Source organism: Phragmitibacter flavus, assembly GCF_005780165.1.
In the GTDB taxonomy this organism is placed as follows: domain Bacteria; phylum Verrucomicrobiota; class Verrucomicrobiia; order Verrucomicrobiales; family Verrucomicrobiaceae; genus Phragmitibacter; species Phragmitibacter flavus.
Map to the genome: position 1 here is coordinate 56,461 of NZ_VAUV01000012.1, position 113,109 is coordinate 169,569.

107 protein-coding genes and 1 tRNA gene (2 of these 108 cut by a window edge) are annotated in these 113,109 nt (G+C 57.4%); 50 read left to right on the forward strand and 58 right to left on the reverse strand.

Annotation, left to right across the window (positions count from 1 at the left end; genetic code table 11):
- Together FEM03_RS16515 and FEM03_RS16520 are read left to right on the forward strand one after the other, a co-directional pair.
- Positions 1–637: the end of an ABC transporter permease gene (locus FEM03_RS16515; RefSeq protein ID WP_166442921.1), read on the forward strand. The gene continues 974 nt to the left of window position 1, outside the view; the window shows 637 of its 1,611 coding nt (coding positions 975–1,611); the start codon falls outside the window, past its left edge; the stop codon is at positions 635–637.
- Positions 634–1,599 carry an ABC transporter ATP-binding protein gene (locus tag FEM03_RS16520; RefSeq protein ID WP_138087392.1) on the forward strand — a complete coding sequence of 322 codons (966 nt, stop codon included), beginning with the start codon at positions 634–636 and terminating at the stop codon, positions 1,597–1,599. The genes FEM03_RS16515 and FEM03_RS16520 overlap by 4 nt, the downstream gene beginning before the upstream one ends.
- A 48-nt stretch (positions 1,600–1,647) precedes the next feature.
- On the opposite strand, the gene FEM03_RS16525 is transcribed toward FEM03_RS16520, so the two are convergent.
- The 9 genes from FEM03_RS16525 to FEM03_RS16565 all read right to left on the reverse strand — a co-directional run bounded on the left by FEM03_RS16525 (position 1,648) and on the right by FEM03_RS16565 (position 11,621).
- Positions 1,648–3,030: an RtcB family protein gene (locus FEM03_RS16525; RefSeq protein ID WP_138087393.1), complete on the reverse strand. Its 1,383-nt coding sequence runs from the start codon at positions 3,028–3,030 to the stop codon at positions 1,648–1,650.
- 22 nt (positions 3,031–3,052) lie between these two features.
- The gene (locus tag FEM03_RS16530) at positions 3,053–3,736 is read right to left on the reverse strand and encodes an HAD-IA family hydrolase (protein ID WP_166442922.1); all 684 of its coding nucleotides are present in this window, start codon (positions 3,734–3,736) and stop codon (positions 3,053–3,055) included.
- Positions 3,737–3,860: 124 nt separating this feature from the next.
- A complete protein-coding gene (locus FEM03_RS16535) occupies positions 3,861–5,048 on the reverse strand; it encodes an ABC transporter permease (protein WP_138087395.1) in 1,188 nt (395 codons plus the stop codon).
- A 133-nt stretch (positions 5,049–5,181) separates the two neighbouring features.
- The gene (locus FEM03_RS16540) at positions 5,182–6,345 is read right to left on the reverse strand and encodes an ABC transporter permease (RefSeq protein WP_138087396.1); all 1,164 of its coding nucleotides are present in this window, start codon (positions 6,343–6,345) and stop codon (positions 5,182–5,184) included.
- 165 nt (positions 6,346–6,510) lie between these two features.
- Positions 6,511–7,206, reverse strand: coding sequence for an ABC transporter ATP-binding protein (locus FEM03_RS16545; protein WP_138087397.1), 696 nt, complete (start codon positions 7,204–7,206; stop codon positions 6,511–6,513).
- Positions 7,203–8,453 (reverse strand): efflux RND transporter periplasmic adaptor subunit, encoded by a 1,251-nt coding sequence (locus tag FEM03_RS16550; protein WP_138087398.1) that lies wholly within the window; start codon positions 8,451–8,453, stop codon positions 7,203–7,205. Before FEM03_RS16550 ends, FEM03_RS16545 begins: the two co-directional genes overlap by 4 nt.
- A gap of 116 nt (positions 8,454–8,569) precedes the next feature.
- Positions 8,570–10,666: a hypothetical protein gene (locus FEM03_RS16555; RefSeq protein ID WP_138087399.1), complete on the reverse strand. Its 2,097-nt coding sequence runs from the start codon at positions 10,664–10,666 to the stop codon at positions 8,570–8,572.
- 16 nt (positions 10,667–10,682) lie between these two features.
- Positions 10,683–11,279 (reverse strand): hypothetical protein, encoded by a 597-nt coding sequence (locus FEM03_RS16560; protein WP_138087400.1) that lies wholly within the window; start codon positions 11,277–11,279, stop codon positions 10,683–10,685.
- A 36-nt stretch (positions 11,280–11,315) separates the two neighbouring features.
- Positions 11,316–11,621, reverse strand: coding sequence for an FmdB family zinc ribbon protein (locus FEM03_RS16565; protein WP_138087401.1), 306 nt, complete (start codon positions 11,619–11,621; stop codon positions 11,316–11,318).
- A gap of 206 nt (positions 11,622–11,827) precedes the next feature.
- Here FEM03_RS16565 and FEM03_RS16570 point away from each other — a divergent pair, with 206 nt between their 5' ends.
- Both FEM03_RS16570 and FEM03_RS16575 read left to right on the forward strand, forming a co-directional pair.
- On the forward strand, positions 11,828–12,457 hold the full coding sequence (locus FEM03_RS16570; protein WP_138087402.1) for a L,D-transpeptidase: 630 nt from the start codon (positions 11,828–11,830) through the stop codon (positions 12,455–12,457).
- Positions 12,458–12,505: 48 nt separating this feature from the next.
- Positions 12,506–12,838 carry a rhodanese-like domain-containing protein gene (locus tag FEM03_RS16575; protein ID WP_138087403.1) on the forward strand — a complete coding sequence of 111 codons (333 nt, stop codon included), beginning with the start codon at positions 12,506–12,508 and terminating at the stop codon, positions 12,836–12,838.
- Between the two features lie 7 nt (positions 12,839–12,845).
- Here the strand turns inward: FEM03_RS16575 and FEM03_RS16580 are convergent, their stop codons facing one another.
- Positions 12,846–14,192 carry a sigma-54-dependent transcriptional regulator gene (locus tag FEM03_RS16580; protein ID WP_138087404.1) on the reverse strand — a complete coding sequence of 449 codons (1,347 nt, stop codon included), beginning with the start codon at positions 14,190–14,192 and terminating at the stop codon, positions 12,846–12,848.
- Between the two features lie 550 nt (positions 14,193–14,742).
- On the opposite strand from FEM03_RS16580, the gene FEM03_RS16585 reads away from it, so the two are divergent.
- The 5 genes from FEM03_RS16585 to FEM03_RS16605 all read left to right on the forward strand — a co-directional run bounded on the left by FEM03_RS16585 (position 14,743) and on the right by FEM03_RS16605 (position 18,777).
- Positions 14,743–15,168, forward strand: a complete 426-nt coding sequence (locus FEM03_RS16585; RefSeq protein ID WP_138087405.1) for a GreA/GreB family elongation factor — start codon at positions 14,743–14,745, stop codon at positions 15,166–15,168.
- Positions 15,161–15,514: a hypothetical protein gene (locus tag FEM03_RS16590; RefSeq protein WP_138087406.1), complete on the forward strand. Its 354-nt coding sequence runs from the start codon at positions 15,161–15,163 to the stop codon at positions 15,512–15,514. Before FEM03_RS16585 ends, FEM03_RS16590 begins: the two co-directional genes overlap by 8 nt.
- 375 nt (positions 15,515–15,889) lie before the next feature.
- The gene (locus FEM03_RS16595; RefSeq protein ID WP_240772819.1) at positions 15,890–17,038 is read left to right on the forward strand and encodes an ABC transporter permease; all 1,149 of its coding nucleotides are present in this window, start codon (positions 15,890–15,892) and stop codon (positions 17,036–17,038) included.
- 11 nt (positions 17,039–17,049) lie between these two features.
- Positions 17,050–17,784 carry an ABC transporter ATP-binding protein gene (locus tag FEM03_RS16600; protein ID WP_138087408.1) on the forward strand — a complete coding sequence of 245 codons (735 nt, stop codon included), beginning with the start codon at positions 17,050–17,052 and terminating at the stop codon, positions 17,782–17,784.
- 36 nt (positions 17,785–17,820) lie between these two features.
- Entirely contained in the window at positions 17,821–18,777 is a 957-nt protein-coding gene (locus FEM03_RS16605) for an efflux RND transporter periplasmic adaptor subunit (protein WP_138087409.1), read from the forward strand.
- Between the two features lie 240 nt (positions 18,778–19,017).
- On the opposite strand, the gene FEM03_RS16610 is transcribed toward FEM03_RS16605, so the two are convergent.
- The 6 genes from FEM03_RS16610 to FEM03_RS16635 all read right to left on the reverse strand — a co-directional run bounded on the left by FEM03_RS16610 (position 19,018) and on the right by FEM03_RS16635 (position 26,786).
- Complete coding sequence (locus FEM03_RS16610) at positions 19,018–20,853, reverse strand: prenyltransferase/squalene oxidase repeat-containing protein (RefSeq protein WP_138087410.1); 1,836 nt, start codon at positions 20,851–20,853, stop codon at positions 19,018–19,020.
- A 112-nt stretch (positions 20,854–20,965) separates the two neighbouring features.
- Positions 20,966–21,433, reverse strand: a complete 468-nt coding sequence (locus FEM03_RS16615; protein WP_138087411.1) for an ExbD/TolR family protein — start codon at positions 21,431–21,433, stop codon at positions 20,966–20,968.
- Between the two features lie 9 nt (positions 21,434–21,442).
- The gene (locus FEM03_RS16620; protein WP_138087412.1) at positions 21,443–21,877 is read right to left on the reverse strand and encodes an ExbD/TolR family protein; all 435 of its coding nucleotides are present in this window, start codon (positions 21,875–21,877) and stop codon (positions 21,443–21,445) included.
- 74 nt (positions 21,878–21,951) lie between these two features.
- A complete protein-coding gene (locus tag FEM03_RS16625; protein WP_240772815.1) occupies positions 21,952–22,782 on the reverse strand; it encodes a MotA/TolQ/ExbB proton channel family protein in 831 nt (276 codons plus the stop codon).
- An 85-nt stretch (positions 22,783–22,867) separates the two neighbouring features.
- Positions 22,868–23,824 (reverse strand): tetratricopeptide repeat protein, encoded by a 957-nt coding sequence (locus tag FEM03_RS16630; RefSeq protein WP_138087414.1) that lies wholly within the window; start codon positions 23,822–23,824, stop codon positions 22,868–22,870.
- Between the two features lie 52 nt (positions 23,825–23,876).
- On the reverse strand, positions 23,877–26,786 hold the full coding sequence (locus FEM03_RS16635; RefSeq protein ID WP_166442923.1) for a tetratricopeptide repeat protein: 2,910 nt from the start codon (positions 26,784–26,786) through the stop codon (positions 23,877–23,879).
- Between the two features lie 211 nt (positions 26,787–26,997).
- Between FEM03_RS16635 and gatC the strand changes: the two genes are divergently transcribed.
- The 7 genes from gatC to FEM03_RS16670 all read left to right on the forward strand — a co-directional run bounded on the left by gatC (position 26,998) and on the right by FEM03_RS16670 (position 32,362).
- Positions 26,998–27,291: an Asp-tRNA(Asn)/Glu-tRNA(Gln) amidotransferase subunit GatC gene (gene gatC, locus FEM03_RS16640; protein ID WP_166442924.1), complete on the forward strand. Its 294-nt coding sequence runs from the start codon at positions 26,998–27,000 to the stop codon at positions 27,289–27,291.
- A gap of 52 nt (positions 27,292–27,343) precedes the next feature.
- Positions 27,344–28,795, forward strand: a complete 1,452-nt coding sequence (gene gatA / locus FEM03_RS16645; RefSeq protein ID WP_138087417.1) for an Asp-tRNA(Asn)/Glu-tRNA(Gln) amidotransferase subunit GatA — start codon at positions 27,344–27,346, stop codon at positions 28,793–28,795.
- A 295-nt stretch (positions 28,796–29,090) separates the two neighbouring features.
- Complete coding sequence (locus FEM03_RS16650) at positions 29,091–29,480, forward strand: VOC family protein (RefSeq protein ID WP_138087418.1); 390 nt, start codon at positions 29,091–29,093, stop codon at positions 29,478–29,480.
- Positions 29,481–29,513: 33 nt separating this feature from the next.
- Positions 29,514–29,894, forward strand: a complete 381-nt coding sequence (locus FEM03_RS16655) for a hypothetical protein (RefSeq protein ID WP_138087419.1) — start codon at positions 29,514–29,516, stop codon at positions 29,892–29,894.
- A gap of 28 nt (positions 29,895–29,922) precedes the next feature.
- Positions 29,923–30,348: a hypothetical protein gene (locus FEM03_RS16660; RefSeq protein ID WP_138087420.1), complete on the forward strand. Its 426-nt coding sequence runs from the start codon at positions 29,923–29,925 to the stop codon at positions 30,346–30,348.
- Between the two features lie 158 nt (positions 30,349–30,506).
- A complete protein-coding gene (menA, locus tag FEM03_RS16665) occupies positions 30,507–31,400 on the forward strand; it encodes a 1,4-dihydroxy-2-naphthoate octaprenyltransferase (protein WP_166442925.1) in 894 nt (297 codons plus the stop codon).
- An 11-nt stretch (positions 31,401–31,411) separates the two neighbouring features.
- Positions 31,412–32,362, forward strand: a complete 951-nt coding sequence (locus FEM03_RS16670) for a hypothetical protein (protein WP_138087422.1) — start codon at positions 31,412–31,414, stop codon at positions 32,360–32,362.
- Between the two features lie 168 nt (positions 32,363–32,530).
- Here FEM03_RS16670 and moeB read toward each other — a convergent pair whose 3' ends face one another.
- Positions 32,531–33,664 (reverse strand): molybdopterin-synthase adenylyltransferase MoeB, encoded by a 1,134-nt coding sequence (moeB, locus tag FEM03_RS16675; RefSeq protein ID WP_138087423.1) that lies wholly within the window; start codon positions 33,662–33,664, stop codon positions 32,531–32,533.
- Positions 33,665–33,836: 172 nt separating this feature from the next.
- On the opposite strand from moeB, the gene FEM03_RS16680 reads away from it, so the two are divergent.
- The 5 genes from FEM03_RS16680 (at position 33,837) to FEM03_RS16700 (ending at position 36,479) form a co-directional block, all read left to right on the forward strand.
- On the forward strand, positions 33,837–34,067 hold the full coding sequence (locus FEM03_RS16680) for a hypothetical protein (RefSeq protein ID WP_240772816.1): 231 nt from the start codon (positions 33,837–33,839) through the stop codon (positions 34,065–34,067).
- A 67-nt stretch (positions 34,068–34,134) separates the two neighbouring features.
- Positions 34,135–34,380, forward strand: coding sequence for a DUF6364 family protein (locus tag FEM03_RS16685; protein ID WP_138087425.1), 246 nt, complete (start codon positions 34,135–34,137; stop codon positions 34,378–34,380).
- The gene (locus FEM03_RS16690; protein ID WP_138087426.1) at positions 34,377–34,829 is read left to right on the forward strand and encodes a PIN domain-containing protein; all 453 of its coding nucleotides are present in this window, start codon (positions 34,377–34,379) and stop codon (positions 34,827–34,829) included. The genes FEM03_RS16685 and FEM03_RS16690 overlap by 4 nt, the downstream gene beginning before the upstream one ends.
- Positions 34,830–34,855: 26 nt before the next feature.
- Positions 34,856–35,656: a TatD family hydrolase gene (locus FEM03_RS16695; RefSeq protein WP_138087427.1), complete on the forward strand. Its 801-nt coding sequence runs from the start codon at positions 34,856–34,858 to the stop codon at positions 35,654–35,656.
- 19 nt (positions 35,657–35,675) lie between these two features.
- Positions 35,676–36,479 carry an LpxI family protein gene (locus FEM03_RS16700; protein ID WP_138087428.1) on the forward strand — a complete coding sequence of 268 codons (804 nt, stop codon included), beginning with the start codon at positions 35,676–35,678 and terminating at the stop codon, positions 36,477–36,479.
- Between the two features lie 27 nt (positions 36,480–36,506).
- Here FEM03_RS16700 and FEM03_RS16705 read toward each other — a convergent pair whose 3' ends face one another.
- The 9 genes from FEM03_RS16705 to FEM03_RS24505 all read right to left on the reverse strand — a co-directional run bounded on the left by FEM03_RS16705 (position 36,507) and on the right by FEM03_RS24505 (position 46,161).
- Positions 36,507–37,085, reverse strand: coding sequence for a hypothetical protein (locus tag FEM03_RS16705; protein ID WP_138087429.1), 579 nt, complete (start codon positions 37,083–37,085; stop codon positions 36,507–36,509).
- A 16-nt stretch (positions 37,086–37,101) separates the two neighbouring features.
- On the reverse strand, positions 37,102–37,554 hold the full coding sequence (locus FEM03_RS16710; protein ID WP_138087430.1) for a hypothetical protein: 453 nt from the start codon (positions 37,552–37,554) through the stop codon (positions 37,102–37,104).
- A 24-nt stretch (positions 37,555–37,578) separates the two neighbouring features.
- Positions 37,579–37,845: a hypothetical protein gene (locus FEM03_RS16715; protein ID WP_138087431.1), complete on the reverse strand. Its 267-nt coding sequence runs from the start codon at positions 37,843–37,845 to the stop codon at positions 37,579–37,581.
- 346 nt (positions 37,846–38,191) lie between these two features.
- Positions 38,192–41,404 (reverse strand): preprotein translocase subunit SecA, encoded by a 3,213-nt coding sequence (gene secA, locus FEM03_RS16720; protein WP_138087432.1) that lies wholly within the window; start codon positions 41,402–41,404, stop codon positions 38,192–38,194.
- 194 nt (positions 41,405–41,598) lie between these two features.
- Positions 41,599–42,090, reverse strand: coding sequence for a hypothetical protein (locus FEM03_RS16725; RefSeq protein WP_138087433.1), 492 nt, complete (start codon positions 42,088–42,090; stop codon positions 41,599–41,601).
- Between the two features lie 102 nt (positions 42,091–42,192).
- Entirely contained in the window at positions 42,193–42,588 is a 396-nt protein-coding gene (locus FEM03_RS16730) for a PIN domain-containing protein (RefSeq protein ID WP_138087434.1), read from the reverse strand.
- A complete protein-coding gene (locus tag FEM03_RS16735; RefSeq protein WP_138087435.1) occupies positions 42,585–42,848 on the reverse strand; it encodes an AbrB/MazE/SpoVT family DNA-binding domain-containing protein in 264 nt (87 codons plus the stop codon). Before FEM03_RS16735 ends, FEM03_RS16730 begins: the two co-directional genes overlap by 4 nt.
- 335 nt (positions 42,849–43,183) lie before the next feature.
- Positions 43,184–45,742, reverse strand: a complete 2,559-nt coding sequence (locus FEM03_RS16740) for a M16 family metallopeptidase (protein ID WP_138087436.1) — start codon at positions 45,740–45,742, stop codon at positions 43,184–43,186.
- On the reverse strand, positions 45,739–46,161 hold the full coding sequence (locus FEM03_RS24505) for a Minf_1886 family protein (RefSeq protein WP_166442926.1): 423 nt from the start codon (positions 46,159–46,161) through the stop codon (positions 45,739–45,741). Before FEM03_RS24505 ends, FEM03_RS16740 begins: the two co-directional genes overlap by 4 nt.
- A 184-nt stretch (positions 46,162–46,345) precedes the next feature.
- Here FEM03_RS24505 and FEM03_RS16750 point away from each other — a divergent pair, with 184 nt between their 5' ends.
- Positions 46,346–47,614: an SGNH/GDSL hydrolase family protein gene (locus FEM03_RS16750; protein ID WP_166442927.1), complete on the forward strand. Its 1,269-nt coding sequence runs from the start codon at positions 46,346–46,348 to the stop codon at positions 47,612–47,614.
- A gap of 1 nt (position 47,615) precedes the next feature.
- Here FEM03_RS16750 and FEM03_RS16755 read toward each other — a convergent pair whose 3' ends face one another.
- On the reverse strand, positions 47,616–48,809 hold the full coding sequence (locus FEM03_RS16755; RefSeq protein WP_166442928.1) for an outer membrane protein assembly factor BamB family protein: 1,194 nt from the start codon (positions 48,807–48,809) through the stop codon (positions 47,616–47,618).
- A gap of 229 nt (positions 48,810–49,038) precedes the next feature.
- Between FEM03_RS16755 and FEM03_RS16760 the strand changes: the two genes are divergently transcribed.
- The 6 genes from FEM03_RS16760 to FEM03_RS16785 all read left to right on the forward strand — a co-directional run bounded on the left by FEM03_RS16760 (position 49,039) and on the right by FEM03_RS16785 (position 55,121).
- On the forward strand, positions 49,039–49,440 hold the full coding sequence (locus tag FEM03_RS16760) for a hypothetical protein (protein WP_138087439.1): 402 nt from the start codon (positions 49,039–49,041) through the stop codon (positions 49,438–49,440).
- 91 nt (positions 49,441–49,531) lie between these two features.
- Positions 49,532–51,205 carry a glutamine--tRNA ligase/YqeY domain fusion protein gene (locus FEM03_RS16765; protein WP_138087440.1) on the forward strand — a complete coding sequence of 558 codons (1,674 nt, stop codon included), beginning with the start codon at positions 49,532–49,534 and terminating at the stop codon, positions 51,203–51,205.
- Positions 51,206–51,286: 81 nt separating this feature from the next.
- Positions 51,287–52,597, forward strand: a complete 1,311-nt coding sequence (locus FEM03_RS16770; RefSeq protein ID WP_138087441.1) for a 2-oxo acid dehydrogenase subunit E2 — start codon at positions 51,287–51,289, stop codon at positions 52,595–52,597.
- 74 nt (positions 52,598–52,671) lie between these two features.
- Positions 52,672–53,199 (forward strand): hypothetical protein, encoded by a 528-nt coding sequence (locus FEM03_RS16775; protein ID WP_138087442.1) that lies wholly within the window; start codon positions 52,672–52,674, stop codon positions 53,197–53,199.
- Between the two features lie 59 nt (positions 53,200–53,258).
- On the forward strand, positions 53,259–54,137 hold the full coding sequence (locus FEM03_RS16780) for a LysM peptidoglycan-binding domain-containing protein (protein ID WP_166442929.1): 879 nt from the start codon (positions 53,259–53,261) through the stop codon (positions 54,135–54,137).
- An 18-nt stretch (positions 54,138–54,155) separates the two neighbouring features.
- Positions 54,156–55,121, forward strand: a complete 966-nt coding sequence (locus FEM03_RS16785) for an acetyl-CoA carboxylase carboxyltransferase subunit alpha (RefSeq protein ID WP_138087444.1) — start codon at positions 54,156–54,158, stop codon at positions 55,119–55,121.
- A 72-nt stretch (positions 55,122–55,193) separates the two neighbouring features.
- On the opposite strand, the gene FEM03_RS16790 is transcribed toward FEM03_RS16785, so the two are convergent.
- From FEM03_RS16790 to FEM03_RS16815, 6 genes are all read right to left on the reverse strand, one after another.
- Positions 55,194–55,607, reverse strand: a complete 414-nt coding sequence (locus FEM03_RS16790; RefSeq protein ID WP_138087445.1) for a hypothetical protein — start codon at positions 55,605–55,607, stop codon at positions 55,194–55,196.
- Positions 55,608–55,698: 91 nt separating this feature from the next.
- Positions 55,699–56,187 (reverse strand): hypothetical protein, encoded by a 489-nt coding sequence (locus FEM03_RS16795; protein ID WP_138087446.1) that lies wholly within the window; start codon positions 56,185–56,187, stop codon positions 55,699–55,701.
- Between the two features lie 95 nt (positions 56,188–56,282).
- Positions 56,283–59,195, reverse strand: a complete 2,913-nt coding sequence (locus FEM03_RS16800) for a glycosyl hydrolase family 28-related protein (protein WP_138087447.1) — start codon at positions 59,193–59,195, stop codon at positions 56,283–56,285.
- A 102-nt stretch (positions 59,196–59,297) separates the two neighbouring features.
- The gene (locus tag FEM03_RS16805; protein ID WP_138087448.1) at positions 59,298–59,669 is read right to left on the reverse strand and encodes a hypothetical protein; all 372 of its coding nucleotides are present in this window, start codon (positions 59,667–59,669) and stop codon (positions 59,298–59,300) included.
- Positions 59,670–59,672: 3 nt separating this feature from the next.
- Complete coding sequence (locus FEM03_RS16810; RefSeq protein WP_138087449.1) at positions 59,673–60,254, reverse strand: hypothetical protein; 582 nt, start codon at positions 60,252–60,254, stop codon at positions 59,673–59,675.
- A 62-nt stretch (positions 60,255–60,316) separates the two neighbouring features.
- Positions 60,317–61,831: a sulfatase family protein gene (locus FEM03_RS16815; protein ID WP_138087450.1), complete on the reverse strand. Its 1,515-nt coding sequence runs from the start codon at positions 61,829–61,831 to the stop codon at positions 60,317–60,319.
- Positions 61,832–62,105: 274 nt separating this feature from the next.
- On the opposite strand from FEM03_RS16815, the gene FEM03_RS16820 reads away from it, so the two are divergent.
- Together FEM03_RS16820 and FEM03_RS16825 are read left to right on the forward strand one after the other, a co-directional pair.
- A complete protein-coding gene (locus FEM03_RS16820) occupies positions 62,106–63,476 on the forward strand; it encodes a sulfatase family protein (RefSeq protein ID WP_138087451.1) in 1,371 nt (456 codons plus the stop codon).
- 77 nt (positions 63,477–63,553) lie between these two features.
- The gene (locus FEM03_RS16825; protein WP_138087452.1) at positions 63,554–63,901 is read left to right on the forward strand and encodes a DUF805 domain-containing protein; all 348 of its coding nucleotides are present in this window, start codon (positions 63,554–63,556) and stop codon (positions 63,899–63,901) included.
- A gap of 255 nt (positions 63,902–64,156) precedes the next feature.
- Here FEM03_RS16825 and FEM03_RS16830 read toward each other — a convergent pair whose 3' ends face one another.
- The 7 genes from FEM03_RS16830 to FEM03_RS16860 form a co-directional block, all read right to left on the reverse strand.
- Positions 64,157–66,577 (reverse strand): VWA domain-containing protein, encoded by a 2,421-nt coding sequence (locus tag FEM03_RS16830; RefSeq protein ID WP_138087453.1) that lies wholly within the window; start codon positions 66,575–66,577, stop codon positions 64,157–64,159.
- A gap of 47 nt (positions 66,578–66,624) precedes the next feature.
- The gene (locus FEM03_RS16835) at positions 66,625–67,164 is read right to left on the reverse strand and encodes an RNA polymerase sigma factor (RefSeq protein ID WP_138087454.1); all 540 of its coding nucleotides are present in this window, start codon (positions 67,162–67,164) and stop codon (positions 66,625–66,627) included.
- Between the two features lie 385 nt (positions 67,165–67,549).
- Entirely contained in the window at positions 67,550–68,539 is a 990-nt protein-coding gene (locus FEM03_RS16840) for a PH domain-containing protein (RefSeq protein WP_138087455.1), read from the reverse strand.
- Between the two features lie 30 nt (positions 68,540–68,569).
- The gene (locus tag FEM03_RS16845) at positions 68,570–69,067 is read right to left on the reverse strand and encodes a YbjN domain-containing protein (RefSeq protein WP_138087456.1); all 498 of its coding nucleotides are present in this window, start codon (positions 69,065–69,067) and stop codon (positions 68,570–68,572) included.
- A 117-nt stretch (positions 69,068–69,184) separates the two neighbouring features.
- Positions 69,185–69,261: transfer RNA gene (locus FEM03_RS16850), tRNA-Pro, on the reverse strand.
- A 41-nt stretch (positions 69,262–69,302) separates the two neighbouring features.
- A complete protein-coding gene (locus FEM03_RS16855) occupies positions 69,303–69,761 on the reverse strand; it encodes a hypothetical protein (RefSeq protein ID WP_138087457.1) in 459 nt (152 codons plus the stop codon).
- Positions 69,761–71,236 (reverse strand): FAD-binding oxidoreductase, encoded by a 1,476-nt coding sequence (locus FEM03_RS16860; protein WP_166442931.1) that lies wholly within the window; start codon positions 71,234–71,236, stop codon positions 69,761–69,763. Before FEM03_RS16860 ends, FEM03_RS16855 begins: the two co-directional genes overlap by 1 nt.
- A gap of 114 nt (positions 71,237–71,350) precedes the next feature.
- Here FEM03_RS16860 and FEM03_RS16865 point away from each other — a divergent pair, with 114 nt between their 5' ends.
- The 3 genes from FEM03_RS16865 (at position 71,351) to FEM03_RS16875 (ending at position 76,249) form a co-directional block, all read left to right on the forward strand.
- The gene (locus FEM03_RS16865) at positions 71,351–73,534 is read left to right on the forward strand and encodes a hypothetical protein (RefSeq protein ID WP_138087459.1); all 2,184 of its coding nucleotides are present in this window, start codon (positions 71,351–71,353) and stop codon (positions 73,532–73,534) included.
- Between the two features lie 146 nt (positions 73,535–73,680).
- The gene (pyk, locus tag FEM03_RS16870; RefSeq protein WP_138087460.1) at positions 73,681–75,087 is read left to right on the forward strand and encodes a pyruvate kinase; all 1,407 of its coding nucleotides are present in this window, start codon (positions 73,681–73,683) and stop codon (positions 75,085–75,087) included.
- A 133-nt stretch (positions 75,088–75,220) separates the two neighbouring features.
- Positions 75,221–76,249: a PIN/TRAM domain-containing protein gene (locus tag FEM03_RS16875; RefSeq protein ID WP_138087461.1), complete on the forward strand. Its 1,029-nt coding sequence runs from the start codon at positions 75,221–75,223 to the stop codon at positions 76,247–76,249.
- A 59-nt stretch (positions 76,250–76,308) separates the two neighbouring features.
- On the opposite strand, the gene FEM03_RS16880 is transcribed toward FEM03_RS16875, so the two are convergent.
- The 5 genes from FEM03_RS16880 to FEM03_RS16900 form a co-directional block, all read right to left on the reverse strand.
- Entirely contained in the window at positions 76,309–77,454 is a 1,146-nt protein-coding gene (locus tag FEM03_RS16880; RefSeq protein WP_138087462.1) for a cysteine desulfurase family protein, read from the reverse strand.
- Positions 77,455–77,776: 322 nt separating this feature from the next.
- Entirely contained in the window at positions 77,777–78,592 is an 816-nt protein-coding gene (fdhD, locus tag FEM03_RS16885) for a formate dehydrogenase accessory sulfurtransferase FdhD (RefSeq protein ID WP_138087463.1), read from the reverse strand.
- A complete protein-coding gene (gene mobA, locus FEM03_RS16890; RefSeq protein ID WP_138087464.1) occupies positions 78,565–79,140 on the reverse strand; it encodes a molybdenum cofactor guanylyltransferase in 576 nt (191 codons plus the stop codon). Before mobA ends, fdhD begins: the two co-directional genes overlap by 28 nt.
- A 9-nt stretch (positions 79,141–79,149) precedes the next feature.
- The gene (locus FEM03_RS16895; RefSeq protein WP_138087465.1) at positions 79,150–79,608 is read right to left on the reverse strand and encodes an MOSC domain-containing protein; all 459 of its coding nucleotides are present in this window, start codon (positions 79,606–79,608) and stop codon (positions 79,150–79,152) included.
- Between the two features lie 91 nt (positions 79,609–79,699).
- On the reverse strand, positions 79,700–80,797 hold the full coding sequence (locus tag FEM03_RS16900) for a helix-turn-helix transcriptional regulator (RefSeq protein WP_166442932.1): 1,098 nt from the start codon (positions 80,795–80,797) through the stop codon (positions 79,700–79,702).
- 106 nt (positions 80,798–80,903) lie between these two features.
- Between FEM03_RS16900 and FEM03_RS16905 the strand changes: the two genes are divergently transcribed.
- Positions 80,904–85,649 (forward strand): autotransporter domain-containing protein, encoded by a 4,746-nt coding sequence (locus FEM03_RS16905; protein WP_138087467.1) that lies wholly within the window; start codon positions 80,904–80,906, stop codon positions 85,647–85,649.
- A gap of 73 nt (positions 85,650–85,722) precedes the next feature.
- On the opposite strand, the gene acpS is transcribed toward FEM03_RS16905, so the two are convergent.
- The 9 genes from acpS to coaD all read right to left on the reverse strand — a co-directional run bounded on the left by acpS (position 85,723) and on the right by coaD (position 92,693).
- Positions 85,723–86,103, reverse strand: coding sequence for a holo-ACP synthase (acpS, locus tag FEM03_RS16910; protein ID WP_138087468.1), 381 nt, complete (start codon positions 86,101–86,103; stop codon positions 85,723–85,725).
- Positions 86,104–86,108: 5 nt separating this feature from the next.
- A complete protein-coding gene (locus tag FEM03_RS16915; RefSeq protein WP_138087469.1) occupies positions 86,109–86,852 on the reverse strand; it encodes a pyridoxine 5'-phosphate synthase in 744 nt (247 codons plus the stop codon).
- A gap of 22 nt (positions 86,853–86,874) precedes the next feature.
- Positions 86,875–88,413, reverse strand: coding sequence for a bifunctional phosphoribosylaminoimidazolecarboxamide formyltransferase/IMP cyclohydrolase (gene purH / locus FEM03_RS16920; RefSeq protein ID WP_138087470.1), 1,539 nt, complete (start codon positions 88,411–88,413; stop codon positions 86,875–86,877).
- 118 nt (positions 88,414–88,531) lie between these two features.
- Positions 88,532–88,831, reverse strand: coding sequence for a gamma-butyrobetaine hydroxylase-like domain-containing protein (locus FEM03_RS16925; RefSeq protein WP_138087471.1), 300 nt, complete (start codon positions 88,829–88,831; stop codon positions 88,532–88,534).
- Between the two features lie 224 nt (positions 88,832–89,055).
- Positions 89,056–90,027, reverse strand: a complete 972-nt coding sequence (locus FEM03_RS16930; protein WP_138087472.1) for a beta-ketoacyl-ACP synthase III — start codon at positions 90,025–90,027, stop codon at positions 89,056–89,058.
- Positions 90,020–91,033, reverse strand: coding sequence for a phosphate acyltransferase PlsX (gene plsX / locus FEM03_RS16935; protein ID WP_138087473.1), 1,014 nt, complete (start codon positions 91,031–91,033; stop codon positions 90,020–90,022). Before plsX ends, FEM03_RS16930 begins: the two co-directional genes overlap by 8 nt.
- A gap of 393 nt (positions 91,034–91,426) precedes the next feature.
- On the reverse strand, positions 91,427–91,612 hold the full coding sequence (gene rpmF / locus FEM03_RS16940) for a 50S ribosomal protein L32 (protein ID WP_138087474.1): 186 nt from the start codon (positions 91,610–91,612) through the stop codon (positions 91,427–91,429).
- Positions 91,613–91,615: 3 nt separating this feature from the next.
- The gene (locus FEM03_RS16945; RefSeq protein WP_138087475.1) at positions 91,616–92,110 is read right to left on the reverse strand and encodes a YceD family protein; all 495 of its coding nucleotides are present in this window, start codon (positions 92,108–92,110) and stop codon (positions 91,616–91,618) included.
- A 97-nt stretch (positions 92,111–92,207) separates the two neighbouring features.
- Positions 92,208–92,693, reverse strand: a complete 486-nt coding sequence (gene coaD / locus FEM03_RS16950) for a pantetheine-phosphate adenylyltransferase (protein WP_138087476.1) — start codon at positions 92,691–92,693, stop codon at positions 92,208–92,210.
- 65 nt (positions 92,694–92,758) lie between these two features.
- Here coaD and aat point away from each other — a divergent pair, with 65 nt between their 5' ends.
- From aat to FEM03_RS17005, 11 genes are all read left to right on the forward strand, one after another.
- Positions 92,759–93,340 carry a leucyl/phenylalanyl-tRNA--protein transferase gene (aat, locus tag FEM03_RS16955; protein WP_138087477.1) on the forward strand — a complete coding sequence of 194 codons (582 nt, stop codon included), beginning with the start codon at positions 92,759–92,761 and terminating at the stop codon, positions 93,338–93,340.
- A gap of 152 nt (positions 93,341–93,492) precedes the next feature.
- Positions 93,493–93,894 carry an ArsR/SmtB family transcription factor gene (locus tag FEM03_RS16960; protein ID WP_166442933.1) on the forward strand — a complete coding sequence of 134 codons (402 nt, stop codon included), beginning with the start codon at positions 93,493–93,495 and terminating at the stop codon, positions 93,892–93,894.
- Between the two features lie 28 nt (positions 93,895–93,922).
- A complete protein-coding gene (locus tag FEM03_RS16965) occupies positions 93,923–94,933 on the forward strand; it encodes an ArsJ-associated glyceraldehyde-3-phosphate dehydrogenase (RefSeq protein WP_138087479.1) in 1,011 nt (336 codons plus the stop codon).
- Positions 94,933–96,189 carry an organoarsenical effux MFS transporter ArsJ gene (gene arsJ / locus FEM03_RS16970; RefSeq protein ID WP_138087480.1) on the forward strand — a complete coding sequence of 419 codons (1,257 nt, stop codon included), beginning with the start codon at positions 94,933–94,935 and terminating at the stop codon, positions 96,187–96,189. The genes FEM03_RS16965 and arsJ overlap by 1 nt, the downstream gene beginning before the upstream one ends.
- Before the next feature lie 29 nt (positions 96,190–96,218).
- Positions 96,219–96,590, forward strand: a complete 372-nt coding sequence (locus FEM03_RS16975) for an ArsR/SmtB family transcription factor (protein ID WP_138087481.1) — start codon at positions 96,219–96,221, stop codon at positions 96,588–96,590.
- Positions 96,591–96,624: 34 nt separating this feature from the next.
- On the forward strand, positions 96,625–97,101 hold the full coding sequence (locus FEM03_RS16980; RefSeq protein ID WP_138087482.1) for a DUF6428 family protein: 477 nt from the start codon (positions 96,625–96,627) through the stop codon (positions 97,099–97,101).
- An 18-nt stretch (positions 97,102–97,119) separates the two neighbouring features.
- Complete coding sequence (gene arsB, locus FEM03_RS16985; RefSeq protein ID WP_138087483.1) at positions 97,120–98,172, forward strand: ACR3 family arsenite efflux transporter; 1,053 nt, start codon at positions 97,120–97,122, stop codon at positions 98,170–98,172.
- Positions 98,173–98,207: 35 nt separating this feature from the next.
- Positions 98,208–98,669 carry an arsenate reductase ArsC gene (locus FEM03_RS16990; protein ID WP_138087484.1) on the forward strand — a complete coding sequence of 154 codons (462 nt, stop codon included), beginning with the start codon at positions 98,208–98,210 and terminating at the stop codon, positions 98,667–98,669.
- A 72-nt stretch (positions 98,670–98,741) separates the two neighbouring features.
- A complete protein-coding gene (murC, locus tag FEM03_RS16995) occupies positions 98,742–101,051 on the forward strand; it encodes a UDP-N-acetylmuramate--L-alanine ligase (RefSeq protein ID WP_138087485.1) in 2,310 nt (769 codons plus the stop codon).
- A 134-nt stretch (positions 101,052–101,185) separates the two neighbouring features.
- Positions 101,186–102,895: a divalent metal cation transporter gene (locus FEM03_RS17000; protein ID WP_138087486.1), complete on the forward strand. Its 1,710-nt coding sequence runs from the start codon at positions 101,186–101,188 to the stop codon at positions 102,893–102,895.
- Between the two features lie 83 nt (positions 102,896–102,978).
- Positions 102,979–104,172, forward strand: a complete 1,194-nt coding sequence (locus FEM03_RS17005; RefSeq protein WP_138087487.1) for a glycosyltransferase — start codon at positions 102,979–102,981, stop codon at positions 104,170–104,172.
- A gap of 151 nt (positions 104,173–104,323) precedes the next feature.
- Here the strand turns inward: FEM03_RS17005 and FEM03_RS17010 are convergent, their stop codons facing one another.
- The 4 genes from FEM03_RS17010 to FEM03_RS17025 form a co-directional block, all read right to left on the reverse strand.
- Positions 104,324–105,079, reverse strand: a complete 756-nt coding sequence (locus FEM03_RS17010; RefSeq protein ID WP_138087488.1) for a galactose-binding domain-containing protein — start codon at positions 105,077–105,079, stop codon at positions 104,324–104,326.
- A 54-nt stretch (positions 105,080–105,133) separates the two neighbouring features.
- On the reverse strand, positions 105,134–106,612 hold the full coding sequence (locus FEM03_RS17015; protein ID WP_138087489.1) for a Gfo/Idh/MocA family protein: 1,479 nt from the start codon (positions 106,610–106,612) through the stop codon (positions 105,134–105,136).
- Positions 106,613–106,663: 51 nt separating this feature from the next.
- The gene (locus tag FEM03_RS17020) at positions 106,664–107,143 is read right to left on the reverse strand and encodes a DoxX family protein (protein ID WP_138087490.1); all 480 of its coding nucleotides are present in this window, start codon (positions 107,141–107,143) and stop codon (positions 106,664–106,666) included.
- Positions 107,144–107,291: 148 nt separating this feature from the next.
- The gene (locus tag FEM03_RS17025) at positions 107,292–109,211 is read right to left on the reverse strand and encodes a glycosyltransferase family 39 protein (RefSeq protein ID WP_138087491.1); all 1,920 of its coding nucleotides are present in this window, start codon (positions 109,209–109,211) and stop codon (positions 107,292–107,294) included.
- Positions 109,212–109,440: 229 nt separating this feature from the next.
- On the opposite strand from FEM03_RS17025, the gene FEM03_RS17030 reads away from it, so the two are divergent.
- From FEM03_RS17030 to FEM03_RS17050, 5 genes are all read left to right on the forward strand, one after another.
- Entirely contained in the window at positions 109,441–109,899 is a 459-nt protein-coding gene (locus FEM03_RS17030) for a Crp/Fnr family transcriptional regulator (protein WP_138087492.1), read from the forward strand.
- 31 nt (positions 109,900–109,930) lie between these two features.
- Positions 109,931–110,488, forward strand: a complete 558-nt coding sequence (locus FEM03_RS17035; RefSeq protein WP_138087493.1) for a hypothetical protein — start codon at positions 109,931–109,933, stop codon at positions 110,486–110,488.
- A gap of 6 nt (positions 110,489–110,494) precedes the next feature.
- Positions 110,495–111,343 carry an SDR family oxidoreductase gene (locus tag FEM03_RS17040; protein ID WP_206171046.1) on the forward strand — a complete coding sequence of 283 codons (849 nt, stop codon included), beginning with the start codon at positions 110,495–110,497 and terminating at the stop codon, positions 111,341–111,343.
- 66 nt (positions 111,344–111,409) lie between these two features.
- Complete coding sequence (locus tag FEM03_RS17045) at positions 111,410–111,796, forward strand: DUF3307 domain-containing protein (RefSeq protein WP_138087494.1); 387 nt, start codon at positions 111,410–111,412, stop codon at positions 111,794–111,796.
- A gap of 30 nt (positions 111,797–111,826) precedes the next feature.
- Positions 111,827–113,109 carry the 5' portion of an alkaline phosphatase family protein gene (locus FEM03_RS17050; RefSeq protein WP_138087495.1) on the forward strand. 121 nt of this gene lie beyond the right edge of the window, so the window shows 1,283 of its 1,404 coding nt (coding positions 1–1,283); its start codon is at positions 111,827–111,829; its stop codon lies off the right edge, out of view.

A 113,109-nucleotide genomic window follows, 5' to 3' on the forward strand; every position in this document is an offset into this window, starting at 1 on the left:
GCATAGTTTTTCGCTGGCGGGGGGGGGGGGTGTTTTGATTGTGTTGGGGGCGTTGCTGGTGGTGGCGGGGAGGCGGCTTTTTGGGGCTCCGTCGTTGCGATGGGCGCAGCGGGTGGGGTTGATTGGTTATGCGTTGCCGAGTGCGCTGGTGGCGGTGGGGGTGGGGGCGATGGTGGCAATGATTTCGAAGTGGCCGGGGATGGGGTGGACGGCGTTGAGTGCGTCGGTGTTGGGATTGGTGTTCGCTTATTACACGAGGTTTTTGGCGGTGGGGATTCAGCCGGTGGATGCGGGGTTTCGGCGGATTTCGGGGAGTTTGCATGAGGTGTCGCGCACTCTAGGAATGGGACCGTGGCGGACATTGTGGCGGGTGGATCTGCCGTTGGTGTGGCCGTCATTGCTGGCGGGGGCGACGCTGGCGTTTGTGGACATTTTTAAGGAGTTGACGCTGACGCTGGTGTTGAGACCGTTTGATTTTGAGACGCTGGCAACTTTGATCGTGAGATTGACGGATGAGAGTCGTATTCCTGAAGCGGCGGTTCCTGCGTTGATTTTGGTGATACTGAGTCTTGTTGGCTTGATCCCATTGACGCATCTGTCTATGGATAGTGGCGGTCGCCGCCAGGAGCGGTTATGAGTTTGCTTGAAGTCCAACAGGTTTCGAAAAGGTATGAGCGTGGTGCCCGTCCAGCGGTGCACGACGTGAGTCTGGTCGTGCAGCCTGGCGAGTTTGTGTCGTTGGTGGGGGAGAGCGGGAGTGGTAAGACGACGTTGTTGCGTTTGATCGCCGGATTGGAAACGGCGGATGCGGGGACCATCAAGTTGGGGGAGCGGGTGATTTCAGGGGCGGGTTTGCATGTGGTGCCGGAGAGGCGTGGGGTGGGGTTGGTGTTTCAGCACCATGCATTGTTTCCGCATTTGACGGTGGGGCAGAATGTGGGTTTTGGGATTTCGAAAATGGCCAAGGCCGAGCGGGTGAAAGTGGTGGAGGGGTTGCTGGAGTTGATTGGATTGGCGGGGTATGGTCGGCGGTATCCGCATGAACTTTCGGGAGGGGAGCGGCAGCGGGTGGCGCTGGCTCGGGCGTTAGCGACGAATCCGGGGGTGATGTTGCTTGATGAGCCGTTTAGCAGTTTGGATCCGTTGTTGCGGGAGTCGCTGCGGGATGAGACGCGCCGGGTGTTGAGGGCGTGCGGGGCGACGGCAATTTTGGTGACGCATCACACGCGGGATGCGTTGGCGGTGAGTGACCGGATCGTGGTGATGCACAACGGGTTGCTGGAGCAGATGGGCACGCCGGATGAGGTGTATCATCGGCCCGTGAATGGTTATGTGGCGTCGCTATTTGGGCCGTGCAATTTTATGGCGCGGGCGGGAGCGGGTGCCGAGGGTTGGGTGAGGCCGGATGAGCTGGAATTGGTGCCGGTGGAGCGGGTGGGTGGGTATCGGATGGCGGGGATCGTGTCGCAGGTGACTTATGGCGGCGGGTGTCAGGATGTGACGCTGGTTTGTGAGGGGGGTGGGGAGTTGAAAGTTTGCCACCAGGGGGATTGGGTGGTGAAGGAAGGGGAGACTTGGGGAGCGGCGCTGAAAGGATGAGGGATGAAGGCGGAAGGATGAAATGGGGAGACGGGCTGGTGGTTCTTGTTAATCTTCGGCTTTTTCGCCGGGGGGACACATTTTGACGATTTTGGGGTCGAAGCGACCGAGGATATCGACGAGATCGGTTTGGGCGGCCATGACGGTTTCGATGTCTTTGTAGACGCCGGGGACTTCGTCAAGGCCGGAGGAGAGGAGGTCGACGCCGGCATTTTTGAGTTGTTTTTTGACGGCGCTCCAGGTGAAGGATTGGAGGGCTTTGGTGCGGCTCATGATGCGGCCGGCGCCGTGGGAAGCGGAGTTAAGGGAGGCGGGGTTGCCTTTGCCGCGCACGACATAGCCGGGAGTGGCCATGGAGCCGGGGATGATGCCGAGGACACCGTTACCAGCGGGGGTGGCACCTTTGCGGTGGACGATGACTTCGCGACCGTGATGGGTTTCCTTCCAGGCGAAGTTGTGGTGATTTTCGATGTCGAGGAGGATGTGGGCACCAACTTTTTTGGTGATGTGTCTGTGGATGATGTCGTGGTTGGCGGCGGCGTAGCGACCCATAAGGTTCATGGCGGCCCAGTATTCTTGTCCGTCGGCTTCGTCGAGGGTGAGCCAGGCGAGGTGTTTGAGCTGGTTGGGGAGTTCGTTGCGGCGCGACATGGCGCGTTTGCTGTAAACATCGCAGACCTGGGCACCGGTGCCGCGTGAGCCGGAGTGGCTGAGCAGGGCGAGATATTCGCCGGGAGGGATGTTGAGGGAGGGGTCGGTGACGGTGAAGGCGCCGAATTCAACGAAGTGGTTGCCGCTGCCGCTGGTGCCGAGTTGTTTCCAGGCTTTTTCATGGAGGCGTTTGGTGATGGGGGTGATGCTCCAGTCTTCGTCCATGACATCGTGATGGCGACGGACTTCGAATTCACAGCCCATGCCGAAGCGGGTTTCGTGTTCGAGGAGGTTTGCCAATCGGTCTTTTTGGCCGGGGATGACATTGGCCTTGCGCTCGTAGACGGTGAGTTTCATGCGACACGCGATATCGACACCGACGGCGTAGGGGATGACCGCGTTTTCAGTCGCGAGGACGCCGCCAATGGGAAGCCCGTAACCGACATGGGCATCGGGCATGAGGGCACCGGCGAAGGCGATAGGGAGGGCGCAGGCGTTGGCGATTTGTTTGATGGCTTCGGGGTCCAGATCGTCGCCCCATTGCTGCCAGGGGGCGAGTTCGGCGCGTGGGGTGTAGGCGGGTCGGTAGAGGGCGCGGGCGAGAGAGGCGCGGTCGGGGTCGTTGAAGTAGGAGGGGGGATCGGCGACGATGTTCATGAGGTCGGTTTCGACTTGGGGGCGATCGAGTCCGCCCGCGAAGAGTCGACGCATGTGGACGTTGGCGAATTTGAGGGCATCGCCAAGGGGAATGCCGAGATTGATGAGGTCCTGGGTGTTCACTGGAATTGATGAGGCTAGAACCTCAATTGGAGCTGGCGGGTCTGGAAAGGAATTTCAGAAGGTCGCCGAGGGTGTGTTGGGGGCGGTCGAGGAGGTAGGGGTGCCAGCCGGCGAGCAGGGCGCCGTCGTGGTCACATTGTTGGTCGTCGCCGACGAGGAGGCAGTGGGTGGGGTCAGTGATGTCGGCCTGGGTTTGCGCGTGGGCGAAGATGCGGGGGTGGGGTTTGCTGGCACCGACTTCGCTGGAGAGGGTGATGGTCGTGAAAAAATGATGGATGCCGAGGCCGTGGAGGATGGAGTGAAGGCGGCGGTCGAAGTTGGAGAGGATGTGGAGAGGGTAGTTTGGGGCGAGGCTTTGGAGGGTGGGGAGGACGTCGGGAAAGAGCTGCCAGGCGTTGGGAGATTCGAAGTGATGGTAGAGATCGTGAAAGAGCGGGAGGAGAGTGGTGTCGGGAAGAGGTTTGCCCAGGGTGATGGCGAAGGTGGTGGCGACGAGGGACTGCCACCAGGAGCGGTCGTCGTCGGGGGAGGGTCCGGTTTCGTGGAGGACGGGTGGATGGGTTTTCCATGCGGTGCGGAAATTTTGTTGGAGCTGGATGGGGTCGACGTTGAGGCCGTGGGTAGCGGCGATGCGGGAATAGGTTTGGCCGACGGATTCACGGAGTTCGATAAGGGTGCCGGCGGCGTCGAAGAACAGGTGTTTCAAAGTCGGAAGTGGGAGGTCGGAAGTCGGAGGTGGTTTTTGATGACGAAGTGGGGCTTGGAATGTAGAAGGCTCGTCCCGAGCCTTGGGTGGGATGAAAGGCTCGGGACGAGCCTTCTACTTTATTTTAGGTCTCGCGGAGGGCGCTCGCGATGGGGAGTCGGGCGGCGCGGATGGCGGGGAAGAGGCCGCCGAGGAGGCCGAGGATGCTGGCCCAGATGATGGCCTGGAGGAGCAATGCAGGGGTGACGGCGAAGGCGAAGGTGACCTGGCTGAACGTTTGCCAGTTCATGGTGGAGGTTTGCATGCCGTTGAAGGCGATGTAGGCGAGGGCGGCCCCGAGGGTGCCGCCGATGAGAGCAAGGGCGAGGGATTCGACGAGAACGGAAATGACGACGGGGCCGGATCCGAAGCCGAGGGCGCGGAGGGTGGCGATCTCGCGGGTGCGGGTGGAGATCGCGCCATACATGGTGTTGAGGGCTCCGAAGAGGGCACCAAGGGCCATCATGCCGGCGATGAAGGTGCCGATGGTGGTGATGAAGTTGGAGAGCATGTCGGACTGGGAGGCGTAGAAGTCGGAGAGGCGTTCGGTTTTGACTTCGAGTTGGGGGTCTTTGGTGACGGCATCGCTGAATTGCTGGAAGGCTCCAGGGGAGGCGAGACGGGCGTAGACGGATTGGAAGGTGGTGCCGCGTTTGTAGGCGGGTTGGAGGACACCGGCGTCGGTCCAGATTTCAGATTCGGCAAGGCCGCCGTTGGCGCTGAAGATGCCGACGACTTCCCATTTGTTTTGTCCGATTTCGAGGGTTTTGCCGAGTTCGAGTCCGGCGAAGGAGGAGGCGGCTCCGGCACCGACCATGATTTCGTTTTTGCCGGGTTCGATGCGGCGGCCTTGAAGAAGTTTGATGGTGCCGCGGACGTCGAAGGCACCGGGTTCGACGCCGCGCATGGGGACGTTGGCATCGGTGCCGGTGCTGATTTTGGGAAGGCTGATGATGACGAAGAGTTCGGCGGAGGTGATGGGTCCTGCGGCGTTGCGGGCGATGCCGGGGGCGTCGGCGATGATGCGGGTTTGTTCGCGGCTGATGCCGCTGGACATTTCATCGGTGGAACCTTTGCGCAGGACGATGGCGACGTCAGGGCTGCCGGCGGAAGTCATGGCTTTTTTGAATCCTTCTGCGATGGAAAGGACGCCGACGAGGACGGCAACGACCCCGGCGATGCCGATGGCGGCGGTGATGGAGGAACCGGTGCGCTGGGGGATGGTGCGCAGGTTGAAGAGGGCGATGGAGAAGATTTGGGAGAGGTAGTTCATCGAAGGGCTAAAGGCTAAAGACTGATGACCGACGACACGTCGGTGGTCCGATTTGGAGGACGCGATGGGTGGGAGAGACGTGGCTAATGGTTAAAGGTTGATGGCCGACGACACGTCGGCGCTCCATGGGGGATTATCGTCGCAGGGCGACGGCGATTTGGAGGCGCATGGCTTGGAGGGCGGGGATGATGCCGGCGATGATGCCGAGGACGATGACGAGGATGAGGCCGGTGATGAGGTCGCGGTCGGAGAAGTTGAAGATGGGCAGCATTTCGGGAACAGGGCTGCCGGCGAGGGCGATGAGTTTGGCGACGGTGAGGCCGAGAAGCCCGCCGATGAGGGCGATGACGGTGGATTCGGCGAGGACAAGGAAAAGAACGAGGCCGTTGGTGAAGCCCATGGCTTTGAGGACGCCGATCTCTTCGGTGCGTTCGCGCACGGCCTGGCCCATGGTGTTGCCGGCGACGAGGAGGATGGTGAAGAACACGGCGCTGAGGACGGCGGTGAGGATGGTGCCAATGTCGCCGACTTGGGAGGCGAAACCTTGCATGGCGGCGGCTTCGGTTTGGGCTTTGGTTTCGTAGGCGGAGTTGGCGAATTCCTTGTCGATGGCGGCGGCGATGTCCGGGGCGCGGTCGGGGTCTTTGACGCGGACACTGAACCAGCCGATTTCGCCTTTGCTGAGGGTTCGGCCTTCGTCGAAGTAGTCGTAGTGAAAGAGGAACTGGGTGTTGTCGGCTCCTTTTTTGGTAACGTCGTAGACGCCGACGATTTCGAATTCCCAAGTTTCGTTGTCGCCTTCGCGACGCCAGATGGGGGAGTTGACGGGGATGACGCTGCCGATCTTCCATCCGTCGGATTTGGCGTAGCGGTCGAAGAGGCCTTTCCCGACGATGACGCCGTTGCGTTTGGCTTTCCAGGCGGCCATTTGTTCGGGGGGAACGGTGAACTCCGGGAACATGGCGAAGTAGGTGTCGGGATTGACGGGAAAACTGGCGAGGAAGTTTTTTGGGTCTTTGTAATAGCCGCCGAACCAGGAGAGATGGGTGATGGCGGCGACGCCGGGGAGGTTGGCGATGCGGTCAGTGTAGCTGATGGGGAGGGACTGAATGATGGACATCTTATGCATGACCATGAGGCGGTCGGCTCCGGCCATGGAGATGCCGCCGGTGAAGGCTTCCTTGATGATGCAAAGGGTGCCGAAGAGCACGAAGGCAACGAAGATGGAGAGCACGGTGAGGACGGTGCGCAGCTTCTTGCGTTTGAGGTTGCTGAAGACTAATGAAAGGAATTTCATTGGAGGAAGATAGGGTGCCCGTTCGCTTCGCGGCTTCGCAGCAGGGCTTTGCGGTTTCTTGTTAAACGACCTGGGGCGTTGCCCCAGGCTGTCGTGGGTCGCACCGTTGGTGCTGGGAAGCGGGACGATGTCGAGGACGAGTAGGAGTAAGAGGAAGAGTAGGATTTACTGAGCGGTGGAGGAAAGCTGGCCCTTGTCGAGGTGGACGGTGCGGGAGGCGCGCTCGGAGGCGTGGGGGTCGTGGGTGACCATGATGATGGTTTTGCCGTGCTCTTTGTTGAGGGTCTGAAGAAGAGTGAGGATGTCGTCGCCGGATTTGCGGTCGAGATCGCCGGTGGGTTCGTCGCAGAGGAGGAGGGTGGGATCGGTAACGATGGCGCGGGCAATGCCGACGCGTTGTTGTTCACCACCGGACATGGTGCGGGGGTGGTGTTTGAGACGGTGCGAAAGGCCGACAACGGTGAGGGCGGTTTCGGCGTGCTGGCGGCGCTGGGCTTTGTTGAGATGGGTGAGGAGAAGGGGGAGTTCGACATTTCGCTGGGCGCTGAGGACCGGGAGCAAGTTGTAGAACTGGAAGATGAAACCGATGTGGCGGGCGCGCCAGGCGGCGAGCTGTCGGTCAGAGAGGTGGTTGATGGGTTCGTTGCCGATCTCGACGGTGCCGGTGGTGGGTCGGTCGAGGCCGCCAATGAGATTCAAGAGGGTCGATTTGCCAGAGCCGGAGGGACCCATCAACGCGAGGAATTCGCCTTGCTTGACTTCGAGGTTAAGGCTGGAGAGGACATGGATGTCTTCGGAGCCGCGCTTGAAGGTTTTGCTGACGCCCTGGATGTTGACGATGGCGGGATGGGTGGTGCTCATGATTTTTTCTCGGTGACTTTGGTGCCTTCTTTGAGGTCGGAGGGGGCATCAATGATGATGGTTTCGCCGGGGGCGATGCCGGAGGAGAGGAGGGTTTGGTCGCCGTTGGTTTGGGCGACGGTGACTTCGCGTTTCTGGGCGCGGTCGTTGTCGATGATCCAGACGATGTCGAGGTTGTCGATGCTGCGGAGGGCAGCCTGGGGGATGAGGGTGAGGCGTGGTCCGGATGGTTTGGTGGCGGTTTCATCCTGCTTTTGAGGGGCGCTTTTGAAGGCGACTTTGACACCCATGTCGGGAAGGATGCGAGGGTCGCGAACTTCGATGGCGACCCGGACTTTGACGGTGGCTTTCTGGCGGTCGGCGGTGGGGATGATGGCGATGACTTTGGAGGGGATTTTCCAGTCGGCGTAGGAGTCGAGGATGGCTTCGACGGGTTGGTTGGCCCGGACGCGGTTGATGTAGCTTTCGTTGACGTCGACGTCGATTTCGAGGGAGTCCATGTCGACAATCGTGCAGATGCCGGTGCGCGTGAATCCGCCGGAGGACATGGGGGAGATCATCTCGCCGGGCTGGGCGTTTTTTACGGTGACGATGCCGGTGAAGGGGGCGCGGATGATGGTGTCCTCGACTTGTTGTTTCCAGGAGTCGACTTCGCGTTCGGCAACGGCGATGTCGGCGTTGAGTTTGTTGAGTCGGGCACGGAGGGAGCTGGTTTCGGCTTCGGCGCGGTTGAGGTCGGAGGTGCTGGCGGCTTTGGTGGCGACGAGTTCGGTGAAGCGGGTGAGTTCTTTTTCGGCAAAGGTGAGGTTGGGTTTGATTTCCTCGATGGCCTGTTGGGCGGAGTAGAGTTGGGCTTCGGCGAGGCGCAGGCTGGCGGTGACGTTGGTGGCGTCGATGTGGGCAAGGATCTGGTCTTTTTCGACCTTCATGCCTTCTTCGATGAGGACTTCGGTGACCTTGCCGGTGACTTTGGAGGAGACCGTGGAGGCGCGGCGGGCGGTGATGTATCCGGAGGCGTTGAGGAGCGTGGTCTGGGTGGGGGAGGCGTTGGGTCCAGTGGTGGTTTGTTCGAGAGCGATGGTGGTCTGGACTTCAGGGGGCTTGGGACCGAAGAGCATCCATGCGCCGCCAGCGATGACGAGAAGAATGACGAGGGTGAGCGGTAGCGTCCAGGGGGATCGCCGACGTTGGGGAGGGGCGCTGCGATCAATGCGCAAGGCGTCCAGACTTGGTTTTGCGGAACTCATGCGGAAAAAAGGGCGCCGTGTGGTGTGGTCGCGTGAATGAATACGATGCACGGCATTGAGCAACGTGCAGCTTTTTTCTTGTGGAACGAAAGGTGAGGTAAGGTGAGGCGCGACGGCTACTGATATTCCTTGTCGAGGGCGTCGAGGTATTGGGAGATGGCGTCGCTGCGAGGGTGGAGTTCTTCGTCGATTTGATCGCGGAGTTTGAGGTAATCTTCGAAAGTGTTGCTGAAGCCGGAGTGGTTGGCGATGTAGGTGTCGACGTATCTTTCGACGTCCATGGCCTGGGTATGGATTTGTTCACGAACGCTGGAAAGCTGGGCGATTTTTTCGGACATGCCTTTGTCTTTACCGCGAAGGAGGGTCTGCACAACCAGCGCGTAGTCGGCAATGAGCGGTCGGTAAAGTGGATGGGCGCGAAGTTTTAGCGCGTTGAGTCGGTCGAGGTTGGTCTGAAGAATGGTGTCGCGGTCGCTGCGCTTCATGATCTGGGCGAAATCGGCGAGCGGTGCGGTGAGGATTTCTGGGGTAACCGGGGCAGGAGCAGGTGCAGGTGTGGGTCTTGGTGTTTGCGGCTGCTGGCTCTGGGCGGTGTCGGATGGAGGGCCTTCTGGAGCGGGGGCGGATTCGGGATTCTCGGGGGCGGCGGGTTCGTTTTTGCGGAACCAGTTCAAGGGATTGAGGGCGCTGGGTTTTTTCTCGTCTGCGGTGGCTTCGGGTTCTGCCTCTTCAGGGGGAGCAGGGGATTCAGCGGGGACCATGGGAGGTTGATCGCTGATGTCGCGGGTGGCACCGGTTTTGGCGGGAAGGCTGGGAGGTGGTGACGGTTCAGCGGCGGGAATCGCGGGCTGGTCGCTGATGTCGCGTTTTGAGGCAGGTTTTTTCGGCAGCGAACCCACGGGTGCGGGAGCTGGTTCGGCTCCTGGTTTGGTTTCTGGCTTTGGCGTGGCTTCTGGTTTTGACTCTTCGGGTTTCTCCTCGGCCTCGCTGTCGGCGGGTTTGCGTTTGGTGAAGGGAAAGATGATCTCTTTGCTTTTTGGTTTGAAAAAGGGCAGGCCGAAACGGGATTTTTTTTCTTCCTTCTCGGGCTCGGCTTCGGGAGATTCTTCGGGGCTTGGGGTTGGAGCGGGCGTGGGAGCTGCTTCGGCGGTGGGTTTGGGTGTAGACTTTTTCTTCGATTTGGCAGCGACCTGCGGAGTGGGTTTGAATTCGAGGGTGAGGGCGGTGTCGAGTTGACGTTCGGTTTCGGCGACGCTCATGGTTTCCAGCGTGCTCGGTGTGGCCAGGGTTGCCATTTGTAACGACCACCATTTCTCAAGGCTGTTGTTGGAGACGCCGAGGGTGGGGAATTGTTGTTGGAGGAGTTCGCGATCAGGCTTGGAGTCGGTGGCGAGGGCGTTGAGAAATTTGCCGAAGCGAATGGTCCCTTCGGGTTGGTCCAGCAGGGTCAGCACAAGGGCGCAGGAAGAGGCTTCGTAGATGCCACGGGACAGGGCGTCGAGCTGGGCGGCGTCGGCTTGCAGGAGGGCGTCGATGCTGTAGACGCGTCCACTGCGGAAGACGGCGGCGAACAACGCGCTGGGTTTGGCACGGTTGCGGAAGTTCAGGGCTTCGCTGACGCCGGTCAGCAGCCAGTCGGGAAGGACGCGTTGGCGGGTGGTGTTGAGTTCCTTGTGCTGACGGAGGATGCGCTCGGCAAGGAGGATGCGCACCAGTTCATCAGTGAAGTTCTCGGTGAGGAAACCCTGCCGGAGTTGCACGGTGACTTGAAGATGAAAACCGCCGTGGGCGAGCTGGCTGATGTTGGTGGTGACGGCGGGACCGGTGCGCACGGCTTCAGCGGCAGTTTTGAGGACGATGACGACGGGAAGTTTTTCGACCGTGGGATCTTTGAGGAGTCGGTCGAGGGAACCGGCGGTGTCATCGGCGAGCAGGCAGAAGACGCTGCGGGTGCGGAGGTCGGCCCCATGCACAATGAATTGTTTGCTGGCGCTGGTGGAACTGGTGACGGGGGCCGATGCGTTGGTGGTGGGGGCGGCGGACAACTGGCCGTCGGAGGGCGCGGCAGGAGCCATGAGGCCGGGGGCGGCTTCGATGGTCGCGGGCAGTTCGTTTTTGGGTGGCGCTTGCTGGCCGAACAGGATCGAAGCGGTGACCATGGCCGCAGCGACGGCGGTCAGGATCAGAGAGGGGGCGGCAAGACGGCGGGGCATGGGCTGGAGTCGACTCCTATCTTGCGACAGTTTCGAGTCGGGGATCAAGCACGATTTTGCCGGGTTCGAACTTGAGCTGGTTCATCTGGAAGGCGAGGTCGAGTTCGCTTTTGAGCGAGGTTGCAAGGCTTTGCAGGGCGGGAAGGATGGGGGCCATGATGCCGCGTGGAACGTTCATGCGTCCGTAGCTGCCACCGACGGGTTCGATCAAAAACTGGTTCTCTTTGCGGGTGACCTGGAAGCGCATGGAGGCGGTGGCAGGATGGTTGTTGGTGGCACGCCAGAGCAGTCGAACCTCGAATCCCTCGCGCTGGCACTGCACATAGAAGCGGTCGATGGAGATGTTCTCTGCCAGTGGACCGGTGGACATGGCGCGCAGGTGGGCGTTGAGGTAACGGTTGAGTTCCGCTTCGGTGATGACGACGGGAGCGTTGCGTTTGTAGAGGCCTTGCTCGATGCGTTCAAACAGAGCCGGGGCGGGGGCGGGACCGGCGTTGTCTTTGGATGCGGCGAGGGATTCCGCCCAAGCGGGGGCGCGATGCGATTGAATGGCGCCAGCAGCAAGCAGGCTCACCCATGCGAGTGCGATGAGATGAGAAAGGAGGCGGAACACTCGGCGTGAGATTGAGGTGGGTGAGGGAGAACAACGCTAGGCCGATTTGGCGGGAGCGGAAGGCGAGGGGGCTGAAGGAGCCGGTGCCGGGGCGGCGGAGGGTGCGGGAGCGGAGGCGGCCGAGCTGTCTTGTTTGGCGGCGGCTTTGTAGGACTCGCTGCGGTAGTCGGTCTGGTAGAAACCGCTGCCTTTGAAGATGATGCCGGCTCCGCGGCCGATTTTGCGATGCACAGGACCAGCGCAACCTTCCTGGGGGCAATCGGTGAGGCGCGCGTCTTTCATGGACTGGACGACCTCAAAAGCGTGGCCACAGGTGGTGCATTCGTATTCGTAGGTAGGCATGGGTGAGATGAAGGAAGGGACTGGCAGGATCCTGGTCTGGCGCCGAAGGAAAGAGCGCGCCGGATGGACCTGAACTTTGGATTGTCATCGAAGTTGGGCGAATTCTCAACTGGTTATTGCGGATGGACGAAGTTGGTGGGCAGAAGTTGAAAAAGCGCAAGATTGGACAAGGCCGGCCAATGGTGCATAGTCGAAGCACGTTTCTCATGGCACTGTTTTCCCTTTCTCCAACCGTCCTGCGAACTTTGGGTTGTTTCATGATTGCCGTTGCCATGAGCAGTTGTGCAGGCAGGCAGAAAAAACACAAGCTGACGGGAGAGACGCAATACATCGACGGCACGAGAAGCGCGGCACCGCGTTATGCGTTGCAGCAGGTGGATGTGGAGTCGTGGTGGAAGGGCGATGGCGTGGCAGGGGCTCCCAAGGTGGTGATTTCGCTGGGCGAACAGAAGGCGTATTTTTACAAGGGCAGTGAAGTGGTGGGGGTTTCCAGCGTGTCGACCGGGGAGGAAAATCACCCGACGCCGACGGGATCTTACCGCATTCAGCAGAAGAGTCCGGCGCATCGTTCCAGTCAGTATGGAGACTACGTGGATGCTTCAGGCAATGTGGTGGCGGAGAACATTGAAAGCGGTGTGGACCCAAGACCGCCGGGTTCGAAGTATCGTGGAGCATCAATGCCGTATTTCATGAGGTTTAATCGGGGGATCGGCATGCATGCGGGATTTCTGCCGGGGTATCCGGCTTCGCATGGTTGTGTGCGCATGCCGGATCACATGGCGCAGACGTTTTATCGCAACGTGTCGATTGGCACGCCGGTGGTGGTAAAGTATTGAGTGGTCAACGATCCAATCCAATTCAATTCAATCAATTCTATGAGCGAGATGAAGACGACAGAGGTCACGGCAGAAGAGTTGTCGCGGTGGATCGGTGAGGGCAATCCCAACTTCCGTTTGGTTGATGTGCGCGAGCAGGACGAATATGAGATCTGTCGATTGCCAGGTTCAGAGTTGATTCCGTTGTCCAATTTTGCGGACCTGGCTCCGGGAAAACTGGGGGAGAAGTCGGAGACGATCGTGGTGTATTGTCACCATGGCATGCGCAGTCAACGTGCGGCCAACTGGCTGAGACAGCAGGGATATGAAGATGTGATCAACCTCACCGGTGGCATTGATGCGTGGTCGGAAACGGTGGATGCGTCGGTGCCGCGTTATTGAGCTGAGACTATGAGGTGGTGCGACGCTCGACGTTGAGTTCCATCTTGCGATAGAGGGTGGCGATGCTGACGCCGAGCATGCTGGCGGTTTTTTCGCGTGAGCCGTTGTTGTATTTGAGGGTCTCGTTGATGAAAAGCTTTTCCTGGACGCGCACGAAGCTGTCGAGCGTGCTGCCAATCGGCAGGCTTATCGGCTCATGATTCGATGATGCGGTGGCGGCTGAGGTGTCGCTTTTTTGAGTGACTTTGGCGGGCAGATCCGCAGGCTGGATGGTGTCGTTTTCGGACATCGCGCAGGCGCGTTCGACGGCGTTGCGGAGCTCACTGATGTTGCCGGGCCAGGGGTATTTTTGCAGGAACTCGGAGGCGTAAGGTTCAATGCGTTTCATCGGACTGCCGCTGCGAAGGGCTTGTTCGCGCAGAATGTTTTGGATCAGCAGGGCGATGTCTTCGCGGCGTTCGCGCAGGGGGGGAATGTGCACCGGCACGACGGAGATTTTGTAATACAGATCCTCCCTGAACTGGCCGTTGCGAATGGCTTCATCAAGATGCTGCGAGGTGGAAGTGATGAGGCGAAATGAGGCACCGGACTCGGTGGCTTGATCTAGATAGGCGTTGAGTTGCGCCTGGATGTGCATGGGCATGTGATGGATCTCGGCGAGGTGCACGGTGCCGCCACGGGTGCGGGTAAAAATACTATTGTGAGACTGGTCGTGGCCGAACAATTCCGCTTCAAGGAGATCGGCGGAGAGTGCGCTGCATTGAATGGCTTTGAACGGAGCGGCGTGGCGACGGCTGCTCTGGTGCAGCACGCGGGCGATCAGTTGTTTGCCAACGCCGAATTCGCCTTCCAACAGCACGGGGCTGTCGGTGTCGGCGACGCGCTGGATGAGGCTGGAGATTTTCTGGATGGCGGCACTTTCACCAACAAGCTGGGGTGGTCGTGAAGATGGTGGATTGCTGCTGCTGGAGGTGGATGGGAGCGGGGGAGCAGGCTGCTGGCCGAGCGCGTGCTCAATGGTGAGTTTGAGGTCGGTGAGCTCGAAGGGTTTGGCGATGTAGTCGAACGCGCCCAGGCGCATGGCTTCGACGGCGGTCTCGACGCTGCTGTGACCGGTCACCATGATGATGGCGGTTTGTGGCGAGGTGCTGCGGCATTGCTGGATGATTTCCAGACCGTTGACGTCGCCGATGTGAAGGTCGACGATCAACAATTCGGGCTTGAGCTGGCCGAGCGTTTGGAGTCCTTCAGCGCCAGTTTGCCGTGCATGCACTTCGTGTCCAAGGCTGCGACAAACCTGGCTCATCAGCTCCAGAATGGAAGCTTCGTCGTCAATGATTACCACTTTGGCCATGAAGAGGGTGGGGTGAACAGTTAGGGTTTGATTAAGGGATGTTAATCAAGTGGAGGGTGCGGGTCAATGGGGAATTCTCGAATTTGAGAATATTGTCGTCAGGGCTCGAGACATGTCCCCGTTGCCGGCGTTTTGGATTGATCGAAGCAACCGCTTCGGTGCAGCGCGCGTAATTCATCTTATTCGTGAACTTTTCCGGCACCGATTCGATCCATCAAAACAGCAACCCCTCGTTGTCAGGGGTTGCCGTTTTTTGTGCCCTGTTTCTGCGTCTGCACCGGTTGGCGGCCTTCCGGATTTAACCGGTCGGCGTGAGTTTGCGGATGAGTGATCATCCGCGGGCAGCACCTTTCACGTCGACTGAGACCACAACGCAAAGCTGTAACCGGCCACCTGAAGTCAGAATGATGACTGGTCGGGTGCTGCCATGCCTGGAGCGTTAATGCTGCTCCGGGAACGAATGTGATTCGCCTATTCGGCAATCCATGATGCAGACGCTTGGGGAACCATGCCTGCTCATTCACCAACGACAAAAATTTAAAATTTATCAATGAGAACAAAGAAAAACTATCTCAAACAAAGCGATGTAACCGCATTGAAGTCATGTCTTCGCGGCGAAGTCTTCGCGACTGGGGTTGATCCGTTGATCCTCGCCAGGCTAAAAGAAATGATCGACCAATCGGTCGTCGTTTTAGACCACCAACTCCTGCCGCAAACCGTGGCTTTGGGGGCTCAAGTGGACATTGAATACTGTGATGATCACGAGCGTGCGATTTGCAGGCTGGTGCTTCCACATGAGGTGTCTGCGAACCCCGAGAACATCTCGGTTCTGACGCCACTGGGACTGGCATTGCTGGGTCGGGAGGCTCCGCAAACCATCCACTGGCCACTGGCGGTAGGGCGCGGTGCTCTACAGGTCAAAATCCTCAACGTCATCCATTCAAATAAATCCGAACTTATTCCTTCTTATGCCTAATCCAAATTCAAACTACAGCTACAACGATAACTCCAACTCTGACTCCAATGCCGTGGTTATTGCCGTTCATCAAGATGACCGCCGCATGATCGACTGGGCCCAACGAGTCAACCAACAATGGCAGGTGGATCATCCTCTGGCCGCCAAAGCGGATCGCTGGATGCGTCAGCTTTTGCAAAGTCGAAATGACCGACAAAGACTGTTTCAGGGCACCCGCAGGGCGTTTCGTTTGATGATGGAAGCTGGTCGCGGGGCCGACCTGAAAAGACCGTTCTATCGCGGACTTCTGGGCCAGGCGACGGATGAGGAGTTGAGGGAGTTCGAACTGCAACTCCCTTCGAACTAGCCGTCTTGCCGGGCTACGGCAATATCAGGATGGATAAAGGCGGGGTGATTGATGAAATCGAATCCCCCGTCAGAGTGAATCCCGGCTGTGAGGCCGGGATTCTTTTTTTGCACAGAGAATCTGAGAATTGCTTGAACGGGAAGATGGGAATCTGCGCTAATTCTCAAGAAAAGGACGAGTCCATCAGGATTGACTGGTCGTATAACAGCAGGAAGTTCCGCCTGGGCGATTGAATCATTCACGACAACGTTCAAACTCAGTGAGTTGAATTCAGCGGCAGAGTGGAGGTCCAGAGGTTTGCGTCAGTTGATTTTGAGTGTTTTCTGTAGAAATCGGGAGGTGAAGCGAAAATTTATGATGCGGCTTGCTTTGAAAATGTTGTTCGGGGACACGGCGAAGTATTTGATGCTGGTGGTAGGTATTTTTTTTGCGACGTTTTTGATTGCCCAGCAGACTTCGGTGTTTTTTGGTTTGATGAACTGGACGCGGGCGACGTTGATGAATGTGCCGGCTCCGCTGTGGGTGGTTGATGCCAAGGTGGAGCAGGTGAATGAGACGAATCCGCTGCGGGATACGGATGTGGCGAGGGTGAGATCGGTGGATGAGGTGGCGTGGGCGATGCCGTTGTATTCGGGGATTCAGCGGGTGAGGCTGGAGAATGGCAAGTTTAAGGTGATCCAGTTGATTGGGATTGATCCGACGACGCTGGCGGGGGCTCCGGTGCAGATGATCGAGGGGAGGTTGGAGGATTTGAGGTTGCCGAACACGGTGGTGATTGATGATCTGGCGGTGAGAAGACTGGCAAAAAATCCCGGGGACAAAAGCACTCACATCAAGGTGGGGGACATGTTTGAGATCAATGATATTGAAGCGCGGGTGGTGGGGATTTGTGAGGCGATGAACAGCTTTACGGGGGGGCCTTATGTGTGGACGACTTATGAGCGGGCATTGCAGTATTCGCCGGCTCAGAGGAAGATGTTGTCGGCGGTGATTGCGGCGCCGAAAGAAGGGGTGAGCCTGGAGGTGGCGGCGCAAAAGATTGAAGAGGCGACGGGGATGAAGGCGTTTGTGAACAGTGGATTTGGTTCTTCCGACCGGGATTTCGGAACGAGCACGATCTGGTGGTATGTGAAAAACACGGGGATTCCGATTTCGTTCGGGACGACGGTGATCGTGGGGTTCATCGTGGGGGTGGCGATTTCGTGTCAGACGTTTTATGCGTTTGTGCTGGAGAACATTCGGCATCTGGGGGCGTTGAAGGCGATGGGGGCTTCAAACGGCAAGCTGTGCCTGATGCTGGTGTTGCAGTCGCTGACGGTGGGGCTGGTGGGGTATGGGATCGGAATGCTGGCGACTTCGGCGTTTGCGATGGGGGCGTTGAAGAATGAGCAGCCACCGTTTTTTATGACATGGCACATCCCGGTGGCGGCGCTGGGGGTAATTTTGTTTATCTGTGCGCTGGCGGCGTTGATGGGGATCTGGCGGGTGAGTCGATTTGAACCGGCCATGGTGTTTCGTGCTTAAACTTTGATTTGATGAAGACGACCGAACACAAGATTGCGGTGCATGCGCAGGGGATCGTCAAAAGTTTTGGCGATGGAGGATCGCGTTTGACGGTCCTGAAGAACGTGGACTTTGATGCTCGCGATGGGGAGATCATGATGCTGGTGGGTCCATCGGGTTGTGGGAAAACCACGTTGTTGAGCGTGCTGGCGGGAACGTTGAGATCGGAAGAGGGTTCGATTGAGGTGTTTGGGGAGCGGCTCGACGGAATGCGCGCGGCCAAGGTGACCAAATTTCGGGCGCTGAACATTGGGTTCATCTTTCAGAGCTTTAACCTCATCCCCACGCTGAATTGTGCGGAGAATGTGAGTGTGCCGTTATTGATCCAAGGCGTGAAAAGCCGGGTGGCGGAGGACCGGGCGAGGGAGTTGCTCGACCGGGTTGGGCTGGGGGATCGCTGGAAAAATCGGCCGACGCAACTCTCAGGTGGGCAGCAGCAGCGGGTGGCGATTGCGCGTGCGCTGGTGCATGAGCCGCGGCTGGTGATTTGTGATGAGCCGACGGCATCACTGGATGCGAAGAATGGCGAGCTGGTGATGGAGCTTTTCGACAAGGTGGCGAGGGTGCCGGGGAGGTGCGTGATCATCGTCACGCATGACAATCGGATTTTTTCTTTTGCCGACCGAATCGCACAGATGGATGACGGTCGTATCGTGGAGGTGCATGATGTCGAGAACGGCAGTGCACCGAGTTTTCAGCATCATTAACATGGAACTGCCGATTGGAATGATGGGATTTTATTTATGAACTGGTTATCGAATGGGGTTCGCTATTTGACGTTGGGGCTCGCACTGGCGGGCTTTGTGGGAATCACCCTGGTGATTCGCGAGGTGCAGGCGCAAAACTCGGGGGAGATTCCGCCGCCGCCCGTGGCTCCGCCAGTGAAGTCGTTTGAGAGCACGGTGGCCGGGACGGGCATTGTCGAGGCATTGAGCGAGAATGTGTCGATTGGAGTTCCGGTGCAGGGTTTGGTGACGGAGGTTATGGTAAAGGTGAATGACAAGGTGGAAAAAGGGCAGCCGCTTTTCAAGATTGATGAGAGCGATCTGCAGGCACAGATGGTGGGTTTGCAGGCGGCAGTGGAGGTGGCCAAGGCTCGGGTGGAGGTCCAGGAGGCGGGGCTGGCACGGTCACAAGATTTGCTGGACCGGTTGCGGGCGGTTCCGGATCGCCGGGCGGTGAGTGTGGATGAGCTGAAGACGCGGGAGATGGATGTGATGGTGGCGAAAGCGCAGTTGAGCGCGAGCAAAGCCGAGGTGGTCTCAGCGGAGGCAGGGGTGAGGCAGACGGAGTTGTTGATGGAACGATTGACGGTGCGGGCTCCGCGCGATGGCAGCATTTTGCAGGTGAACATCCGGGCGGGAGAGTATGCGTCGTTTGCACCTCGGAACGCAGCGTTGATTTTGGGGGACTTGGAGAATCTTCAGGTTCGTGTGGATGTGGACGAGCAAAATGCGATGCGGGTCCAGCCGGGTCAGCGGGCGGTTGCTTACGTGAAGGGTGATAAAAAGCGGGCGTTGCCGCTGGAGTTTGTGCGGGTGGAGCCTTTTGTCATTCCCAAGATGTCATTGACCGGGGCAAGCACCGAGCGGGTGGATACTAGGGTGTTGCAGGTAATTTACCAGCTGAAGCGGCCTGAGAACCCGACGATTTATGTGGGTCAGCAGGTGGATGTGTCGATTGAAGCGGATGTGCGTTGAAGAGGGGGAGCGGAGTGGTGGAGTAGTAACGGAGCCGGGGAAGAAATGGTGGTTTGGGGGCCTTGGCGAAAAGCGGTGTCGACGAAGCCGTGGCCCGGATCCGTTGCCGCCGCAATCTCGATTGTTGCCCTGGCGGGTTGGGCGCTGAAGCCCAGGTTTTGGACCGCGAGGATGGAAACAAAAAAACTGCGTGATCCAGGTGGGATCACGCAGTGGATGAAGTTACTGATGGGTGAGCGATTAGCGACGGTTGAAGATCGACTCGGCTTCCTTGTCGCCGACCTTGAGATAACGGTAGTAGACCTCAAGCATCAGTGTGCAAAGAACGGTGCGGTAAAGTTCGCGGTCGGCTCCAACGCCTGCGGTGCCGCCTGCGGACCAGTCGGGAGTTTCGGTTTTCCAGTTGCCTCCGGGGGCCTGATTGGCGAGGATTTCGGGGAGGGCGGTTTTGTTCCAGTGATCCCATTCTTCGCCGCCGTTTTGGAAGAATGCCTGGGCGTAATAATACCAGCAATAGAGATTGGCATTTTTGTTCCAGGCGGGTGGTTCCTTGGTAAAGAGATCGTAGGCGAATCCGACACCCTTACGAATGGGGGCATTTTTGGCGCGGGCAAGGGTTTGAAGGCCGAGGATGCCAACGCCGGTGAGGCTCCACTGGTTGTAGTGGGCCTCCCGATTGGTATTGCCGAATCCACCATCTTTGGTTTGGACGGTTTCCAAGTATTTAACGGTTTTGTCGACGGCGGGTTTAAGTCCTGCGATTTTGAGATTGGTGTGTTGGGCGGCTTTGAGGGCCTGAAACTGCCAGCCGGCGACCGAAAGGTCAGAGTTGTTGACTTTCACGCCTTCCACCACGGCTTTGGCATAATACCCCCAGGAGCCCTTGTCGTTTTGCTGGTCAATGATGATTTCGACGCCGCGTTCGAAGGCTTCGCGCATGCCGGGAAGGGATTTGCTGCCCATGCGTGCGAGGGTATACATTTCGCCGAGGGCGTAGGTGGCGATGCCGTGCTCGTAGGCGCCGCCGTGGCCGGAGGGGTTGGCGGTGAACAGGCCGTGTTCATTTTTCTTAGAGAGCTCAATGAGGTAGAGAATGCCTTTCATGACGTTGTCGCCATAGAAAGGGGAGTCAGGGGTTTCGCAGCGACCGAGATAACAAAGGAGGGCCAGACCAGTCATGGCGGCCTTGTTGCCCCTGCCCCAGGATCCATCTTCGTTTTGCTGGGTTTTGAGCCACTCGAGGGCCTGGCTGACGGCGCGTTCGCATTCAGGATTGCCGCCGCTTTCAACGAGTTTTTGGAGTCGTTCCGCGCTGCTGCAACGGCTTTTCATGGTGGGGGGAAGGCTGATGAAGCCGGCCTGACCACCGATCCCCTGACCGGTGCCAAATCCGCCACCGCTGCCGAGTCCGCCGGAACCGAAACCACCGCCGCCCATGCTGCCACCAAGGAGGCTGCTGGTTTCGGGCATCGGGACATCGTCAATGGGAATGTCGGGGAGGTTGATGACTGCGTTGGCACCTTCGACGGTGACGCGTCGCATCGGGGTGCTTTTGCTGAGGTTGCTGCGTTTTTTCTGTTGAACAGTCTGGGTGAGTTGCTGGCTGGCTTCCTGGCCCTGCTTGCTGCCGCCCCCGGGCAGGAAGTCGACTTGTTTTTCGTGAACGATGGTCTCGACGACGAAGTAGGCGGCGATGAGACCGGCGGCGTGGATGCCGACGCTGACCATGAAGGAGCCACCACCGGCTTTGCGCCAGTATTCAATGAAGGCGTTCTTTTTGGGCGGGGCAACGTATTCGATGGCGGGCGGCTGATTCGGATCGTATTCGATCTCCACTTCGGTCGGTTGCGCTTGGGCGGCGACGGACGGGGGAGGGGTGATAAAGGACGGGGCAGCGGGAATGAAGATGGGTCCGGAGTTGCTGCCACTGGTCTCGCGATTGGTGGCGCTGAGGGACTGGATTTGAACGGGGGCAATGGGAACGGAGCTGGTCTCGGGCCGGACGGGTGTTGAGGCTTCAGATGGCTGAATGGGGACAGGTTGGCTGTCGTCCGGAGCGTTGGATGGAGGGCTCATGTGGTTTTTTGGGGGAAGGTGGTGGTGAGTGAAGGCGAGGTTGATTGGCGTGTTTCGCTTTCGCCAGGCTGGTCTTTTGCTGTTTGCTAAAACGATCGAGGTGAACGGGTTATTAGAATTCTTCGGTGCCCACGGTAAAGGTCACGTTGGCGATTTTGGCGGCGGCGAGGGCGTTCATGACGTCAATGATGCGCTCGTATTTGGCCTGTTCGGCGGTCTGGATGGTGACGAGGACTTTGCTGCCACGGGAGTCGGCGTCTTCCTTGAGCCGGGCGATGGAGTTGGTGAGGGTGGGGAGGCTTTTGTCCTGGGGGGTGTCAAATTCCTCGTCGTTCATGAGAACGATGCCGTCTTCGTCGATCTCGATGATGACTTCGTCGGGATCGTCTTCAATGCGGTCGCTGGAAGTCGAGACACCAGGGAGGTTGGTTTTGAGTTCGTGCTCCACTTTCACGGCGGCGGCCATGACCATGAAGTAGAGCATGATGACGAAGATGACGTCCACCATGGGGGCGATTTGGAATCCCAGGTTGATGGATTCGACTTCCAGGTTGCGTCGGCCTTTGCGGTGGTTGGACATGGGACGAGATTACTTGTTGAGGGCGGAGAAGGAGATGTTGTCGATGCCTGCGGCTCCGATGACGCTCATGGTGCGTTGGATTTCGATGGCGGGGAGGTTTTTGTCGCCCCGGATGATGACGTGGTATAGCGGCTGGGCGGCTTTGCGTTCCCTGAGGACCTGGGTGAGGTCTTCAATGTTTTCGTAGTCGGGTCCTTCAAAGCTGAAGACACTTTTTTGGGTCCGACCGTCCCAACGAACGTTGAGAGCGCCTTCCTGCGTCGCGACCTTTTCCTTCTTCTTGGAATCGGGTGCGACAGGCAGGGCAATGCGGTCGTCGATTTGCAAGACTTCGGCGCTGGTGATGCTCATGAAGAACACGAGCAGCACCAAGAGACAGTCGATGATCGGAGCGATTTGAAACTCCGGCTCACCATTTTCCATACTTCCGCCGCCGCTAGCCATATTTTTTTAAGAGGTAAAAGGTTTTGGGATGGGTTTAATTTTGTGACTGGAAACCAGAGATTGGGGATGGGGAATTAGACGGGGACGGCGGTGGTGGCTTCGTCTTCTTCGCCAATCCAGTTGGGGCGGGCGGCAAAAAACTCTTCTTCACCGACATGGCAATCTTTGAGGTCCTCGTAGGGCATTTTGCGGAACAAGGAGAAGGTGATGTCCTGAAGTTGATGCATGGAGCCTTGAAGCTTGTTGCGCAGGACGTAGAACATCATGAAGGCAGGAATGGCGACGGCGAGACCGGCGGCGGTGGCCATGAGCACCTCGCCGATGTGGCCTGCGAGGGCGCCGGGATTGGTGATGCCAGCAGTGCCCATTTCGGAGAATGCTCCCATCATCCCGCCGACGGTTCCGACAAGACCGACCATCGGGGCGCAGACGCCGATAACGGAGAGGTAGTTGATGCGCGTGGTCATGGAGGCGTTGAGTTTGTTGATTTCATCAAACATGGCGTTCTCGGTGGCCTCTTGGCCGTCGCCGATGAAGCTGAGTCCGACCCGGACGTTATTGCAGAAGGGGGAGGGGTTGATTTTGCAGTGCTGGTAGGCTCCGACGTAGTCCCCGAGGCGGAAGAAGTCCTTGGCTCCGTCGACGTGGGCCGGGGGGCTGAGTTTGTTCGTGGCGGTGCGCATCCAGAGGTCGGTGGACAGCCAGACGATCACCATGGAGAAGACGGTGAGGGGATACATGACCCAGCCACCTTCTTTGAATTTGTCGAGCAGCGACTTGTGTTCGACGGTGCGGGTGACTTCGGCTCCCTCGGCGGGCGGGGCTTCTTCCTGGGCGTATAGGGTGGCCGCAGAAACGGTGAAGACGAGGGCGCAGGCGAGGAGGATGTTGCGGAGGTGACGCATGATTGGGGAGTGTGTGTTTTGAGTGAGGAGTTGCATGTGGTCGGTTGTTGGATTGGTTGAAATAAAGAGAAGGGAGGTGGACTGCTTAGTTGGAGGTGGTCGTGGGAGTGGGAGTGGGGGTGGAGGTCTTGGCAGGAGTGACGGAATCAGGCTTGTTTTGCAGACCGCCGATGGGGAGCATTTCTTGTTTGGCGATATTGCCTGCCTCGGAGTCGGGATAGCTTTCAACGATGCGTTGGTAGAAACCGCGGGCATCTTCAAAGCGTTCCATTTTGGCGAGGCAGCGGGCGGCGAAAAGTTCGGCTTGGGGGACCAACGCAGACTGGCTGCCATAGAAGACGGGGACGTTAAGCGCGGCCATGAGAGCATCTTCGAACGCTTCTTTGCGAAGGTGGATGTCGGCAATGGTCATCCAGATGCGTCCAGAGATGGCGGAGTCGTCGGTGCTTGCGAGGATGGTTTTTGCCTGGGTGAGGAGCTCGTCGTGATTGGAGGAGGTGCGCCGCTGCATGTTGAGTTTGATGATGCGCAGTTTGAGGGTGTCCTGTTCGCCCCATTTCATTTTTTCGACCTCTGGAAGGGCACGCAGCAGGGCATCAAAATCACCGGCCTGATCGAGGGCTTCCACGTGGGCCAGCGAAATCTGCTGGTAGGGGTTGCCTTTGACGTCTTTGAACGGCGTGAAGTATTCTTTGGCTTTTTGGAGGGTCTCTGAGGCTTCCTTGAGCTTGCCTTCGCTCAACTGATTTTGGGCTTGGAGGAGTTCGGGCACATCCGGCCAGTCGAGGCTCTCGATGTCGCTGGTGTTGATGTTGACGAGCGCCTTCTGGCCGTTGCCGAGGGTGACGGTGCGGGCAATTTGATTGTCCTTGATCTCAAAATTGCCTTTTTCGATCCGCACCCCGTCCTTGAGAATGATGGCCTGGGCGTGGGCTTCGGAAATGCTGATGACGTTCAGAGCAAGAAGCAAAAAAATGGGCAGCCAGGAAACGTAGAGGCCGTTTCGCAGGGGGGTTGAGATCGGGAAGCGTGGGGCTGACATGGCGGAAGAGAAGAGAAAATGGTCGATGGAGAATTCGGATGGGGCGGGCGGATTAACTGCCGAGGGTGGGGAGCAATTGCTGAGCTTCGTTGAATTCGGGTTGATCCTGAATGTCGGTGCGGGCGAGCATCTCTCGGAGAAGTTTGACGGCGTCTTCCCTGCGGTTGAGTTTGACGCAGGCTTTCGCGGCATGGAGATAGGACTTGGCAAACCAGTCCTTGTAGCGGCGCTGGGTGAGGAAGCAACGTTGATACCAGCCGAGGGCTTCCTCGTGTTTGGCCTGGGCGTCGGCAATCTGGCCGAGCATGAAGAGAGAAATCGCCGTGGCTTCGCCGCGCCATTCCCTGTTGTTGCGGATGGTGTCGTAGAGTTCGGTCGCTTCATCGAACTTGGCGAGGGCCATGAGGGTTTTGGCCTTGCCGAGGTAGGCGTCAAGGATGCCGGAGGTGGCAACGTATTTCTCAATGGCCTCATTGTAGAGCTCGAGTGCTTTGTCGTAATCCTTTTGTTCGTAGGCGATGGCGGCGAGGCCGATGGGGGCTTTGTCGCCGAATTCGCTGTCGGGGTATTTGGTGCGAAGGATGTTGAAGTATTCGGTGGCTTTTGTGAAGTCACCGCGTTTGAGGAGCATTTCGCCCAGCGTGGAAAGGAGCAGGGGGCTGAGTTCCTCGGCTTTGGCGGCGTCGGGGATGATGCTGACGATGTTGTCGTATTTGGGAATGTCGCGCAGGCTTCGGGCGATGAGAGCGCGGGCGAAGAGGACGCGGGCGGCAGCGGTGCCGTTGACAAGGGAGGCATCACCTTCCGGGAGGAGGATGTCGCGGAATTTTTTCTCGTAGGTTTCAATGTCGGCGGTGGCGGCTTCGGCGCTGATGTTGCGGGAGCGTTTTTTGGGCAGGATCATGGAGATCAACTGCTGGAGAAGCATTTCCACCTGTTCATTGGCGGGGTTGCCGAGGAACGGGAAGGCTTCTTTGGCAACAAGCTTGCGGGCCTCGTCGCTTTTGGCTTCGGCTTCAGTGGTTTTGCCTTCTTTGAGGAGCTGGCTGGCCTCGCGTTCCTTGGCGCGGCTGATCCAGTGAATGGCCTTAAGAGCCTCGGGAGTGCCCTGTTTGGAGTTGTATTGGGTGCTCCACATATCGGAGATCTCATTCCACATGCCGCGGTCGACCATCATGTTGTTGGCGGCTTCGAGGGCGAAGCTGAGGACGTCGTTGGTTTTGGCCTTTTCAACGGCGCTGCGGTAGGCGTTGAGGGCGAGCAGGGTGTAGTCGGTGGCGTCTTCCTCTCTGGGCGGGGGCATCTGGCTGTAGATGTCGCCGAGTAGGTAGAAGACCTGGCCGATGTTGGGGTCGTTCGGAGATTCTTTGACGAGGGCTTCGAGTTCTTTGCGGGCACCTTCTTTGTCGCCGCCCTGGAAGTCGATGAAGGCGAGGCGGTATCTTGCGTCGACAACGAACTGGCCCCGGGCGTTTTGGGCGATGTAATCGCGAAGGGCGCGGCGGGTGCCGACGGAGTCGTTTTGGAAGAAGTAGGTGAGGGCGATGCGGTATTGGGCTTCGTCTTTGTAGGCGCTTTCTTTGTTGACCTCGAGCAGGGATTGGAACGCGGCGCGGGAATCGTCGAACTGTTGGGATTCAAACAGAACAATGCCGAGAAGGTAGTTGAGACGTTCCTTGTCGGCACCGGGGCTGGCGATGGCTTTTTGGAAAGCGCGGACGGCGGCGTTGATGTTGCCGCTTTCGTAGGCGAGTCCGCCGAACATTTCAGTGACCTGAGGGGCATTGGGGCCTTCAGGGAAGAGGTTCATGTATTGCTCGCACAAAGTGTAAGCGCGGGCGGAGCGCTTGAGGGCGGCGTTGCAGACGATCATGCCGAACAGGCAGCGGTGGCGGTCGGGGAATTCGGTGAATTCGTCGAAGATTTTGGTGAAGGCGAGCAGCGATTCGTAATAGCGGCCCATTTCGTAAAAACTCTGGCCGAGCTTGTAGTAAATGGCGGCATCGTAGTCGGTGGCCTTGGTGATTTCGTCGAGGATGGTTTTGTTGGCGGTGAGCAGCGATTGGGCCTCGTCCTTGCTGAGGGTGCGGCCCATGAAGTAGACGCGGCGACCGGCGTCGATTTGTTTGATCCAGCCTTCGATGGCTTCCACACGGCCTTTTTGAATGCGCAGAATTTCGCTGTGGCGGCGCACGCTTTGATAAGCGAGGAGGGCTTCGCGGTAGCGTTTTTGCTCAAGCATGGCGTCGCCAACTTTGACGCCGAGGTTGTTGAGCTGGACGATGCTTTCATCAGCGCTGGCTCCGCTGCGGAGTTTTTCGATCATGGCGGAAGCCTGATCAGAGTCGCCTTTGCCGATGTAGATTTCGGCAGCCATGAGGATGCCCTGTTGCTGTTCCTGGCTGGGTGGTCCGGCGAGGTCCTTGAGGATGGTTTCAAGAATTTCAAGCGCCTGATCGGGCTTGTTGTTGCTCTTGAAATAGAAGGCGATTTCAAGCCCGGCCTGATCCCGCAGGGTGGGGATGGTGGCGACTTCTTTGAGAACTTTGACGCCCTCGTCTTCCTTCTTCAATTTGAGGTAGGCCCGGCCAAGGCTCATCTTGGCTTCGTGAAGGACTTCGCTGTTGGGGTAGGTGGTGACGAACTTTTGGAGGAATTCGATGGCCTTGTCGTAGGCTTCGAGATTGTAGTGGCAGGCACCTTCAAGGAACATGACACGCTCGAAGTCGCGGTCGCTGGTCTTGGTGTGGATGGCGGCAATTTTTTGCAGGGCGACATCGAATGTCCCACGGTTGAAGGCGGTGGTGGCTTCGCCGTAGAGCTGCTCGACTTCCTGCTCAAGGTTCAGGGCGGCGGGGGCTGCTGGGGCTGCTGCCGGTGCGGGAGCAGGGGCAGGGGCCTGGGCAAGAAGCGATGCCAGGGGACAGATCAGAGCTAGGGTGATGGAAGGAAGCGTTCTCATGGTCGGCCGAAGCGGCGTGACTGGATGAAGGGTGGTGGGAATATCAAGCGTTCGAGAAATCGATTTATTAGGTCGAACACCATTTTTATGACAACCGAGTGGGCAGAAGCGAGCAAAAAATTTTGTCTGAATGTTCGATAGAGCCGTCAGGACGAACGGTTTGGGCGTGGCGGGCTTGACTTTCTGCGGCGCGACTCTCAATTGGCGGGCCATGGCACAGCAATCGATCGACATCCAACACGCCGCCAAACTGGCGCGTTTGCAGCTTTCCTCGTCTGAAGTTGCTGAGTATCAAGGGCAGTTGGGCAAGGTCATCGATTACATGGCAACATTGGAGGCCTATGATTTGGGTGAAGTGGAGCCGATGGCCCATGCGATGCCGGTTTTTGATGTGTGGCGTGAGGACGTGGCGCGGTCGGGATTCACTGCTGAGGAGGCCTTATTAAATGCGCCGCGGAAAGCAGCGGGACAGTTTTTGGTGAACCGTTCGGTGGAGGATGCGTGATTTATTGAAGGTTGTTTTCGGACTTTTTGTTTAACCCTGTTTTTTGTTTCTTGTGTCTATTGTTGATCAATCTGTAGCCGGTTTGCGTCGTTTGTTGGTGAGCCGGGAAATTTCTCCTGGCGAAGTGGTTCGTGAGCTGGCGGCTGAAGTGCGTTCGAGAGGTGAAGAGGTGGGGGCCTACCTGGCTTTTGATGAAGAAGCCGCGGTGAAGCTGGCGGAGAAGGCGGATTTGAGTTTGCCGCTTGGCGGTGTGCCGGTGGCGGTAAAGGACAACATCAATGTGAAAGGTGATCCGTGTTCTTGTGGATCGAAGATGCTGGCCGGGGGCTATGTGGCTCCGTATGACGCAGGATGCATGGAGCAGTTGCGGGCGGCCGGGGTGATCCCGCTGGGTCGCACCAACATGGATGAGTTTGCGATGGGTTCATCGACGGAGAACTCGGCTTTGGGGGTGACGCGCAATCCGTGGGATCTGAGCCGGGTTCCGGGTGGATCAAGTGGCGGATCGGCGGCAGCGGTTGGCGCGCATCTGGCGATTGCGGCGTTGGGTTCGGATACGGGAGGATCGATTCGTCAACCGGCGGCGTTTTGTGGATGCGTGGGGCTCAAGCCAACTTATGGACGGGTTTCGCGTTATGGTTTGGTGGCATTTGCGTCATCGTTGGATCAGATCGGACCCATGACCAAAACGGTGGAGGATTCGGCGCTGTTGTTGAATCACTTGTGCGGCAAGGATGGGCGCGACAGCACGTCTTTGGACGAGCCGGTGCCAGATTTTACGGCGGTGCTGGGGAAGAGTTTGAAGGGGTTGCGCGCAGGTTTGCCGAAAGAATACTTTATTGATGGGATCGATCCGGCAGTGAGGGCTTCGGTGGATGCAGCGGTGAAAGTGCTGGAGGAGCTTGGGGTGGAGATTGAGGAGATTTCCCTGCCTCATACCGAGCTGGCGATTGCGACTTATTACATCGTCGCACCGGCGGAGGCTTCGACCAATCTTTCGCGTTTTGACGGGGTGCGGTATGGGTATCGGGCCGAAGGTTCGGGAGATTTGCTGGAGCACTACATGGCATCGCGTGCCGAGGGATTTGGTCCTGAGGTGAAGCGGCGGATTTTGCTTGGCACCTATGTGCTGAGCTCGGGTTATTACGATGCCTATTATGTGAAAGCGCAACGTGCGCGGGCACTGATTCGCGAAGATTTCACCCAGGCGTTCAAGAAGGTGGATTTTATCGTTTCACCGACAACGCCGGAGTTGCCCTTCAAGCTTGGGGCGTTGAAGGATGATCCGTTGTCGATGTATCTGGCAGATTTGTTTACCATTCCTCCCAACCTCGCCGGATTGCCGGCGTTGAGCCTGCCGTGTGGATTGGTGGAAGAGGGCGGTGCACGCCTGTCCGTGGGCTTGCAGTTGATTGGGCGGGCTCTGGATGAGTCGACGCTGATTCAGGTGGCGCATGCCTATGAGCAGTCGACGCCGTGGCATTTGGAGAAGCCGACGAGATGAATTAGGATGTCGGATTGATCAGCCAAAGTCAGGGCAAGAGGGATGTAGAGGCAAGGTGTCAGGTTGTAGGGTATGATGTGGGCTTCCAGAAGGGATTTGGATGGGGACGATCGCGATTGGATTGGTCGGAGCCTGAGTTGGAATGCGCATTCATGGGGTCGAATTGATCGCGAAGATGGAAAAACTCAGTTGATGCGGGGCCAAGCGGTCTGCTACAGTGATCCTTACCAAGCGACTGGACTGTGTTTGAGCAGTGGGTTGCGGAAAAATAGCTGATTGGAACTCCGCGAACGATATGGAGAAAGTAACAGGGATAGGGGGATTTTTCTTCCGCAGCAAAAGTTCAGATATTCTGGATGATTGGTATGAGCAGCACTTGGGTATCAGGAAGGTGGGTAGGGAATATGAAGATGGTTCATGGTGGCAGGATGCGGGGCCGACGGTGTTTGCGTCTGAGCCACAAAATGCGCAGGGCATGGGTGGACCAGAGTATTCTTGGAGGATCAATTTCAGGGTCCGTAATCTCGATGCGATGGTGGCACAGTTGAGAGCGGCAGGAATTGCGGTAGAGGTGGAAACGACGATTTATCCGAACGGACGTTTTGCCCATCTATGTGATCCCGATGGCAATCACATCGAATTGTGGGAGCCGGGAGGCACTGATTTGGTGAGGCCAGCCATGTAAGAAATCATTCACCCGTTAGAACCTAAAAGTGGTATGAAAAAACGATATTTAGCCCTGCTTATTCCATTGCTGATTCCTTCGGGTGGCTCGTCGCAAGACATTGTTGACGAGGCGTTGAAGGTAACCCCGCCGGGATTTACGGATCTGGTGCCACGGCGAACGAGAGGTGAGCCCAAGATAATTGATAAGGAGGTGGACTCAAAAGCCGTTTTGAAGTTTCACCCGACGCTTTGGAATTCCAATTCCAACTCGAATCCGAATCCCGGCGATATTTTGTTTTATCCGAATCCCGGCGATATTTTGTTTTTCAATGATGCAAGCATGGAAGAGCTGAAGATTGAATTGAAGGTGCTGAGGAGGGAGAACGAGGAACTGAAGCGCAAGCTTGAAGAAATTCAGAGGATCGCGAAATGAGGGACGGAGTTTAGGTTAGGGGGGTGCCATGTCATCTTTGTCACGAAAATCACGCTTTATCAGCGTCGAGGTTACGCTGAAAACGAATCACGGGTGTGATGCCTTCGTGGCATGGTTTGAAGCGCAAGGGCATTTTGTCCATCGATTGGCCAGTAAGACGCACCGGTGGCATGTCTACTTTGATCCAACTCCATGCAGTGATGCCAACCTTACGATACTAAGGCTCTGTGAGACGATTAGCCACGCTCCGCCTCACGTGATGAAAGAGTGGGCTGAGGCTGAAGTGCGTGAATTTTTCGCAGGTTACGAGGTGGGTGATGCTCGACCATTCTATGTGGAGCACTTTGCTTTGGAAGCGTTGACTGCGGTCGCTGATCTGAAGGCGGGGATTGGAATTGCCTTTTATCCCGCTGAATTAACGGACGAACGCGGCATCAGTGCCAGAATTTTGTAGGCTTACCTGTCCTGTGATACGAGGGATGTGGTCGATGGCAGCACATGAATCGTGTGGAGCCGCAGGCTCTAGGTAAATCGTGGAACATGAGCTGATATTGGTTGGCTGGACCGCTTTCTGTTGACGGGGAGCAGGGCGTTTGCATGCTGGACGGCTGCATGTCTGTTTCTATTTCCCATTGGTTGATTGCGTCACGTCCCAAGACTTTGGGGGCGGCGGTGGCACCGGTGATGGCGGGGTCGGTGCTGGGATGGAAGTTGGGCGGGGAGTTTTGTGAATGGTTGCTGTTGGCGACGTTGGGCAGTTGCATGTGCCTGCAGGTGGCGACGAATTTTTTTAATGATGCGGTGGATGGGCTTAAGGGGAGCGATACGGACGAGAGGTTGGGGCCGAAACGGATCACGGCGTCGGGGTTGGTGCCGGCACGGACGGTGCTTTGGGGAGCGGGGTTGATGCTGGGGTTGGCGGTATTGCTGGCGCTGCCGCTGGTGTGGTATCGGGGATGGCCGATTTTAGCGATTGGGATTCCGTCTTTATGGTTTTGTTACGGATATACGGGAGGACCGTGGCCGCTGGCGTATCGGGGTTTGGGGGAGCTGTTTGTGGTGCTGTTTTTCGGGCTGGTGGCGGTGACGGGATCAGCGTTTGTGCAGAGCGGGGAGTGGCATGTGGAGGCGGTGGTGCTGGGGTTGCAGATCGGGTTGCTTTCGACGGTGCTGATTGCGATCAACAATTTGCGGGATGTCGTCGAGGATGCGCAGTCGGGAAAAAGGACGCTGGCGGTGCGGTTGGGGAAGAGTTTTGCGAAGTGGGAGATTTGGGGGCTGCATGTGGTGGCGCTGCTGCTGGGGATTTACTGGTGGTGGGCGTTGGACTGGCGCTGGTTGATGACGTTGCCGGCGATTCCGGTTTTGATATTGGGGGAGCGGATCAATCGTGGGGTGGCGGCAAATGAGCCGTCGGCAGTGTATAATCGGTTTTTGGCAATGGCGGGGGCGAGTCTGTTGTTGTTTTCGGCGGTTTGGTGCTGGGTGGCGATTTATAAGGTGTAATTGGAGATTGGATGAGGGTTTTTCGATATGCTTTGAGGTCGCGAGGGTCACTGAATGCGGTGTCGGTGAGGAGGACGTTTGACGGGGCGCTGGTGGAGGTAGACGGCGGGGTGGGATGTTTGCATCCGTGGCCGGAGTTTGGGGATGAGGAAGTGGAGGCACAGTTGCGGATTTTGAAGGCGGGCGGGACGACGAAGGTGATTGAGCGGGCGCTGCGCATGGCGTCGGTGGATGGGGAGGCGAGGAGAAGAGGGGTGAGTTTGTTTGAGGGGTTGGTGGTGCCGGTGTCACATTACTCGTGGGATGGAAATGGGGATTTTGATGGGCAGGTGGAGAAGGTGGTGAGCGAAGGGTGGCGGGCGGTGAAGACGAAAGGGACGCGGGATCTGAAGGAGTTGGTGGATTGGTTGGAGAAGTTTGTGACGGTCGCGCCGGGGGTGAGGGCAAGGGTGGATTTTAATTCTTGTTTGAGTGAGGGGGAGTTTTTGACTTGGTGGGGGATGATGGGGAATGAGGTGAAGGGAGCGGTGGATTTTGTGGAGGATCCTTTTGGGTATGAAGCGGAGAGGTGGGAGCTGGTGCGGAAAGAGTTGGGGGTGAGGCTGGCGCTGGACAAAGGGTTGCGCGGGGCGGTGGAGGGGTTTGATGTGGCCGTGTTGAAGCCGGGCAGGCGCGACTGGCGGTTGATGGTGGCGGACTTGCCGGAGGGGATGCCGGTGGTGCTGACTTCGGCGATGGATCATGCCATCGGTCAGAGTTTTGCGGCCTGGGAGGCGGCGTGTGCGCTCAAGGAGTTGGGAGCGCGGGTGGATTGGTGCGGGTTATGCACGGAGCATCTGTTTGAGAGGGATGCGTTTTTTGAGAGGTTGGGGTCGCTTGGCGGGGAGTTGAAGGTGGATCGCGAGGGGACGGGGCTGGGATTTGATGAGGTGCTGCGGGGGTTGGATTGGGTGGAGTTGTGAGGGGATGTTAGGTTTTTGAGTATACCAAGGCCGACGAAACGTCGGCAGTCCGACTGGGTTTCGACCGACGACACGTCGGTAGTCCAATTGGGAGGGTCTGGCCGACGTGACGTCGGCTTTCCATTAAGTTCCGGCGTGTCGTCGGACTTCAGATTGGCTGAATGCGGATCAGTAGGTCGGCACGCTGGGATCGATTTCTTTGGACCAGGCTTGGATGCCGCCGGTGAGGTTTTCGACGTTTTGAAAACCGCCTTGTTGCAGTTCGTCGACGGCGCGGGCGCTGCGCATGCCGCTTTTGCAGTGGACGATGATGGGAAGGTCGCGGGGAAGTTCGTCGAGGCGGTCGGGGAGTTGTTTTAGGGGAATGAGGGTGGAGTGGGGGATTCGGGCGGTGGCGAATTCGTCGGGTTCGCGAACGTCGAGGAGGAAATGGGGGGCGTGGGTTTGCTGTTTTTGATGGAGGTCGTGGACGGTGATGGAAGGGACGCTTTTAGGGAGTCCGCAGAATTGTTCGTAGTCGATGGGGGCGGTGATGCTGGGATGTTCGCTGCAAACGGGGCATTCGGGGTCGCGCCGGAGCTGGAAGGTGCGAAACTTCATGCTGAGGGCGTCGACGTGGAGGAGTTTGCCGATAAGGGGCTGGCCGATGCCGGTGAGGAGTTTGATGGCTTCGGTGGCCTGGATGGTGCCGATGAGGCCGGGCATCACTCCGAGGACACCACCTTCGGCACAGGTGGGGACCAGTCCGGGTTTGGGCGGATGGGGGGCCATGCAGCGGTAGCAGGGTCCGCCAAGATGAGGGGCGAAGACGGTGCACTGGCCTTCGAAGCGCAGGATGCTGCCGTAGATGTTGGGTTTTTTGAGGAAGACGGCGATGTCGTTGCTGAGGTAGCGGGTCGGGAAGTTGTCGGTGCCGTCGATGATGAGGTCGTAGTCGCGGGCGAGTTCGATGGCGTTCGATGCGGTGAAGGTGGTGGAGTGGGTGATGACTTCGACGTGGGGATTGAGGTCGTGGAGTAGGTCGCGGGCGGAGTCGAGTTTGGGGCGGCCTAGGTCCTTGGTGCCATGGAGAAGCTGGCGCTGGAGGTTGGATTCCTCGACGACGTCGGGATCAACGAGGCCGAGGGTGCCGATGCCAGCGGCGGCGAGGTGCATGGCGATGGGGGAGCCGAGACCACCGGCTCCGATGCAGAGGATTTTGGAGGATTTCAGTTTTTGTTGGGCCTCCAAGCCGAATTCGGGCATGTTGAGGTGCCGAGCGTAGCGGCGCAGTTCGGCGGGATTGAGGTCGGGTGAATCCATGGTGGGAGGCTAAATAAGCGATACGATGGAGGATGTCGTATCGTTTTATTTCTAAGGAAGAAAGGGCTTGCCGGGCGAGGATGGCAAGTGCATGCAGTTGAAGTTTTTTTAAATACGTTTGATGTCTGAATGGATTCCACCTCGAGAAGTGAACCTGGTTGACCTTGGTTTTATGGACGCGCGCAGCAAGCTGATTGATGTCGCGGCGTTTCTGGATCGGGTGCAGCGGGCGGGTCAGGAGGAGGATTTTCGGGTGGTGGCGTTGAAGGAGGCGATTGGGGTATTGTCGCAAGCGGAAGCGACGCGGGCGAAGGAGGTGTTGTTGTCATTCAGTGATGCGTCGGCGGAGCCGATTGCGAAGGCAACGACGCAGGGGGCTTGTGGGGCGGTTCCGCCGAAATGAGAGAGGGTCTCTGTGATTCGGGTTGGAAATTCCTTGCTAGACGTGGAAATTTGGAAAATTATACGTCATGTCAAAGCTGACTTTGCATGTGCCTGAAGAATTAATCGTGGCGGCCAAGAATGAAGCGGCCATGAGGCGCGTTTCAGTTTCCAAGCTGGTGTCGGATTTTTTTGCTTTTCTTGCTGCAAACAAAGGTGCTGCCGGGAACGATGATGGCGAGGATCTTGCGCCGAGGACTCGCCGCCTGGCCAGATGCATTCCAGATGCTGACGTGGAGGACTACATTGACCACTTGGAGCGCAAACATTCGTGAATGCTCTGATTGACACCAATGTCATTGTGGATGTGCTGACGGGACGTGCGCCGTTCTTTGGGGATTCATCCCGTGTGCTTGACCATGCGGAACGAGGGGATTATGTGGCTTGGGTGTGTGCCACCACGGTGACGACGGTTTTTTATCTGACACGGCGGCACCTTGGGGCAGAAGCAACCGTGGAGCGGATTAAAGATCTGACGTCGATTTGCACGGTAGCTCCTGTGAACAAGGCGGTGATTGATTCGGCGCTGGAAAGTTCTTTCGCGGATTTTGAGGATGCGGTGTTGCATTATTCGGCGCTCATCGCAGGGGCAGATTGTATTGTCACACGGAACGAAGGTGATTTTCGAGAGTCGTCGTTGTTGATTTATTCGCCTGCGCAGTTTCTTGCCGCACTTTCGCAAAAGATGTCAGAAAGCGGTGTGGGAAAACGGTTGTTGGACTAGATGGTAGATTTAAACTGAATTGATTCATGGCATATATTGAACCTCATGGGCACATGGTCAGCCGCACGACGGATGACTACGAAAAACTGGCGTTGGCGGGGTGTGTGGCGATTTGCGAACCGGCGTTTTGGGCGGGGTTTGATCGCAAAAGCGCGGAGGGTTTTTACGATTATTTCCGGCAGATCACGGAGTATGAACCGAAGCGGGCGGCGAGGTTTGGGTTGAAGCATTTTTCATGGTTGTGCATCAATCCGAAGGAGGCGGAGGATGTGGGGCTGGCAGATGAGGTGATGGGGTTGATCCCGGAGTTTTTACAGAAGGAAAATGTGCTGGGGATTGGAGAGATTGGGCTGAACAAGAACAGCAGGAATGAGTTGCTGGTGCTGGAGAAACATCTGCAGATCGCGGCGGATCATGGGCAGCTGGTGCTGGTGCATACGCCGCATCTGGAAGACAAGCTGAAGGGGACCAAATTGATCCTGGACGCGATCAAAAATTTCCCGGGGATTCAGCCGGGCAGGGTGATCATTGATCATGTGGAGGAGCACACGATTGATCTGGTGTTGGACGAGGGGTTTTGGGCGGGGATCACGTTGTATCCGGAAAGCAAATGCACCTCGCCGCGGGCGGTGGACATGCTGGAAGCCCGTCAGGGGGAGCAGATCTGGATGAACTCGGCATGCGACTGGGGGGTGAGCGATCCTCTGGCGGCGCGCAAGGCGATGCTGGAGATGGGAAAACGGGGGTGGTCGCCGGAGATGGTGCAGAAGGTGGCGTATGACAATCCGGTGGCGTTCATGAGCCAGTGTCCGAAATTCAAGATCTGAGACTTTATTTAGGGGAGATATGGAGACGATTGCATTGATCGCGGGAAGCGGGATTTATCCGGAGATGTTTGTGGAGGCGGCACGCAAGGCGGGTGTGCGCAAACTGGTGGTGGCGGGGTTTGAGGATGAGACGAAGGCGGAACTGATGAGCACGGTGGATGCGCATGCGTGGTTTCGGGTGGGGCAGCTTTCGAAGATGATTTCCTTTTTTAAGAAGGAAGGCGTGGGGCATGCGGTGATGGTGGGTCAGATCGCGCCGAAGAATCTTTTTGATTTGAGGCCGGATTTACGCACGCTGATGATGATTGCGAAGTTGAAGCGTCGCAATGCGGAGACGTTGTTTGGAGGGATTGCGGATGAGCTGAAGAAGGACGGGATTGAGTTGTTACCAGCGACGACGTTTTTGGAGGATTCGATGCCGAAGGCGGGGCATGTGGCGGGGCCGAAGGTGAAGGGTCGGCGGATAGAAGACGCGGCTTATGGGTTTGAGATCGCGAAGGCGTCAAGCAAGCTGGACATCGGTCAGACCGTGGTGGTGAAGAACGGCACGGTGCTGGCTGTGGAGGCTTTTGAGGGGACCAATGAGGCGATCAAGCGCGGGGGAAAGCTCGGCAAGGGCGGGGCGACGATGGTGAAGGTGAGCAAGCCGAATCAGGACATGCGTTTTGATGTGCCGGTGATCGGGCCGGATACGATCAGCAATGCGGCGGATGCGGGGGTGGATGTGATCGCGGTGGAGGCAGGGATGACGCTGCTGCTTGGGCAGGAGGAGATTTTCCGGTTGTGTGAGGAGAAGCGGGTGACGTTGCTGGGGGTGGAGTGAGGAGTTGGCGCGCTCAGTTCGGGTCTTTCACTTGGTGAGTTCGTGATGAACTTCATCGGTCAGATCGGGCAAATCATGCCCACTAAAAACGACTGGGACATTGATCGGACTCTCGCCCGAAGTATCAAAGACAAGCTCTATATCTTTCGAAGCAGCCAGAGCGGAAGTAACTTGCAGAATATTCTGAATGATTTGTGCGCGAGTATCGAGCGATGCGTTTGAGGGCAGCAGTTTTTCAAGCAGACGTTTGCTATCGATAACTGCGATGGATGTTGAATCGGACTGGCTAGGGGAGGTATTTTTGTGGGGCAGTCGTGTGTTGGTTGGAAGAATGGTCGGGTGCGCATTTGTGTCATCCATTTTTGAGACTGAAGATTCTAAAGAGGAATCGAATGAACTTAAGTTGTCCTCCTTTGTGGAATGGTTCTCTTTGGTGATGGAGCATTTGGGAGGTTTTTCTTCATTATTGTCCGGAATCGGAATGATTGGGACCGAACCTGTGGTGCTCGAAGAGCGCAAGATGAATTCGATGACGAATAGCACAATGCAGGCGAGAACAATCACGAGAAGCCATAATGCGTAGCGATCTCGGGATGGATTTTTCAAGGGAGCGGTGGGGTGATCAATCGTTTTGCCAGCTTACGATGTCATCGGAATCGAGTGATCCGGATTGGTCGATGCCGTCAGGGCCGAAGGAGTAGAAGCGGGGAAGGTCGTCGACGATGCCGACAAATTGGTAGGGGCTACCCCAAAAATCGGTAATTCTAGGAACGGTGTTCAAAAAAGAAAAGTCATTGATTGGTTCTGCATTTCCGGGTTGCAACCCAGTATTAACTTTTAGGTTTGGCCACGCATGATATTCAGCCCGATGTTCCAGCGAAAACATCACGAGAACGGCAAGATAATTTTCAGCGTTACTATTACGCCATTGCTCATCCTCAAGGTGCGATGAGTAAATGTAACAGGGAATATAAATGAAGAGCAGGCTAGATATAACTACTACAGTCAGCTTTTTAAGCCAGATGAGTCCTAGCATGCCCCATTCAGCGATCAAGACTTTCGCTTCCAAATGCATGCTATTGTGGGCAGTGGGTGGGTTTTACACCAACCGGTCCGTGTCAGAACCGCTTTTTAGTTCGGGGGGGATTTGGCCGACGAAGCGGGGTTGGAGGCCGATGTTTTCGAAGAGGTCGTTGAATTGACGGAGGTTGGCTTTTTCGGGTTCGTCGATCTCGAAATAAACCATGTCATGCGGGGCGTCGACTTTGTAGCGGGCGGATAGCATGTCCATTTGGTGACTGAGCTGCATCAGCTTGTCATCGTCGCGAAGTCCGGGAGCGTATACGAGGAGTTCAGTCATGGGCATGGTGTTTGTTTTCCCGATTCTAGGAGAAATTGGGGGAGGTTGTCGAGAGGGTTGTTGGGGATTTTGGAGTGCGGCGATCATCGCCGCTTTGGATTGGAGATGGGGTTGGGAGGATTTATGGGGCGGGGTGTGAGTGGTGGACGTGGCGAAAGCGGTGTCGCGTCCTAGCACTTGCCACCGCAGTCCAAGTTTTGGTGAGTGGGTTTGGGATTTGGAGGCGCGCGACCGGGAAGACAGACAGGATGTCTGTCATACGCACCGACTGGAAGTCCGTGTTACTACGGCACCCGACGGGACAGGCAGAATGCCTGTCCCACCCACAGGCTGAAAGCCTGTGTCACGTTTTTTAGGCGTTGCGGCCGCAGCAGGATTTGTATTTTTTGCCGCTGCCACAGGGGCAGAGGTCGTTGCGGCCAACCTTTTGAACTTCGCGCTTCAAAGGAATGGTGATGCGTGGGCCTTCGTCGGCGGGTTTGGGCTCTTCGCGGTTTTCGGCGACGGCGGCGGGACGCGTGGTCGGGGGCTGACCGGGGTTTTCGGCGCTGGTCTGGCGGGCGTTTAGCATGCTCTGACGGATGTGCTCCATGAACATGTGCAGACGCTGGTGGCTGCTGAACAGGTTGGTGAGGACTTTGCCGTGGATGTTGGCCATCAGCTCTTCGAACATGGCGAAGGCTTCTTTTTTGTATTCCACCAAGGGGTTTTTCTCGGCGTAGGAACGCAGACGAATGCCTTCACGCAGACCGTCGATGGCATACAAATGTTGCTGCCAGAGGTCGTCGATGGCTTCGAGGAGAATGATGCGCTCGCTTTCCTGGAGAAGTTGGGGAAGAACGCCGGTGGTTTTGAGGTCGTAGGCGCGTTTGATGCGTTCGAGGATGAACGCGACGTTGGCGTCGAAGTCGCGGGTTTCGAAGGCGGCTTCCTGGGCGGTGAGGCCAAGGGGGAAGGTGGTGTTGAGCCAGTTGAGAAGCGCTTGATGGTTGGCTTCGACGTCATCGCCGCCTTGACGGGGCATGAACTCTTCGACGCGGTCGGGGAGCGTTTTTTCGACGACTTCGTCAAGGATGAGGCGTGGGTCGGGGCTGTCGAGGACTTCGTTGCGGAAGGTGTAGACGACCTCGCGTTGCTGGTTCATGACGTCGTCGTATTCGAGGACGTGTTTGCGGCTGAGGTAGTTGCGTTGTTCGACGCGTTTCTGGGCGGTTTCGACGGAGCGGTTGAGCCAGGGATGTTCGAGTTCCTGGCCCTCTTCCATGCCGAAACGTTCCATGATTTTGGTCATGCGTTCGGCAGCGCCGAAGTTGCGCATGAGGTCGTCTTCGAAGCTGATGAAGAATTTACTTTCGCCGGGGTCGCCTTGACGGGCGCAACGTCCGCGCAGCTGGCGGTCGACGCGACGGGATTCGTGGCGTTCGGTGCCGAGAACGAAGAGACCACCGAGGTCGGCAACGCCTGCGCCGAGTTTGATGTCGGTGCCGCGGCCTGCCATGTTGGTGGAGACGGTGACGGCACCCTTTTGGCCCGCGCGGGCGACGATTTCGGCTTCTTGACGATGGTATTTGGCGTTGAGGACGGCGTGGGGGATTTTCTGGAGTTTGAGGAGTCGGGAAACGGTCTCCGAAGTGTCGACGCTGGCGGTGCCGATGAGCATCGGCTGGCCGAGGGCGTGACGCTCGGTGATGAGTTTCAAGACGGCCTGGTATTTCTCACGGCGGGTTTTGAAGATGTTGTCGTTTTGGTCGATGCGCTTGACCGGACGGTTGGTGGGGATGCTGAGGACGTCGAGGCCGTAGATGTCGTGGAACTCGGCGGCGTCGGTTTCGGCGGTGCCGGTCATGCCGCCCAATTTTTGATAAAGGCGGAAGTAGTTTTGGATGGTGATGGTGGCGAGAGTTTGGGTCTCTTGATCGATATGCACGCCTTCCTTGGCTTCGACGGCCTGGTGGAGTCCGTCGGACCAACGGCGACCGGGCATTTCACGACCGGTGTTTTCATCGACGATGACCACCTTGTTTTCGCGGACGACGTATTCGACGTCTTTTTCGTAAAGGCAGTAGGCGCGGAGGAGCTGGTTGATGCTGTGAATGCGCTGGCCCTGGGTGTCGAGTTTGGCCTGAAGCTCGTCTTTCTTGGCCTGTTTTTGGGCGTCGTTGAGGGACGTGTCGGTGTCGATGGTGGCGTAGTGGCTGGCAAGGTCGGGGAGGACGAAGGCGTCTGGATCGTCAGGGTTCAGATACTGGCGGCCAAGTTCACTGAGATCGGCGTCGTGGGTTTTTTCGTCGATGACGTAGTAAAGATCTTCCTTGAGGGCGAAGAGGGCGGTTTTCTGAGTGTCCTGATAGAAAGACAGCTCGGTTTTCTGCATGGCCTTGCGTTTTTCGTGGTCTTCCATGGCGCGCATGAAACCGCGGTTCTTGGGATGACCGAGTCGGACCTGGAGGAGCTTGGTGCCTGCAAGGTCTAGTTCACCGGCTTCGAAGTGCTTGTTGGCTTCGGTGATGAGGTTGTTGCAGAGGGCGTTTTGACGGCGCACGAGCTGTTCGACGAGCGGTTTGTAGCGGTCGAACTGGTGGGTGCTGGAGGCGACGGGTCCGCTGATGATCAACGGCGTGCGGGCTTCGTCGATGAGGACGGAGTCGACTTCATCGATGATGGCGAAGTAGTGGCCGCGCTGAACTTGGTGTTCCTTGCTGCGGGCCATGCCGTTGTCGCGGAGGTAGTCGAAGCCGAACTCGCTGTTGGTGCCGTAGGTGATGTCGCAGGCATATTGGCCGCGGCGGATTTCAGGGGGCTGATCGTTTTGCAGGCAGCCGACGGTGAGGCCGAGGAATTTGTAGAGGGTGCCCATCCATTCAGAGTCGCGTCGTGCGAGGTAGTCGTTGACGGTGACGACGTGAACGCCGCGACCAGTGAGGGCGTTGAGGAAGACGGGGAGGGTGCCGACGAGAGTTTTTCCTTCACCAGTGGCCATTTCGGCGATCATGCCGCGATGCAGGGCGGTGCCGCCGATGAGCTGGACATCGAAGTGGACCATTTCCCATTTGAGGGGCTGGTCGCAGACGAGGACTTCGCGACCGCAGAGGCGGCGGGCGGCGTTTTTGACGACGGCGAAAACTTCGGGGAGGATGTCGGCGAGGATGTCCTGTTCGATTTTGGTAAATTTGGGGGCGATGGCCTCGTAGGCGGCCTGGGCGCGGGTGATGCGGTCTTTCTTTTGGTCGAGGGGTTCGCTGGTCCAGGAGGATTCGGCGACGAGGGTTTGGTCGAGGGCGGGGAAAAATTCCTTCAGGCGGGTGAACTTGTCATCGAGAACACGGAGGCATTCATCGACTTGCTTGTCTTCGGCGAGTCGGAGCCAGACACCGCCGAGAAACTGGGGTTCATGGAAAGCGCTGAAGCGATCCTGCCAGGCTTTGGTGCGTTCGCGGAGGGCTTCTTCGGAGAGTTCCTGAAGTTTGGCTTCGTGTCCGTTGATGATGCTGACGATGGGCCAGAGTTTTTTGACGGCGCGCTGGTTTTTTGAGCCAATGATTTTGCGGATGATCCAATCGAACATAAGACGTGAGTTGCGGGGAAAAGGGTGGGTGAAACGAAGAGGTGAAGAACGGAACGGGCAGGGCGGATGGCCACTGGAGTGGAGGGCTGTGCGTGTTCGCTGAGTGAATGGGACAAGCGGGCGGCTTCAATGTGAAGCGACGACGATCTTTTTTGCTTGGCCGGGTGCGCAACGAGGCAGGGAGCCAGTTTGGCTCAGGCGATTCGCAGGCGATGCTGGAAGCGCAAGGCGCTGGAGGCGGTGAGGAGAAATGACGGCAGGTCGGTGGTCGACTGCGCTGGGAGGGGGCGTGCGCTCGGGGCGTTTGGCCGGCGTTCAAGGTCGTGGAAGCCGGGTTGGCCCCAGAGCACTTGAAGATGGGAGGCGCCTTGAGGGAGGCTGATCGTGCCAGTCTGGGAGGGAGTCGGGGGGGCGAAGAGGTTTTGTTGGAAAAGGGAGCGCAGCGACTGGGCGATGGAATAGGCTGCGTTGCGGGCAAAACCACGCCGGGAGGTGGAAGACGCGTGGGTGGTCGCGTGATCGGAGATGGAGATGCTGCCGGGTTCCTCGCGATGGCGATCATCGACGCTGGCATGGAAGTCCGCCCGCAAACCGCTGAGCGAGAGGGCGGTTGCAGCCTGTGCATCCCAAGCGGCAAAAAAGATGCCGTAGGAGAGCAGTAGGATGAGTGTTGGCGGTTTGACCATGAGTGGCGTGCGTGAGACGGAAAGGGGCTTTTCTGAAACGGGCGGTGACTATGGTATGGAATTACGTTTTGCGCAACGGTTCAGTTTATGGGCTGAATCGGCTTATGGAATCACATACGCACCGGGTATGTTTTTATCGAGCGTGGCCAGTTGTATGGATTTAGCCTTCGCTAGCTCTAAAAGGTGTCCATCGGTGATTTGCTTGGGACCCAATACATAAGAGGGTAACTTTTTGGCACCGATGCCATCCGTAACCAGCTCGAAAGGAACTCGGCTAGTTTTTTTCAGTCCCTCAAGCGTTTCCACCGCTCCAGGCACGTCGTTCTCGAAGCCTGCCTGAACACTGACGCGGACGAATCCCAGTTCACTGATCGCACAAGTGGCTATTTTTGAATCAGAGCCGACTTCAACGGCAAACCAGCGGATGACACGCTGGTGCTCGGCGTGTCCTTGATGGGCGAGTGCAACGAGAACATTGACGTCGAGGAGCCAATTCACGGGTAATCCTCCAGCAGTGCTTTGATCATCTCACTGGTGACAGGTTCAGTTTGCTCGCGTGCTTTGGTCACCCGCAGGCCAGTGAGCGGGTCAATAACGTATTCACGGTTCGAGCGGCGCGGGTGTTCGGGGGTCAGGACGACTGAGTCACCTTGCACTTCGCAGAGTAATTTGGTTCCCGGAGCCAGATGCAACTGACTGCGCACCATCCGGGGCAGGACGACTTGGCCTTTGCTGGAAAGGGTCGTGATGGTTGTCATGCCAACAGCCTACCAGAGCTTGAGTGACTAAACAAGTAAGGCGTTCTTACTTTTTGAGATGTTTTGAAGGAACATTTCATCTCGCCCGGCACCAAGTGCCAGGTTTGGGTGGGTGCCGAGGTGCGTCCTGGATGGACGCATCGTATGTGAAGAGGGATCAATACCGTAACGGACGAACAGCGGGGTTGTATGTTGGTCGTGCATGAGGCGTCCCTTCAGGACACGAATAGTCCCCGACACAAAACCCGGCACCTTGTGCCGGGCTGTTATGAAACGTCCCGATGGGACGAGGAACGAGGTGCGGTGGCCGACGGGCGCGTTGGGTCCTCCAGTGATTACGGTTTCACCCGCACAACGAAGGGCTTGGTGCTGAAGAATATTGCGGCGGCGGCTTTGACTTGTTCGGGGGTGATGCTGGAGATGATCTCGGGCTGGATGAGCTGGTGCTGGTAGCCGCGTCCGTTGAGTTGCTGCCAGCCAAAGGCGTCGGCGAGGGCGCCATTGCCTTGTTGACCACGCAGATAGGAGGACTTCCAGGTGGTTTTGGCGCGTTCCATTTCGTCGGGTTGCAGTCCGTTGGCGGCGAGGTCGGCGACTTCTTTAAGGAGTTCGGTTTCGACGAGGTCGAGCTTGGCGGGATCGGTGCCGACGTAGAAATAAAAGGCTCCGGCTCCTAGTGCGTGGAAGGCTTGGGTGCCGACGTAGTAGGCAAGGCCCATTTCTTCGCGGATGCGGTTGAAGAGGCGTGAGCCCATGTCGCTGCAGGCTTCATCAATGAGGTGCAGGACAGGGGCGAGGTCGTGTTCGAGTCCGACGGTGGGGAAACCGACGACGAGGACGCCTTGTTCCTTGTCGAGGGTGAGTTCGTGGCGACTGGGTTCGGCGGTGGGAGTGAGGGGCGCGTATTGGTCGCGGTGGCTGGTGCCGGGGGGGATGGGGCTGAAGAGGCGGGCGACCTGTTCGCGCACTTCTTCAGCTTTGACGTCGCCAAACACGGAAATGACGCCGTTTTTGCCCTGGACGGTTTGTTGGAAGTGGGTTTTGCAGGCATCGACGTCGAGAGCTTGCACGCTTTCGATGGTGCCCATGGCGGTGCGTTCGTAGCTCAGTCCGGCGAAGATTTCCTTGCGGGCGCGGCGCAGGGCGACGGTGAGCGGGTCTTCCATTTCCTCGCGGATGGAAGCGATCTGGCGCTTTTTGAGGGTGGCGAGGGATTTGACGGGGAAGGTGGGGACGGTAAGGAGGTCAGCGATGAGGCCCATGGCGAGTTCTTCGTCGCCTTTCATGACGTCAGAACCGACAAAAAGACGATGGACATCGGCGCTGGATTGCAGGGAGCCGCCGCGGTCTTCGAGCAGGGCACCGATTTGTTCGGCGCTGCGTTTGCCGGCCCCTTTGGCGAGCAATTGGGCGGTGATTTGGGTGACGCCACCGGTTTCGCTGGTTTCGGAAGGGACGCCGGAGAGGAACTGGGTGCGCACGGAGACGAGCGGAAGGCGCGGATTTTCGCCAACGAGCAAAGTGAGGCCGTTGCTGAGGGTGAAGGATTGGATTTCTTCGCGGGTGTGGGTGGTGGCGATGCCGGTGGTTTTTTCGAGGGTGCCGGTGGGGTGGATGGAGACGCGGCTGAGGGTTTCAGGCACGAGATATTTGCGGGCAACCTGGACGATGTCGGCCACGGTGAGGGTGCTGATGCGTTCGAGGTAAGCGCGATCGTGATTGAGATTGCCGACGCTCATCCAGCTGTGCGCCAGGGAGGAGGCCATGCCGCGGGTGGTGCTGCGGGTGCGGAGTTGATGGCTCAAGGTGGTGCGCACGGCTTTGTCGAGCTCGTCCGGTTTGCAGCCTTCTTCGCGGGCGGTTTGGATGATCTTGGAGATGGCTTCTTCGACCTGCGCGAGGTCTTCGGGGTCGCATTCGGCTTCGACGGCGAAGAGTCCGCGATCGAGGGCGGACCAGGCACCGGCGCCGACCCAGTGGGCGATGCCGAGTTCTTCGCGAAGGAGGAGATTGAGTCGGGAACTGCGGCCGCTGCCGAGGATGAATCCGAGCACGTCGAGCGCGGGTTTGTCGGGATGGGAATCGCCGGGGACCTGCCAGCCGAGGCTGAGTCGGGCGATGTCGGTGGCGAACTCGCGTTTGGCCTGACGGGTGGCGACCTGATCGGGTTCGTCGGGCATCATGACGGGCTCGTAAGGGCGACGCTGCCAGGTGCCGTAATGTTTTTCGACGCTTTCCATGATGGTGGCGCTGTCGATGGCGCCGGTGATGACGAGGAAGCAGTTGTTGGGGACGTAGTGGCGGTTGACGAAGTGAACGACATCTTCGCGTCCGACCTGATTGAAGACCTCAAGGTGGCCGATGATGGGGTGGCGCAGGGGGTGTTCGCGAAAGGCGGTTTGCTGGAGGAGGTGTTGCAGGGCGGACTGGGGATCGTCGTTGTCCATGGCGAACTCGCGACGGATGACTTCCTGTTCCTTGACGAGTTCACCCGCGTCGAAGTTGGAGTTGCGCGCCATGTCGGAGAGGATGCCGAGGTAGCCGTCGACTTGTTCGGCGACGCCTTCGATCCAGTAGACGGTGCGTTCGAAGGTGGTGTAGGCATTGACGTAACCGCCGCGGGCCTGGATTTCTTGGGAGATTTGGGAGGCGGTGCGGGTGGTGGTGCCTTTGAAGAACATGTGTTCGACGAGGTGGGCGAGGCCTGCACCGGTCCATTTTTCTTCATGAAGGCTGCCGGCTTTGACCCAGAATTGCACGCTGGCGAGCGGATGGGCATGGTCCTCGAGCAGGATGACTTCGAGTCCGTTGTTCAAGGTATGGAACTGGGCGGCGTTCGGTGGGAGGGAGAGCTGATCGGGGGCGGCAGGGGAGGTGCTGTGGAGTTGATTCATTGGCGGGAAGATTTTTTTTGGTAAGGTTTCGACAGGAATTCCTCGAGCGGGATGCCGTCGGCAAAGTCTTCGAGTTTGTCGCTTTCGTTTTTGCCGAAGTATTCGGCTTCGATGAGGTTGTAGACCATGTTGCCGACGTCTTCGCTGGAGCGGATGCCCCATTCGCGCATGACGATGACGGCCATGGGGCCAAATTGTTGGAGGGCGAGGTCGCGGAAGCCGCGCAGCATTTCCGGTCCGGTGACGTGATGGCTGTCGGCCTTGTCGCGATTCAGGAGCTGGACGGTGTGGGCGAGGCTGTCGCAGACGAAGGCATAGGCTTGGGGTGCATAACGCGAGTCGCGTTGTTGCACGGCATGCATGGCCAGTTGGAAAGCAAAATTTTCCTTCATCACTCGTCGTGGACGAACGGGTAACATGGCGCAAAGGGGCGATGGGTCAAGGTTGCCATGGAGGAAGGGTGCTGACTGGTGCTTTTTCCAAGTGGTGCATGAAAGGCGATGGATGTGGCGTAGGTTGCTGTTGAGTATGAATTTTTCGATCAATCGTCGCTTCGTTTTGATGGCTCTGGCTGGTGCATCGCTGGCTGGTTTTTGTGTTCCTATGTTTGCGAAGGCAGAGGCGGCTTTTGTAGTGGCTGGGGACTGGAAGGTCGAAGTGCGGACGATGACGGTGAATGGTTTGATCGAAGTCGAGCCGGTGACCGAGGTGTCAGTCGTCGATGAGATGCACGCTGGCATTCCGGTCTTTGCTCCCGATTCGGCGGGTTGGGCGAAAGGTTTGCGGCTGTTACAAGTGAGGGCTCAGGAGACCACCACGCCGGGCATTTTTGCTCCGGGAAGTGTGGTGGTGAAGTCGGCGAAGTTGGGGGATCAGCCGTCAAAAACGTTTCAGCGGGGCACGGACTTTGAGATTGATGAAGTTTGGGGGACGATTGGCCGACTCGAAGGCGGGGCCATTGAGGCGAAGCAACCCTTGTTGATCAGTTATCGGTATCATCCGCTGAGGCTGGATGCGGTGGTGGCAGACGCGACGGGCAAGCTGAAGGTCTTGAAAGGAACGCCCCTGGCGGCGGCCCCTCTGGCTCCAGAACCGGGAGAAGGGGAGACTTTGCTGGGGCGCATCTGGCTGCCTGGCAAGGTTGAAAAATTGACGCAGGCGAATCTGTTTCCGCTTCTTGAGAAGGCTTATCCTGAACCGGTGGGTTTGTCGGCGAATACCGAGAAGAATTTACCCAAGACGCTGGCGAAACTGCGTTCGGGCGAGTTGGTGAAGATTCTTGCGTGGGGCGACAGCGTGACGGCGTCCAATTATCTGCCGAATCGTGAACAGGACGCGTGGCAGCACCAGTTTGTGAAGCGGTTGAAGGAAAAGTATCCAAAGGCCAACATTGAACTGGTCACGGAGGCTTGGGGTGGCAAAAACACGGCGGCTTATTTGGCGGAACCTCCCGGGGCGGAGCACAATTATGCGGAGAAGGTGCTCGCACTGAAGCCGGATTTGGTGGTGTCGGAGTTTGTGAATGATGCCCGATTGCTGAGGAAGCATGTGAACGAGCGTTATGGGCGTTTGTTGGCGGATTTTCAGGGAATCGGGGCGGAATGGATCATTTTGACACCGCACTACACTTACACGGAATGGATGGGATTCAGCAGCGAGCGTGAAGTCGATGAAGACCCACGCGAATACGTGACGGCGTTGCGTGAGTTTGGCGAAGTGAATCGGGTGGTGATTGCGGATGGCGCGGCGCGGTATGGCCGGCTGTGGCGGCAGGGGATGCCGTATAGTGCGTTGATGCTCAATTCGTTAAATCATCCGGATGCACGCGGCATGAAAATTTTCGCGGATGCGTTGATGGCGGTGTTTCCGTGATTCAGGGTTCGAGATCGAGGCAGACGAGGTCACCGGTGGCGTTGCGGGCGTAGATGCGACCGTGGGCAACGACGGGGGCGGTCCAGCATTTGCCTTGCAGAACGGTTTCGCGGATGAGGGGTTCGAATCCGTCTGGAGTGGCGGTGGCGATGATGATTTCGCCTTTGTCGCAGATGACAAGGTGATTGCCCACGGCGACGAGACCGCCACTGCCAAAGCCGGGTTCGGCCCAGATTTCCTTGCCGGTGGCCCATTCGAAACACACAAGGCGGGTGGGGCGGTGGGTGGTGCCATCAATGCCGTAGACGTGATCGCCGATTTTGACGGGTGGATTGAAGTAGCTGCGGTATTTGCCTTTCCAGATTTCGGTTGGTGATGGGCTGAGTTGCAGGAGGGCGGTGCCGGAGCTCGAACTGACGAGGAGTTGACCGTCGTGATGGAGTGGGTCGGCTGCGTTAACGCCGCGCGAACTTTCCCATGGGATTTCCCAGAGTTTTTGGCCGGTGAGCGGGTTGACGGCGGAGATGAACTTGGCGCGGAAAACGGCGAGGGCGTTGGGCGCGATGGGAACCGGGGTGGCGTAGCCGGAAGGAGTGGAAGGGCTTGTCCATTCGGTGACGCCGGTGTCGAGTCGGAGGGCGAGGCCGTGGTCGCCGACGTTGAGAATGAGGAGGTTCTTGTGAATGAACGGGGAGGCGGCGAAGCTCCATTCGGGGAGTTCGAGTTGGTGATCGGCAAGCAAATCGCGTTTCCAGAGGACCTGGCCGGTTTGCTGATTGAGGGCATGGACATGGCCTTTTTTGCTGAGCGTGTAGACAACGTCGTCGTGGACGGTGGGAGTGGCACCGGGTCCGCCTTCGTAATAAAGCGGGTCGAGCGGGCAGGAATAGGTGTGTTGCCAGAGGATCTTGCCGGAGTCGGCATCAAAACACCAGACGGTGTCCTGGTCGTTTTGGTTGCCCATGGTGTAGAGTTTGCCGTCGTGAACGGAGAACGATGAAAAGCCGGTGCCGATGCTGGCTTTCCAGCGTTGTTTGAGACTCGGATGGGTGGCGTTGTCGGGCAGCAAGGTGGCTGGGGAGATGCCGTCGTAGTTGGTGCCGCGCCATTGAGGCCAGTCGGATGCAGGGCTTGTGGTGGCAGAGGTGGCGATGACAAGGCCGATGAGCGTGATGCCGAAGGAGTGCGTGTGCATGGCTTGGAAAGGGAAGGGAGAACGGCGGGTGGCTCGGGAGGCCGTGTGCTGCAATGTCGTTGAATTCATTGAACCATTGAAACGTAAACGAAAGGGCGATTTTTTCGAACGCGGTGATTCCGTGAGATCGGTTTGGATGTGTTGAATGGCATGCTAGTGTCCGTGCATGAGGGGAGGCCGACAGCTCATTCTGAAGCATCGTTTCAAGATTCTATTGGGAATCGTTGCAATGGCGTTGGCGCTCGGATATGCATGGATGAAAGGATTTCCTGCTATTCCCAGCTCACCTCATCCACGCATTGCGAAGGCGATTGGTGGCACAGATGCTCGGACTTATGTGTATTCTCGTGGCGGGTTTATCGACTGGGAATACCTTTGGCGCATCGACGCTGAGCCAACTGTTATTGAAGAGGTGATACAGGCGCTGGAATTGCGAAAATCAGTCACCATACCGGCTCAATTTTGGAAGATGCCGCCTTACTACTGGCCTCGATCTCTGTCGCCGGAGATGAAAGCGTTTCGCAGCTTGAACTTTTCGGACGATACACGCGGAGCGGACGGTGCGCATTTCTTCCTGCTCCATGATCCAGAAAAGAAGCGTGCATACGTGTGGTTCCGGGATAATTTCTGATCACCGAGCCGAATAGGGCATCGGTTGATCTTCGCATTTCCCGCTTTCACGTTGGCGAGACCGCGCTAGGTTTTCCTCCGCTTCTCTCATCATGACCACCGACGCTGCTGCTGAACCTATCCGACTTGATTTTATCCGTGAATGGATTGCCACCGATGTGGCGAATGGGAAGCATGGGGGTGAGGTGGTGACGCGTTTTCCGCCTGAGCCGAATGGGTATTTGCACATTGGGCATGCAAAGTCGATTTGCCTGAATTTTGGGATCGCGCAGGAGTTTGGGCCAAAGGCGCGCTGTCATTTGCGGTTTGATGACACCAATCCGACCAAGGAGGAAACGGAATACGTGGACTCCATCATGGAGGATGTGAAGTGGCTGGGATTTGAGTGGGGTTCCCATTTGCATTTTGCGAGCGATCATTTCCCGAAGCTGTATGCGTTTGCGGAGCAGTTGATCGAAAAAGGCCTGGCTTTTGTGTGTGATTTGACGCCTGAGGAGATGCGCACTTTTCGTGGGACGTTGACGGATCCGGGCAAACCCAGCCCGGGCCGGGATCGGTCGGCAGAGGAGAATCTTGATTTGTTCCGTCGCATGAAGGCGGGCGAGTTTGCGGATGGAACACGCACGTTGCGGGCGAAGATCGACATGGGGCATGCGAACCTGAACATGCGTGATCCGGTTTTTTATCGAATTTTGCGCGCTCATCATCACCGCACGGGGGACGCCTGGTGCGTTTATCCGATGTATGACTTCGCGCATCCATTGAGCGATGCGATCGAAGGGGTGACGCATTCGATTTGCACGCTGGAGTTTGAGGATCACCGGCCGCTTTACGAGTGGTTGATCGAGAACGTGGACGGCTTGCCGAGCCATCCGGTGCAGCGCGAATTTGCGCGGTTGAACCTGACTTCAACGGTCATGAGCAAACGCAAGCTGTTGCGGCTGGTGAAGGAGGGCTATGTGAGCGGATGGGACGATCCCCGCATGCCGACCTTGTCCGGCATCCGGCGTCGGGGATACCCTGCGGCATCGATGCGGCAGTTCAGCAAAAGCATCGGGGTGACCAAGTTCAATGCGATGACGGACTTCCATGTGTTGGAAAACGCCGTTCGCGAGGAGTTGAACAAAACTTCCCTGCGTCGCATTGCGGTGCTGCGTCCGCTGAAGCTGGTGCTGACGAACTATCCTGAAGATCAGGTGGAGTTTGTTGAGGTGCCCAACAATCCCGAGGCTCCTGAAACGGGCACGCGGCAGGTTCCGTTGAGCCGGGAGTTGTTCATCGAGCGCGATGATTTCGCTGAAGAACCGCCGAAAGGCTGGCGTCGATTTACCGCGGGTGCGGAGGTGCGTTTGACGAATGCGTTCTGTGTCAGCCTGACCGAGATCATCAAAAACGAAGCCGGTGAAGTGGTGGAATTGCGCGCCACCTATGACGATGCCACCCGCCATGGGGCGCAGCCAGTTGGCCGGCCAAAAGTGAAGGCGGCCGTGCATTGGGTTTCGGCGGCGCATGCGGTGAGTGCTCCGGTGAGGCTTTATGATCACTTGTTTGCCCTTGAGCATCCGGATGCAGCGGAGGGGGAGTTCACGGATCATTTGAACCCCACCTCGCTCGAAATGTTGACGGAAACGAAGCTCGAACCGGCCCTGGCGGATGCCCTTCCGGGACAGCAATTTCAGTTCATCCGGCTTGGATATTTTATTGCGGATTCGCGAGAATCCATCAAGGGTTTGCCCGTTTTCAATCGCACCGTTAATCTCCGTTAGTGGATCGCACTGCCCGTGCTTATTAATGCAGCTAATTATTGATTTCGGATTTTCCATTTCTCATTACTTTATTCTTTAGTCATGCCAGCCATTCCCATTCTCATGCCCCAGCTCGGGGAATCCATCGCGGAAGCCATGATCATTCGTGTCATCATCGAGCCGGGTTCCAGCATCAAGGAAGGTGACGAGATTTTCGAAGTGGAGACCAACAAGGCGGTGATGACGGTGACGGCTCCTTGCGACGGCGAAGTGGGCGACATCACGGCGCAGGTCAACACCAGCTATGCGGTGGGAGCACGTCTCGGGTCGCTCAATGTCAGCGATGCCAATGCGAAATCGTTTGGATCACAGGCACCGCGAGATCAGGAACCGGTTCATTCGGAGTCGACCGCGAGTGTGAGTGAGGCAGGGCAATCCAACTCCAACGGAAGTGGCAGTGGCAACGGCAACGGCAGCGCTGGCAGTTCCGCTTCTGGGGAGCCTGCCAATCTGCATTTCAAGATCAGCGATGAGGAGACCATTCGCGAGCGTCAGCCGACGGTTGAGCCGGTGGTGGGCGGTCTGCCAGTGCCGGCGGGTGCCACGGGGGCTCATTACATTTCCTCCCGGATGCGGGCGCGAATGCATGAGCTGGGCTTGAATTCGTCGGATCTTTCGGCTGTTGCGGGGAGCGGTGCTGGCGGTCGTGTAACGGTTGAAGATTTGGAGCTGTTCCTTCGCAAGCTGGATCAGCATCGCATGACGAATGCTTCTCCGATGCGCATCGCGGTGGCGGATTCCATGCGTCGCAGCTGGAGCCGGCCTTTGGCAACGGTGGGCATGCCGATCATCATTGACGCCATGCTGGCGCATCGCAAAAAGGCGAATCCCAAGCCCGGACCGGCTCTTTATGCCATTCGCGCTCTGGCGCTGGCGTTGAGCGAAGATACCGCCGTTGCGGGACGTCTGGTGGGGAGTCGCATTGTCCATCCAAACTCCATCGATATCGGCTTTGCGGTGGAGGTCGCCGACGGGGTTTTGGTGCCAACCATTCGTGAGGTCGACAAAAAGCCGCTTTCGGTTTTGGTCGAAGCTTACAACAAGCTGGTTGATCAGGCCCGTGCGCGACGTCTTCCGAACGACGCCAACCGGCCTGGCATTGCCACCGTGACGAACTTTGGTTCCTTCGGCATCGTCTGGGCCACGCCGATTCCATTGCCCGAGCAGAACTTGGTGCTGGGACTGGGCGCCGGTCGCAAAGCTCCTGTCTGGAGCGATCAGGTCGGCACCTTCATTCCGGTGACGGAGGCCAACATGACGCTGAGTTTCGATCACCGCATTCTCGATGGTGGTGCGGCCGGCCGTTTGTTGCAGCGCGTTGCCCAGTTGCTTCAGCAGCCCGAGAAATTGTGAGGTTTTCACAAGACTAAAAATCGCTCGCACCCCCCTGGTTTTCAGCGTAGGCTGTGGATTCCCCTACCAACGACATGCATTCTGAGTTCGACTTTCAATACGCGATCGAAAACACCACGGTGTTGCACGAGCCTGATCGTCGCATTGACACTTTTGGCAGCACGACTTTTGAATTTCAGATGATCAGCGAACTGATGGATGCGGCGAACAAGACGCGCATTCGCAATGGTCGCATTCAGGCCGACAAACCGCTCATCGTGAAACCCAGCCACCCGGACGAGTGGAATTTCGAGGGTTTTGGCGAAGAAGGCGCCGCTTTCGGCCAGTGGGTGAAGCAGCACATCAAGGACCTCGCCATTCTGCGCTACGGATTCAACTTCAAACGTGGGGAAATCAGCGAGGAGGTGGTGCATGAGCCACTTGCCGCGGTCGCCGACCGGTTGAAGGAAGACCAGCGGGTTTCCGGAAATCCAATGCGGGCCATCATTCAGGGTGTCGACGACACCTGGGAAATTTCGCTGCTGCGTTTCACTTTTGAAATGATCGAAAAATCCCACAACATCAACCTCTTCGACTTCAAACGCCGCGGCCTGCTCGGCTGAGCCCCGACCTCCCTCGAAGACCCATGTCCAGATTCAAGATTCTCGTCTTTCTCCTTACTTTGGGCATTGCTGGCAGCATCATTGCCACCGCCTACTGGTATTACATGAACGTTCTCGGTCATGATGATGCACTGGCCTCCGAGATCAAGGCGATCCAGGGCAACAAGGCTTCGTTGCCGGATCCGGGCATTCGCCGTTTTAATGATGCCGTGGAATTGATTGCGGAGGGCAAGCTGATTGAAGGCCGCAATGCGCTGTATGCCTTGGTGGCGACTTTTCCCGATTCGAATCGCGCCACCGAAGCCAAGCGCATCATTGGGGAGATCAACATGGACATGATGTTCTCCGTGGAGACCAATCCGCAGAAGAAAAAATACATTGTTCAAACGGGTGATTCGGTGGGCCTCATTGCCCGGAAGCAGGAAACCACCATCGAGTGTTTGATGCGCGCCAACGGCCTGTTCAACCACCGGCTGCATCCCGGCGATCACCTGTATGTTTTCCCGCTGGATTTCGAGGTCGTGGTCGATGTCTCGGAAAAGACGGTGACGCTGCTGCGCAACTACGGCGAAAAGAAGACCCTGTTTAAAGAATATCTGGCCATCGACGTGCGGCTTCCTACCTATGTGCGGGCACCGGTTGAGCTGGTGATCAGCAGTCGCGCCGCTTGGAGTGCCGGCAAGCAGGTGGATTCGGCGAATCCGCTTTTTGTCAGTGCTGATAAATGGCTGATGGGGAATCGTCGAGGCGCCAATGGACCGGGGCTCAACATTCGTGCGGTGCCCCAGGCGAAGCCGGTCGTGCCAACAGCTGATCCAAAAACTGCGGATGCCGCAGTGGCCGACGCGATCGAGCCCGGTGTCTTTTTGCAGCGGGAAGATGTTGAAGAGCTGTATACCATCATCCGACCCGGCACTGCGTTTAAAATTACCCGCTGATATAATTTTTTTGCTTCCATGAAACAGATCCTCGATTTCGAAAAACCTCTCGTGAAGGCCCGTGAAGAACTTGAAGAGTTACGCCGCAAGCAGGCCCTTAAAAATACCGGCCGGGTGACTGCCAGTATCACCGAGTTGGAACAAAGAATCATGAAACTTCAGAGCACGACCTATGCTGGACTAACCCCCTGGCAGCGGGTGCAGATCGCACGTCACACCAGCCGGCCTTACATGCTCGACTACGCCAAACTGGCATTTGATGAGTTTGTGGAAATTCATGGCGACCGCCACATTGGCGACGATAACGCCATGCCTGGCGGATTCGCTACCATTGGTGGTCGTAAGGTGGTGTTGATTGGTCATCAAAAAGGCCGCGACACCAAGGAAAACCTGCTGCGCAACTTCGGTAGTGCCCATCCTGAAGGTTATCGCAAGGCACTGCGCCTGATGCGCATGGCGGAGAAATTTAAACTTCCGGTTATTGCCCTTATCGACACGCCGGGAGCTTATCCAGGCATTGGAGCCGAAGAGCGCAACATTGCTGAAGCGATTGCCTTCAACCTTCGCGAAATGATGACCCTGCGCACCCGGATGATTTCCGTGGTGATCGGCGAAGGCGGTTCCGGTGGGGCCCTTGGCATCGGCGTGACTGACCGCATTCTGATGATGGAAAACGCCTACTATTCGGTCATCAGTCCAGAGGGATGTGCCGCCATTTTGTGGAAACATCGTCAACACGCTCCGGAAGCGGCCCAAGCCCTCAAACTTAGCGCGCAGGATCTCAGCGAACTTGGCATCATTGATGGCGTGATTCCAGAACCGACCGGGGGCGCTCACCACGATCATCATCAGGCGGCCGAATCGTTGAAAAACGGTTTGTTGAAGGTTTTGGAAGATCTGGATGCGGTGGCCGACGATCAATTGCTCGAGCAGCGGTATCAAAAATTCCGCGCTTACGGGCAGTTTACCGAAGGCGCAGTTTAAGAGGCCGCCGGAGACAATATCAGTCGAAAGGGATGGCATGAAGCTCCGTGCCCTTTCTGGACATGCGGAAACCTATCGTTTTCTGCCGATGATGGGTCCGCCGGAAATTTTGAGATGGCCGTGGGGGGTGCCTCGACCGTTGGGGGTTTCATGAAGCTCTCCCTTGATGGTGCCGTTGTCTGATTTGGTGAAGCTGCCTTTGTGGGCACCCCAATCTTTTCCCTCGTAAAAAACACGTCCTTCGAAGTTGCCGTCTTTGTCAATTTTGCCTTTGACGTGAAAGTTGATGTCGGTGCCTTTGGTGAGATAACTGGCGCTAACTTCACCGTCGGGTTTGACGGTCATCACGAGCAGGCCGGTGTTGCGCTGGTTCTTTTTTGCATGGGTGGGTTTAAAGACAAAGGTGGCGGCGTAGTCTCCCTGGAAATAACTGTTGGCGGCGTAGGCGACGTTGGGCAGGGTTCCAGCGATAAGGCAGAAGAGCAATATGGGATAGAATGAACGTAAGGATAGCTGCATCGGAATGTATCGGGATGGCTTTGAATACGGTAGGCGGAGATCTCGATGTATGTGGGGTTCAGTCGATTGGTTTTGAGGAGGATAAAAGGTGCATATGATAAGGTCCGGTGGTCTCAAATGTTTTCTCTTTGGGAGAATAAACGATTTTTGATTTGGCGGTTCTGGTCTGAATCAGTCTGCTGCTTATTTGCATGGACGGTTGGCCGTTGAAGGTAATTTTTCCTGTTGAGACTTTCCAAATGGCTTGTTCGGCAATGATGATAGGAACAGAGGGTTCGACGTTTTGAAAATACACATGACCTTGAACGATGACGGTATCAGCATCGGGTCGGGTGATTTTGTCTCCCAAGATAGGTGCGCCGTTGGGAAGGATAAACGATTCGCGATTGGCGAGATGGCGATTCGGGTGCTGACTAAGTGGAGCGGGCTCTTTTTTGGTGGCTTCGGATTGGTTTCGCTCGTTCTCTGAACCTGAAACGAGTGAGACAAGGGCGATGCCAAGGAGGGCCGCGACTTTGAGCTGTTGATTAACGAGAGAACGTTTCATAAGCTGTTTATTTGGTGCCGAATTCAACTGAACAAGAATTGAGTGTAGTATTTAAAGATTATCAGTTTTTCCTTGGATTGTCACGATGATTGAAGTTACTCGGGGAGGGCGGTGACCATGGCGCGGTAGAAAAGGCGGGTGGTGGTGGCTGGGGAAAGGGTGGTGCGGAAGGTGCGATAGCTCCAGCCGTCGTCGAGAGGAGAAAAGTTGTTGGTGGGGGTTGGGGTGATTTCGACGACCTGAATCGTGGTCCAGTTTTGGAGATCGATGCTGCTTTGGATGGTGTAGGTGATGCCGTCGATGGAGTTGGAAACGAGATTACCGGAACCTTCGTCAAACGTGGCTCCGTTGCGGACGGGCAGGGTGAAGGAATGATGGATGACTCCTTCGATCTCAATTGGATGGATGGTGGTTCGAGGGTCGCTTTGTGAATTGAGCGGGTGGCTGTTGAGGGCGAACTCGATGACGTTGGGGCGATGGTCCTGGTCGGGATCAGCAGTGCTTCCGGCAAGGTCGGGTTTTTCAAAATTCTGGCCAAAATGGGTGTGCCTCCATTGGGCGAGAGGGGTGAGATAGAGGGGGCCGATGCGACGCTGGAGCTGGTCTTCGTAAAGGGAAAACGGTTCGAGGTGGTCGCCTTGTCCGGCGGCTTCGACCCAGTCGGCGGGCGCCATCCGGGAGCCGCCGCCGGTGGGGCGGGAAATGGTGTTGCGAGTGCCGCGGGTGCCGATGGCGTAACCCATGCGGGATTGTTCGGTGCGGACGACGGCGCCGCCGCTGCTGCCGGTGCCCTCGGTGTTCCAGAAGACAGAATGGGAGGCGGTGACTTCGTGCAGTGGCGGGCTGCCGAAGGGTCGGTAGGCGGCGGTGAAGAAGCTGGAGTCGGCGATGCAGGTGTCGATGAGGTTGGAGTGGCTGAAATGCATGTGGTGGTCGGAGCCCGTGCCACTGGTGGTCTGGCGTGCGGCGTTCCCGTCGGCGACCTGGCGGCCCGTGGTGGAGTCGATGCAGCGGTGGAAGACGTTTCCAGAGCAGCGCATTTGGGAAAAGACAAAGGCGTGACGGCTGAAGGTGCCGCGGCAGCGGATGAGAAGGTTGTCGGAGGCGTTGCTGATGCGGTAGAGGTAGCCATTGCCGCCGCCGCCGCCGTATTGGGCGTTTTGGAAATGGCAGTCGGCGAGGGTGATGCGACAGGAATCGGTGAGGTGAACGCCGTTGCTGAGGATGTGGGTTTGGGTGGTGTTTTGCTCGGGACGGTAGCTGTGAACGTTGGTCATCCAACTGTCGCGAGTGCGCTGAAAGGTGATGGCGAAAGAGGAGTGGGTATGCCAGGAGGCGTTGGTCTCGCTGTTATAGTCTTCTTCCGCCCAGCCGGTGCCGGTGCGTTCGAGCATGCCGATGGAGAAGTTTTCGAGTCCGATTTCGTTGAGGCCAGAGTGGGCGGCGAGGAGGAGGCGGGCGTTGTCGCGGGTGGTGAGGGAGTAGCGGGTGGGGATGTCGATGGTGACGATGTGGTTGACGGGATCGACGGCGACGACTTTGCGGCGGTAGGCGAAGCCGCCGAGGCTGGAGCCGTAGCCGAGCCAGTTGTTGATGCCGTGTTCGGTGATCCATGCATCGGTGGTGTCAGCGCGCACCGTGATCCAGTCGCCGGGACTGAAGAGGGCGGCGTTGGCAACGGGAAGTTGGGTGGTGGGACCGGGGAGGTCGGTGGTGATGAGGGTGGTCGCGGTGGTGGTGTTTGAGGTGAAGGCGGCCTGGCTGGCGCCTTGGATGAGAATGACCTGTTTGTTGCGCATTTCAGTGAGGTCATTGAGGAGGCGGGTGGTAGCGGGGCCATCGCCGCGGAGGACAATGTTCGGTGCATCGATGCGCAGGGCATAGTTGTTGGTGCCTTGGGGGCGGATGCGGTAGGTTCCGGCGGGGAGTTTGACGATGCCACCTCCGGCGGCTTCGGCGGTATTGATGGCGCTTTGGATGGCGAGGGTGGAGTCGGTGACGCCGGTGGGATCGGCGTTGAATGGGGGATTGGTGACGATCCATTCTGGACCGGTGATGGTGGGGGGATCTTCGTTGCCGGCGCGGTAGCCGGCGTGGGAGAAGTCCTGGAGGAAAGCACCGGTCTGGAAGTTGTGGGTGGGGTTTTGAGGAGGTGTCCAGTTTTGGGGGTAGAGACTGCTGAGGAGGGGCGCTGGGGCGGCGATGGTGTCGCGGATGGAGAGATTGTCGAAGTCGACGATGTTGCCAGGCGGGGCGGAAAAGGTGCGGAGGACAAACTGGTTGACCTCGGCGGTGTTGGCGGTCGAGGTGTAGGTGCCGATTTTGGTGGGGATGGCGGTGGAGCCGGTCTGGCTGATCCAGACGTCAGCCTGGTTGCTGGCGAGGGTTTGAAGGCCCTGGAATTCGTAGTTGATGGAGGAGGCGTTGCGATTGAAGACGACGGTGATTTTTCTAGGGACGTCGAGCGGATAAGTGCTGCTGGGGCCGGTGGTGTTGCTTCCGGTGGCGAAGACGCCGTTGTTCAGGGTGAAGGCGAGTCCGGCGTGGACGCTGTTGATTTCATTGCTTTTGCCGAGGCCAAAGATCAGCGCTTGTCCGCTGGGCGCGGTGGGTTCACGAAAAGTGAAGGAGATGACGGTGAGGCCGGTGGTGGGGATGGAGGCGACGGTGCTGATGCGGGCATTGGCTCCTTCGATGCGGCCGAAGAGGGATGAGGTGCCGAAAGCCCGATGAGGGGGAGAATCCTGAACGGTGAAGCTGCTTCCGACGTTGTTCCATTTTGCCGATGGCACGGTGTCGCCGGCGTAGAGACCGGAGAAGGTTTCCCTTACAAATTCGGTGGCGAGGAGAGGCCATGGCTTCCAACACAACAAGGCGAAGAGCAGGACGATGAATCGCAGGGTGATACGCTGACGTTGGGGGCGGGAGCGAGGAAGGATGCGTTGAAGCGGGCCCTCGGGATCTTGCTCGGCTTCTGCGATGATGTGATCAAGAGCAGGCGAAGACATGGATATTTTTTACATCAATGGGGGGCAGGTGACAATCTTAACCGGGCTTAATCGCGAATGAGGGCGAAGTTGCTGTTTGGAGCTGGAGAAAAGCTCTTGGATTCAGGTTATCGGGTTTTGATGAAGAGACTGGAGCAAAGCGGCGGAACTATGGCGCTGTCCCAAATCGGTGATGGGGCTTCGCATGCCCTTTAGCCATAGCACGCTGCCAATCATCATGATGATCCCAACAAGAATGTAGAGCAACCGCAGGTTGGTGCGGTCGAGATTACCTACGTAGTGATCGATCACGGACACTGCGACTGCACCGGCCAGGAAGAGCAGAATCGCCTGGCCCCATGCTCTGGCCACTTTTGAAGGGTCACGATAGTCGTCTTCAGGAAGGTTGGGAACTGAGAAGCCGCCCCAGAGCCAGAATGAAATGACAATAGCGGCGAGTAGCAAAAGACGGAAGGGTGAAAAACTGAATTCCATCTTTCAGCGTGTTTTGATTCGGGGCTGGCCTTTGTGAGCACTGAAGTCGATCAGGTCCATTTGTGCCAGAAAAAGGATCTCCGTCTGACGGTCAGGGTATTCATCGAGAGACTGCCATTTTTTGGCTGCTTTCAAGGCTTTCAAGGCGGCGGCAAGACGGTCTTCCAGGTCAGTGCTGAAAGGGAGCATGCTGCTGAACAGGGTTCCGGCTTTCAAGAGCAGCAATGGGCCCGCAAGAAAGATCTGACTCAGGACATGGGCTGGAGCGGTGACCCGGTGGGCGTAATAGTCCAGCATGAATGCGCTGCCGTTGGACTCGCCGAGATCATGATAAAATGCGGATTCGTGATAGCTCTGGAGTCCACCACGGTTCTTCCAATTTCTGTAGCCACTAATGCCTGCGACGGCGAGGCCAAGGATACCAATGGCAATGGCGACGGTGGGAGAGAGTGGAGAACCAAAGTTGCTGGCGATGTAAGCGGGAATGTAACGGAAGAAAAGATACGTGATGAAGCAATAGAGAATGCCCCCTCCAAGGGCAAGAATGGCCTTGATGAGCTGATTGCGATTGTAGCGACGAATCATGTCGGGAACGAATAGTCGATCGGACGCATGGTTCAACGCGATTGATGAAGAGAGATGGTCGCTTACTGATACTCCCACTTGAGCACCCAGGGATCGCGGTGGGTTTGTTGGAAGGTTTTGAGTTTTTGTTTGAGGGCGTTGAGGGTTTCGAGATGATCGGGATCGGAGGCGAGATTGAGGGATTCGTGGGGGTCGTATTCGAGGTCGTAGAGTTCGAACTCGGGGCGTTGGAGATATTGGCCGACGGTGATGTGGCCGAAGGGAGCGTCGTTGCCTTTTTTAAGTTGCGCCTGCCAGGTGGCGGAGGACCAGAGATCGGTGGAGAAGGGGAAGGGAAGCTGCCAGGCGATGTTCCAGATGAGTTTGTATTTCTGATCGCGAATGACGCGCATGGGGTAATACATCTGGACTTCGTGAAAAGTATGGGAGGCGAAGAGGAGATCGCGGGTGGGATCGGTTTCTTTGTCGAGGATGTTGAGCCAGCTGCGACCGTGATAGGCAGGGTATTTGGGGCCGCGGTTGTCGGATTTGGAGAGGTTTTGGGCGTTCCAGTGTTCAACAGGGTCGATGGGGTTTTTGGGAGCGTTTTTTTCGTGGTCGAGTCCACCGGCAAAGTCGAGCAGCGATGGGGTGATGTCGGTGTGGCTGACGAGGGCGGTGTTGCGGACGCCGCGTTTCGCATTGTAGGGGTTGCGGACGATGAACGGGACGCGCAGGCCGGGTTCGCTGACGGTGGTTTTGGCCCCAGGGAAGGCCATGCCGTGGTCGGAGGTGACGATGATGAGGGTTTTGTCGTAGAGATTCGCCTCTTTGAGGATTTGGATGAGGTGGCCGAGGCCGGCGTCGAAACGGGAGACGCTCTGGTAATATTGGGCGAGTTCGGCGCGGGTTTCGGGAGTATCGGGGAGGAAGGGTGGGACGATGACGTCTTTAGGATCGTAGAAAGTTTCCTTGATGTCGGGGAAGCTTTTTTGATTGGGGAGGTTGCCGAAGGCGTTGGGTTTGTTGGGGATTTCCAGGTCGTCGTTGCTGCGATGGGGATCGATCTGGCCGACGTAGAGAAGGAAGGGTTTTTGCTTGTCGGCTTCGGCTTCGTCTTTGGCGAGAATGAATTCGCGGGCTTGTTCGACGGTGGCGACGGAGTTGCGGCCCTTGGCACCGAGCTGCAGGTCGTATTGAAAAATATTGTTCGGGGAGACGTGGTGTTTGCCGATGAGGGCGGTGCGGTAGCCGGCGCGTTTGATGACTTGGGGGAGGGCAAGGCTGATGGTGTTGGGGTAGCAGGAGAAGTGGCCGGTGTCGTGGGCGTGACCGTAGTGGCCGTTGGCGTGATTGTGCAGTCCGGTCATGATGACGGAACGGCTGGCGCTGCAACTGGCGGTGGTGGCATAGGCGTTGGTGAAGACGGTGCCGTCGGCAGCGAGGGCGTCGATGTGCGGGGTTTGGATGACTTTATTGCCGTAACATCCGAGCTCGGTGCCGAGGTCATCGGCGATGTAGAAGACGATGTTCTTTTCGGCGGCGTGGAGGGGGGAGATGAGGAGGATGAAGAAGAGGAAAGGGAGGAGGCGGAGCATGGCGGAGGGATAACGTTGGAGAAGTGGAGGGTGTTGCGGGTTTTTTGGGGAGGGGAAATAGGAACCACGAATGGACACAAATTCACACGAATGAGATTAAATTTTTAACCACAACCGATTGAAACGAGATAGCCAGCCGAAGGCTGTCCCGCAGGGATGAACGAAGTGAAGCAGATAGACACCGATTTTTCCTGATCTGATATGAACAATTTATCTCTGTTTATCTGTGGTTTTTTGATATGAGAGGAAGTGGGTTGCGTTGTGATACTCACGCATGAAGATTTTTTTGCTTGGATTGATGATGTTGACGGGGTCGCTGCTGCATGGGGCGGAACGGCCGAATGTGGTGTTTTTGCTGGTGGATGACTGGCGATGGAATGCGGCGGGGTTCATGGGCGACAAGATCGTCAAGACGCCGCATATGGATGCGCTGGCAAAGGAGGGGGTGGTGTTCGAGAATGCGTTTGTGACGACGTCGATTTGTTCAGTGAGTCGGGCTTCGATTCTGACGGGTCAATGGGAGAGGCGGCACGGGATCGTTGATTTCAAGACGGGGCTGACGGATGCGCAGTGGGCGGAGACGTATCCGGGGTTGATGCGCAAAGCGGGCTATCGGACGGGATTTGTGGGGAAGTATGGCGTGGGGGATGTGAAGGCGACGGAAGAGAGGGGCGCGAGTTTTGATTTCTGGCGAGGCCAGGCGGGGCAGGGGACGAAGTTTTTTATTGAGCCGGGTGACTCCACGAGGAAGCATGCGACGGCGAGGTATGGGGATGAGGCGCTGGAGTTTTTGCAGGGGGTGGAGAAGGGGCAGCCGTTCTGTTTGTCGGTGAGTTTCAGTGCGGTGCATGCGCGGGACGGGCAAGCAACGGAGTTCGAACCTGATCCCCGGGATGAGGATTTGTATTCGGATGTGGAGATTCCGTTGCCGGTGCTGGCGACGGAGGAGGCTTTTGCGAAGGTGCCGGAGTTTGTGAAGACGTCGGAAGGTCGCAGGCGTTGGGAGTGGCGCTTTGATGAGGCGAAAAAAGCGCAGGGGATTTTGAAAGATTATTATCGGTTGGTGACCGGGGTGGATCGGGAAGTGGGGAGGTTGCGTGAGGTTTTGAGGGAGCGGGGTTTGGCCGAAAATACGGTGGTGGTGGTGACGTCGGACAATGGGTATGCGTTGGGGGATCGGGGGTTGGCGGACAAGTGGTTTATGTGGGAGGAGGATATCCGGGTGCCTTTGGTGGTGTATGATCCGCGTCTGGAAGAAGGGCAACGAGGCAGGCGATTGAAGGAGATGGTGTTGAACGTGGATCTGGCACCGACGATGTTGGAACGGGTGGGCATTGAGGTGCCAAAGGGGATGCAGGGGCGGAGTTTGGTGCCGCTGGTTTCTGGGGAGTCAGTGGCAGATTGGAGAGGGGAGTTTTTTTATGAGCACCATGTTTTACCTGGAAGAATTCCGCCGGTGGAAGGGGTGCGGACGGATCGATGGAAATATATCAGGTGGATGGGGAGTGATCCGTTGGTGGAGGAGTTGTATGATTTGGAGAGCGATCCGCTTGAGCAGAGGAATTTGGTTGGGGTGAGCGAGCACGCAGAAATGTTGGAGGAGCTGCGTGGCAAGTGGCGGGAGTATGGAGAGAGATTGAGGTGAGGTGGTGTTTGGGAAGTTTTTTTGTCACACCCCTTTGGAGATGGACAAACTATTGCGAAGGTAACAAATTATAAATTATGGACTGGTATATAAGCGTTCTGAAAAAGTTTGCGGTGTTCGACGGGCGGGCTCGTCGGAAGGAATATTGGATGTTCACTTTGTTCAACATCATCGCCATTGTGCTGCTGATGATTGTCGAGGGGATCATTGGAACCGGTGGGATACTCGGCTTTGTTTACATGCTGGCGGTCATCTTGCCGTCCATAGGCGTGTCGATCCGGAGATTGCACGACACGAACCGCAGCGGGTGGTTTTTGCTGTTTGTGCTGATCCCGTTCATTGGCGGTTTCATCGTGCTGTATTTTATGATTCTGGATGGAACGCCGGGGGCCAACAAGTTTGGTGAGAATCCCAAGGGAGTTTGATCGGGGCTGAGCTGGTTTGATGAACCCGTCCTGCTGATTGGATCAGAGGGATGGGTTTTTTGTAACCACGAATGGACACGAATTAACACGAATAGGGAGGGACTGAAAAACCACAGATAAACACAGATTTCTCTCATCCGAATTTCAAGAAGCCATCTGTGTTTATCTGCGTCCAGTTGCTTCGCTTCGCTCACCCCATCAGGGCAGCCTCCGTCTGGCTATCTCGCTTCGCTCGGTTGTGGTTGAGAGATTCATTTATTGTGGACTGCTGAGGCTGCGGGCTTTGTCGATGAGTTGCAGGAACTCGCCGCGGTAGCCGAGGGGGTCTGGGCCTTTGCCTTGGATAGCGAGGACGCGGACCTGGTCCCAGGTGATTTCGGGGGCGTATTGGGAGTTGCGCAGGAGGAGACCGAAACCGGCGACGGCGGTGGCGAATTGGAAGTCGGGTGGCGAGTTTTTGAGGTTGGTGTTTTTGTCGATGACGGGGATTTCGATGAGCTTGCTGACGTCGCCTTCGGGTTGTTTGTAGCGGAGTTTGACGGTCATGGTTTCGGGGCTGGCAGGGGCGGCGGCGGTTGCAGCGGCGGCGGGTTCTGCGGGTTTTGGGGTGGTGGTGTATTTGAGGTTGTCGACAAGAGGTTGGCCGTTGGGATGTTGGAGGTTGGCGGGGACGATTTCGTAGAGGGCGGTGACGGTGTGGCCTGCGCCGATTTCTCCGGCATCTTTTTTGTCGTTGTTGAAATCCTCTTTGGCGAGGGTGCGATTTTCGTAGCCGATGAGGCGGTAGGAGGCGACCTGAGCGGGGTTGAACTCGACCTGGATTTTGACGTCTTTGGCGATGGTCATGAGGGTGCCGTCGATTTGATCAACGAGGACTTTGCGGGCTTCGCTGAGGCTGTCGATATAAGCGTGGTTGCCGTTGCCTTTGGTGGCGAGGGTTTCCATGGTGCGGTCGTTGAGATTGCCGGTGCCGAAGCCGAGAACGCTGAGGAATATTTTGGATTTTGCCTGGTCGGTGATGAGGGTTTGCAGTTCGCCGGGCGAACTGATGCCGACGTTGAAGTCGCCATCGGAGCAGAGGATGACGCGGTTGATGCCGTCTTTGACGAAGTGGGTGCGGGCCTGGTCGTAGGCGGCGCGGATGCCGCCGGCGCCGTTGGTGGAACCTCCGGCACCGAGGGCATTGACGGCGTCAATGATTTTGGGTTTGTCGTTGTTGGTGGCGGGGGTGCTTTCGAGGGCCACCTGGCTGCTGCCGGAGTAGGTGACGATGGCAACGCGGTCGGTGTCGCGTAGTTGTTCGGTGAGCAGTTGGAGGGATTGTTTGACGAGGGGGAGTTTGCGGGGGTTGTTCATGCTGCCGCTGACGTCGATGAGGAAGACGAGGTTGGCGGCTTTGCGGTCGTTTTGGACTTCGTAACCTTTGATGGCGATGCGGGCGAGACGATGGAGGGGTTGCCAGGGGGCTTCGGCGATGTCGGTGCTGACGGCGAAGGGGTGTTCACCCGCGGGGGGTTCGTAGGCATAGGGGAAGTAGTTGATGAGTTCTTCGATGCGGATGGCGTTGGCGGGAGGGCGTTGGCCGTCGTTGAGGAAGCGGCGGATGTTCGCGTAGCTGGCGCCGTCGGTGTGGACGGAGAAGGTGCTGAGGGGATGTTGAGTGGTGGGTTGGAAGGGGTTTTCGGCGATGGGTTGGTAGTTTTCGGTGTTGGGTGTGATGGCGCGGTAGGATGCCATGGCAGCTTCGTCGTTTCCATTGAAAGGGGGCGATTGGATGGCGGTGGCTGGGCCGGGTGGCTTGGTGGTAGAAGGCAGGGTGGTGCTTGAAATGGTGGTGCTGCCGCCGAGGCTGGACGCTTCGTTGGCATAGAGCGTAGGGACATTGATAGGGGCAGCAGCTGGGGGAGGCGGGTTGATGGTGTCGCCATAACGGCTGCTGCTGTGGTCGGTCGGAGGTTGTGATGGGTCAATCGACATGGTGCGGCGACGTGAATCATCGTCCTTACCGTCTGCCGGCATGGTGGTGACTAGAGTTGCTTTTTGTTTGGCGAATTCTTGATTGAGATTGTCTTTGAGCGCGTCCATTCGTTGTTTTGCGGCGTCGAGTTCTTTCTCGAGCACAGCAAGTGGTTGTGGTTCCGGGGCGGGAACAATGGCGATGCTGTTTGACTGGCTAGCATGGATTTCTTTCTTGGGGACCGGAAAAGATTTTTTACTGTCAAAGATGGAGGGTTGCTGAGTGTCCTGATCTGGGGTTGCAGAGGCTCCTCGCATTTGCACTTTTTCTGAGCTGACGTGATTGGCTGATGTGGTGAATGCCGAATCAAAGCTACCATAACGGATGAGGAGGATGGCGAGGCAGGCGGCGAGGGCGGTGCTGCTGAGGAGGATGGGGTGACGCCAGAAATTTGGTTTCGATCGGATGATTTTTTCCTCAGCTTCAGCATTTGCTTCGGGGGCGGTGAAGGATTCGACGAGGTGGTCGCGCTGTTCGGGGGTGAAGGTGGCGGTGGGGGCGTCGGCTTTGGTGATGTGGGTGTCGACGAGGGTGCAGAAGTTTTGCATTTCCTGCACCTGGGCGCGCAGGGTGGGATCGGTTTGAAGCTGGGCTTCAAAGGCGCGGCGTTCGTCTTCAGGAAGTTCGTTGAGGACGTAGGCGGTGATTTGTTCGTTCATGGGAAAAAGGGATAAGGGGTAAGAGAAAAGGGAAAAGGGTGAGGGGGTCAGGCGTTGAGGGTTAGCCAGCGTTCGCGGAGGTTGGTGACGCCTAGATGGATGAGGGTGCCGACGTTGCCGATGCTGGTGTGCAGGACTTCGGAAATTTCTTTGTAGCTGAGGCCGGATTCGAATTTGAGGCGGACGGCTTCGCGTTGTTTTTCGGGGAGTTCGGACATCCAACGGGTGAGTTGTTGGCTGAGCTCCTGTTCCTCAATGGCTTCGGACGGGCCGGGTGAGGAGGAAGTTTGTTGGTCGATGGTGGCGGTTTCCATGGGGACAAGGCGTTGATGTTTTCGGAGGTGGTCGAGAGCGCGGTTTTTGCAGACGGTGAAGAGCCAGGGGGCGATGCGAGTGCGGTCGAGTGTGGTCAGGTTCCGGGAGAGTTTGATGAAGACGTCTTGGGCGATGTCGCGGGCCTGATCGAGGTCATGCACGACGCTGAGGGCGTAGCGGATGACGGGTCTCTCGTAGCGCTCGAGCGTGGCGAGGAGGAATTGTTGATGGGGATCGGGTTCACGTTCGCGCATGGCTGGTTCGGTGGGCATGACGGGCGAGTTGGGGAGTTCTTGGAAAGTTTTTGAGATTTTTTTCGGTGGGGGGTGTGGTGTGACCCATCCTACTCCCCACACAAAGCGCCCGCTATTAGTTGTGGGTTCGAGTGGAGGTCTCGTCCTCGTCCTCGTTCTCCTACTCGTCCTCGATACTCAGCGGTGATTTGCCTGTTGAGTGATCGAGCTATGATGATCTCGCAGAAACGATCGTCCTGGATTGGTTGATCTCCGTTCCAGCGATGCGCCTTGATCGAGGACGAGTTCGAGTAGGAGGACGAGGACGATTTTCTGGGAAGGCGCGGGTGGGGAGTTTGCAACCGCGGGTGATTGAGGGGTTTTTTGTGGGGAGTAGGAGTAAGAGTAGGAGGAGGATTTTCTCTTAACGGCGAAGCTGGAGACTGCGGACGAGTTCCTTGATCTGATGGGGGTGTCGGACGTTGGTGAAGATGACTTCAGGGCCGCTGCTGGCGGAGGAGTCGAATTCGACGGTGCCGAGTCCAACGAGGGCTTTGTAGCCGCGTTGATGAACATCAATGGCACGGATGTCGCGGATGCGGACTTCTTTGGTGTTGCGTCCGATGATGCCGAACTCGATCTCGATGCGATAAGACGTGACGAAATAGGTGGTGGTGGTGCGTTCGAGGGTGATGAAGACGAGGAAGAGACCGGCGATGGAGCCGAGCAGCATGGCCCACTCCAAGCCGATCTGGGCGGCCAGGACATAAACGGTGGCGGCGGCGAAGAGGGTGAATCCGATCAGGGATTTGGGAAACGACAGCCAGCTGGGATGACCGATGTAGAGGATCTCTTCTTCGGCGCTGGAGGGAGGGTAGGATGACGAGGGATAGGCGAGTTCGTCTGCATTGATGTCTTCTTCGAACTGAGGAATGTCGGACTGGCCAAAAGGATTGAAGGGACGGAGGTCTTGGTTTTCGTCGTCTTCGTTGGGATCGGGATCGGGATCAGAATCGAGGTTGTCGTCCTCGTCGTCCAGGGGGTCGTCGACATCACCTTCAGTTTCGTGGTTGTCATCGAAGGAGGAAGTTTCGCGCGAGCGTGTTGGCGGAGGTGAGGGATGATGATGATGGGCGGCGGTGAGGGGGGTGTCGGCGCGGAATTCGTGGGAGTTGGAGTTGGGGGCGGTGAGTTCAGAGACGCTTGAGCGGGTGGTGCGGCTGGGGGCAAGGGTGGCGTCGCGATAGGGCAGGGAAAGCAGGTCGCCGAGGAGGTGGGCGAGGCCGGTTTCGTCGTCGCAGATCATGTCGCTGCGGCTGAGTTCGCCGCGTTGGAGAAAGTGGCGCAGTTCGTCCCGACTGTAGACATCCGAGAGGGTCGGATGGTCGGGGACGAAGTAGCGGGTGGCTTCCATGTGGGTGGTCGCGGAGTTTGTTTTTTCTAACTACTCGGTCTCGACGGGAACGGGGGGAAGGAGATCTTCGCGCAGGAGGAGGTCGGGAATGCTGAGCATGGGGAGCAGACTGGGCACGGTTTTGCAGAGGATGCCGATGTAGGGGGTGATGCGATCGACTTCGGCGAGGGCGTTGTGAACGAGACTGATGATGATGGAGGGCTCGAACTGATGATTGGCGAAGACCTGGGACTGGCGGAACATGACGGCACCGCGATCCCAGTCGATTTCGAAGCTGCCGAGGTTAAGTTCTCGGTTGACGCGCATGAGCAGTTCAGCGGTGCGGGATTTGTGGGTGTGGGGGACGGTGAGGGAAACGTTGGCGACGATGGAAAGGATTTGGGGTTCGTCGTAGCTTTGCAGGTGGAGGGCGATTTTGCTGTGGTAGGCTTCGAATTGGGATTCAACGACGGTCATGCCGGGGACTTCGGTGCAGGCCCAGCCTTGTTGTTTGAAGGCGTTGAGAACGGCGGCGTGGAGGCTGGGCATGGGAGGAGAAGGACTTGAAGTGGCCACAAGTGAGTGGTGGTGGATTTTTTGGTGATGTTAACCAAAAGTTCCTGAAAGTCTTCTGACTTTTTGTGCTGAAGTGTGGTGGCTTCAGGGTGGTCGGGGCGGCCAGATTCGAACTGACGACTTCCTGCTCCCAAAGCAGGCGCTCTACCAGGCTGAGCTACGCCCCGAAAATCGGTGGGACGGGAGTATGCGGCAGATTAAGAGTTCGTCAATGTTTATGAAGGGTTTTTTGTGAATTCGAATCTTTGATAGAGACGGCGAGGAGGAAGATCCAGGCTGCGAGGACGAGGTGAAACCAGATAGGGATGGTGCCGCCGAACCAGCGTTGATCGGATTGCAGGATCATGCGGAGGGTGTAACGAAGGATCATGCTGCTGGCGTAAAGAACGGCGAAGAGGCGCAGCCAATAGCGGGTGCGGGGGGAGGTGACAAAGAGGGCGCCTTGTTGGCGGATGGTGTCGGTATTGGCGACGGCCATTAGCATGAGGATGAGGATCTGGCTGAGCAGCAACCAAGGGTAGGGAAGGAGGCCGGAATACCATTCGGGCCATGGAGGAAGCTGAGGGGGCGAGTAGATGCCGACGAGGATCTGGCCGATGACTCTCGCGAGAAAGAGGGTGGTGGCGAGCCAGAGGAGGATGGCGCGAGTGGTCGGGGTGAGGGTCATTAATTGGCGGCGTTAAACTCGTTGCGCCAGTGGCGATACCATTCGCTTTGGAATCGCTCTTCGGGATCGTGCTGTTTTTTAAGCTGGAGGAATTCGGGGAACTGGGGGTAGGCGCGAATCATCTGGGCTTTGGTGGCCCAGCGGTGATAGGTGAGGAAAAAGGAGCCGTTGCGGTCAAGGGCGCGATCGATGAGACGCTGGAACTCGCCTTTGGCTTTGGCGATGCCGGATTCGGTGTGGGTGACGCGGAGGTTGAAGACGATGCAGGCGAAGTCCTGGCTGGCCCAGGGGAGGAAGGTGACGTCGTCGCGTTTGATGAACCGGATGGTGCCGTAAATGACTTGGGTTTGGTGCTGGCGGAAGTCGGCGGCGCTGGCGGTCATGAAGTCTTCGAGTTGTTGGGCGGGGACGTAGACTTCGGAGATCATGAGGGAGCCGGGGGCGAGGTCGGGCAGGTTTTTTTGCAGCATGGTGTGGTAGTCGGGATCGTAGTGGTTGAACTGCGCCTGATCGCTGCCGTAGGTTTGGCCGTGGGTGGTTTGATAGTAGGTGGTGTAGTCGAGCCAGCCTTGGGTGCGGTTGGAGTGGGCGTTGATGAGGAGTCGGTTCCAGGCGGCGGGGTTGAGGTTGCTTTTGGATGGCGCGGATTGGGTGGTGGGTCGGTAGCAGGCGAAGACGCCTTCATTAAGGAAATTGAGCGAGGTCTCGTCGGGACAAAATTGGAAATCGCCTAGGAGGTAACCGTCCTGGATGCGTTGGGCGATGCGTTGCTGGAGGTTGGTGATGGGGCCGATCTCGACGATGCGTTCGAGGTTTTGGCGGAGGCGCAGTCGGAGTTCGACTTCGGTGATGACGCCGAAGAGTCCGTAGCCGCCGATGACGAGGGAGAAGAGTTCGCGATTTTGGGTGCGGCTGAGGGTTTGGGTTTCGCCGGAGGCATTGACGAGGGTGAGCGATTCGATGTCCTGCACAAAAGGTTGCCAGGTGAGGCCGCGTCCGTGGATGTTGGTGGAGACGGCGCCGCCGAGGGTGAGTTCGTCGGCTCCGGTTTGTTTTTGGGTGATGGTCCAAGGAGCGGAGTTGTCGGGTGGCTGGGCGGCTTCGAGGGCTTTGAGGAGTTTGGGCCAGGTGATGCCGGCCTGGGCGCGGGCGAGGCCGAGTTTTGGATCAAGGCTGAGGAACTGATCCATGCTGGTCATGTCGAGGTGCAGGGCGTCGGCGGCGAATTGCTGTCCGCCCATGGCGTGTCGTGATCCGGCGATGCTGATGGATTTGCCGGTGGCTTTGGCGCGGTGAATGGCGGCGATGACTTCGTCGGTGCTGGTAGGCTTGAGGACTTCGGCGACCGAGGTGGGATTGAGTCGGGAGTGGACGTCGTTGAGGGTGACGTTCTGCGCTTGGGACGGCTGAACGGAGAGCCAGAGCAGGGCCGGAATAAGAAGCGACAGAAGACGGTGGGTGAACGGGGTGTTCATGGAGTAAACTGGTATCATGTCGGAAGAGAATGTCGGCGCAAGTGAGATTGCATGCATTAGGGAGGCTGATCGCTTGATTGACGGCAGGGGGATTTTCGGGAATGAAGAGCCGACATGTCGAGTTCTGCAAAATCCAACGGCCCTGCCGCCACGCTAGAAAAAATCGCCAAGGTGTTGTTGGAGAAACATCAGTCGCCGGGAGAAGGTGTGGACATGGCGATGTTGGATCAGGATCTGACGAGGTTGATTGGCGTGTTCCATCAACGGGGATTGACGGATGAGCAGTCGGTAATGCTGGCGGGTCAGTTGATGCAGTTGGCGAGGCTGGATCTGGCAGGGGGATTTAGCGAAGAGGGGATTGAGAATGCGCTGAAGCATTTGCAGATGGCGCGTTTGATTCATGAGAAGATTCTGGCGGGGGCAAATGGGGATGTGCAGGCGACGCAGCGCCTGGCGATGAATTTGGTGGCGCTGGCGGATCTGATGGAGAGCCGGGGGATGCCGGGGGATCATCATGAGGCGTTTGCGCTGCACCAGGCTGGCATGGAGCTGCGCGAGAGATTGTTCAAGCTTCATCCTGACTCGACGGAGGTGGGTCGTGAGGTGGTGTTTGGGCTGAACAAGCTGGCGGACTTTTTGTTTCGTCGACGTCAGCCTGATGCGATGGATCAGGCATTGGTTTGTTATCAGCGTGACCTGGAGATTGCCGAGCATTTGTATTTTCGTCATCGCAAGTCGCCGGGCGCGGCGCGGGATGTGGTGTTCAGCGCGAACAAGTTGGCGGATTTTTACATGAGTCGGGAGGATGAGGAGGATCAGGAACGCGCGATGGTCCACTACCGGCGTTGTGTTTCGGTCTGCGAATCGACCGAGGGGGAGTATGCGAACTCGGTGCTGGCGATGCGTGATTTGTCGGTGGCGCTGGGCAAGCTGGCGAATGCTTTATGGAAGCGCAAAAACAAACGGGTGTCGGAACAGGAGGAGGCGTTCAAGCTTTGTGAGCGGGCGCTGGAGTTGCGGGAGCGGTGTCTTCAACTGGAACCGAAGCGGGCTCAGTCGGCGGCGGATTTGGCGCAGGTGCTGCAGTGGCTGGCGCGGGGGTTGATGGATCGTGGAGAAGGCGGCGACAGGGAGCGGGCGTATGAACTGATGAAGCGAAGCCTGGATCTGCGGGAGCGTTTGCTTTCGGCGAATCCGAATTCGTTGGATGCGGTTCGAGATGTGGCGGTGGGGTTGGAATGGCTCGGGGATCTGGTGGTGGAACGAGCGGCTGGAGATTTTGTGGATGAAGCGCTGGCGTTGCAGGAGCGCGGGTTGGAGATCCGGCAAAAAGTGTTGAAGGTGGATCCAAATTCGCTGCGTGCGGCGGGTGAGATTTCGATGAGTTTGGTGAAGACGGCGAAGGTGTTGAGGTTGCGAAATGCGGAGGGCGATGTTGCCAGGGCGCTGAAGTATTATCAGGTGAATGTGGATTTGTATGAACGCCTGTATGCGACGCATCCGGAGGCGGATCGGGTGGTGCGGGATTTGATCAGAAGCCTTGAGACGCTGGCCTTGTGTTTGAAGGAGAGAGGGTTGGAAGCGGATGAAAAACGGACCTCGGAGCTTTATCAACGCTGTGCTGAATTGATGGCGGTTAGGTTGGAGGGCGAAGGAAATGGGGCCGAGCGTTTGGTGAACATGGCGGGAGTTTTGCTGGATCAGCATCAGCCGGGGGCGGTGGGGCAGGCGGTGGGTTATTTGGAAACCGCGGTGGCGGCGAATGAGAAGCGACTTGGGCAGGAGGAGCAGGGTGGATCAAAGGCGGCGAAGGTGGAACTGGGAGCGAGTCTAGGTCGCTTGGCGGATGCGCTTGAGCGACGGGTTGAGGGGGATGATTTGGCGAAGGCGGTGGGTCATCGTCGGCGGGCGGTGGAGTTGTTGGAGGAAGTGGCGCGGGCGGAGTGGGTGGTGGTGAATTCGGCGAGGGAGTGGGTGGTGGCGTTGGAGGCTTTGGCGAAATCGATTGGTAAAGGGGCGGGCGATGCGGACCAGACGGAGGCGTTTGAGGTGCAGCGTCAAGCTTTGGACATTGCGTTGCGGTTGGCGGAGGCGGAGCCGCATTCGGAGGATATGCGTCGGACGGTGGCGGTGTCGTTGTATTTGACCCATGATTGCGCGCTGGCGGCCGGGGAGGCGGAAGAGGCCGATCGATATTTGAACACCTGCCGGGATTTGTTGAGGGACAGCGTGGATCGGGGGATGGTTTTTGATGAGTCGGTAATGGAGTTGTATCACCGGCTGGATGGGGAAGTGTGAAGACGGGTCAAGTGTCAGAATTTTTTCGTTTAAGGCGACAATGTCTGCTTGTGTGGCGGCTGTGACGTGGCATGGCTCATGCTTGGCAATGGCTCTGAAAAGTTGTCAGGCATTGCCTGTTTCTGATCTCCTGTCTCCCGTTTCTCATGCGCAAAACTAAAATTCTTGTCACTCTCGGTCCTGCTACGGACAACCCGGCCATGCTGGAAACGTTGATTGAAAACGGAGCCAATATTTTCCGGTTAAACATGAGTCATGCCTCGCATGATTGGGTGCGGACGGTGTATGCGCGGATTCGTGAGGCGGCGACGGCGAAGCACACGGATGTGGCGGTTCTGATGGATTTGACGGGTCCGTCGATCCGCACGGGGGATGTGGCGGCTCCATGGATGCTGAAGAGCGGGGATGAGGTGGAGTTCCGCATTGATGAGAGCATTCCGACGACCAAGGAGTATTCAACGACGGTGAACTACCCCGGGTTGGTGAATGATTTGAGTGTGGGGGCACCGATCGCGATTGATGGCGGGATGATTCAGCTGCAGACGGTGGCAATCACGCCCCAGCGTATTTTTGCGAAGGTGGTGACGGGTGGCGAGATGAAGTCGAGGAGGCACATCAACCTTCCTGGCGTGGCGGTGAACCTGCCGCCGTTGACGCCGAAGGATTATCTGGATCTCGATTTGGGCGTGGAGTTGGGGGCGGATTATTTTGCATTGAGCTTTGCGCGTGAACCGGCGCATATTCAGCATCTGGAGTTGCTTTTGGAGCAGAAAAAATCGCGGGCGCGGGTGATTGCGAAGATCGAGAACCAGCAGGCTCTGGACAACATCGATGCGCTGGTGGCGGCTTCAAAAGGGATCATGGTAGCGCGCGGGGATTTGGGAAGTGAGTGCCCGCTGGAGGATTTGCCAATCATTCAACGGCAGATCATTGCGAAGTGTTCGTATCATGGGCGCAAGGTGATTGTGGCTACGCAGATGCTGGAGAGCATGATTGAGAATCCGGTGCCGACGCGGGCGGAAGTGACGGACATTTTTAATGCGGTGATTGAGCAGGTGGATTGTGTGATGCTTTCGGGTGAGACTTCGGTGGGCAAGTATCCGGATCGTTGTGTGGATGTGTTGCATCGGGTGATTACGCGAACGGAGGCGTCGTATCCGTCAGGCCGGTTTGCGCAGGATGCGCCGCTGAAGACGAACAAACACAAAGCGGTGAAGTCGGCGGTTCTTTTGGCGAATGACTTGCCGGGATCGAAGTTGATCACGTTTACAAGGGGAGGGGTGACGGCCCATTTGCTGGCGCATCAGCGGCCGGAGTTTGCGCCGATCTTTGCGTTTACTCCGAACTTGAACATCAGCCGCACGTTGATGTCGGCGCGTGGGGTGTTTCCGTTTGTGATGGAGTTTAACGGAGACCCTTCGAAGACAATTGAGGATGCGATCAAAATGCTGCGTCAGCGCAATCATCTTTCTGGAGGGGATACGGTGGTGATCCTGACGGATGTGCTGCACGCAGATCTGCGGTCGGATTCGATTTTGGTGCGCACGGTTTGATGGGTTGAAAAGGAGAAGGCTCGTCCCGAGCCTTGAGATGGAGGATGATGTTGATGAAAGGCTCGGGACGAGCCTTCTACTTTGGCTTGAATTCGGTTGGGGGAGCGGCAAGTTGAATTTTCCAACCAAATACATGCCTGTTCCCTGGTCCATTCGTCTTGCCCGTGCGCTGTTCCTCACCTTGGCGGTGTTGCTTGGGGCGGTGATTTCTGTGGGCTTTGGTGGCGAGGCCTGGGTGGGCACTTTGGGAGGACTGGCGGCTGGCCTGTTCTTTATTTTGGTGGACGCGTTGCTGGCGCAGTTCAGCTTTCGCGAGTTCTCAAACGGGACGTTTGGATTGATGGTGGGTTTGTTTTGCGCGTGGTTGCTGACGAAGATCGGGATTTTTGATTTGCCTTGGTTTCAGGGGTTGGATGATGCTGAAGGGGTCAAGACGGTGGTGGATATTTCGGTGTATGCGGTGTTCGGGTTTCTGGGGATAACGATGGCATTGCGCAGTGATCGGGATCAGTTTTCGTTCATCATTCCCTATGTGAGGTTTCGGCGCGATGCTTCGGAAGGGGAGCCGGTGTTGCTGGATTCGAACGTGATCATTGATGGGCGTGTGCCGGCGGTGATTGCGACGGGTTTTTTGACGGGGAGTTTTGTGATTCCACGATTTGTGTTGGATGAGTTGCAGCGGCTGGCGGATTCAAAAGATGAGATCAAGGCGGCGCGTGGTCGGCGCGGTTTGGAATGCGTGCAGGTATTGCAGGAGAACAAGGGGGCGGAAGTGAGCATTCATGAAGACACCGCGCACGAGGGGATGCCGGTGGATACCCGGCTGGCGACGTTGGCGCGGGAGTTGGGGGCTCGGCTGCTGACGAATGATGTGAATCTTGGGAAGTCCGCGCAAGTGCGGGGCATCACGGTGCTGAATTTTAATGATCTGGCTCGGGCGCTGGAGCCGGAGATTCAGGTGGGGGACCGGTTTGAACTCGGGTTGGTGAAGCCGGGCAAGGACAAACATCAGGCCGTGGGATATTTGCCGAATGGAGCGATGATCGTGGTGAATCACGGGGCACCGTTTATTGGGGAGACGGTGTCAGTGGTGGTTGGGGGGATGCACCAAACCAGTGCAGGACGGTTGATTTTCGCGGAGTTGGAGCGGTCGGAAAAGTAGGAGGCTCGTCGCGAGCCTTGAAGTTGGTGAGGCAAGGCTCGGGACGAACCTTCTACTTTTTACAGGGAGATTTTTTGGCGTTGGAGAGGGGCTTGGTCGAGGTTGGTTGCGGTGGCCATGATGGCTTCGGTGAGCGATTGCCAGTCTTGATCGGTGGTGTTCCAACCACTGCTGATGCGAATGACGCGGCGCATTTCGTCGGGAGTGGCTCCGAGGGCACCAAGAACGACGGAAGAGCCATCGTGTCCGGCACTACAAGCGGAGCCGGTGGAGATGGCGAGGCCGCGATCGCTGAGTCGGGCAAGCCATTTGCGGTTGTCGTGACGAGGAAGGATGAGCATGGAGGTGTTCCAGAGTCGTGGGGCGTTTTGGCCGATGACGCGGGTGCCGGGAAGTGCAGTGAGAAGATCCTTTTCAAAGGTGTCGCGCTGAGTGGGCGAGGCGGTGGGGAGGTTTTCATTCCATGCGATGAGGGCAGCGAGCATCGCGGCGATGGCGGGATAGTTTTCGGTGCCGGCACGGCGTCCTTCTTCCTGGGGGCCGCCGGTGAGAAAGTTGGGTCGTTCGTTTTCATCACGGAGAACGAGAAAGCCGATGCCTTTGGGGCCACCGAATTTATGGGCGCTGCCGGTGAGGTAGTCGCATTCGCCGAGGTGATCGGAGGGAAGTTTTCCAAGCCACTGGGAGGCGTCGCAGTGGAACGGGATGTGTTGCTCGCGACAGGCGGCGGCCATCTCGCGCCAGGGGTGCAGGGTGCCGCTTTCGTTGCTGGCGGCCATCGCGGTGATGAGAGTCCAGGGTTGGGTGGTGAGTTGCTGGTTGAAGGTGGTGAGGTCGAGGGTGCTGTCGGCGAGTGTGGGGATGAGGTGGATGGTTTTGGCAAAATGGCGGTGAAGGGGTTCGCGGACGCTGGGGTGCTCGATGCTGGAGCTGAGGATGGAGGAGTTGGCGCTGCGTCGTGAAAAGTAGTGGAAGAGCGTGTTGTTGGATTCGGTGGCTCCGGAGGTGAAAAGAATGCGTTCGGGGTCGGTGTTGAGGATGTCGGCGAGTTGTTCGCGGGCTTTTTCAAGGTGGTGTTTCACCGACGCGGCTTCGCGATAGAGGCTGGAGGGGTTGTGCCAGGATTGATCGGAGGCAAGCAGCCAGGCTTCGCGTGCAGCGGGATGCAGCGGGGTGGTGGCGTTGTGGTCGAAGTAAGCGGGCATGGGGTTAGCGGGACCGAGGTTCAGTGAGAAAAAGGTGTGCGAAGAGCAATCCGGAAGCGAACACTCCTAACACTGCAAGAAATAGAGATCGCAACGCCCATGAATAAGCCATAGGAACAGCTTCTTGGGTGCCGCTCAAGAGCCTGACGATTGGGATGAAAATAGTCTCGATTCCACCGAATTGATGCGCAACGCCAATGGTAGTGATCGTCACCAAACTAGCAAGGAGTGTGATGCTTGCTAGAATTGTTTCCTGTCGGCGATAGGGTGGCATAGTGCTTAAGGTTACGGGTTAGAGAATCCTTACGTCGGCTGCTACGCGCTACGATTGGATGCGTTGGGGATGGGTGTAGATGTTCATTTTGTTGCCGCGGAGGAAGCCGATGAGGGTTTGATGGGCGGACTGGGCGAATTCAACGGCGAGGCTGCTGGGGGCGGAGACGGCGGCGATGAGAGGGATGTTGGCGGCAAGGGCTTTTTGAATGATTTCGAAGGAGACCCGGCCGCTGACCATGAGGAGATGATTGTTTAAGGGAAGGAGATTGTGGCGGAGGGCGTGGCCGAGGACTTTGTCGAGGGCATTGTGGCGTCCGACGTCTTCGCGCAGGACGATCAGATTACCTTCAAGATCAAAGAGGGCGCTGGCGTGGAGGCCGCCGGTTTGGGTGAAGGTGTCCTGTGCTTGTCGCAGCTTGTCGGGCAGGTTGCGGATGATGCTGGCGGGAATTTGCCAGTCGGCGGTGACGGGCGGGAAGATTTGGAAGATGGAGTCAATGGTGGCTTTGCCGCAGAGGCCGCAGCTGCTGCTGGTGAAGACGTGTCGGGTGAGGTTATCCCAGTTGATGGAGGTATTGTTGGAAAGGAGGGCTTCGACGACGTTGCCTTTGCTTTCGCCTTCAGCGTTGCTTGGACAGACGGAGAGTTCGAAGAGGTCGGTGGACTTTTTGATGATGCCCTCGGTGAGGAGGAAGCCGGCGGCGAGGTCTTCGTCGTGACCGGGGGTGCGCATGATGACGGCAAGAGCGCGGCCTTCGAGACGCAGTTCAAGGGGTTCTTCGGTAGCGACCCAATCGGGTTCGGTGGCGTGATGCTGGTCGTTGAGGAAACGATCTACGGTGACGGAGATGGCGGGTGACATGAGGGCAGATCGGAGGGGTGATTGAGATTGAGGAAAGTTGGCTTTTGGTTATCGGTCAAGGTTTGGGTATGAAGCAAGCCGAGGTCGATGGCTTGTTGGGCGAAGGTTTGAAGTCGGGTGTGGTTTGCGAGGAGAGAGAGGACGGTGGACGGGTAGAACGCGCAGAGAGGTTCGTAGCCTCGATCGGATTTAAAAATGATTCCGTTGGGGTTAATGAGCATCGATTGAAGGAGGTCGATACTGATGTGGGGCATGTCGACGGCGAGAACAAGAAGGGGGAGGGGGGCGGCGACTTCGATGCAGCGTGCAATGGCGGGGAGAGGACCCAGGTCTTCGATGGGATCGTGAAGGATGAGTGCGTCGGGGGAGGCGATGAGTTGGTTTTGGCGGCAGCTGATGAGGAGTTTTTGAGGGTTGAGGGAGCGAAGTTTGGCGAGTTGGTGTTGCCAGAGGGGTTGGTCGTCCCAAGGAATGAAGGCTTTGTCATGGCCCATGCGGCGTGACAAACCTCCGGCAATCAGGGCGGCGGCGAAAGGGACGTTGGGCATGGGTTATCGTTAAATCTTCGAACGCAATACGCCGTCGGTGAGAATGCGGGCGCGGAGTCCGCCGTGGCCTCGAAGGGCGGATTCGGTGCCATCGGCGAAGGCTTGGTTCATCCAATAACAGGGTTTCGCTTCTTCGGTGCCTTGGAAGGTGATGCCTTGCACATCGAATTCTCTGCCGATGAGGTGATTGAGATCGATGCCACGAACGAGGATGTTGCGGCGGAAGACGGAGGGGGGGTGGTCGTGAATAGAAAATTGGTGGCAGAGGCGCTCATAAGTTTCCATGGAGAAGAAGGTGACCTGGCCTTTATAGTTCTCCTTGTAGTCGAAAAAGCGGTCGCCGATGATGCCTTTGCCTGCGATGAGTTCAATCTGGTCGACTTCGACCATGGGGGTGTCTCCTGCGGGTTGGCCGTGGTGGCCGAAGTAGTTGTGCGCAGGAGAAATGTAGAGGTGTTCGATGGTCATTACTTGATCCCGACGGGGGGGAGGTTCTTGTGGCAGCAACAGGGGATACGAGTTGCACGCCAAAGGAGGATCGATCAAGCGCGGATGGCCATCAAATGCCTTTGACGGGCTTTGACTTGATGAGCCATTTGATTCTGCTGCTGTGCTTTGAGGAGGTGCTCATGAGCGCAGGGAGGATGGCGTTGCGACTTTCGATACCGAGTTTGGAAAAAATGTGTTCGAGGTGTCGTTTGACGGTGTGAAGGCTGATGCCGGTGATGAGTGCGATGTCGGTATTGGTCTTGCCCATGGCGACCCACTCAGCGATTTCGCGTTCGCGGTCGGAGAGGCGGGGACGTGTGGAGGAGGCGTCCTTTATCTGGAAGAGGAGGCGGTGTTGATGGCTGGAGGGATTGGGAAGGCAATGAAGGAGGATGGACCTGCCTGCGGCAGGGCTGGCAATGGGAAGGGGGGAGCGCGGTTGTTGAGAGGTGACGGGGCGAAGTTGGGTGGTGAACCAGTGGTGCCAGGCGGTGGGGAGTTGCGAGGAAAAGGGGAGTTTGAGCTGGTGGAAGAGGGAAGGAGTCTGGTGACAGTGGTGGATGATTTTGCCGTGGTCGTTGCAGATGAGCCATGGGTTGCTGCCGCCAATGATGGAGTCGGAGTAAATGGGGTGTGAGGGGCGGTCGAGGAGGAGTTGCTGATAGCGCTGGCGCAGGTGAGGGGCAAACAGGTTAAGGAGGGCGCGTTCGTCGGATTTGTAGCGGGTTTTGCGGGCAACATGGAGGAGGCCTGCGGTGGTTGACTGGGGGCCAAAATAGTTGATGGATAAGTCGTGGTGAAGACCGAGTGGGTCGCAGAAGGTTTGGCAGATGACGCTGCTTTCAAATCTCTTGGGGGGGATGAGATCCTGAAGGCCAACCGGGCATTGGGCATGAAGATAGGATCCGTTCAAAAAACACGGTTCGTCAAAAAACTTCGGGACGTAGGCTGCGGAGTTGACGAAAATATGATCGCAGGGTTCGCTCAAGACGCTGTCCATGCGTTTGGTGATGGTGTTGTAAACGCCGAGTCCGGCAAGTTCGAAGGCAATGAGGGGGCGCAGCAGTTCGAAGATTTTGGATGGGAAGGTGTGGAGGTCGAGTGGCTCATGGAGTTGCAAAACGGCATGATTTAATGCGCTGATCTGCTTGTAGGAAAGGCTCGCCATATTAGCTTTGCTTATCAAGAAATAGCGGAAATTTGGCGCTGCTGTCAAGATGCACATAGGTCTAGTGACCTATTTCATTGTTTGGTCCCGCAGGCGATAAAGGGAAATGATGAAACGCACACGATTCGGTCAGGCGGGCGGGGTGGTTCTGGTTGCTGGCGAGATGCATTCTAAAAACCGGAGCACGGAGGAGGTGCCTCATGAAGCGGAGGTCAGGGTGAATCGCGAGCAGGGACGCAGCCGGTGGATTCTGTGTCTGGTGATGCCGATTGCTTTGGGATTGCTGGCCCACGGGATGGCGAGTGGCCAGTCGGTTTGGAATGCGGGGTCGGCGGATTGGTTTGTTGGGACAAACTGGACGCCGAACGGCGTTCCTGCGCTGGGTGATTCGGTGACCATTGACAACGGTGGTATGGCAATGATTGGAGCTGTGGGTGCTGAGGCGGGAACGACTTTTGTGGATGATGGACAGATTTTGGTCAGTGCAGGCGGGGGATTGACGACCAACGGGGTGACTTTTCTGGGCAATGTGGCCGACTTGACGGGGGTGCTGGTAGTGAATGGGGCGGGAGCAAACTGGAAAGGTGCGGGGATCTATGTGGCGAGGGAAGGGAATGGAGTTTTTCAGGTTTCGGATGGCGGGACGGCGGAGAATTTTTTTGTGGCGATCGCGGATTCATCTGACTCTTTTGGAACGGCGATTGTGACAGGGGCGGGATCGACGTGGACAACGTTGTCGGTCGAGGTGGGGCAGGGTGGGGAGGGGCGGCTGAATATTGAAAACGGGGGGGTGATGACGTCAGATGCGTCGGTGGTGGAGACGAGGATCGGGTATGGTGATGGATCGAAGGGAACGGTGCTGGTTGATGGTCCGGGTTCCAACTGGACGATCAATGGTGGACCGATGATCCTTGCGGATCGTGGGGAGGCTTTGATGACGGTGAGCAACACGGCGACGGTGATTGTGGATGGCGAAGTTTTTATTGGCCTGCGGACTGGCAACCAGAGTGAGGGGAATGGGGTGTTGGATGTGGAGAGCGGGGGAATGTTTACGAGTGGGGCGGGGATCACGATTGGTGGGGATGATGTGGTGAATGGGACGACGGGCGGGGATGGGGAGATGAGAGTGACGGATGCCGGGAAGGTGGTGTCTGGCGGCGCGAGTTTTATCGGGCGTTCGGAAGACTCGGTGGGGTTTGTGCAGGTGTCGGGGGTGGGATCGTCCTGGGTATTGGGTGGTGGGGGTGGGGCTTTGACGATTGGGGAGGAAGGCCGGGGAGTGTTGTCGGTGGACAACGAGGGTCTGGTGCGGAGTGGGTCAACGACATTGGGTGGGGAGTTGGGCGCGATTGGCAGTGGGTTTGTGACGGGAGCCGGGTCATTGTGGGAGGTGTCGGGCGCGCTTGTATTGGGCGATGGGGGGCATGGGATTTTCAACGTTGTGGAGGGGGCGAAGTTGACGGCAGCTTCGGGTTTGTTTGGGGCGCAGGTGGGGTCCGAGGCTTATGGAAAGGTGAGTGATGCGGGGTCGCGGTTGGAGATTGCAGGGAATTTGGTGGTGGCTGAGTTGAGCGCTATGGCGGGATTGGAGGCGATGGACGGGGGGGGGGTGTCCGTGGGGATGAATCTGGGGATTGGAAATGGGGCGGGCAGCGACGGATATATGTTTTTGTCGGGGCAGGCTACGGAGGGTCAGGTGGCAGGCACGGCAACGATTGGACGGCAGGGGAATGGCCGGTTCACCATTGGGACAGGCGCAAGGTTGACGACTGGGTCGGCGATCATGGGTGAGTTGGATGGTTTTTCCAGAGGAATCATGGTGGGAGAGGGGGCTGAATGGGTGGTGAACGGCGACATGGTGTTGAGCGATGTGAACAGTGAGGCACAGTTGGTGCTTTTGGATGGTGCAGAAGTTTCGACCACTGGATTTGCAGTAATCGGGAGGGGAGCAGATTCCGATGGCTTGGTGAGGGTAGAAGGACTGAATTCGGAGTGGACGATTGGAGGTTACCTCGGTGTGGGTGATGCCGGAGTTGGGCAGTTGAATGTTAAAGATGGGGGATTTGTCAGCGCGGCGGGGACGACTGTTGGCGTGCAAGCGGGAGGAGATGGAGGAATACTGGTGCAGGGAGCGACTTCATCAATGGAGGTCACCGATTTGACCGTTGGTTTGGCGGGTGCGGGAGAGGTGTCGATTGTTGACGAGGCCGCGATGGCGGCGAGTGGCAATGTGCTGGTGGGGGGCGATGCGTTGGGTGAGGGGACATTGATGGTAGCCAACGGAGGCACTTTTTCGAGTGCATCAATGGTGGTGGCTAACGCGGCTGGAAGCACAGGTGAGGTGGTGATTGGGGACGGTCTTGCTCCTGGTGTCATTGACACACCGGTCATTACTGGTGGGGCGGGAGACGCTTCGGTGACCTTTAATCACAATTCCGCTGGGTATGTTTTTGATCCGTTGTTGACGGGAAATCTCGATGTGTTTTTTGAGTCGACTGGAACCACCATTTTTGATAATGCGAACACTTATGTCGGGTCGACAACCGTGGCCAGTGGTCAGGTGGTGACACTGAACAGCAATGCATTTGGAACCGGTCCCTTGTTGTTGAATGGCGGGGTGCTGGCACCGCAGGGATTGTTGCAGGTGGACTCGTCGGTGTGGAGTGGCGGTCAGTTGTTTTTGACTCCGGCGATTGGAGACCAGCTTCAGGTGGTGCAGAGTTTTAATAATGGAGGTGGTGGAGAATTTTTGATTGGGGTTCCGGGGCTTGAATTGACGACTTATGATTTGGTGACGTTTGCGACCAGTGATTTTACCGAGGACCAGTTGAGTGCGGTGTTTGACATCCAGAATGTGGAGTTCGACTACGATTTATTGCTCACACCGGACCGGGTGCAGTTGACAATTTTGGGAGCGACAGCGACGGGTGAAATTCTACAAAACAGTGCGCCGGTGCTGATCCCTACGTTTGCGGATTTCATTGTGAACGGGCAGGTTCGGACGGGGGAGTTGGATGAGAATAACACGATTCGTTCGCTCATCTTTTTGTCGGGTAGCAGGCTGCAGGTTTACAATCAACTGACGGTGAGCAGCGGAGAGTTTACCGTGGTGAGTGGTCGTTCAGTGGTGCAGGGTGGGACGGTATTTGTGCCGGGCGAATTTTACAAGTTGGGAGCAGGGACTCTGGATGCGCGTTCAAGTTTTGTGGTTGCCGGGAACAGTTTTATTCGCAGTGGTGCACTGGCGGTAAACGGCACTTTTCAGACGCCATTGCTGGTGGTGTCTCCTGGAGGAACGTTGATGGGTGAAGGTCTGGTGATTGGTAATGTCTTAAACAGTGGAACGGTTGCTCCGGGAAACTCCATTGGGGAGCTTGCGATTTTGGGGGATTATCGGCAGACCAGGCAGGGGACTTTGCAGATAGAGGTGGGCAGTGTGAATCGTCATGATGTGCTGTCGGTCAGTGGACTGGCGGACTTGGACGGCACTTTGGAAATTGCTTCGCTGGGTTATCGTCCCAAGTATGGTGATCAGGTGCCGTTTCTCAGGGCGGGTCGGATTACGGGCACGTTCGATGAAATTTTGATGCCGGATCCTGAGGTGAAGCGTGGTCGGTTTTTGAATTTAGGCAATGTGGGCGTTTTGCTGGTGGCACCAACGAGTTATACATTGGTGGCGGAGACGCATAACCAGACGAGGGTGGCCGCGGCGCTTGATGAATGGATTGGCATTGAGAGCGGGGACGTTGGATCGGTGACCTTGGCTTTGGATCTGTTGCGCGAGGAGCAATATCCCCAGGCATTTGAGGCGATCATGCCGGGTTTTTATGACGCGGCGTTGAGCACGGCAATTGAATTGAGCCATGGTCAGGGGCAGTTGTTGCATCAACAGTTGAGTGCGCGTCGAATTGGCGATCGGTTGAAGAACAGGCCGGTGTTGGCGGCTTCTTCAACGGACTCCGGGAAAGGGGCGAAGTTGGTGAAGCATGCGATCAAGCAGGTGGCCCAGGTGGATGAGAATGAATACCGCTGGAGTGCCTGGATGCAGGGCAGCGGACTGTTCAGCAGAGGCGGACTCTCCCTCGTCCCTGGCGAAAACTTTGAATCCGGCACCTTCATCACCGGAGCCGACTACGCGCTTTCCGATCAATTCGCCCTCGGCATCTTCGCCGGCTACAGTGAAGGTTGGGGCGACTACGACAACGGCGGCGAGATCGATCTCGAGCGGATCCTTTTCGGCACCTACGCCACTGTCGATATCGGCAATTTTTATCTCAACACCGCCCTTGGCATCGGCACCGTTGACTACGACATCAACCGTCCCATCCAGTTCGCCACCCTCAACCGCAGCGCCGGCAGCGAACCCGATGGCCACGAGTTCTTCGCATTGCTTGGTGGTGGCTACGACTTCCGTCGCGGCAACTGGACTTTCGGCCCCCAAGCCAGCCTGCAATACAGCAAGGTTTCCCTCGACAGCTTCACTGAAAGCGGAGCCGACAGTCTCAATCTGCGCATGAATGATCCCGATTCCGACAGCCTGCGAAGCTACCTCGGTGCCCGCGTGGCCTACACCATAAAGGCCACCGACCGCGTCGCCATCATTCCTGAACTGCGCGCCTTTTGGCAGCATGAATTCCTTGATGGCGACGAACTCAACGCCAGCCTGGATGGCGGTAGTGGCCCTGACTTCGCTTATGAAAGCGAACGCGACGACAAGGACGCCCTCTTCGTCGGAGCCGGACTCGGACTGCAAGTTGGCCCAAGATTCTACGCCAACCTGTATTACAACGTCGACCTCGGCCGCAATGATCCGAATCACAACATCAGCATCAGCGCCACCATTCGATTCTGATTACGGAATGTGGAAGGCTCGTCTCGAGCCTTACGGATGGGATGAAAGGCCCGGGACGAGCCTTCTACTTTATTTAACCGATCAAGACAACGGAGGCGGCGGCGGATTGAGCGGTGTGAGTAAGGCTGACGAAGCTTTGTTGGACACCAAGGGCGGCGGCTCGTTCGGCGGCGGCGCCGTGAAGATGAAGGATGGGTTCGCCGGAGGGTTCGCGAAGGACCTCAATGTCCTTCCAGGAGATGCCCTGGGCGAAGCCGGTGCCGAGGGCTTTGGCGGCGGCTTCTTTGGCGGCAAAGCGGGCGGCGTAATGAAGTGGGGCGGTCACAGAGCCGTTGCAGTAGGCGCATTCGGCTTCGGTGAAGGTGCGATCGGTGAAGCGTTCGCCGTGTTTTTCCAGCATGACGCGAATGCGTTCTACATCCACCAGATCAAGGCCGAGGCGGAACACTTTCATGAAGGTCACGCCTGGTAGGTCTTCATCACGATGAGCATCTCGCCGATGGCGCGGCGCAGACCAACGGTGATGGAGCGTGAGATGAGGTGATGGCCGATGTTGAGTTCGGCGAGGTGAGGGACGGCGAAGAGGTCGCGCAGGTTGTCGGTGGTGAGTCCGTGACCAGCATTGACCTGAAGGCCGAGGCTTTGGGCCAGGGTCGCGGCGGCGGCAAGGCGGGCGACTTCGACATTGCGTTCGTCGCCTTGATAGTTGGCGAAGGTGCCGGTGTGGAGTTCGACCATGTCGGCTCCGCAATCGGCGGCGGCGTAGATGTGGTCGAGGATGGGATCGACGAAGAAGCTGACGAGGGTGCCGTTTGCCTTCAAGCGGGCGGTGGTTTGCGTCAGGGATTCAAGATGGTTGATGACGTCGAGTCCGCCTTCGGTGGTGATTTCTTCGCGGTTTTCGGGAACCAGGCAGGCGAAGTCGGGTTGGATTTCGAGGGCAATGTCGAGGATCTCGGGCGTGTTGCCCATCTCGAGATTGAGCTTCACGAGGAGCTCTTTTTTGAGGAGGTAGACATCGGCGTCCTGAATGTGGCGGCGGTCGGCGCGGAGGTGGAGGGTGATCGAGTTGGCTCCTGCCGCTTCGACCTCGCGGGCGGCGGCGAGAAGGTCGGGCTCGGCGTTGTGGACGTCGGGCATTTTCGCATAGCGGGCCTGACGCAGGGTGGCGACGTGGTCGATGTTGACCCCGAGGTGAAGCATGGTGGCGAGGGGATTGATTAAATTAGTGTTTGAAGTGGCGGACCTTGGTGAAGACCATGGCCATTTTGCGCTCGTTGGCGGCGTCGATGACTTCCTGGTCGCGCATGGAGCCACCGGGTTGGATGGCGCTGGTGGCACCGGCTTCAGCGGCGGCAATGAGGCCGTCAGCAAAGGGGAACATGGCGTCGGAACCCACGGCGCTGCCCTGGAGGGAGAGTCCGGCTTCCTTGGCTTTCCAAACGGCGATGCGGCACGAGTCCACACGGCTCATCTGGCCAGCGCCGATGCCGAGGGTGCGGTCGGAAGAGGCGAAGACGATGGCGTTGGACTTGACGTGTTTGACGACGCGCCAGGCGAAGCGCATGGCTTCGATTTCGTCTTTGGTGGGGGGACGTTGGGTGACGACTTTGTCTTCGATGCCATCGAGGCCGAGAGCTTTGTAGTCGCTGTCCATGACCATGATGCCGCCGGGGGCGGAACGGATGGTGGGTTGTTTGAGGGCTTCCTCGACGCCAGGAAGCATCTCGATGAGGCGGAGGTTTTTCTTTTTCTGGAGATGGGCACGGGCGTCGGCTTCGTATTCGGGTGCGATGATGACGTCGGTGAAGATTTCGCCGATGACTTTCGCGAGGGCGAGGGTCATGGGACGGTTGGTGACGATGACACCGCCGAAGGGGGCTTGGCGGTCGGTTTCGAAAGCTTTTTCCCAAGCTTCGCGCAGGTCTTCGTCGGCACAACCAACGCCGCAGGGGTTGGTGTGTTTGAGGATGGCGACGGTGGGGCGGCGGAACTCGAGGGCGATGGCGGCGGCGCTTTCGATGTCGAGGATGTTGGTGTAGCTGAGGTCCTTGCCGTGAAGTTTCTCGAAATAGTCACCGAAGTTTCCGTAGAGTGAGGTGGCCTGGTGCGGGTTGTCACCGTAGCGCAGTTCGCTGTAGAGGGGGAGGCTGAGGTTGAAGGTTTTGGCGCACTCCTGTTCGTTGTTGAGGTAGCGGGCAATGGCGGCGTCGTAGTCGGCAGTGCGTTGGAAGACCTTCCAGGCGAGGCGTTCGCGGGTGGAGAGTTTGGTGTCGCCGTCGTTTTCTTTGATCTCGGCGAGGACGCTGTCGTAGTCGGCGGGGTCGGTGATGACGGTGACCGCAGAGTAATTTTTGGCGGCGGAGCGCAGCATGGAAGGGCCGCCAATGTCGATGTTTTCGATGGCCTCTTCGAGTTCAACGCCGGGTTTTGCGATGGTTTCTTCGAAGGGGTAGAGGTTGACGACAACGAGGTCGATGGGCGGAATGTCGTGTTTTTTGGCCTGTTTTTCGTGTTCAGGCAGGTCGCGGCGTTGAAGGAGACCGCCGTGGATGCGTGGATGGAGGGTTTTGACGCGACCGTCGAAGCATTCGGGGAAGCCGGTGTAGTCGGAGACTTCGATGACGGCGATGTCGTTGGACTGGAGGAATTTGGCGGTGCCGCCGCTGGAGAGAAGTTCGACGCCGAGGTCAGCAAGCCCTTTGGCAAATTCGGCGAGGCCCGACTTGTCGGACACGGAAAGGAGCGCACGTTTGATGCTCATCAAGATTTAATGAATAAATGGTGTTTCGTTGGCGAGCAGTTGAACTTACGGGGATTTGGAGGTGTGCAAAGGGAAATATGAGCAGGGGGAAGGGATAAGAGAAAAGGTGTAAGTGATTTTAGGCTCCTGATCCGAGGGTGCGGAGGAGGTGGAAGGGGTAGAGGCCGGTGTTGTGGCCGTCGGAGAATCGGAATTGAATGGCATAGTTGCCGACGATGTTCCACCCTTTGACGGTGACGCCGGGGTATTCTTTTTGAGTGGTGCCACCGTAGGTTTTGCCGAGGAGATCCTGTTCGCCGGTGTTTTCCGCGCTTGGGGAGGCGGCACGAAGTTTTTCCATGGAGATATATGTCTCAGTGCTGTCGGACCAGAGGATGGCGATTTCGTTTCCGATGGCGGCAATGTTGGAGGGGATCATGGAGAGATGGTGTGGTGGTTTGGGGCGGTTGGCAATGGCCGCTGTGGTGATCGGTGCCGGTCCGAAACTAACTCATCAAGGGGTCACGGAGTCGATGTTACGTGCGGCTTTGAATGAACCGGAATCACTCTGCCTACAAGCAGGTGGGACCCCCGTGAAATCAAGGTGAAGAAGAATGGCCGAAGAGCGGAAGGAAATCCACGCGCTCCCATCGACTTGATTGATTACCAGCGGATGACGGTGCTGGCCCAGGTGAATCCGCCTCCAAAGGCGACCAGCAGGATGATGTCGCCTTTTTTCATGCGGCCCTGACGGTTGGCTTCATCAAGGGCCACGGGAATGGTGGCGGCGCTGGTATTGCCGTATTTGTCGACATTGACGAAGGCTTTTTCGGGGGGGAGCCCGAGGCGTTCAGCGACGGCGTTGATGATGCGAAGGTTGGCCTGGTGGGGGACGACGAGATCGATGTCGGCGGTGGTCAGACCTGCCTCAGCGAGGGCTTTGTTTGCGGCGTCGAGCATGCAGGTGACGGCGTGCTTGAAGGTTTCGCGGCCTTCCATGTGAATGATGTTCGGCTGGGCAGGATCTGCGGGCGTGATGACTTTGAGGAGGTTTGAATGGTTGCCATCGGAGGCCATGATGCTGGAGAGCACGCGCCCGGGTGCGTCGGCATTGTCCTCGGAACGGATGATGGCGGCTCCGGCGCCGTCGCCGAAGAGGACGCAGGTGTTGCGGTCTTTCCAGTTGATGAGGGGGGAGAGCTTTTCTGCACCAATGATGAGGGCCGTTTTGCGGGTGCCGTCGTTGAGATAGTGGCGGGCGGTTTGAAGGGCGAACAGGAAACCGGAGCAGGCGGCGCTGATGTCGAATCCGACGGCATTGATGGCTCCAATTTTTCTTTGCACGAGGCAGGCGGTGGCGGGGAAGACCATGTCGGGAGTGACGGTGGCGACAATGATGAGATCGATCTCTTCCGCAGTGACTCCGGCCATCTCCATGGCGCGCAGTGAGGCGGTGGCGGACATGTCGCTGGTCATTTCGCTTTCGGCAGCGATGCGTCGTTCGCGGATGCCGGTGCGGGAGGTGATCCATTCATCAGAAGTTTCGACCAATTTTTCAAGGTCGGCATTGGTCATGATGTGTTCGGGCATGTAACTGCCGGTGCCGAGGATGCTGCAGGCGCAGGGATTAGACATGAGAGAGGGCGTAGGAGGCAATGGCGGCCTCAATGTGAGGGTTGACTTGATGTTCGACGGCTTCGCTGGCGACGCGAAGGGCGTTCATGATGGCGATGGGAGAGCTGCTGCCGTGACCGATGATGACGGTGCCGCGCAGGCCGAGGAGGGGGCTGCCGCCGTAGGTTTCGTAGCTGCCGCGTTTTTTCACGGTGCGGAAGGCTTCCTTGGCGAGGAGGGCACCCATTTTTCGAATGGGTTTGGCTTCAATCTCCTTTTTGAGCCATTTGAACATGATTTTGGCCGTGGCTTCGCAGCTTTTGAGGACGACATTGCCGGTGAAGCCGTCGCAGACGATGACGTCGAGCGGGGTTTCAAAGATGTCGTGGCCTTCGACATTGCCTTTGAAATTGATGGGTGCCTTGCGGAGAAGGGTGAAGGCGGCCTTGGTGAGGTCGTTGCCCTTGTAGTCTTCTTCGCCGACGGACATCAGGCCGATGATGGGGTTTTCTCGACCATGGACGTGCCTGGTGTAGACGGAGCCCATCAAGGCGTATTGGACGAGATGGTTGGCTTTGGCGTCGGGATTGGCTCCCGCATCGAGCAGGTAGCAAACGCCGTTTTCATTGGGCATGGGGCTGGCGATGCCGGGGAAGTCGACGCCTTCGAGTCGACCGAGCATGAGGGTGGCGGCGGTGACGGCGGCTCCGGTGTGGCCGGCGCTGACGACAGCCTGGCATTCGCCGGATTTGACCAAGTTGACGGCGACGGTGATGGAGGAGTTTTTCTTCTTACGGACGGCGTCGAGTCCGGAGTCGGCCATTTCAACCACTTGGGTGGCTTCGACGATCTCGATGCGGTGCCGCTGACCGACTTTCTGGTGGTCAAGTTCGCGCTTGAGGAGGTCGGTGGGACCGGTGAGGTAAAATTTTTCGATCTGCGGGAGAGCATCGAGGGCGAGCTTAAGGCCGCCGATAGGATTTTGTGGGGCGATGTCACCGCCCATCGCGTCGAGGACGATTTTCATTGAGAACGGGTGGCGTTGAAGCGGAGGGCTAAGAACATGGGCGTCGCGGGAACAGGGAGAGTTTGGCGGTTATTTACGACGATGGGAAGGGAGGGGCATTGAACGGCTGCTGGGTTGCGTGTTCAAGTTTTTTGTCTCGGTAGACGATGGTTTTTGTGTAGGGGGCGGAGGGGAGGTGGTAGAATGGGGGAAAGGTTGAAAGCTAGCTGGACGAGTCGAGTGACAGAATGGGGGCGTCTAGGGTGAGGTGAGCGGGGAGACGTCCGGAGACAGGCAGAATGCCTGTCACACCCACAGGCTGCAAGCCTGTGTCACGGCCTGAGTGCAGAACAAAAATCCCTGGGTGACAGGGCACCACAGGGATTCAGAAAGATTGGGAGGACGAGGGGGGAATTAACCCGCTGCGTCGACGTCGAGCACCTGACGATCGCCATAATAGCCACAGGAAGGGCAGGCGATGTGGGAGGGGACGGCTGCGCCGCATGAGGAGCAGGTTTTAAGCTTGGGAGCTTTCCACTGGGTGGCGCCACGGCGAAGTTTTTGGCGGCTTTTGGATTGACGACGTTTCGGGACGGCCATGGGTCAGGATTGTTTCGGTTGTTTGAATTGGTCTAGGGCCTCCCAGGCATTGCCGCGTTGGTCGGGATCAAGGTCGTCAGAAAGGGGTTCCTGATTTGGCTCAAACCGTCCCTCTGCAGGGCACTCACGGGGTGAAACGGTGCTGGTCTCACAACGTGGGTAGTTCGGAAGGGCTAACAAGATGTCTTCTCTTAGGGTGTTCGTCAAGTCGAATGGAAGATCATTTTTGAGAACGACATCGTGGAAGTAGGGGGAGAGGCGGATTTCGGTAAGGAAGTTCTCGGCGCAGCGACCACATTGGAGTTGAAAGGTGGCGGCGATTTCGCCGGTGACGATGAGGCCTTCGTCATCGCGCTGGACGTCGAGCTCGTAGGTGAGAGGCGTTTGCGGGCTGACGCTTTGGTCGTTTTCAATCTGGATGAGGTCGATGGAGAGTTGACCTTCGAGTTGCAGGCCGTCGGAGGGCATGCGTTTGGGTTCGATGAGGAGAGGGGACATTTTGAAAGGATAAAGGATAAAGGATAAAGGCAAAAGGGGGGAGTGAAATGAGGAGATGGGAGGAGGGGACGGCGCTGCTTTTCGGCGAGGTAGGGGGCTAGATTATGAGTTTGGCTTTTAGTGAGGATACGACATTCGGGGGAACGAAGGTGGTGACGTCGCCGCCGAGGCGGGCGATTTCTTTGACGATGCGGGAGCTGATGTAGGTGAGTTCTTCGCGGGGGGTGAGGAAGATGGTTTCGACGCGGGCGTCGAGTTTGCGGTTCATGAGGGCCATTTGGAATTCGAATTCGAAGTCGGAGATGGCGCGGAGCCCCCGAACGACGGCCTGGGCGTTGTGTTCGCGGGCAAATTTGACCAGGAGACCTTCAAAAGGGAGGACGCGGACATTGGTGAGTTGGTTGTCGCGGACGGTTTGTTCGATCATTTGAACGCGTTCATCCATAGTGAAGAGGCTGGATTTGGCGTTGTCACGGGCAATGGCGATGATGAGTTCGTCGAAAAGGTTGGCGGCGCGCTGCAGCACGTCGAGGTGACCGTTGGTGATGGGATCGAAGCTGCCGGGGTAGATGCCTGTGCGCATGGCGGGGAGTGTAATGTGGTGTGTCTTTGCTGGAAAGTGGAATCAGTTTGTGCAACTTGAAGAACATGCAAGCGCTGGAACCGCGACTCCTCATCAATGCTTATTGCAACGGCATCTTTCCCATGGGGATGGAGAACGGTCGGCTGACGTGGTTTTCGCCCGATCCACGGGGAATCATTCCGGTGGAAGCGTTCCATGTGCCGAGGAGTGTGCGGTCGGAATTGCGGAAGAAGAACTTTGAAGTGCGGGTAAACACGTCGTTTGGCGAGGTGTTGCGGGCCTGTGGGAAGAGGAAGGAGACGTGGATTACACCGGAGATCATTCAGAGTTATGAACTGCTGCATCAGTTGGGGCTGGCGCATTCGGTGGAGACGTGGGATGACGGATTTTTGGTGGGCGGACTTTATGGCGTGTGTGTGGGCGGGGCTTTTTTTGGGGAGTCGATGTTCAGTCGGGTGGAAGGGGGCTCGAAGGCGGCATTGGTTTGGCTGATGCAGCATTTGCAGAAAAAGGGCTTCTTGTTGCATGACACGCAGTGGACCACGGATCACCTGGCGATGTTCGGTGGCGTGGAGATTGCCAGGGAGGAGTATCTGCGGTTGCTGACCCAGGCGGTGGCTTTGGAGGTGAAGTTCGCGGGGGAGTGACGGAGGTTGAGGGGGGATTTTTCAACCACAGATGAACACAGATTAACGAAGATAATTACAGATAGGGAGGTGGAGGGATTGGTGACGATTTAGTAACGGACGGAAACGATTCGGATTTTGACGAATCGGTAAATCCCGATATGAATTTTGGCATGAAAAGACAGGTGGCGGTGGCTCATGCGTTGGGGGATGAAACCCGCTGGAGAATTGCGGCTTTGATGGCGCAGGAAGCGCTGTGCGTTTGTGAGCTGGTGGATATTTTGGATCTGGCGCAGTCGACGGTGTCGAGTCATTTGCAGGTGATGCGCAAAGCGGAGATGGTAACGATGGAGAAGGCGGACAAGTGGGTTTATTATCAGCTGTCGCGGGAGGTGTTGCCGGTTTGGAAGGCGATGCGGGGGCTGGATGACGAGAAGGTGGACCGGGTGCTGGAACGGGATGCGAAGCGGGCGGTGGCGAGGCTGGCGTTGCGCGGACAGAGCGAATGCAAGGGGCCGAGGAAGAGTATTCCGCCGGTTCACAAAGTGGCGAAGCGGGCGTGTGTGGGTTGCTGATTTTTCAACAGACTAACTTGATAAAATTATGGCGATACGAATTGGCATCAATGGTTTTGGGCGGATGGGAAGGCTGGCATTTCGGGCGGGGTGGGAATGGCCGGAGATTGAGTTTGTGCATGTGAATGAAATTGGCGGGGATGCGGGGACTTCGGTGCATTTGTTGGAGTTTGATTCGGTCCATGGTCGTTGGGCGAAGGAGATTGCGGGTGAGGGAGATCGGATGGTGGTGGATGGGAGGGTGGTGACGCATTCGAGTGAGAAGGATTTTCGAAAGGTGCCGTGGAAGGAGTTGGGGGTGGATGTTGTGTTGGAGGCGAGTGGGAAATTTCGCAAGATGGAGGAGTTGCAGGGGTATCTGGATGACGGGGTGAGGAAGGTGATTGTGGCGGCACCGGTGAAGGGGGAGGCGCTGAATGTGGTGATGGGGGTGAATGATCATTTGTATGAGGCGACGAAGCATGAGGTGCTGACGGCGGCGTCCTGCACGACGAACTGTCTGGCACCAGTGGTGAAGGTGGTGCATGAGGGCATTGGGATCCGGCATGGGATGATCACGACGCTGCACGACATGACGAACACGCAGTCGATTTTGGACACGCCACACAAGGATTTGAGGAGGGCGCGGGCGTCGAGTTTGTCGTTGATTCCGACCACGACGGGTTCGGCGACGGCAATTGGGATGATTTTTCCAGAGTTGTTGGGGAGACTGGATGGGGTGGCGGTGCGGATTCCGTTGTTGAATGCTTCGCTGACTGATTGTGTGTTTGAGATGGAACGGGAGACGTCGGTGGAGGAGGTGAACGGGTTGTTGAAGGCGGCGTCGGAGGAGGGGACGTTGAAGGGGATCTTGGGGTATGAGACGCGGCCGTTGGTGTCGGTGGATTACAAGGATGATCCGAGGTCGTCGATTGTGGATGCGCCATCGACGATGGTGACGAACGGGACGCAGGTGAAGATTTTGGCGTGGTATGACAATGAGTGGGGATATGCGAACCGGTATGCGGAGCTGGCCAGGAAGGTGGCGATATCGCTGTGATGAAGGCGGGAGATTTGAAGAATGGTCAGCGCAATTATGCGGTGGTGACGCTGGCGTATTGGGCGGACACGCTGGCGGACGGGGCGATCAGGATGCTGGTGTTGTTTTATTTTTATCAGTTGGGGTATTCGGCGTTGCAGGTGGCGTCGTTGTTTTTGTTCTATGAGATTTTTGGGGTGATCACGAATTTGTGCGGCGGGTATTTGGGGGCGCGATTTGGTTTGAAGAGCACGTTGTTTTTGGGGTTGGGGACGCAGTTGGTGGCGTTGGGGATGCTGGGGTTCATGCCGGCGGCGGGGTTGACGGTGGTGTATGTGATGGCGTCGCAGGCGTTGTCGGGGATCGCGAAGGATCTGACGAAGATGAGCAGCAAGAGTGCGGTGAAGCTGGTGGCGGGGTCGAGTGAGGGGCGGTTATACAAATGGGTGGCGGTGCTGACGGGGAGCAAGAATGCGTTGAAGGGAGTGGGGTTCTTTTTGGGGGCGTGGATGCTGTCGTTTTTTGGGGTTCAGACGGCAGTATGGACCTTGGTGGGGGTGGTGTCGGTGGCGATGGTGGCGGCGGGGGTGTTGGTGAAGGGCGGGTTGGGGGTGGCGGACAAGAAGGCGAGGTTTCGGCAGTTGTTTTCGTCGCGGCGTGAGGTGAATGTTTTGGCGGCGGCGCGGTTGTTTTTGTTTGGGGCGCGGGATGTGTGGTTTGTGGTGGCGGTGCCGGTGTTTTTGTCGTCGGTGTTGGGCTGGCCATTTTGGAAGTCGGGCGGGTTCATGGCGGCGTGGGTGATTGGTTATGGGATGGTGCAGGCGGCGGCGCCGATGTTGGTGGGTCGGGGTCGGGTGCAGCCGCATGGGGGGACGGCGGTGGGGCTGGCGTTTTTGCTGGCGGTGTTTCCGGCGGGGATTGCGCTGGCGTTGTGGGGTGGGGTGGTGCCAGGGGTGGCGGTGGTGTCGGGATTGATTTTATTTGGGGTGGTGTTTGCGCTGAATTCGGCGGTGCATTCCTATTTGATCCTGGCGTATGCGGATGGGGACAAGGTGGCGATGAATGTGGGGTTTTATTACATGGCGAATGCCTGTGGGAGGCTGGCGGGGACGGTGTTGTCGGGCTGGGTGTATCAGATGGGAGTGGTGCGCGGGGAGTCGATGGGGCTGGTGTGGTGCCTGGCGGTTTCGACGGGGCTGGTGCTGGCGGCGGGGGGGTTGGCGCTGGGGTTGCCGGGGGTTGAAAGAAAAAGGATGAAAGAGGTGCATCTTTCATAACGAAGATTAACGTAACGAATAATGTCGTTATGAAGAATCTGGTCAACTGTTGTCATGCTTTCGCGGATGAGACGCGCTGGAGGATGGTGCAGTTGTTGCTGGATGAGGCGCTGTGTGTTTGTGAGGTGGCGGATATTTTGAAGATGCCGCAGTCGTCGGCTTCGAGTCATTTGCAGGTGATCCGCAAGGCGGGGGTGCTGGAGAGTGAGCGGCGTGGTAAGTGGATTTATTATCGGGTGCAGCCGGGGCAGCGCAAGATGGTGCTGGCGATGGGCAAGTTTTTTGGGGTGTCGGTGGAGACGGATGCGGTGTTGCGGGGAGATGCGAAGCGAGCGGTGAAAAGGCTGGCGGAGCGGGAGTCGGCGTGTTGTCCGTTGCCGAAGATGCTGGCGTCGAAATAGGAATTTTATATTAACCAAACAAGGAGATCGACTGATGAAACTGATTGAATTTAAAGCGTTGCTGAGGCAGCATGTGGGGAAGAATTTTCAATTGCAGCTTCCGGATGGGGCACCGGTGCCGGTGTCGTTCCATGTGACGGAAGTGGGCAGGGTGCAGAAGACGTTCATTGATTGCGGGGGGACCTTGCGGGACCTGGTAACGTGTCAGTTGCAGGTGTGGGTGGGGGAGGATGTGGATCATCGAATCGAGGCGGGAAAGGCGGCGGCGATTCTGGACAAGGCGGCTTCATTTTTGAAGGACGAGTCGATGCCGGTGGAGGTGGAGTATGAGGACAGGGTGATTTCGCAATACACGATCGAAGGGCATGAGGCGAATGAGGCGGCGGTGGTGTTGAAGCTGGCGCACAAACATACGGATTGCCTGGCGAAGGAGCTTTGTGGGGTGCCGGGGCCGTCGTTGTCGCTGAAGGATCCGCGCAAGGTGGCGTGTTGTGGACCTGGGGGTTGCTGAGAATTAACCGGTGTTTTTATGAGTGAGAGTGTGGGTGGGAAGATGTCGTTCATGGACCGTTATTTGACGGTCTGGATTTTTGTGGCGATGGGGTTGGGGGTGGCGCTTGGGTCGTTGGTGATCGATGATCCAAAGGCGTTTTTCGAGCCGTTGTCGGTGGGGACGACGAATGTGCCGATTGCGATTGGGTTGATTTTGATGATGTATCCGCCGCTGGCGAAGGTGCGGTATCGGGAGTTGCCCAAGGTGTTTTCGGATGGGCGGGTGTTGACGTTGTCGCTGGTGCAGAACTGGTTGATCGGGCCGGTGTTGATGTGGGTGCTGGCAGTGGTGTTTTTGCGGGATATGCCGGAGTATATGGTGGGGTTGATCCTGGTGGGGATTGCGCGGTGTATTGCGATGGTGTTGGTCTGGAACGAGCTGGCGAAAGGGAGTCGTGAGTATGCGGCGGGGTTGGTGGCGCTGAACAGTGTGGCGCAGGTGTTGTTTTACAGTGCGTATGCGTGGTTGTTTATCACGGTGCTGCCGCCGTTGGTGGGGCTTGAGGGGGTGGTGGTGCAGGTGGAGATGAGGGAGATTTTCTGGAGTGTGATGATTTATCTGGGGATACCGTTTGCGGCGGGGGTGTTGAGCCGGGTGTTTCTGGTGAAGTGGAAGGGGGAGGTGTGGTATGAGGAGGTGTTTTTGCCGAGGATTTCACCGATGACGCTGGCTGCGTTGCTGTTCACGATTGTGGTGATGTTCACTTACAAGGGGGACGCGATGTTGAGGTTGCCGCTCGATGTGTTGAGGATTGCGGTGCCGCTGGTGATTTATTTTGGCGTGATGTTTTTGGTGAGTTTTGTGATGGCGGCGAAGTTGGGGACGGATTATCCGAGGTCGGCGAGTGTGGCGTTTACGTCGGCGGGGAACAATTTTGAGCTGGCGATTGCGGTAGCGATTGCGGTGTTTGGGATTGATTCAGGCGTGGCGTTTGCGGTGGTGGTGGGGCCGTTGATTGAGGTGCCGGCTTTGATCGGGCTGGTGCATGTTTCGTTGTGGTTGAAGGGTCGATTTTTTGTGGTGCGGTGAAGATTCAATCGACGAGAGACGTTGTGAGCATTCCGATGATATTGATTTTATGCACAGGGAATAGTTGTCGCTCGCAGATGGCGGAGGGCTTTTTGCGGGAAATGTTGGGAGAAGGATTTCGGGTGGCAAGTGCGGGGTCGAAACCGGCGGGGTATGTGCATCCGCTGGCAGTGCGGGCGATGGGTGAGTTGGGGATTGATCTTGGGGGTTTTGAGTCGAAGCATGTGGACGAATTTCGTGACGCGGGGGTGACGACGGTGATCACGGTATGTGGGCATGCGGATCAGGCTTGTCCGATGTTTCCCGGGAAGGTGCAGAGGCATCATTTTCCTTTTGATGATCCGGCGCATGCAACGGGGGATGAGGAGGAACAGATGGTGATGTTTCGTCGGGTGCGTGATGAGATTCGCGCGGTGTTTGGGGCTTATGCTGCGGGGAGGATGGATGAACGGGGGCTTGATGATGAACGCTCGTCTGATGGCGGGAAGGTCATTTGATCTGGAAGAAACCATGGCGGTGTATTGCAAACCATTGCAAATCGACGGAAACGATGGCAAACCATCGCACACATGAATCACGCTGTTGTTAGTTTGCTCAAGGAAGGCCGCCACAAGATGCGGGTGCATTTGATTGGGGTGGCAGGTTCGGGGATGAGCGGGCTTGCGCAGCTGTTGATGGAACTGGGGCATGCGGTGAGTGGGTCGGATCGGGTGAACACGAAGGAAACGCAGCGGTTGGAGAAGAATGGGATGGTGTTTCATTGTCCGCAGAGTGATCGCGAGGTGGAGGGGGCGGACATGGTGATTTATTCGAGTGCGGTGAAGCCGGGGAACCTGGCGTATGAGGCGGCATATCATCAGGGGATTCCGCTGGTGAGAAGGGCGGAGGCGCTGGCGGCGGTGATGGCACGCAAGCACGGGGTGGTGGTGGCTGGGACACATGGAAAGACCACGACGTCATCGATGACGGCGCACGTTTTACGGGTCGGGGGAATGCGTCCCTCGCATTATGTGGGGGCAGAGATTCCGATTTTAGGCAGCAATGCGCATTGGGATGATGAAGGGGATTTGTTTGTTGCGGAAGGAGATGAAAGCGATGGGACGCTGGTGAAGTTTGAGCCGCGGCATGCGATCATTTTGAACATCGAAGCGGAGCATCTGGATTTTTATGAGAACCTGGATGAAATCAAATTGGTGTTTCGTCAGTTGTTGGAGAAAACGAGCGGCTTGAGTGTGTATTGTGGCGAGGATGAGGTGGCGACGGAGCTTTGCAAGGGGCGGAGGAATGGGATCAGTTACGGCTGGAAGAAGGAGCATGATTTTTCGGCGGAGGTGCTTGAGCTGAGGCCGGCGCAGACGGTGTTTGATGTGTTTCACAAGGGCGAGTTGCTGGGGCGTTTGATGCTGGGGATACCGGGTCGGCACAACGTGTTGAACGCGCTGGCGGCGACGGGGCTGGCGTATACGGTGGGGGTTCCGTTTGAGAAAATTAAGACGGCACTGGAGTCGTTCCGAGGGGCGAAGAGGCGGTTTGAGTCGAAGTATGCGGGGTCGCATTTCCAGATTGTGGATGACTACGGGCATCATCCGACGGAGATCAAGGCGACGCTGGCGACGGCGAAGGCGCTGAATCCGAAGCGGATTGTGTGTTTGTTTCAGCCGCATCGGTATTCGCGGACGCAGTTGCTGAAGAAGGAGTTTGGCGAGGCGTTTGATGATGCGGACATGTTGTGTGTCACGGATGTGTATGCGGCGAGTGAGAAGCCTTTGCCGGGGGTGAGCGGGGAAACGATCATTGAGGAGGTGAAGGCGAGATCAACGATGGTTTGTCACAGCACGCCGAAGATGATGCAGGCGCGGGATTTGATCGGGAACAAGCTGCAGCCTGGGGATCTGTTGATTACCTTGGGCGCGGGCAACGTGCATGAGGTGGGAACGTGTCTGGCGCGAGATTTGAAGGTGGCGGAGCAGTTGCTGGACATTCTCAATGCGGAAGGTGGCGGGGTGGTGAAGTTGCATGAACCAATGAGCAATCACACGACGATCCGCATTGGGGGTCCGGCGCAGTTTTGGCTGGAGCCTAGAACGGTTAAGGGTTTTGTGGAAGTGGTGAAGTTTTTGCGGGGCGCGTTTATCCCGATTCGCGTGATCGGACGCGGATCGAATTTGCTGGTGAAGGATGGCGGGATTCGTGGGGCGGTGATTCATCCGAACAAGGGGGAGTTTGATGTGGTGGAAGTGCGTGGTGACAAGATCCATGCGGCGGCGGGCGTGAGGCTGAAGAAGATCGCGAGTGCGGCGCGCAATGCGGGATTGGCGGGGTTTGAGTGGATGGAGGGCATTCCAGGAAATCTCGGTGGGGCATTGCGGATGAATGCGGGCGCGATGGGCGTGCAGACGTTTGATCAGGTGGTGAGTGTGACGTTTTTGGATTCGATCGGGGAGCTGCGCGAGAAGTCGGTGAGGGAGATGGAGCATCACTATCGGAATGTGCCAGAGTTGGAGCAGCACTTTGCGGTGGGAGCCGTGTTGCAGGGCAAACCGGGACCGGTGGAGGCGATTGACGAATTGTTGCAGGCGTCGCAGCGCAAGCGTCGTTCAACGCAGCCGATTGGGGCGAGCGCGGGGTGCATCTTCAAAAATCCGAATGAGATTCCGGCGGGCAAGCTCGTGGATGAGCTGGGTTTGAAGTTGAAGGGTCATGGTGGGGCGGCGGTGTCGAAGGAGCATGGCAATTTCATTTTGAATGTTGGGGGGGCGAAGGCGCGTGATGTGCTGGATTTGATGGGGGACATCAAGCAGTCGGCATTGGAGCAGCGGGGGATTCTTTTGGAGAACGAGGTGCAAATCATTGGTGAGGATGATCCGCTTCCGCTTTAGGCGTTTTAGGGTTGCGTTTTGCGCAGGTTCCGGGCAAGGATTTACCGCCTGATGGCGTAAACGATAGGTGGCTGCCTTCTGAAGATGGTCTTCGGAGGACGGTTTTCCTTTGTCAGCTTGTTTTTGTTTTTATCATGACACCCGATTCCTCCCAAGACACCCTTGCCGCCGAACGCGAAGAGCTTCGTTCCATTCAAGCTGGCCCGGTTGGCAAGAAGTTTGCCTATTACATTTCCAAATCAGGCCCGGGTTGGTTGCAAGGGGCAATTACTTTGGGGGGCGGATCGCTGGCGGGTGCGATGTATTTGGGGATCATTGCAGGGAATGGCATGCTGTGGTTGCAGCCATTGGCGATGATCTTGGGAGTGATCATGCTGAGCGCAATTGCGTATGTAACTTTGTCGACGCAGAGGCGGCCTTTTGAGGCGATCAACAGTCATGTGAGCCCGGTGTTGGGCTGGGCGTGGTTGCTGGCGGCAATGATGGCGAACATTGTCTGGTGCATGCCGCAGTTCAATCTTTCGCGTGCGGCGATTCAGCAGAATCTGTTTCCGGCGATGGCCGATGCGGATGGCGGGGTCGGCGTGAAGAGCGTGATCATTTTGTTGGTGTTGCTGGTGGTGTCGTTTTTGATCAACATCTCCTACGAGAAGGGAAGCAAGGGGGTGAAGATGTTTGAGAACATCCTGAAGTTGATGGTGGGCGTGGTGGTGATTTCTTTCTTTGGTGTGGTGATGGCTTTGGCGTTTGGGGGACGGCTTGACTGGGGCGGGATGTTCAAGGGGATGTTTTTGCCGGACTTCAGTCTTGCGACCCAGCCGGCGATGGCGTTCCGTGAAACGATCGCGGCGACGGGTGAGTTTGCGGGTTATTGGACTGAAAAAATTTCAGGAGAGCAACGCGACCGGATGATGACGGCGTTCGGCACAGCGGTGGGGATCAACATGACGTTTTTGCTGCCGTATTCGATGTTACGCAAGCGCTGGGGGCAGGAGCATCGCGGGCTGGCGATTTTTGATTTGTCGCTGGGTTTGGTGATTCCTTTCGTGCTGGCAACGACTTGTGTGGTGATCGCGGCTGCTTCGCAGTTTCATGCGACAACAGGGGACATCTTTGAGGCGGACGGTCGCACGGTGCGTCCGGCGATGGTGAGGTCATTCAATGGACTGGCGGATGGTCGGGTGAAGGCGGAGGTCGGCGCGGAGACCTTTGCGGGACTCGATGAAGCGGCGCTCGTGCAGCGACGTGAGGCGCTTCCGGCGGCGGATCGTCAGCTTTCGGCGATGCTGGTGGGACGTAACAACTTCAATCTGGCGCAGGCATTGGAGCCGCTTACAAATCAGTTTGTGGCGCAGAAGGTGTTTGGTCTCGGAGTGTTGGGGATGGGATTGTCGACGATCATCATGCTGATGTTGATCAATGGATTTGTGTTCTGTGAGATGTTCAACAAGCCAGGACATCGGGGAATCCACCTGCTTGGCTGTGCGGTGTCCGGGGTGGGCGGCTTTTTCGGGCCGTTCATTTGGGGCAAGGGGGCGGCGGAGATCGCTCTGGCGGTGCCGACCTCGGTGATCGCGGGTTCGATGATTCCGATTGCGTATTTCACGTTTTTCCTGCTGATGAACTCACGCTCGTTGCTGGGGGATGCGATGCCGAAGGGCCGGTCGAGAGTGATTTGGAACTGCTTGATGTTGCTGGCGACGACGGTGGCCACGGTCGGGACCGTGTGGGTGTTGTTGGGCAAGGGCACGATGGGTCGGATTGGTTTGGTGGTGTTGGTCACGTTGCTGGTGATTGGGTTTGTCGGGTTTTTACGCAAAAACCGGGTGAGCGGTGCGGCCTAGGACTTGAGGGGAACCAAATATTGAGTGACGGCAACTGCGAAAGTGGTTGCCGTCTCTTTGCGTTTGTGGTTGGGGGTGAGGTCATGTCGCGACGCATTGTTGAGGTCTTTAACCGCTACGCATTTTATGGCGGCGAAGAGAAAGTGGCGGATCAGATTGCGGGTCATCTGACGCAGGATCACGAACTGCTGCGTTGTGGTTTTGACAGTCGCGAATGGATGGGAGAGGGGGCACCGGGAAAGTTGTCGCAAGTGAGGCGGCTATTTTATAATGGTGAAAGCCGGGAGAGGTTTGAGGCGGCGGTGAGGGAATTCAAGCCGGAGGTGGCGATGTTTCACAACGTTTATCCGGTGGGGTCGCCGTCGTTGTATCATGCGGCGCAGTTGAAGGGATTGCCGGTGGTGCAGTATGTGCACAATTTTCGACCGTTCTCGGTGGGGGGATCGCTGTATTTGAAGGGGAAGTTGATGCCGGGAGCGTTGAAGGGATCGTTTTGGCCAGAAGTGTTGAATGGAGCGTGGCAGGGATCGGTGTTGAAGTCGGCGCTGATGGCGCTTGCGTTGAAGCGGCTGAGGACATCGGGGTGGTTGGATCAAGTGAAGGTGTGGGTGTGCATTTCGGAGTTCATGCGTGACCGGTTTGCGGAAGCTGGGATCGACGAGAGGCGATTGGTGGTGCTGAAACACGCCTGGGAGCCGAAGGTGGTGGAGACGGGGATGGCTGAAGAAGGAGATGGGTATTTGTTTTTGGGAAGATTGGTGGAGGAGAAGGGGGTGAGGGTGCTTTTGGAGGCTTGGGAGCGGCTTTGGAAGGAAATGGGGGAGGCGACGCCGGAGTTATGGATTGGAGGGGAGGGACCGCTGGAGGATGAGGTGAGGGCAGCGGCGGCAGGGAATCCGCGGGTGAGATATTTGGGCATGTTGGCAGGGGATGAGAAGAGCCGAAGGCTGCGCGAGTGCAGGGCATTGCTGGCTCCTTCGGTATGGTGGGAGCCTCTGGGGCTGGTGGTTTATGAGGCGTATGAAGCGGGAAGGCCTGTATTGGCGGCGGCTTCGGGGGGATTGACGGAAACGGTGAAGGATGGGGTGACTGGCTGGTTGCATCCGGCGGGAGACGTGGGGGCTTTGGTGGACTCTGTGAGGGCAATGGAGCAGATAGGGGAAGAGGGGCGGTCGACGATGGGGAGGGAGGGGAGGAAGTGGCTGGAGGCGAACACGGGGGTGGAGGGGTGGAAACGGGAGATGGCGTTGATTTTGGAGAAGGCGATTGAGGGATGAGGGATGAGAGGTGGGGGCTGCGGAAGGTTGGGAGACGGGGAGACGTAGGTAGTAGGTGGGCGTTGGCGAAAGCGGCGCGGAGCGCCGCACTCCAAAAACAAAAAGCCGCTGCGGGTTAGGCAGCGGCTTTGGGGAAGAGATGGAAGTGGCGTTACTTGACCGGAGTCGCGTAAACGTGGGCTTCGATGTAGTGGTTCATTTCGTTGGCGGTGTTGCCATTGCTGTAGAAACGAACGTAACGGCCTTTGGCACCTTTGCCGTTAATGAGACGGCCGTGGTTGGTTTCAACGTAGGCTGGATCGCTGCCTTTGCCGAGTCCGGCGGTGTCGTCGTGGTCGTTGTTGTAAACGGTGGTGACTTCGTTCTTGAACTCAGGGTCGTTGCTAATCTGGACGTTGACGTCGAAGTAAACGGCTTCTTGTTTGTGGAAGTGCCAGAGAAGGATTTGCCATGCTTGATATTCAGCACCGAGGTCGATTTGAACCCACTGATGACCAGGCTTGAGTTCGACATAGCAACCGTCTGCGCCATCGGCGTCGCCATCGGTGACGAGGTCAAGGGTGCCGATGATTGGGAAGTCGTCAGAACTGGTGACGGTCTTGCCTTTGGCCACGTTCTCGGCACCTTTGGGCACTTTGAAGGTCAAGCGGGCCTTGACGGCTTCAGGATCGGGTTTTTCGAGGTTGGCAATGTCGCCTGGAGGCACCGGGGTGCCAATAAACATCGGTTTTGGATAGGCAGGGGTGATGTCGACGAGGTCGCCGGCGGGAAGCTCGGGAGCAGCGCTGGTTTCCGCAGCCGGGGCCGTGGTGGTGCCGCCTTCTTCAGGTTTTTTGCCGCAGGAGGTGAGGGTGATGGCAGCGGCGACGAGGCTGCTGGTAAGGACGATGCTGGATTTCAGTTTCATGATGGAAGAATAGAGGGTTTAAGTTCAGTGGTGTGGTGGAGTGCTTTGAGGGAGTTAGACCGCGAAATCTTCGGGAGTGAAGACGTATTTGCTGCCGGTGCGGATGGAGTCATAAGCACGCAGAACGGTGACACAAGCCTTGTAGGCGTCGTTGACGTTGCAGGTGAGGTGGGCCGGATTTTTGGTCTGGACCGCTTCAATGAAATTCTGCACGTGAGGGGAGTGGGCGTAGCGTTTGAGGGTGACGCCGAGATTCCACTGGGTGGGGGCGGCGCTTTCGCGCACGTCGGCAAAGCTGACTTCGCCGTAGGATGGTGGTTTGGGTTTGTCCCAAGTGCGGGGGTGTTCCCAGAACTTGTTTTTGACGGCTTCGGCAGGTTTGGTGATGATCGGGTTTTCGCCTTCGCCGAAGGCTTCCCAGTCGTTGCCGGGTTCGGCGTAGAGCTGGTTGTAGTTGGGGGTTTCAGAAATGATGGCGCTGCCCTGGACGCCCATGTGTTTTTCGTAGAAGCCCTGGGAACCGGTGGTGGTGAGCACCTGGTAGTAGGCGCGCATGGTTCCGGTGGGAAGCTTGTATTCATACATGCACATGACGTTGTCAGGCAGTTCGAATTTGAGGCGGCCTTCGCTGCCATCGTAGTAGTCGACTCCGCCAACGGCGACAAGGGAGGTGGGGGTGGTCTCATACATCCAGTTGAACATGTCAATCTGGTGGGCACCGAGGTCGGAGAGAGGGCCGCCGCCGTATTTGGCGAACGAGCGCCAGTTGCGGAATTCGTCGATGTTGCTGTAGCCGTATTTGGTGAGGACCTCCTGCGGAATTTCGTAGCCTTTGACGACGCCCTGGGGCTGGCTGGCGGAGACGCCGCGGTTCCACTGGCCGTAGAGGTGGGTCACGCGACCGAGAAGGTTGTGTTTCTTGATGACGTTCTCGCGCAGGTTGATGTAGCGCGGGTTGCTGTGGCGTTGGTGGCCGATTTGGAATATGCCGCTGAATTCTTTGCCTGCTTTGACCATGTCGTAGGCACCTTCGATGGTGTTGGACATCATTTTTTCGCAGTAGACGCTTTTGCCACGGGAAAGGGCGATGCGGGAGTGCGGGGCGTGAAGGAAGTCAGGGGTGGCGATGAAGACGGCCTCAATGGAAGGCTCTTTGTCGAGCATCTCCTCAAGGTCTTCGTAGATTTTGATTTCGCCGTCGACCTGGGCTTTGTTTTCACCGAGCATGCCACCGCGGGTTTTGGCGATGGAGAATTTCCAGATGTCGCAGATGGCGACCCATTGGATGCCGGGAACGTCCTTTGAGGCGATGCGGATGGCGTTGCCCTGGGCACCGCAGCCGACGAGGGCGCACTTGATGGTGCGACCTGACTCAGAGGCCTGGGCGATCGCGCTTTTGCTGGTGTTGAGCAGGAGACTGCCACCGGCGAAGTAGGCTCCGGTGCGCAGGAAATTGCGCCGGTCCATGTAGCGGCTGAGACTGGAGCCGGAACCGGAGGGTTCGGTGTTGGAGGAAAGGGAGGGAATGTTCATTCGCTTGACTTGGATTTGACAAACCTGGGTCCGAGGAGTTCGGAGGTTGGTTTATTTTTTGCGGAACAGCACGCCGTCGAGCGAGAACTTGTTGCCTCTGGCGGTGTAGAGGGCCAGCGCGGTGATGATGATGGCGACGCCGATGTTGGCGGAGAGTTCAAGATCATCAGGAAGGGCGGCGAGGCCGAACCCGAGGGAGAGGAAGACGAGGCCAGCGGCTAGCAGGGAGAGTTCGGTGAAGAGTCCGATCAGGGTCCAGAGGCCGACGAGAAGAAGGACGTAACCGATGCTGTGGGCGTAGGGTCCGCAGAGGGCGGCCGGAAGGAGGCTGTTGGTGGCCATCAGGTTGGCGATGGCGGTGCTTTTTTTGTCGTAGTTTTCGAAGCTGAAGGTGGTGTCAGGTCCGTTGCCGGCGCGGAATTTGTCGACGCCAGCCATGATGAGACGCATGGCAACCCAGAGGCGGAGGATGAGATGGGCGGAGGCGAGGGATAAATCAAAACGCGGTTTTGCTGGAGTGGCTTCGGACATGTTCTTAATTTTGATGATTTTTGTGAAGAAGTCGGGATGTTGATTCTGGCAAGTTACGCGGGGAAATCCAGAAGAATTTCGGCGCGATCAGGTGTGGGTTTGAGGTTACGGATGTCGCGGGTCGGTTTGAGCGGGTTTTTTTAGGTTTTTAGGAGTCTTGATCGGCAGAGGAAGAGTCGTTCAGCCGATAGAGGTGGTGATTGAAGATGCTGGAGCCGAATCCAGTCAGGTTGGTGATGTGTTCGTATTCGCCGGAGTTTTCGAGGTGATGGATGAGTTCGCCATGGGTTTTCATCGCGTCTGATCGATGGGCGAAGGTGATCCACATGGTGCGTCCGCTGGTCCGGGCTTCGGTGGCGAGGGCCTGAAGGTCGGCGACGGTGTGGGTGGGTTGCAGGCAGGGGGCGTAGACGCCGATATCGGTCCAGAACGCGGCAAGCAGGGGTTTTTCGCTGGAGTTGTAGTGGGGAAAGGTGTCGCCGTGGATGAAGTGGACCACTTCGCGCAGGGGTTGGACGCTGTGACGGGTTTGGGTGCTGAGGACGGGTCGGAGGGCGACGCACCATGGCAGGAGAGCGACGGCGATGAGGGGGAGGGCGAATTGTTGCTGGAGTCGGCGTTGCTGCATCGCCCATCCGACGCTGCCGCTGATGAGCAGCAGGACGAAGGGCAGGCTGGAGAGCGCATACCACTCGTGGAGCACGGTGTTGGTGAGGCGGGAAACGGTGAAGGCGAGGACGATGGTGGGGAATCCTGCTACAAGGATGAGCCAGCCGGAAATGCCTCGTTTGATCCACCACCAAAGTCCGGCGATGGCGAGCAGGGTGAGCAGCAGCAAGGCGGCGACGGGGAGGTGTTGGTCGAGGTCGATTGCACGCTCGAAAGACCGGGTGAGAGTGGAATCGGGATTGGGATCGTGCCAGGGTTTGCCGGTGAGCATGAGGGTGGCGATGTTGGGCAACCAGCCCCAGGGCGTGAGGGCATTGAGTGAGCTGACCTGACTGAGATTCGTGCGCATTTGGTTGGCAGCGGGAGCGTAGGCGAGGAAGAAGAGGCCGGCTCCGAACAGGGTGCAGAGGATCCAGCGGGTGGACTGGGTGATGAGCGCGGTGCGTTGCAGGGGGTGGTTGAACCAGCGAAAGGCGAGCCAGAGAACGAGGGTGGCGTTGATGAGCAGAAGAGGGTGCATGGCGCCGGGGAAGGTCCACATGGTGAGCATTTGCACGATGCCGAACGACAGCCAGTTACGCCAGGTGCCGTGTCGCAAGGATTTGATGAGCAGCCAGGCGAGCAGCGGGAGAAGGAGGAGGAGGAAGCCGTGGCCGCGTCCTTCAGAGGAGTAGCGGATGTGCCAGGGATGGATCGAGGCGAGAAGCATGACGAGGAATCCACGGTCGGGAGAGCCGAGATCGCGGGCAAGCACGCCGAGCATGAGGATGCCTGCAATGCCGGTGATCCACACAGGGAGGCGCATGGCCCATTCGATGATTTCGCCATCGGGGGCACCGGTGATTTTTTGTGCGGTTTGGTGGCTGAGCCGGGCGAGGATGCTGAAAGGGGGGGAGTTGTTGCCGACTTCGGACAGCCATGCGGTGTTGGCCCAGGAGGTGTGGCGGAATTCCTGTTCACCGGTTTTAGGGTGTTGGCGGAAGTCACCAGCGATGTGGCGGCGGAAGGTGTAGACTTCGTCGTTGTAAAGTCCGAGATCGAGGCGCAGGGCGCGAAGACCTCCGGCGAAGAGCAGGATGGCCAGGATGGCAAGCCATGCTGTTCGACTCCATGGAGCGTGCGGTGTTTGGGGGAGAAGTTGGGGAGGTTGTTGCGGGCCGCGCCACCAGCGGGTGGTGAGGGCGGCGATGAGCATGAGAACTGCACCGACGGCGCTTGACCACCAGGTGAGGGTCAGGGCGTGGTCGATGGCGCGTGGGCGGCGGCTCTCAGCGAGGCGCAGTTCGATGGCGTGCCGGGCTTCAGGGGGCAGGCTGAGGTGAAGCAGGAGCAGGGCAATAGCCGTGAGGATGCAGAACAGGGTGGTGGGAAGGGGAGCGCGTTTGAATGAGGAGAACATGATTTAACGACCGGAGCATGAGCTGGCTGCCTGGCCAGTTGGATGATGGATTTGGCAGATGTGAGTAATGAATGCAGTTCAATTGATTGCAAGTTTAGTGGACTGAATATGCAGTTCGTTTGATGTGGAGGGCAAGATTCGCAATTCCTATGAGTTCTTTTCTTGCCAGGGTAGCCACATCCATCAAAGATGGGACTGACGCGTATAATTTTATTCCAATTAATTCGACATGAGCGCAGATTTTACGACACCTGAACTTCCGGCCCAGGGCATCATTCAACCGTTGGGTGATGACGACCGCATGTTGTTGAGCTCCTACGGGGAGTTTTTGCCTGTGCAGCCCATGCAGAAACTGATCACGGAAGGGGAGGAGCAGAACTCCCTGTATTTCGTCATTTCGGGAAACTTGCATGTGATGACGACCCGTTCGGGGCGTCAGGTGTTGCTGGGTCGGATCGGGCCTGGTGAGACGATTGGCGAAGTGAACATTTTCCATCCTGGACTGGCGAGCGCGACGGTGACGGCGGTGGAGTTTTCGCAGGTGTGGCGTTGTGACCGACAGAGCTTGGAAGATTTTATGAATGTGAGTCCGCTGCCGGCTTCGCACATTTTGATCGGGATTGCCAGCACGTTGAGCAAGCGCTTGCGCGAGATGAACGACAAGGTGGCGATTGTGGGTCACCTTTAATGGGGCTTGGGGAGGACAATCTTTTTTATTGATGAAAATTTTGTTCGCAAGTGTTGCGGTGGCGATGGTGGCGGAATCGGCTTTTGCTGATAATCCTGTCACGCAACAGCCGATCACCATGGAGCAACTCATGAGGGAGTTGCGGATCCAGGGCGGAAATTTTACTTTTGAATTTGCGACGCCGGTTTATGCCCAGATTAAGGTGCTGATGGTTTCGGAGAAAGGTGAGGAGAAGATTCAGCTTTTTGATACCGCCGAAGCACAAAAGGAAATTAAACTCTATTTTACGGTGTCGAACAGTTTTGTGGGTGATTATCCGAAGGGGGCAATTGCCAACAACATGAAGAAGATGTTGATCAAACTTTCAGGGTGTCCGGAGACTGAGGGGACGCGGGTGATGAGTTATTGGGACAAGTTTTCGAGCAATGAACATCAGGGTGGGCATGGTTCATTGATTCCGAACCTTCCGGAGTCGGCTTCGTTGGATGAAGAGTATGTTCTGCATCGGTATTACAAGGAAGGCGATCGATATGAGGTGAAGGCGACGATTCAGTTTACTGAGCAGCCTCCCAATTCGAAGGAGAAGTAGTCTTTGATGAAACGGCCGATGACTGGCAAGGTGGTTTTGGTGACGGGGGGGACCAGCGGAATTGGTCGTGAGACGGCGATAGGGCTGGTGCGGCTGGGGGCGCGGGTGTTTTTGACGGGGCGGGATGAGGGGAGGTGTGCGGAAACGGTTCAATGGATTGAAAGCGGTTGTGATGGTGCAAAGGTGGAAGGCTTGATGGGAGATCTGTCGGTTCAATCGGAGGTCCGCAGGTTGGTGATGGAACTGCGGTCGAAGACGGATCGATTGGATGTGCTGGTGAACAATGCGGGTGGATGGTTTGGGGAACGTCGATTGACGGTGGACGGTTTTGAAAGGACTTGGGCGCTGAATCATCTGGCTTATGTGCTGATGACGATGGAGTTGCTGGACATGTTGCGTGCATCGGGGGCGGGGAGGGTGGTGAACGTGGCTTCGCATTTGCATGCATATGGGAAGATGGATTTTGAGGATTTGAATGGGGAGCGGGGGTATGGGTCGACCAAAGCTTACAATCAGTCCAAGCTGGCGAACGTGCTTTTCACCATGGCGCTGGCGAGGCAGATGGAAGGGAGAGGGCTGACGGTGAATGCACTGCATCCGGGGGCGGTGGCGACGGGGATGGGTCGGGACATGACTCCTGTGATGCGGTTGGCAAACGGGGTGATGCGCTGGTTTTACCTGAGTGCAGAGAAAGGAGCGAGGACATCGATCTATCTCGCTTCGTCGCCAGAAGTGGCGGGGGTGACGGGCAAATATTTTGTGCGATGCAAAGAGGTGAGACCCGCCAGGGTCTGTGAGGATGTGGCGTTGCAGGAGCGGTTGTGGAAGGTGAGTCGGGAGCAGGTGGGATGGTGAGGTTTGTCGATTGATTGTATCAGTTTCTGGTTGCGAGGGCGGTGTCGGCATGAAAGGGTGGGGCCGATGTTTGAACTGGGCCTTACGCCGCTGAGTTTTGCCGGGGCACTGACGTTGTTTTTTGCGCTGGCCATTGGGCATGCGTTTGCGGATTTTCCTCTTCAAGGGGATTACATGGCGACCCACAAGAACCGGCATTTCAATTCGGAGTCGAAGGAGCCGCTGCCGTGTTGTTTATGGGTGCATTGCATGCTGGCGCATTGTTTGATTCATGCGGGGTTTGTGTGGATGCTCAGTGGTCAGGTGGTGCTGGGGCTGGTGGAACTGGGCATCCATTTTGTGTTGGATTGCGTGAAGTGTGAGGGTTGGTCTTCCTTCAATCTCGACCAGTGTCTGCATTATGCCTGCAAGGCCGGATATGTGATTGTCTTATATCAAGGTTGGCTTGCTTGATGGGGTGGTCGGGGTGAGGTTGGGATTCTCATGCAGCGCACTGCCATTTTGAATGTTGTTGGTCTGACGCCCCGGTTGATCGGACAGGCGACACCGCAGATTACGGCGTTTGTTGAACGGCATCGGATTGCGCGGGTGCAGCCCACATTGCCAGCGGTGACCTGCACGGCGCAGAGTTGCTTTTTGACGGGTCGGTTGCCGCGAGACCACGGGGTGGTGGCGAACGGGTGGTATGATCGGGACTACGCGGAAACGCGTTTTTGGAAACAGCCGAACATGCTGGTGAGCGGGGAGAAACTGTGGGAGGCGCTTCGCAGGGCGGACCCGGAGTTCACCTGCGCCAAACTGTTCTGGTGGTTCAACATGTATTCGTCTGCGGATTTTTCGATCACGCCACGGCCGTTGTATCCGGCGGATGGTCGCAAGGTGTTTGATGTGCACACGCAGCCGATGGGATTGCGGGAGAAGATCAAGAAGGAGCTGGGGGCGTTTCCGTTTCCGCATTTTTGGGGTCCGGCCTCGAGCATCAAATCGACGCAGTGGATTGCGGAATCGGCGAAGTGGATTGAGGAAAAGTGCTGGCCGAGTTTGTCTTTGGTTTATCTGCCGCATCTGGACTATGATCTGCAGCGGTATGGATTGGATTTTGAGAAGATTGGACCGGCGTTGAAGGAGATCGATGACGTGGTGGGGGATCTGATTTCGTTTTATGAGAAGCGCAGCATCAAGGTGTTGTTGCTGTCGGAATACGGGATCACGGATGTCGACCGGCCGGTGCATTTGAACCGCCTGTTCCGTGAGAAGGGGTGGTTGTCGATCAAGGAGGAATTGGGACGCGAGACGCTGGACCTGGGAGCGTGCCGGGTGTTTGCATTGGCGGATCATCAACTGGCGCACATCTACGTGCAGGATTCGTCATTGATGGGAGAAGTGGCGGAGCTGTTGCAGTCGACGCCGGGGGTGGGGCAGGTGATGGGCAAGCAGGAGAAGTTTTTTGCGGGGTTGGATCATCATCGGTCGGGCGATCTGATCGCGGTGGCGGATTTCCGCTCGTGGTTCACCTATTATTATTGGGAGAACGACAAGATGGCACCCGACTTTGCGCGGTGCGTGGATATTCATCGCAAGCCGGGGTATGATCCGGTCGAGCTGTTTCTCGATCCGAAGATCAAACATCCAAAATTGAAGCTGGCGTGGAAGTTGTTTTTGAAATCGATCCGCCAGAGGACGCTGTTTGATGTGATTCCTTTGGATGCGACCTTGGTAAAAGGATCCCATGGGCGGATTCCGGATGATCAGGACGACTGGCCGGT

Bases quoted from the DNA above. Each gene is read 5' to 3' on its own strand.
- FEM03_RS16520 (WP_138087392.1), top strand. From the start codon at position 634: ATGAGTTTGCTTGAAGTCCAACAGGTTTCGAAAAGGTATGAGCGTGGT.
- FEM03_RS16535 (WP_138087395.1), bottom strand. From the start codon at position 5,048: ATGAACTACCTCTCCCAAATCTTCTCCATCGCCCTCTTCAACCTGCGC.
- FEM03_RS16540 (WP_138087396.1), bottom strand. From the start codon at position 6,345: ATGAAATTCCTTTCATTAGTCTTCAGCAACCTCAAACGCAAGAAGCTG.
- FEM03_RS16545 (WP_138087397.1), bottom strand. From the start codon at position 7,206: ATGAGCACCACCCATCCCGCCATCGTCAACATCCAGGGCGTCAGCAAA.
- FEM03_RS16550 (WP_138087398.1), bottom strand. From the start codon at position 8,453: ATGAGTTCCGCAAAACCAAGTCTGGACGCCTTGCGCATTGATCGCAGC.
- FEM03_RS16555 (WP_138087399.1), bottom strand. From the start codon at position 10,666: ATGCCCCGCCGTCTTGCCGCCCCCTCTCTGATCCTGACCGCCGTCGCT.
- FEM03_RS16565 (WP_138087401.1), bottom strand. From the start codon at position 11,621: ATGCCTACCTACGAATACGAATGCACCACCTGTGGCCACGCTTTTGAG.
- FEM03_RS16570 (WP_138087402.1), top strand. From the start codon at position 11,828: ATGGCACTGTTTTCCCTTTCTCCAACCGTCCTGCGAACTTTGGGTTGT.
- FEM03_RS16575 (WP_138087403.1), top strand. From the start codon at position 12,506: ATGAAGACGACAGAGGTCACGGCAGAAGAGTTGTCGCGGTGGATCGGT.
- FEM03_RS16580 (WP_138087404.1), bottom strand. From the start codon at position 14,192: ATGGCCAAAGTGGTAATCATTGACGACGAAGCTTCCATTCTGGAGCTG.
- FEM03_RS16585 (WP_138087405.1), top strand. From the start codon at position 14,743: ATGAGAACAAAGAAAAACTATCTCAAACAAAGCGATGTAACCGCATTG.
- FEM03_RS16590 (WP_138087406.1), top strand. From the start codon at position 15,161: ATGCCTAATCCAAATTCAAACTACAGCTACAACGATAACTCCAACTCT.
- FEM03_RS16595 (WP_240772819.1), top strand. From the start codon at position 15,890: ATGTTGTTCGGGGACACGGCGAAGTATTTGATGCTGGTGGTAGGTATT.
- FEM03_RS16600 (WP_138087408.1), top strand. From the start codon at position 17,050: ATGAAGACGACCGAACACAAGATTGCGGTGCATGCGCAGGGGATCGTC.
- FEM03_RS16605 (WP_138087409.1), top strand. From the start codon at position 17,821: ATGAACTGGTTATCGAATGGGGTTCGCTATTTGACGTTGGGGCTCGCA.
- FEM03_RS16610 (WP_138087410.1), bottom strand. From the start codon at position 20,853: ATGAGCCCTCCATCCAACGCTCCGGACGACAGCCAACCTGTCCCCATT.
- FEM03_RS16615 (WP_138087411.1), bottom strand. From the start codon at position 21,433: ATGTCCAACCACCGCAAAGGCCGACGCAACCTGGAAGTCGAATCCATC.
- FEM03_RS16620 (WP_138087412.1), bottom strand. From the start codon at position 21,877: ATGGCTAGCGGCGGCGGAAGTATGGAAAATGGTGAGCCGGAGTTTCAA.
- FEM03_RS16625 (WP_240772815.1), bottom strand. From the start codon at position 22,782: ATGCGTCACCTCCGCAACATCCTCCTCGCCTGCGCCCTCGTCTTCACC.
- FEM03_RS16630 (WP_138087414.1), bottom strand. From the start codon at position 23,824: ATGTCAGCCCCACGCTTCCCGATCTCAACCCCCCTGCGAAACGGCCTC.
- FEM03_RS16635 (WP_166442923.1), bottom strand. From the start codon at position 26,786: ATGAGAACGCTTCCTTCCATCACCCTAGCTCTGATCTGTCCCCTGGCA.
- gatC (WP_166442924.1), top strand. From the start codon at position 26,998: ATGGCACAGCAATCGATCGACATCCAACACGCCGCCAAACTGGCGCGT.
- FEM03_RS16650 (WP_138087418.1), top strand. From the start codon at position 29,091: ATGGAGAAAGTAACAGGGATAGGGGGATTTTTCTTCCGCAGCAAAAGT.
- FEM03_RS16655 (WP_138087419.1), top strand. From the start codon at position 29,514: ATGAAAAAACGATATTTAGCCCTGCTTATTCCATTGCTGATTCCTTCG.
- FEM03_RS16660 (WP_138087420.1), top strand. From the start codon at position 29,923: ATGTCATCTTTGTCACGAAAATCACGCTTTATCAGCGTCGAGGTTACG.
- menA (WP_166442925.1), top strand. From the start codon at position 30,507: ATGTCTGTTTCTATTTCCCATTGGTTGATTGCGTCACGTCCCAAGACT.
- FEM03_RS16670 (WP_138087422.1), top strand. From the start codon at position 31,412: ATGAGGGTTTTTCGATATGCTTTGAGGTCGCGAGGGTCACTGAATGCG.
- moeB (WP_138087423.1), bottom strand. From the start codon at position 33,664: ATGGATTCACCCGACCTCAATCCCGCCGAACTGCGCCGCTACGCTCGG.
- FEM03_RS16680 (WP_240772816.1), top strand. From the start codon at position 33,837: ATGGACGCGCGCAGCAAGCTGATTGATGTCGCGGCGTTTCTGGATCGG.
- FEM03_RS16685 (WP_138087425.1), top strand. From the start codon at position 34,135: ATGTCAAAGCTGACTTTGCATGTGCCTGAAGAATTAATCGTGGCGGCC.
- FEM03_RS16695 (WP_138087427.1), top strand. From the start codon at position 34,856: ATGGCATATATTGAACCTCATGGGCACATGGTCAGCCGCACGACGGAT.
- FEM03_RS16700 (WP_138087428.1), top strand. From the start codon at position 35,676: ATGGAGACGATTGCATTGATCGCGGGAAGCGGGATTTATCCGGAGATG.
- FEM03_RS16710 (WP_138087430.1), bottom strand. From the start codon at position 37,554: ATGCATTTGGAAGCGAAAGTCTTGATCGCTGAATGGGGCATGCTAGGA.
- FEM03_RS16715 (WP_138087431.1), bottom strand. From the start codon at position 37,845: ATGCCCATGACTGAACTCCTCGTATACGCTCCCGGACTTCGCGACGAT.
- secA (WP_138087432.1), bottom strand. From the start codon at position 41,404: ATGTTCGATTGGATCATCCGCAAAATCATTGGCTCAAAAAACCAGCGC.
- FEM03_RS16725 (WP_138087433.1), bottom strand. From the start codon at position 42,090: ATGGTCAAACCGCCAACACTCATCCTACTGCTCTCCTACGGCATCTTT.
- FEM03_RS16735 (WP_138087435.1), bottom strand. From the start codon at position 42,848: ATGACAACCATCACGACCCTTTCCAGCAAAGGCCAAGTCGTCCTGCCC.
- FEM03_RS16740 (WP_138087436.1), bottom strand. From the start codon at position 45,742: ATGAATCAACTCCACAGCACCTCCCCTGCCGCCCCCGATCAGCTCTCC.
- FEM03_RS24505 (WP_166442926.1), bottom strand. From the start codon at position 46,161: ATGTTACCCGTTCGTCCACGACGAGTGATGAAGGAAAATTTTGCTTTC.
- FEM03_RS16750 (WP_166442927.1), top strand. From the start codon at position 46,346: ATGTTTGCGAAGGCAGAGGCGGCTTTTGTAGTGGCTGGGGACTGGAAG.
- FEM03_RS16755 (WP_166442928.1), bottom strand. From the start codon at position 48,809: ATGCACACGCACTCCTTCGGCATCACGCTCATCGGCCTTGTCATCGCC.
- FEM03_RS16760 (WP_138087439.1), top strand. From the start codon at position 49,039: ATGGCGTTGGCGCTCGGATATGCATGGATGAAAGGATTTCCTGCTATT.
- FEM03_RS16765 (WP_138087440.1), top strand. From the start codon at position 49,532: ATGACCACCGACGCTGCTGCTGAACCTATCCGACTTGATTTTATCCGT.
- FEM03_RS16770 (WP_138087441.1), top strand. From the start codon at position 51,287: ATGCCAGCCATTCCCATTCTCATGCCCCAGCTCGGGGAATCCATCGCG.
- FEM03_RS16775 (WP_138087442.1), top strand. From the start codon at position 52,672: ATGCATTCTGAGTTCGACTTTCAATACGCGATCGAAAACACCACGGTG.
- FEM03_RS16785 (WP_138087444.1), top strand. From the start codon at position 54,156: ATGAAACAGATCCTCGATTTCGAAAAACCTCTCGTGAAGGCCCGTGAA.
- FEM03_RS16795 (WP_138087446.1), bottom strand. From the start codon at position 56,187: ATGAAACGTTCTCTCGTTAATCAACAGCTCAAAGTCGCGGCCCTCCTT.
- FEM03_RS16800 (WP_138087447.1), bottom strand. From the start codon at position 59,195: ATGTCTTCGCCTGCTCTTGATCACATCATCGCAGAAGCCGAGCAAGAT.
- FEM03_RS16805 (WP_138087448.1), bottom strand. From the start codon at position 59,669: ATGGAATTCAGTTTTTCACCCTTCCGTCTTTTGCTACTCGCCGCTATT.
- FEM03_RS16810 (WP_138087449.1), bottom strand. From the start codon at position 60,254: ATGATTCGTCGCTACAATCGCAATCAGCTCATCAAGGCCATTCTTGCC.
- FEM03_RS16815 (WP_138087450.1), bottom strand. From the start codon at position 61,831: ATGCTCCGCCTCCTCCCTTTCCTCTTCTTCATCCTCCTCATCTCCCCC.
- FEM03_RS16820 (WP_138087451.1), top strand. From the start codon at position 62,106: ATGAAGATTTTTTTGCTTGGATTGATGATGTTGACGGGGTCGCTGCTG.
- FEM03_RS16825 (WP_138087452.1), top strand. From the start codon at position 63,554: ATGGACTGGTATATAAGCGTTCTGAAAAAGTTTGCGGTGTTCGACGGG.
- FEM03_RS16830 (WP_138087453.1), bottom strand. From the start codon at position 66,577: ATGAACGAACAAATCACCGCCTACGTCCTCAACGAACTTCCTGAAGAC.
- FEM03_RS16835 (WP_138087454.1), bottom strand. From the start codon at position 67,164: ATGCCCACCGAACCAGCCATGCGCGAACGTGAACCCGATCCCCATCAA.
- FEM03_RS16840 (WP_138087455.1), bottom strand. From the start codon at position 68,539: ATGGAAGCCACCCGCTACTTCGTCCCCGACCATCCGACCCTCTCGGAT.
- FEM03_RS16845 (WP_138087456.1), bottom strand. From the start codon at position 69,067: ATGCCCAGCCTCCACGCCGCCGTTCTCAACGCCTTCAAACAACAAGGC.
- FEM03_RS16855 (WP_138087457.1), bottom strand. From the start codon at position 69,761: ATGACCCTCACCCCGACCACTCGCGCCATCCTCCTCTGGCTCGCCACC.
- FEM03_RS16860 (WP_166442931.1), bottom strand. From the start codon at position 71,236: ATGAACACCCCGTTCACCCACCGTCTTCTGTCGCTTCTTATTCCGGCC.
- FEM03_RS16865 (WP_138087459.1), top strand. From the start codon at position 71,351: ATGTCGAGTTCTGCAAAATCCAACGGCCCTGCCGCCACGCTAGAAAAA.
- pyk (WP_138087460.1), top strand. From the start codon at position 73,681: ATGCGCAAAACTAAAATTCTTGTCACTCTCGGTCCTGCTACGGACAAC.
- FEM03_RS16875 (WP_138087461.1), top strand. From the start codon at position 75,221: ATGCCTGTTCCCTGGTCCATTCGTCTTGCCCGTGCGCTGTTCCTCACC.
- FEM03_RS16880 (WP_138087462.1), bottom strand. From the start codon at position 77,454: ATGCCCGCTTACTTCGACCACAACGCCACCACCCCGCTGCATCCCGCT.
- fdhD (WP_138087463.1), bottom strand. From the start codon at position 78,592: ATGTCACCCGCCATCTCCGTCACCGTAGATCGTTTCCTCAACGACCAG.
- mobA (WP_138087464.1), bottom strand. From the start codon at position 79,140: ATGCCCAACGTCCCTTTCGCCGCCGCCCTGATTGCCGGAGGTTTGTCA.
- FEM03_RS16895 (WP_138087465.1), bottom strand. From the start codon at position 79,608: ATGACCATCGAACACCTCTACATTTCTCCTGCGCACAACTACTTCGGC.
- FEM03_RS16900 (WP_166442932.1), bottom strand. From the start codon at position 80,797: ATGGCGAGCCTTTCCTACAAGCAGATCAGCGCATTAAATCATGCCGTT.
- FEM03_RS16905 (WP_138087467.1), top strand. From the start codon at position 80,904: ATGATGAAACGCACACGATTCGGTCAGGCGGGCGGGGTGGTTCTGGTT.
- acpS (WP_138087468.1), bottom strand. From the start codon at position 86,103: ATGAAAGTGTTCCGCCTCGGCCTTGATCTGGTGGATGTAGAACGCATT.
- FEM03_RS16915 (WP_138087469.1), bottom strand. From the start codon at position 86,852: ATGCTTCACCTCGGGGTCAACATCGACCACGTCGCCACCCTGCGTCAG.
- purH (WP_138087470.1), bottom strand. From the start codon at position 88,413: ATGAGCATCAAACGTGCGCTCCTTTCCGTGTCCGACAAGTCGGGCCTC.
- FEM03_RS16925 (WP_138087471.1), bottom strand. From the start codon at position 88,831: ATGATCCCCTCCAACATTGCCGCCATCGGAAACGAAATCGCCATCCTC.
- FEM03_RS16930 (WP_138087472.1), bottom strand. From the start codon at position 90,027: ATGTCTAATCCCTGCGCCTGCAGCATCCTCGGCACCGGCAGTTACATG.
- plsX (WP_138087473.1), bottom strand. From the start codon at position 91,033: ATGAAAATCGTCCTCGACGCGATGGGCGGTGACATCGCCCCACAAAAT.
- rpmF (WP_138087474.1), bottom strand. From the start codon at position 91,612: ATGGCCGTCCCGAAACGTCGTCAATCCAAAAGCCGCCAAAAACTTCGC.
- FEM03_RS16945 (WP_138087475.1), bottom strand. From the start codon at position 92,110: ATGTCCCCTCTCCTCATCGAACCCAAACGCATGCCCTCCGACGGCCTG.
- coaD (WP_138087476.1), bottom strand. From the start codon at position 92,693: ATGCGCACAGGCATCTACCCCGGCAGCTTCGATCCCATCACCAACGGT.
- aat (WP_138087477.1), top strand. From the start codon at position 92,759: ATGCAAGCGCTGGAACCGCGACTCCTCATCAATGCTTATTGCAACGGC.
- FEM03_RS16960 (WP_166442933.1), top strand. From the start codon at position 93,493: ATGAAAAGACAGGTGGCGGTGGCTCATGCGTTGGGGGATGAAACCCGC.
- FEM03_RS16965 (WP_138087479.1), top strand. From the start codon at position 93,923: ATGGCGATACGAATTGGCATCAATGGTTTTGGGCGGATGGGAAGGCTG.
- arsJ (WP_138087480.1), top strand. From the start codon at position 94,933: ATGAAGGCGGGAGATTTGAAGAATGGTCAGCGCAATTATGCGGTGGTG.
- FEM03_RS16975 (WP_138087481.1), top strand. From the start codon at position 96,219: ATGAAGAATCTGGTCAACTGTTGTCATGCTTTCGCGGATGAGACGCGC.
- FEM03_RS16980 (WP_138087482.1), top strand. From the start codon at position 96,625: ATGAAACTGATTGAATTTAAAGCGTTGCTGAGGCAGCATGTGGGGAAG.
- arsB (WP_138087483.1), top strand. From the start codon at position 97,120: ATGAGTGAGAGTGTGGGTGGGAAGATGTCGTTCATGGACCGTTATTTG.
- FEM03_RS16990 (WP_138087484.1), top strand. From the start codon at position 98,208: ATGATATTGATTTTATGCACAGGGAATAGTTGTCGCTCGCAGATGGCG.
- murC (WP_138087485.1), top strand. From the start codon at position 98,742: ATGAATCACGCTGTTGTTAGTTTGCTCAAGGAAGGCCGCCACAAGATG.
- FEM03_RS17000 (WP_138087486.1), top strand. From the start codon at position 101,186: ATGACACCCGATTCCTCCCAAGACACCCTTGCCGCCGAACGCGAAGAG.
- FEM03_RS17005 (WP_138087487.1), top strand. From the start codon at position 102,979: ATGTCGCGACGCATTGTTGAGGTCTTTAACCGCTACGCATTTTATGGC.
- FEM03_RS17010 (WP_138087488.1), bottom strand. From the start codon at position 105,079: ATGAAACTGAAATCCAGCATCGTCCTTACCAGCAGCCTCGTCGCCGCT.
- FEM03_RS17015 (WP_138087489.1), bottom strand. From the start codon at position 106,612: ATGAACATTCCCTCCCTTTCCTCCAACACCGAACCCTCCGGTTCCGGC.
- FEM03_RS17020 (WP_138087490.1), bottom strand. From the start codon at position 107,143: ATGTCCGAAGCCACTCCAGCAAAACCGCGTTTTGATTTATCCCTCGCC.
- FEM03_RS17025 (WP_138087491.1), bottom strand. From the start codon at position 109,211: ATGTTCTCCTCATTCAAACGCGCTCCCCTTCCCACCACCCTGTTCTGC.
- FEM03_RS17030 (WP_138087492.1), top strand. From the start codon at position 109,441: ATGAGCGCAGATTTTACGACACCTGAACTTCCGGCCCAGGGCATCATT.
- FEM03_RS17035 (WP_138087493.1), top strand. From the start codon at position 109,931: ATGAAAATTTTGTTCGCAAGTGTTGCGGTGGCGATGGTGGCGGAATCG.
- FEM03_RS17040 (WP_206171046.1), top strand. From the start codon at position 110,495: ATGAAACGGCCGATGACTGGCAAGGTGGTTTTGGTGACGGGGGGGACC.
- FEM03_RS17045 (WP_138087494.1), top strand. From the start codon at position 111,410: ATGTTTGAACTGGGCCTTACGCCGCTGAGTTTTGCCGGGGCACTGACG.